The sequence below is a fragment of the Armatimonadota bacterium genome (genome assembly GCA_029907255.1).
GTDB lineage: Bacteria > Armatimonadota > UBA5829 > DTJY01 > DTJY01 > JAIMAU01.
Genome location: JARYMF010000004.1, coordinates 1 through 115,343 on the forward strand (window position 1 = coordinate 1; position 115,343 = coordinate 115,343).

96 protein-coding genes and 1 pseudogene (1 of these 97 running past the window's edge) are annotated in these 115,343 nt (G+C 49.0%); 28 read left to right on the forward strand and 69 right to left on the reverse strand.

The genetic code is table 11. The features are described from left to right. Positions 1-141: 141 nt before the first annotated feature. The 5 genes from QHH26_04020 to QHH26_04040 form a co-directional block, all read right to left on the reverse strand. On the reverse strand, positions 142-2,769 hold the full coding sequence (locus QHH26_04020) for a DUF499 domain-containing protein (protein ID MDH7481130.1): 2,628 nt from the start codon (positions 2,767-2,769) through the stop codon (positions 142-144). A gap of 20 nt (positions 2,770-2,789) precedes the next feature. Beyond that, complete coding sequence (locus tag QHH26_04025) at positions 2,790-5,543, reverse strand: DUF1156 domain-containing protein (protein MDH7481131.1); 2,754 nt, start codon at positions 5,541-5,543, stop codon at positions 2,790-2,792. After that, the gene (locus QHH26_04030; protein MDH7481132.1) at positions 5,503-5,967 is read right to left on the reverse strand and encodes a hypothetical protein; all 465 of its coding nucleotides are present in this window, start codon (positions 5,965-5,967) and stop codon (positions 5,503-5,505) included. The genes QHH26_04025 and QHH26_04030 overlap by 41 nt, the downstream gene beginning before the upstream one ends. After that, positions 5,960-9,268, reverse strand: coding sequence for a helicase-related protein (locus QHH26_04035; GenBank protein ID MDH7481133.1), 3,309 nt, complete (start codon positions 9,266-9,268; stop codon positions 5,960-5,962). Before QHH26_04035 ends, QHH26_04030 begins: the two co-directional genes overlap by 8 nt. 382 nt (positions 9,269-9,650) lie before the next feature. After that, positions 9,651-10,061 (reverse strand): hypothetical protein, encoded by a 411-nt coding sequence (locus tag QHH26_04040; GenBank protein ID MDH7481134.1) that lies wholly within the window; start codon positions 10,059-10,061, stop codon positions 9,651-9,653. A 77-nt stretch (positions 10,062-10,138) separates the two neighbouring features. On the opposite strand from QHH26_04040, the gene cysD reads away from it, so the two are divergent. Next, on the forward strand, positions 10,139-11,044 hold the full coding sequence (gene cysD, locus QHH26_04045) for a sulfate adenylyltransferase subunit CysD (protein MDH7481135.1): 906 nt from the start codon (positions 10,139-10,141) through the stop codon (positions 11,042-11,044). Between the two features lie 52 nt (positions 11,045-11,096). After that, positions 11,097-12,977: a sulfate adenylyltransferase subunit CysN gene (gene cysN, locus QHH26_04050; GenBank protein ID MDH7481136.1), complete on the forward strand. Its 1,881-nt coding sequence runs from the start codon at positions 11,097-11,099 to the stop codon at positions 12,975-12,977. A gap of 35 nt (positions 12,978-13,012) precedes the next feature. Here cysN and QHH26_04055 read toward each other — a convergent pair whose 3' ends face one another. The 23 genes from QHH26_04055 to QHH26_04165 all read right to left on the reverse strand — a co-directional run bounded on the left by QHH26_04055 (position 13,013) and on the right by QHH26_04165 (position 33,148). Further along, positions 13,013-13,726: a sulfotransferase gene (locus tag QHH26_04055; protein ID MDH7481137.1), complete on the reverse strand. Its 714-nt coding sequence runs from the start codon at positions 13,724-13,726 to the stop codon at positions 13,013-13,015. 69 nt (positions 13,727-13,795) lie between these two features. Beyond that, positions 13,796-14,215, reverse strand: coding sequence for a M15 family metallopeptidase (locus tag QHH26_04060; protein MDH7481138.1), 420 nt, complete (start codon positions 14,213-14,215; stop codon positions 13,796-13,798). Between the two features lie 82 nt (positions 14,216-14,297). Next, entirely contained in the window at positions 14,298-14,612 is a 315-nt protein-coding gene (locus QHH26_04065; protein MDH7481139.1) for a hypothetical protein, read from the reverse strand. Between the two features lie 12 nt (positions 14,613-14,624). Further along, a complete protein-coding gene (locus QHH26_04070; protein ID MDH7481140.1) occupies positions 14,625-14,870 on the reverse strand; it encodes a hypothetical protein in 246 nt (81 codons plus the stop codon). 33 nt (positions 14,871-14,903) lie between these two features. After that, positions 14,904-15,206, reverse strand: a complete 303-nt coding sequence (locus QHH26_04075; protein MDH7481141.1) for a hypothetical protein — start codon at positions 15,204-15,206, stop codon at positions 14,904-14,906. 2 nt (positions 15,207-15,208) lie between these two features. Next, positions 15,209-15,646 carry a hypothetical protein gene (locus tag QHH26_04080; GenBank protein MDH7481142.1) on the reverse strand — a complete coding sequence of 146 codons (438 nt, stop codon included), beginning with the start codon at positions 15,644-15,646 and terminating at the stop codon, positions 15,209-15,211. 107 nt (positions 15,647-15,753) lie between these two features. Then, complete coding sequence (locus QHH26_04085; protein ID MDH7481143.1) at positions 15,754-16,095, reverse strand: hypothetical protein; 342 nt, start codon at positions 16,093-16,095, stop codon at positions 15,754-15,756. Positions 16,096-16,111: 16 nt separating this feature from the next. After that, entirely contained in the window at positions 16,112-17,017 is a 906-nt protein-coding gene (locus QHH26_04090; GenBank protein ID MDH7481144.1) for a Mu-like prophage major head subunit gpT family protein, read from the reverse strand. A 109-nt stretch (positions 17,018-17,126) separates the two neighbouring features. Continuing rightward, positions 17,127-17,549 (reverse strand): hypothetical protein, encoded by a 423-nt coding sequence (locus QHH26_04095; protein ID MDH7481145.1) that lies wholly within the window; start codon positions 17,547-17,549, stop codon positions 17,127-17,129. A 70-nt stretch (positions 17,550-17,619) separates the two neighbouring features. Continuing rightward, the gene (locus QHH26_04100) at positions 17,620-18,462 is read right to left on the reverse strand and encodes a hypothetical protein (GenBank protein MDH7481146.1); all 843 of its coding nucleotides are present in this window, start codon (positions 18,460-18,462) and stop codon (positions 17,620-17,622) included. A 61-nt stretch (positions 18,463-18,523) separates the two neighbouring features. Continuing rightward, positions 18,524-19,729, reverse strand: a complete 1,206-nt coding sequence (locus QHH26_04105) for a DUF935 family protein (GenBank protein ID MDH7481147.1) — start codon at positions 19,727-19,729, stop codon at positions 18,524-18,526. Between the two features lie 177 nt (positions 19,730-19,906). Further along, positions 19,907-20,941 carry a Gfo/Idh/MocA family oxidoreductase gene (locus QHH26_04110; protein ID MDH7481148.1) on the reverse strand — a complete coding sequence of 345 codons (1,035 nt, stop codon included), beginning with the start codon at positions 20,939-20,941 and terminating at the stop codon, positions 19,907-19,909. 154 nt (positions 20,942-21,095) lie between these two features. Then, entirely contained in the window at positions 21,096-21,848 is a 753-nt protein-coding gene (locus QHH26_04115; protein MDH7481149.1) for a YebC/PmpR family DNA-binding transcriptional regulator, read from the reverse strand. A 130-nt stretch (positions 21,849-21,978) separates the two neighbouring features. Further along, the gene (locus QHH26_04120; GenBank protein ID MDH7481150.1) at positions 21,979-22,803 is read right to left on the reverse strand and encodes a biotin--[acetyl-CoA-carboxylase] ligase; all 825 of its coding nucleotides are present in this window, start codon (positions 22,801-22,803) and stop codon (positions 21,979-21,981) included. Between the two features lie 107 nt (positions 22,804-22,910). After that, a complete protein-coding gene (gene nadC, locus QHH26_04125) occupies positions 22,911-23,924 on the reverse strand; it encodes a carboxylating nicotinate-nucleotide diphosphorylase (GenBank protein MDH7481151.1) in 1,014 nt (337 codons plus the stop codon). A gap of 23 nt (positions 23,925-23,947) precedes the next feature. Continuing rightward, complete coding sequence (nadA, locus tag QHH26_04130) at positions 23,948-24,883, reverse strand: quinolinate synthase NadA (GenBank protein MDH7481152.1); 936 nt, start codon at positions 24,881-24,883, stop codon at positions 23,948-23,950. Positions 24,884-24,900: 17 nt separating this feature from the next. Continuing rightward, positions 24,901-26,331, reverse strand: a complete 1,431-nt coding sequence (gene radA / locus QHH26_04135; GenBank protein ID MDH7481153.1) for a DNA repair protein RadA — start codon at positions 26,329-26,331, stop codon at positions 24,901-24,903. Between the two features lie 104 nt (positions 26,332-26,435). After that, positions 26,436-27,629, reverse strand: coding sequence for a zinc-binding dehydrogenase (locus QHH26_04140; protein ID MDH7481154.1), 1,194 nt, complete (start codon positions 27,627-27,629; stop codon positions 26,436-26,438). Next, complete coding sequence (locus QHH26_04145; protein MDH7481155.1) at positions 27,595-28,050, reverse strand: hypothetical protein; 456 nt, start codon at positions 28,048-28,050, stop codon at positions 27,595-27,597. Before QHH26_04145 ends, QHH26_04140 begins: the two co-directional genes overlap by 35 nt. 252 nt (positions 28,051-28,302) lie before the next feature. After that, a complete protein-coding gene (locus tag QHH26_04150; protein ID MDH7481156.1) occupies positions 28,303-29,721 on the reverse strand; it encodes a hypothetical protein in 1,419 nt (472 codons plus the stop codon). Between the two features lie 25 nt (positions 29,722-29,746). Next, a complete protein-coding gene (locus QHH26_04155; GenBank protein ID MDH7481157.1) occupies positions 29,747-30,556 on the reverse strand; it encodes a zf-HC2 domain-containing protein in 810 nt (269 codons plus the stop codon). Next, a complete protein-coding gene (locus QHH26_04160; protein ID MDH7481158.1) occupies positions 30,553-31,131 on the reverse strand; it encodes an RNA polymerase sigma factor in 579 nt (192 codons plus the stop codon). Before QHH26_04160 ends, QHH26_04155 begins: the two co-directional genes overlap by 4 nt. A gap of 148 nt (positions 31,132-31,279) precedes the next feature. After that, positions 31,280-33,148: an ABC-F family ATP-binding cassette domain-containing protein gene (locus QHH26_04165; protein ID MDH7481159.1), complete on the reverse strand. Its 1,869-nt coding sequence runs from the start codon at positions 33,146-33,148 to the stop codon at positions 31,280-31,282. Between the two features lie 212 nt (positions 33,149-33,360). Between QHH26_04165 and QHH26_04170 the strand changes: the two genes are divergently transcribed. Together QHH26_04170 and QHH26_04175 are read left to right on the forward strand one after the other, a co-directional pair. Beyond that, on the forward strand, positions 33,361-33,747 hold the full coding sequence (locus QHH26_04170) for an STAS domain-containing protein (GenBank protein MDH7481160.1): 387 nt from the start codon (positions 33,361-33,363) through the stop codon (positions 33,745-33,747). A gap of 60 nt (positions 33,748-33,807) precedes the next feature. Then, entirely contained in the window at positions 33,808-34,164 is a 357-nt protein-coding gene (locus QHH26_04175) for an STAS domain-containing protein (GenBank protein MDH7481161.1), read from the forward strand. Positions 34,165-34,374: 210 nt separating this feature from the next. Here QHH26_04175 and QHH26_04180 read toward each other — a convergent pair whose 3' ends face one another. Together QHH26_04180 and QHH26_04185 are read right to left on the reverse strand one after the other, a co-directional pair. Further along, the gene (locus tag QHH26_04180; protein ID MDH7481162.1) at positions 34,375-34,617 is read right to left on the reverse strand and encodes a hypothetical protein; all 243 of its coding nucleotides are present in this window, start codon (positions 34,615-34,617) and stop codon (positions 34,375-34,377) included. A 44-nt stretch (positions 34,618-34,661) separates the two neighbouring features. Further along, positions 34,662-35,450: a class A beta-lactamase-related serine hydrolase gene (locus tag QHH26_04185; GenBank protein ID MDH7481163.1), complete on the reverse strand. Its 789-nt coding sequence runs from the start codon at positions 35,448-35,450 to the stop codon at positions 34,662-34,664. 107 nt (positions 35,451-35,557) lie between these two features. On the opposite strand from QHH26_04185, the gene QHH26_04190 reads away from it, so the two are divergent. Next, complete coding sequence (locus QHH26_04190; GenBank protein MDH7481164.1) at positions 35,558-36,496, forward strand: class I SAM-dependent methyltransferase; 939 nt, start codon at positions 35,558-35,560, stop codon at positions 36,494-36,496. Positions 36,497-36,575: 79 nt separating this feature from the next. Here QHH26_04190 and rpsR read toward each other — a convergent pair whose 3' ends face one another. The 3 genes from rpsR to rpsF all read right to left on the reverse strand — a co-directional run bounded on the left by rpsR (position 36,576) and on the right by rpsF (position 37,682). Then, on the reverse strand, positions 36,576-36,815 hold the full coding sequence (rpsR, locus tag QHH26_04195) for a 30S ribosomal protein S18 (GenBank protein MDH7481165.1): 240 nt from the start codon (positions 36,813-36,815) through the stop codon (positions 36,576-36,578). A gap of 51 nt (positions 36,816-36,866) precedes the next feature. After that, a complete protein-coding gene (gene ssb, locus QHH26_04200) occupies positions 36,867-37,301 on the reverse strand; it encodes a single-stranded DNA-binding protein (GenBank protein ID MDH7481166.1) in 435 nt (144 codons plus the stop codon). A gap of 87 nt (positions 37,302-37,388) precedes the next feature. Beyond that, a complete protein-coding gene (gene rpsF / locus QHH26_04205) occupies positions 37,389-37,682 on the reverse strand; it encodes a 30S ribosomal protein S6 (protein MDH7481167.1) in 294 nt (97 codons plus the stop codon). A 251-nt stretch (positions 37,683-37,933) separates the two neighbouring features. Between rpsF and QHH26_04210 the strand changes: the two genes are divergently transcribed. After that, positions 37,934-39,667: a Na+:solute symporter gene (locus QHH26_04210; protein MDH7481168.1), complete on the forward strand. Its 1,734-nt coding sequence runs from the start codon at positions 37,934-37,936 to the stop codon at positions 39,665-39,667. A gap of 171 nt (positions 39,668-39,838) precedes the next feature. Then, positions 39,839-40,426: pseudogene (gene prxU / locus QHH26_04215) on the forward strand (thioredoxin-dependent peroxiredoxin). Positions 40,427-40,460: 34 nt separating this feature from the next. On the opposite strand, the gene QHH26_04220 reads toward prxU, so the two are convergent. Then, entirely contained in the window at positions 40,461-42,863 is a 2,403-nt protein-coding gene (locus QHH26_04220; GenBank protein MDH7481169.1) for a hypothetical protein, read from the reverse strand. Between the two features lie 138 nt (positions 42,864-43,001). On the opposite strand from QHH26_04220, the gene QHH26_04225 reads away from it, so the two are divergent. The 8 genes from QHH26_04225 to QHH26_04260 all read left to right on the forward strand — a co-directional run bounded on the left by QHH26_04225 (position 43,002) and on the right by QHH26_04260 (position 56,666). Next, a complete protein-coding gene (locus QHH26_04225) occupies positions 43,002-45,026 on the forward strand; it encodes an alpha-L-arabinofuranosidase C-terminal domain-containing protein (GenBank protein ID MDH7481170.1) in 2,025 nt (674 codons plus the stop codon). 383 nt (positions 45,027-45,409) lie between these two features. Continuing rightward, positions 45,410-48,046: a family 10 glycosylhydrolase gene (locus QHH26_04230; protein ID MDH7481171.1), complete on the forward strand. Its 2,637-nt coding sequence runs from the start codon at positions 45,410-45,412 to the stop codon at positions 48,044-48,046. A 311-nt stretch (positions 48,047-48,357) separates the two neighbouring features. Beyond that, positions 48,358-49,002 carry a sigma-70 family RNA polymerase sigma factor gene (locus QHH26_04235; protein ID MDH7481172.1) on the forward strand — a complete coding sequence of 215 codons (645 nt, stop codon included), beginning with the start codon at positions 48,358-48,360 and terminating at the stop codon, positions 49,000-49,002. A 148-nt stretch (positions 49,003-49,150) separates the two neighbouring features. After that, a complete protein-coding gene (locus tag QHH26_04240; protein ID MDH7481173.1) occupies positions 49,151-50,302 on the forward strand; it encodes an anti-sigma factor in 1,152 nt (383 codons plus the stop codon). Between the two features lie 141 nt (positions 50,303-50,443). Continuing rightward, positions 50,444-52,390, forward strand: a complete 1,947-nt coding sequence (locus tag QHH26_04245) for a helicase C-terminal domain-containing protein (GenBank protein ID MDH7481174.1) — start codon at positions 50,444-50,446, stop codon at positions 52,388-52,390. Positions 52,391-52,490: 100 nt separating this feature from the next. Continuing rightward, a complete protein-coding gene (locus tag QHH26_04250; protein ID MDH7481175.1) occupies positions 52,491-55,109 on the forward strand; it encodes a family 78 glycoside hydrolase catalytic domain in 2,619 nt (872 codons plus the stop codon). 659 nt (positions 55,110-55,768) lie between these two features. Next, entirely contained in the window at positions 55,769-55,963 is a 195-nt protein-coding gene (locus QHH26_04255; protein ID MDH7481176.1) for a helix-turn-helix transcriptional regulator, read from the forward strand. Positions 55,964-56,168: 205 nt separating this feature from the next. Continuing rightward, positions 56,169-56,666: a hypothetical protein gene (locus QHH26_04260; protein MDH7481177.1), complete on the forward strand. Its 498-nt coding sequence runs from the start codon at positions 56,169-56,171 to the stop codon at positions 56,664-56,666. 7 nt (positions 56,667-56,673) lie between these two features. On the opposite strand, the gene holA is transcribed toward QHH26_04260, so the two are convergent. The 5 genes from holA to QHH26_04285 all read right to left on the reverse strand — a co-directional run bounded on the left by holA (position 56,674) and on the right by QHH26_04285 (position 64,078). Continuing rightward, the gene (gene holA / locus QHH26_04265; GenBank protein ID MDH7481178.1) at positions 56,674-57,798 is read right to left on the reverse strand and encodes a DNA polymerase III subunit delta; all 1,125 of its coding nucleotides are present in this window, start codon (positions 57,796-57,798) and stop codon (positions 56,674-56,676) included. Next, on the reverse strand, positions 57,791-59,899 hold the full coding sequence (locus QHH26_04270; GenBank protein MDH7481179.1) for a transglutaminase domain-containing protein: 2,109 nt from the start codon (positions 59,897-59,899) through the stop codon (positions 57,791-57,793). Before QHH26_04270 ends, holA begins: the two co-directional genes overlap by 8 nt. A gap of 4 nt (positions 59,900-59,903) precedes the next feature. Continuing rightward, positions 59,904-61,109, reverse strand: coding sequence for a DUF58 domain-containing protein (locus QHH26_04275; GenBank protein MDH7481180.1), 1,206 nt, complete (start codon positions 61,107-61,109; stop codon positions 59,904-59,906). Positions 61,110-61,244: 135 nt separating this feature from the next. Continuing rightward, a complete protein-coding gene (gene rhaI / locus QHH26_04280) occupies positions 61,245-62,483 on the reverse strand; it encodes an L-rhamnose isomerase (protein MDH7481181.1) in 1,239 nt (412 codons plus the stop codon). A gap of 167 nt (positions 62,484-62,650) precedes the next feature. Next, a complete protein-coding gene (locus QHH26_04285) occupies positions 62,651-64,078 on the reverse strand; it encodes a hypothetical protein (GenBank protein ID MDH7481182.1) in 1,428 nt (475 codons plus the stop codon). A 163-nt stretch (positions 64,079-64,241) separates the two neighbouring features. Between QHH26_04285 and QHH26_04290 the strand changes: the two genes are divergently transcribed. Further along, positions 64,242-67,670 (forward strand): hypothetical protein, encoded by a 3,429-nt coding sequence (locus QHH26_04290; protein ID MDH7481183.1) that lies wholly within the window; start codon positions 64,242-64,244, stop codon positions 67,668-67,670. A 137-nt stretch (positions 67,671-67,807) separates the two neighbouring features. Here QHH26_04290 and QHH26_04295 read toward each other — a convergent pair whose 3' ends face one another. The 13 genes from QHH26_04295 to QHH26_04355 form a co-directional block, all read right to left on the reverse strand. Next, positions 67,808-68,689, reverse strand: a complete 882-nt coding sequence (locus QHH26_04295; protein MDH7481184.1) for a DUF362 domain-containing protein — start codon at positions 68,687-68,689, stop codon at positions 67,808-67,810. Then, a complete protein-coding gene (locus QHH26_04300; protein ID MDH7481185.1) occupies positions 68,686-69,615 on the reverse strand; it encodes a hypothetical protein in 930 nt (309 codons plus the stop codon). The genes QHH26_04295 and QHH26_04300 overlap by 4 nt, the downstream gene beginning before the upstream one ends. Positions 69,616-69,710: 95 nt before the next feature. Continuing rightward, the gene (locus QHH26_04305) at positions 69,711-70,478 is read right to left on the reverse strand and encodes an FKBP-type peptidyl-prolyl cis-trans isomerase (protein ID MDH7481186.1); all 768 of its coding nucleotides are present in this window, start codon (positions 70,476-70,478) and stop codon (positions 69,711-69,713) included. An 88-nt stretch (positions 70,479-70,566) separates the two neighbouring features. Next, positions 70,567-71,478, reverse strand: coding sequence for a glycoside hydrolase family 130 protein (locus QHH26_04310; protein MDH7481187.1), 912 nt, complete (start codon positions 71,476-71,478; stop codon positions 70,567-70,569). Between the two features lie 55 nt (positions 71,479-71,533). Continuing rightward, positions 71,534-71,809 carry a DUF167 domain-containing protein gene (locus QHH26_04315; GenBank protein ID MDH7481188.1) on the reverse strand — a complete coding sequence of 92 codons (276 nt, stop codon included), beginning with the start codon at positions 71,807-71,809 and terminating at the stop codon, positions 71,534-71,536. Then, a complete protein-coding gene (locus tag QHH26_04320; GenBank protein ID MDH7481189.1) occupies positions 71,803-72,186 on the reverse strand; it encodes a DUF2500 family protein in 384 nt (127 codons plus the stop codon). Before QHH26_04320 ends, QHH26_04315 begins: the two co-directional genes overlap by 7 nt. An 8-nt stretch (positions 72,187-72,194) precedes the next feature. Beyond that, positions 72,195-73,670: a type II CAAX endopeptidase family protein gene (locus QHH26_04325; protein ID MDH7481190.1), complete on the reverse strand. Its 1,476-nt coding sequence runs from the start codon at positions 73,668-73,670 to the stop codon at positions 72,195-72,197. Positions 73,671-73,736: 66 nt separating this feature from the next. After that, a complete protein-coding gene (proC, locus tag QHH26_04330) occupies positions 73,737-74,555 on the reverse strand; it encodes a pyrroline-5-carboxylate reductase (protein ID MDH7481191.1) in 819 nt (272 codons plus the stop codon). Between the two features lie 17 nt (positions 74,556-74,572). Then, positions 74,573-75,019, reverse strand: coding sequence for a cell division protein SepF (locus tag QHH26_04335; GenBank protein MDH7481192.1), 447 nt, complete (start codon positions 75,017-75,019; stop codon positions 74,573-74,575). 109 nt (positions 75,020-75,128) lie between these two features. Beyond that, positions 75,129-75,800, reverse strand: a complete 672-nt coding sequence (locus QHH26_04340) for a YggS family pyridoxal phosphate-dependent enzyme (protein MDH7481193.1) — start codon at positions 75,798-75,800, stop codon at positions 75,129-75,131. A gap of 113 nt (positions 75,801-75,913) precedes the next feature. Next, a complete protein-coding gene (locus tag QHH26_04345) occupies positions 75,914-76,693 on the reverse strand; it encodes a class I SAM-dependent methyltransferase (protein MDH7481194.1) in 780 nt (259 codons plus the stop codon). 72 nt (positions 76,694-76,765) lie between these two features. Then, the gene (locus QHH26_04350; GenBank protein ID MDH7481195.1) at positions 76,766-78,031 is read right to left on the reverse strand and encodes an MFS transporter; all 1,266 of its coding nucleotides are present in this window, start codon (positions 78,029-78,031) and stop codon (positions 76,766-76,768) included. A gap of 14 nt (positions 78,032-78,045) precedes the next feature. After that, positions 78,046-79,551: a fucose isomerase gene (locus tag QHH26_04355; protein ID MDH7481196.1), complete on the reverse strand. Its 1,506-nt coding sequence runs from the start codon at positions 79,549-79,551 to the stop codon at positions 78,046-78,048. Between the two features lie 325 nt (positions 79,552-79,876). On the opposite strand from QHH26_04355, the gene QHH26_04360 reads away from it, so the two are divergent. Continuing rightward, positions 79,877-83,437 (forward strand): family 10 glycosylhydrolase, encoded by a 3,561-nt coding sequence (locus QHH26_04360; GenBank protein ID MDH7481197.1) that lies wholly within the window; start codon positions 79,877-79,879, stop codon positions 83,435-83,437. 87 nt (positions 83,438-83,524) lie between these two features. On the opposite strand, the gene QHH26_04365 is transcribed toward QHH26_04360, so the two are convergent. The 3 genes from QHH26_04365 to mnmG all read right to left on the reverse strand — a co-directional run bounded on the left by QHH26_04365 (position 83,525) and on the right by mnmG (position 86,197). Then, positions 83,525-83,809, reverse strand: a complete 285-nt coding sequence (locus QHH26_04365) for a TMEM165/GDT1 family protein (protein ID MDH7481198.1) — start codon at positions 83,807-83,809, stop codon at positions 83,525-83,527. Between the two features lie 96 nt (positions 83,810-83,905). Continuing rightward, positions 83,906-84,172 carry a BON domain-containing protein gene (locus tag QHH26_04370; protein MDH7481199.1) on the reverse strand — a complete coding sequence of 89 codons (267 nt, stop codon included), beginning with the start codon at positions 84,170-84,172 and terminating at the stop codon, positions 83,906-83,908. Positions 84,173-84,337: 165 nt separating this feature from the next. Continuing rightward, positions 84,338-86,197, reverse strand: coding sequence for a tRNA uridine-5-carboxymethylaminomethyl(34) synthesis enzyme MnmG (gene mnmG / locus QHH26_04375; GenBank protein MDH7481200.1), 1,860 nt, complete (start codon positions 86,195-86,197; stop codon positions 84,338-84,340). A 227-nt stretch (positions 86,198-86,424) separates the two neighbouring features. Here mnmG and QHH26_04380 point away from each other — a divergent pair, with 227 nt between their 5' ends. Next, the gene (locus QHH26_04380; protein ID MDH7481201.1) at positions 86,425-87,039 is read left to right on the forward strand and encodes a hypothetical protein; all 615 of its coding nucleotides are present in this window, start codon (positions 86,425-86,427) and stop codon (positions 87,037-87,039) included. A 58-nt stretch (positions 87,040-87,097) separates the two neighbouring features. Here the strand turns inward: QHH26_04380 and QHH26_04385 are convergent, their stop codons facing one another. The 13 genes from QHH26_04385 to QHH26_04445 form a co-directional block, all read right to left on the reverse strand. Next, complete coding sequence (locus tag QHH26_04385; protein ID MDH7481202.1) at positions 87,098-88,708, reverse strand: hypothetical protein; 1,611 nt, start codon at positions 88,706-88,708, stop codon at positions 87,098-87,100. Then, entirely contained in the window at positions 88,701-91,088 is a 2,388-nt protein-coding gene (locus QHH26_04390; protein MDH7481203.1) for a YfhO family protein, read from the reverse strand. The genes QHH26_04385 and QHH26_04390 overlap by 8 nt, the downstream gene beginning before the upstream one ends. A 7-nt stretch (positions 91,089-91,095) precedes the next feature. Then, a complete protein-coding gene (locus QHH26_04395) occupies positions 91,096-91,500 on the reverse strand; it encodes a hypothetical protein (GenBank protein MDH7481204.1) in 405 nt (134 codons plus the stop codon). A gap of 120 nt (positions 91,501-91,620) precedes the next feature. Beyond that, positions 91,621-92,256 (reverse strand): corrinoid protein, encoded by a 636-nt coding sequence (locus tag QHH26_04400; protein MDH7481205.1) that lies wholly within the window; start codon positions 92,254-92,256, stop codon positions 91,621-91,623. A 99-nt stretch (positions 92,257-92,355) separates the two neighbouring features. Further along, complete coding sequence (locus tag QHH26_04405; protein ID MDH7481206.1) at positions 92,356-94,233, reverse strand: ASKHA domain-containing protein; 1,878 nt, start codon at positions 94,231-94,233, stop codon at positions 92,356-92,358. Positions 94,234-94,308: 75 nt separating this feature from the next. Continuing rightward, positions 94,309-94,656 carry a tetratricopeptide repeat protein gene (locus QHH26_04410; protein MDH7481207.1) on the reverse strand — a complete coding sequence of 116 codons (348 nt, stop codon included), beginning with the start codon at positions 94,654-94,656 and terminating at the stop codon, positions 94,309-94,311. A gap of 156 nt (positions 94,657-94,812) precedes the next feature. Next, positions 94,813-95,754 carry a methionyl-tRNA formyltransferase gene (gene fmt, locus QHH26_04415; protein ID MDH7481208.1) on the reverse strand — a complete coding sequence of 314 codons (942 nt, stop codon included), beginning with the start codon at positions 95,752-95,754 and terminating at the stop codon, positions 94,813-94,815. A 5-nt stretch (positions 95,755-95,759) separates the two neighbouring features. Continuing rightward, entirely contained in the window at positions 95,760-96,251 is a 492-nt protein-coding gene (gene def, locus QHH26_04420) for a peptide deformylase (GenBank protein ID MDH7481209.1), read from the reverse strand. Positions 96,252-96,323: 72 nt separating this feature from the next. Continuing rightward, positions 96,324-98,738, reverse strand: coding sequence for a primosomal protein N' (gene priA, locus QHH26_04425; GenBank protein MDH7481210.1), 2,415 nt, complete (start codon positions 98,736-98,738; stop codon positions 96,324-96,326). Continuing rightward, positions 98,739-99,887 (reverse strand): methionine adenosyltransferase, encoded by a 1,149-nt coding sequence (gene metK / locus QHH26_04430; GenBank protein ID MDH7481211.1) that lies wholly within the window; start codon positions 99,885-99,887, stop codon positions 98,739-98,741. It lies immediately after the preceding gene. After that, a complete protein-coding gene (gene coaBC, locus QHH26_04435) occupies positions 99,884-101,101 on the reverse strand; it encodes a bifunctional phosphopantothenoylcysteine decarboxylase/phosphopantothenate--cysteine ligase CoaBC (protein MDH7481212.1) in 1,218 nt (405 codons plus the stop codon). The genes metK and coaBC overlap by 4 nt, the downstream gene beginning before the upstream one ends. Next, a complete protein-coding gene (gene gmk / locus QHH26_04440) occupies positions 101,091-101,672 on the reverse strand; it encodes a guanylate kinase (protein MDH7481213.1) in 582 nt (193 codons plus the stop codon). Before gmk ends, coaBC begins: the two co-directional genes overlap by 11 nt. Before the next feature lie 100 nt (positions 101,673-101,772). After that, positions 101,773-103,860 carry a beta-galactosidase gene (locus QHH26_04445; protein ID MDH7481214.1) on the reverse strand — a complete coding sequence of 696 codons (2,088 nt, stop codon included), beginning with the start codon at positions 103,858-103,860 and terminating at the stop codon, positions 101,773-101,775. A 37-nt stretch (positions 103,861-103,897) separates the two neighbouring features. Here QHH26_04445 and QHH26_04450 point away from each other — a divergent pair, with 37 nt between their 5' ends. Next, complete coding sequence (locus QHH26_04450; protein MDH7481215.1) at positions 103,898-105,616, forward strand: NFACT RNA binding domain-containing protein; 1,719 nt, start codon at positions 103,898-103,900, stop codon at positions 105,614-105,616. 85 nt (positions 105,617-105,701) lie between these two features. Here QHH26_04450 and QHH26_04455 read toward each other — a convergent pair whose 3' ends face one another. After that, positions 105,702-105,938: a BON domain-containing protein gene (locus QHH26_04455; protein ID MDH7481216.1), complete on the reverse strand. Its 237-nt coding sequence runs from the start codon at positions 105,936-105,938 to the stop codon at positions 105,702-105,704. 194 nt (positions 105,939-106,132) lie between these two features. Here QHH26_04455 and larE point away from each other — a divergent pair, with 194 nt between their 5' ends. The 9 genes from larE to QHH26_04500 form a co-directional block, all read left to right on the forward strand. Then, positions 106,133-106,951: an ATP-dependent sacrificial sulfur transferase LarE gene (gene larE, locus QHH26_04460; GenBank protein ID MDH7481217.1), complete on the forward strand. Its 819-nt coding sequence runs from the start codon at positions 106,133-106,135 to the stop codon at positions 106,949-106,951. Between the two features lie 54 nt (positions 106,952-107,005). Next, positions 107,006-107,761 carry a nickel pincer cofactor biosynthesis protein LarB gene (larB, locus tag QHH26_04465; protein MDH7481218.1) on the forward strand — a complete coding sequence of 252 codons (756 nt, stop codon included), beginning with the start codon at positions 107,006-107,008 and terminating at the stop codon, positions 107,759-107,761. Between the two features lie 22 nt (positions 107,762-107,783). Continuing rightward, on the forward strand, positions 107,784-108,974 hold the full coding sequence (gene larC, locus QHH26_04470; GenBank protein MDH7481219.1) for a nickel pincer cofactor biosynthesis protein LarC: 1,191 nt from the start codon (positions 107,784-107,786) through the stop codon (positions 108,972-108,974). Between the two features lie 696 nt (positions 108,975-109,670). Next, positions 109,671-110,234: a 4Fe-4S dicluster domain-containing protein gene (locus QHH26_04475; protein ID MDH7481220.1), complete on the forward strand. Its 564-nt coding sequence runs from the start codon at positions 109,671-109,673 to the stop codon at positions 110,232-110,234. Between the two features lie 50 nt (positions 110,235-110,284). Further along, positions 110,285-111,151 carry a CoB--CoM heterodisulfide reductase iron-sulfur subunit B family protein gene (locus QHH26_04480; protein ID MDH7481221.1) on the forward strand — a complete coding sequence of 289 codons (867 nt, stop codon included), beginning with the start codon at positions 110,285-110,287 and terminating at the stop codon, positions 111,149-111,151. Position 111,152: 1 nt separating this feature from the next. After that, the gene (locus tag QHH26_04485) at positions 111,153-113,138 is read left to right on the forward strand and encodes a CoB--CoM heterodisulfide reductase iron-sulfur subunit A family protein (GenBank protein MDH7481222.1); all 1,986 of its coding nucleotides are present in this window, start codon (positions 111,153-111,155) and stop codon (positions 113,136-113,138) included. A 68-nt stretch (positions 113,139-113,206) separates the two neighbouring features. Further along, a complete protein-coding gene (locus QHH26_04490; protein MDH7481223.1) occupies positions 113,207-113,665 on the forward strand; it encodes a hydrogenase iron-sulfur subunit in 459 nt (152 codons plus the stop codon). Positions 113,666-113,689: 24 nt separating this feature from the next. After that, positions 113,690-114,625, forward strand: a complete 936-nt coding sequence (locus QHH26_04495; GenBank protein MDH7481224.1) for a 4Fe-4S dicluster domain-containing protein — start codon at positions 113,690-113,692, stop codon at positions 114,623-114,625. Between the two features lie 31 nt (positions 114,626-114,656). Continuing rightward, on the forward strand, positions 114,657-115,343 hold the 5' portion of the coding sequence (locus QHH26_04500) for a 4Fe-4S dicluster domain-containing protein (protein ID MDH7481225.1). Its footprint extends 342 nt past the window's final position; only the first 687 of its 1,029 coding nucleotides appear in the window; the start codon lies at positions 114,657-114,659; the stop codon falls past the right edge of the window.

A 115,343-nucleotide genomic window follows, 5' to 3' on the forward strand; every position in this document is an offset into this window, starting at 1 on the left:
CTCCGAAGGTATTGCCATCTCATAGGCCTATCTCAACCAAAGAAGACTGAGCAGGGTGGAGGTCACTGCGAGCGCATAATCAAAGACGCACATTGTACGTCCACCTTTCCTGCAGCCCATCCCGCGTTTGCTAGTGCTTAATCACTCCGCTGTGTCTTCCAGGACCTCGGCTCCAATCTGACGGAGGGTCTCGCGAACACTCTGGTCGAGGGTGCTCTGTCGGATGCTACCAGAGTCTGAGTGCGCCTGAACAAAAATCTCGACCTCCATTTCCGCTCCATCACTCCATAGGGGCATCACCACCCCTCGCAGGAAGTCGGAGAGCTTGTCCCATGGGACCTTTGCCCGGAGCCTCACTCTTCGGAACCCGCCGACGAGCGGAGCCACAACCTCGACGCCTGGAGGCGGTTCCTGCACTCTGCCAGGTTGAACCTCCCCTTCGCTTTTGACAGGCGGAACGTCCTCGCCGGTCTTGACGACAAACTCCTTCCGAACCAGGATTGCCCCAGCGTCCAAGGCTTTGTACGGAAGCTCTTCGTTGATGTAAATCCTATCTCCCACGCGAATACCAAACGTGCCCTCTCGCACGCCGGTCGCCACTGCCGTCTTGACCACGGACTCGCTCGCAATCATCGGAAACTGTGGAAACTTCAGGAAGGCTTCGTATATCTCGGTCACAGGCTTCTCCTGCTCGTTCTCGTTCAAAGCCGTACGCAGGAGCTTGTCCGGAGTAATTGTCGTGAGCAGAATCTCGCTCTTCAGGTAGTCTAGCACGCGCTTGCTAAGCGGCCCCTTTTCCCCGACCGTCGGCAGTCCCATGTCGTGCCATTCCGCGCCGTTCGGTCCAGCCTTCGCCACGTGCCTGTAAGCCGAAAGGATTTTGAACGGCACGTCGCTCTCGACACTACTCAGCCTGCTCTGGAGCGTGTTCTTGTTGTCATCGGAAAGCTGGCGCATTAGAGCCTTGTCGTCCTTGATAGCCCGCAGTGCCAGCAGTCTCTTCACCTGAGGGCGCAGTGCCGCCAGTTCCGCCGTGTTAGGGGCCAGCACGACCAGCGTGTTCTGATACGTGCGGAAGGTGATGCCGCTCTTCTTGAAAAGCTCGTCCGCAAACGCCCCCGAACCGCCGCCGGACATAGAGCATTCGGGCGAAAGCACCGCCAGCTTCAGTTCCTTTGTGTCGGGCACATCCTGAGTCTCCCTGGGCCAGCAGAACGTCTTCATATCGGTACCTGCCAACTTCGCAACCTGCCTCTTAATCTCGTCGCTAATGTTTTCCTCCCTCACACCATCTTCCTTTTCTATGATGACTCGGTTCAGGTTCGGCTGAGTGGAAAACGAATATATGCCATGCTCGACGTGCAGGTACCAGAGTTCGTCCTCCATCCTGCCCAGCGCATCGCCGATAATCGCCGGGGGTATGCCTTCCCGCAGGATTGCAAGCCGAAGCCGCTGGATGCCGATGCCTTTCGACTCCGACCCGCTGAACGAACCGAAGAAGATTGCTGTAGCCAGCCCAGATGCGATTCCGAATTTGGCATACTCGGAACCCATCTCGTTGTCTATCTTCTGCGCCTTTGCGTTTCCATCCGCAATGTCAGCCGCTATTACTCCGTCGTACTCGTTCCCGATGTGCTTCAGGAACTCCCGCCGAATCGAAGCATTGACCAGGTTGATGTGCGCGGGCTGTATCAGCGGGGCAGAATGCTCGCGCTTGTAGAGATCGGCAATGATAAGAGCCAGCAGGCGCAGTACCCCGCGCGTGCGCTGGAAGTTCGCGTAGGTGCTCCATCGCTCGTAAAGGATGTCAATCAGTTCAGGGTGAAACGGGTAAGCCTTCCGTATCTTCTCGCGGTATGCCGGTTCGCGCACGTGCCTGGGTATGTCATCGCCCAACGTTTGGTATATGCGCCAGTAGCTCTCCGCCGTTGCGCTGACCTCCGCGGCGTCCGGCGTATTCTGGAACAAGCGGCGGCGGATGACCTCGTAGACCTCTTCGCCCTCCACGGGTGTGTATATCGCTTCTACGCGGCCAAAGACGCGCTGAAGCTCCGAAAGCCTGCGCTCGCCTGTCTCGCCGTAGGGGACGCTGGACGGCAAAGTCGCAACGAGGGCGCATTGAGGCAAGACTTTGACCGTCTCTGTCAACTCTTGGAAGAAGGCGATGATCTGTTCGGGATAGTCCCTCGCCTTGACCGCATACTCTACAATCTCATCCAAGAGAATCAGTGTGGGCTGTCCTGCGAGGAGCCTGTGCAGGTTATCCTTCCCCGGCGAGCGCCGCTTCTCGTCGTGCTCCCTCAGCAGGTCATAGTTCCCCAACTGCTCTGCCAGATGACCCCATATTGTCCTCTTTAGAGTGTCTGTTTCCGTGCCTACGAACGTCACCACCCTGGCTTTCGGAAGATTCGAAAGGCCTGCCTTGTTCAAAACCGCCCGTGCCAAATCGGTTTCTTCCAGCCCCTCCACACCACGGAAGAGGTGATAAAGGGCAATTAGGCTGTGGGTCTTGCCGCCGCCGAACGGCGTCTGAATCTGGATGACCGGTTCGCCACTGCCTTTTCCCGCCAGCCGAGATGCGACTGCCGCGCCCAGGTTCACCAAGCCTTGCGTGTGGTAAGTCTTCGCGCAAAAAGTTAGGGCATCGCGATAGTCCACCGGTCCGCGGTTGGCAAGCACGTCAGACAGGTCCGCCGCGAAGACCGACTCGTCGAAGCCTCCCCTTCTTATGTCTTCATGCGGTGTTATCACTTCACGCCATGGTTTCATCTTATCGTCCCCCGTCCACTTTAAATGTCAAGCGGTATCTGGGAATGCTCGTCCGCCCGTGCCGCTCCCGATGCATAGCTCCTGCGCCCGTAGAGCAGGCCTTGAAGCAGCTGCTTCTCCTTGTCGCCGTCGGGCAGGACATCGGAAATCGCCTGCGCCACCTGCCAGAAGGCTTCATTGCCGCCGTAGGTCTCGGCGAGGTGCTCCGCCAGTCTCTTCTGATCATTCTTGTCATAGAGATGCAGAGCGCGGTGAAGGGCATCTATCATCGTGTCGAAATGCGTCTTTCGGGCAAACCGCTCATCCTTCGCCCGTTCCAGCGGGTGTGGCACTCGCACGTACTCCTTCTCCTTCAGAACCACGCCGCCCGGGTCCCAGAGATTGGTCAGTTCCACACCGACTCCGGTAGCCAGCTTCCGAGCATCGTCGAAGGGGACGCGGGCATGGTTGTAGGTCCAGCGGAACAGCACGTAGAACCGGGTTACAGCGTCCACTCCGCCCATAGATGCGCCGCCCCGCATAATGCGCTCGAGGGCGAATTCGCTGACGACCTTGCGGACGTATTCCAGCAACTCAGCGACTGTTACTGCCTCGCCGGACGGCTTCTCAACCCGCTCGTACTTTCCGAACGCCTCCACTGCTGGTCCAATCGCGCTCATAAAGAAGTCTGCCCCTCGGATGCCTTCATCCCAGAACTGGGTCAGCCGCTCCCTTATGCGCTCCTCGATTTCCCGCCGCACTAAAGCAAGCTCGCCCACCTCGTTGGTTCTGCGCTTCCGGCAGACCATATAGATTGACGATGCGAGCGAGGCGGTCTCTTGCGCATTCAACCTAGCCTGCATTTCGGTATGTATGGGCCATGAGGCGGTCATGTAAAGCCCGGCGTCCAGCAGGGCATTGATTACTGCCTCCCACGCTTCCGTCGTCTTGTGGGCAAAGACAACGACTGCGATACCCTCCGGCTTCAAAACACGGTGCATCTCACGAAAGGCTTGTGTCAACATTTTTTCGAAGAACGCCCTTGCCGCGTCCCTTCCACCCTGACGGTTCGGGTCCTGGACAATCTCCCCCGACTTCGGCGTAAGCGGGGTTGCAAAGAGTTCAGGATATAGGTCCCCAACCGTGCGCTTCAGCCAGACGTAGAAGAAGTCCGAAAGCGCGGAGTAGTTTACGTTGTCGTAATACGGCGGGTCGGTGAGCACAGCATCGAAGGAGTTGTCAGTCCAGGGAAGGTCGGCGGCGGAACCGTGGTTGGCGGTGGGTATTGAGGGTTGGGGATTGCAGATAATCTGGGAGCAGTGGAAAAGAACGCCCATATAGTATTCCCAGCCGGCCTCCGCGCTACCGGTCGAACCGCTAAAGGGATGCAGTTCGACGTAATCCCAAAGCATAGGCAATGCTTGCCGTGAGAATAAGTGCTTGATTGCCTCCGAAGTGTTCTCCCACCTTGCTAGCACGTTGCAGAAGGCCGCTGTCATGTCCGCTGCCAGTGCCAAATATGCCGCCACCGCCTTCGCAAACTCGCCGTCCGCACCAGCGTCCAGCATCCGCGCGTGCGCCTGCCGCACCTTCTCTGCAAACGTGATGAGCGCCAGCTTTTGCCGTGTGTTGAACAAATCACCCCACCGCTCAACGCCATAGCCTCTTCCAGCCACTGTTGTTGGGTCATCCTTGTTCATTTCCTCGTCCGGCACGGGGTCCATGCCCCAGTCAGCCCAGAGAGCCTTGCGTTTCGCATCCAGGACTGCTTCGGCGGCATGGTAGGCGGCCAGGTCCTTATCGGTCGGCAGACGGTACGTCTTGCCACTGCGCTTCGGATGGTGCAGAACGACGGCGACCATGCGCTGGCCCGACTTACCCTCGCGGAAAAGCCTCCGGGTAGTATTGTCGTCAATGCTCCCCCCGCAGAGCGGGCATCGAACATGCGCGCGCGACACCGTTCCCTCATCCGGGTTGAAGTCCAGCGGCCTCCCATCCTGACCGACTATCTCGAAGTCTATCCGTCCCTCTCCTGGGTTTGGTATCATCCTAAGAGCGACGCGCTTCTTGTCCTTCTTAGACAACCACGTCTGCCGCATCAGCGGAATGTCCACATTGCAGGAAGGATTCTGACAGGGGATGGTCCTCGCCCAAATGTAGCCAACCGGTATCGAACCGTCCGGGTCGTTCGGGTAGAACTGCTGTAGTTCCTTCCGGGCTTCCTCCAGCACCCAATTGCCCCAATACCGCACGGCATCGAGTAGGGGATTGTTGGATGCGTCCAAGCCCAGCCCGTTCTGCGGTATTCCCATCGAGCCTTGGTAGCCCTTGCCGAACTTCTGCGGGTACTCCAGCACCGCCTTGTTTAGCAGGACTGCCACCGGGTTGTAGTCTAGGGCATACGTTTCGCATCCAAGGCGCAGAGCCTCCAGCGGGATTGAACCTCCGCCTGCGAAGCAGTCCAGCACCTTAGGGGCGCGCTCCCCGTATGCCTCGCGTATCAGCTGTCGGGCTTCTTCGATTTTCGGGCTTTCTCCGTTTGACACGGCTTCCCAAGGTGAAACATCCTTCACAAGGTCTAAGAGATACTCACGGCGATTCGCATCGTCCGGCAGGAGCGCGGCAAGCGCAGTTGCCCTCGACGCAGCAAGCGGCCGCCTCGCCCACCAGATGTGAAGGGTCGAAATATGCCCGTGCCGGATGTTCTTCTCACGAACGGATTCCTCCGAGACCTTGCGAATCGGGAAATCCACCTCAATCAGCCGCTTGCCTTGTGGACCTTCGTGTGAGCTCATTTGTCAAGCACCTCAACGATAGATTTCGGTACGGATGGGAAAAACCTGCCGAATTGGTCCCTAAGTGCCAGACCTCTGTGCCTCTCACAAGCAGTACGTGCACACCGAGCACCCGAAGCCCCGGCATGATATTTCGCACGACCTTGGCAAAGCCGTCCACGTACGGCAGGGCTATCGCACAGACCACATCCCGGTCGTATATCGAGAGTGTCTGCAACAGCGCCTCAGCGACCGCTTCTCGACAAGTCTGGCTCTCGCTACCCGCCCGCGCCCCCTTCGCCTCCACATAAAGCCTGCGACGCGAGCCCGGCAGTTCGCACTCGATATCCGGCCCCGGCTCGGAACCATACCTGACTTTCAGGTTCATAGCGCCGTCTTCGCGCAAGCGCACTGCCACTGCCTTGGTTACCTCCCGCTCATGCATTGGTCGCCCCCTGCTTCCAATCCTTCACGACGTACCGCACAGTCTCAATCACTTGCTCTGGCTGGAGTAGAGCCGCAGGATTCTGCAAGGTATATAGCTCTGGCTTTGTAGAAACGTTCTCAACCACGTACAGCCAATACTCTTGCTGGAGCCGTTTTGCCATCAGCCATTCGTTTGGAGTCAGGACGATTTCACCGGTAGTGGCTCTTGCTTTGACCTCAATATAACGGACCTCACCGTTTGGGTCAATTGAGCGTACATCATAGCCGAGGTTTTGCCGCGATACGTCCTCCGGCGTCCGACCATTTTCATACTCGTATCCCATGGCAACTTTCATGCCGACAGCCTCGACTTCCGCATCTGAGCGCATCACAGCCCTGTCAGCAGGCGGCTTCGGGACCACGCGCACGACGCCAAGTACCTTTGGACTGGACGGCAGAAGGCTCGTCTCACGCCGTATCTCCTCCTCCAGGTCGCTCTTTCGCTTTCGAAGAGAGTCATTTCGACGCTGCTCGTTCTGAATCTCTACATCCGGCAAAGCCTCGCCCTTCGCGCGGCGGGTCTCGTAATCCATGAGCTTCGCGTCGGAATCGAGAATCATCTGTTCCAAAGATCGCACGCCGTACTTTCGCTTAATTTCCGCGTCTCGGTTTCGTTGCGCGGCAATCTCGGCTCGGTACTCCTCCAGGACGTTCTCGATGGCATATGCCACAACTTCGGTCTCATTCGGGCACTGTTCATCTGCGCCAGACTCCGCCTCAGGTTTCAGGTCCCAGAGGATGGAGGAATTGACCAAGCGCATATCCCCCTCCATCGGCTGGTATACCGCAAAGAGCCTGCGCCCGGCGACCTGATTTCTGCCATCCCGTATCTCTCCCTCGATGAACCAAACCCAGCCGTCTAGCCGCCCATCCGGGTCAGCGAAGACAGCGCCGCGGTTCACATCCTTCGCGCTTTTGGTGAAGATGTGCTCGATGATGGCCTCCAGCAGTGGATGACCCGGGGCGACGAAGACGGCCTCGTTTCGGCGGGCGTCCGCCTTCTCGAAAGCAATCTTGCTGTATTCGCGGAAGACCTCGCCGAAACGATGCTTGAAGCTCGGAGGAACATTGCGCACCTCATAGGGCACGCTGAGCACCCGCCAGACGCCGCCATCACGCCGCTCGATATTCACGCCCACGAAGGCACTTGCCCGCTCGAAGAACTGCTCGATGTACTCCGGCACGAGCCGATTTTCCCGCGCGGCGCGCTGCTCGCCTAATACACGTTGGAGATCAACATGCCGGGTCGCCAGGGCTTCCATCGCGGCTTCCTTCGTCCTCTCGACCGCCACCTTGTCAGGGACAGCTTCAATCTCGCCGACAATCTCCTCCATCGTTCGGCGGTTCGCGATGGCCTCGACAATCAAGTCCTTCAAACTGCGACCGGGCAGAACCTCGCCGATGACATCGAATACCCGGTCGGTGCCGAGGGCTTCTTGGATGCGCTTCAGCTTGCGGAAGATAGCTTCTAGCACCTGGCCTTCGCGCGTGTCGGCGGCGACCAGATTATAGATATGGACTTCCCTCTGCTGGCCGTATCGGTGCACGCGGCCCATGCGCTGTTCGAGACGGGTTGGCGTCCAAGGGATGTCATAGTTCACCATAAGCGCGCAGAACTGGAGGTTGATGCCCTCGCCGCCTGCCTCGGTCGAGACCATGACCTGCGCCCGCTCGCGGAAGTCGTGTTCGGCGCGAATGCGGGCGTCGAGGTTCATTGCCCCGTGGAGGACAGCTACCGAAAAGCCCCATGCCCTCAGCTTCTCGGCTAGGTACTCTAGGGTCTCCCTGGACTCGGTGAATATCAACAGCTTCTCGCCGGTCTTCTGTATTTGTTTGTCGGTAATGACCTGACGAAGCTCTTTCAGCTTTGTCTCGATTTCCTGCTTCTCGGCATCGCGGGCAAGGCGAATCAGGTCTGCCAAGGTGTCTATCTCCTCCTGAAGCTCCTCGCGGGTCTCAGCGGCGGTCAGGCGCTCAACGAGGTCCTCCTCTTGCTGCAGGCGGTCGGCTTCGGGTGCATCTTCGAGGGCGTCCTCGTCCACCGCGCCTTGCTCCGCAAGCCACATGCCGCAGCTCAGAAGCTCCTCCAGGCGGGCTTTGCGTCGTTCAAGTGACCGGCGTACGGCTCGGACACTGGACGCCATTCTACGCTGGAGAATCAGCAGGGCGAAAGCCACGTTCCGCTTCTCGGTGGACAAAGCCTTGTTGTAAAACTTTTCAACGTAGGACGTGACTGCGTTGTAGAGCCGCTTCTCGTCATCGCTGAGCCGGTAGGCTCTCGTGACGACATGACGCGGCGGAAACAGCGGTCGGCCATCGAAGTCCTTGAGGTCTTCCTTCAGCCTGCGCAGGAACAAGGGGTTGTCGTGGTTCTTGACGGATTCCAGCAGAATCTCGGTGTTTGCGAACATGCCAGGTTCGAGGAGGTCCAGAAAAAGGCGAAAGTTCTCCGGGTCGCCTCGATGCGGCGTGGCTGTCAGAAAAAGCAGGAAGTCGGTCGTGCGCGACAGAAGCTCACCGAACTTGTAGCGCTCAGTTCGGTTAAGCTTATCCCCATATCGGTATGCCGACATCTTGTGAGCTTCATCCACGACGACCAGGTCCCACCGGACTTCGCCCAGGCTCGCCATTACGTCGTCCTGCTTCGAGAAGTCCATTGAGGCGATCACTTGAGAGGTATCCTGCCAGACGTTCCGGCCCCAGTTGGCGTTCACAACCGCTCGGTCCACAACTGTGAAGGTCTCGCCGAAGCGCTCCTTCATCTCCCGAAGCCACTGCTCCTTCAGGTGCCCGGGAACGACGATGAGGCACCGGCGGACGATGCCTCGATACTTCAACTCCTTCAGGAGCAAGCCGGTCATGATGGTCTTACCAGCGCCGGGGTCATCCGCAAGGAGAAACCTGATACGCGGATTGCGCAGGATAAAGTGATACACGGCTTCGATTTGATGCGGCAGTGGGTCTACCTGAGAAACGTTTACGGCGAAGATCGGGTCAAACTGTTGGGCGTATCGGATGCGGTGCGCCTCCATCGCCAGGAAGAAGGCTTCACCATTGCCGCCGAAGTCACGACCAGTTTCGCTCCTGACTTCGACGCCGGACAGGTCAGCCGGACTGAAGATGTTCGAGTAGAACTGGCCTGTGTTCACGCCGACGGCCTCAATCTTCGTTCGGTTGCCAACCGACTCTACGGTCACAACCCGGACCGGCTCCGGCCAGAAATCACCGTGTAGTATATCACCCACTTTCGGAGGAATCATGCCGCATTCACCTTTTCCTTAGTGAAAACACCCGTGCCTGAACATCACGACGCGTATGAACGCCCACCACTTCCCTGGGCGTTACTGCTTTCGGGACTGAGGCCACGGGGTGAACAAGACCGGCCGATGATCACCGGCATTCAGCCCTGCCAGCGCACTTCAGGAATGCGAGCGCATTGACAGGAAACGTTCACCCATAGCTATCCCGGATGGCAGTTTCGACGCGGCTATACTTGATTCCTTCAAACTAGGGCGAGGGGCGGAGGGGAAACCATCCGCATCAGGCGGTCAGGAGCCGTCGCCGGCGAGAAGCGAGCAAGGAGAACACCCCAGAGCTTCTTAAAGGGCGGGCATTTCGAGGTCTATGACGAGGCATTCCCCATTATCTGCGCGGCTGATATCTTGCCAGGCGAGGTTCCATTCGCCTTTGGTAGCCTTGGCAATCCGAGCGCATAGCGCGTGCTGGCTCAACCGCAATTCGTGACGGCGGTCCACCCTTGAATTTCGGCGAGGAGCGTTGCCAAGACCTATAGACTAGCCCAAAGAGCTCCTCAATGCAAGCTTTCACCCCGTTGGATAGCATAAGTCTGGAAATGTTTGCGTACGTGGTCTCACGTGAGAAGTTGCGCATCCCCGGGTCGCTGCTGGGAGCACTGAGAATGCTGGATTCCCCAGCGACTTCAGCGGTGTGCCTTTTTATTTTATCATTCACTGGCAAATCAATTTTCTTTGGCACTTTAAACCAAACAAACCCTGATAGTAGCTGAGGTATTCCAGTTTCAACACCAACCACTGCACCAAAATTAAATTTAGTTTACTCAGAAAAACAAGCAGGTTATTTGACTTCTGTCCAATAATATATCCTCTGCTATGGAGCGGTATCGCCTATCAAATCTCAAAGCCTTAGAAGCTGAGAGCATACACATAATCCGCGAAGTCGTTGCCGAATTCGAGCGGCCCGTGATGCTCTACTCAGTCGGCAAGGACTCCTCGTGCATGGTCCGTCTAGCCCAAAAGGCGTTCTACCCCGGCCGCATACCCTTCCCCCTGCTTCATGTCGACACGGGGATGAAGTTTCCTGAAATGTATGAATTCCGCGATGCATTTTGCAAGGAAATCGGCGCAGACCTGATTGTATATCGCAATGAAGAAGCAATCGCACAAGGAGCTGACCCCTGGGACTGGGGCACGGTGAAGTGTTGTGCAGCACTAAAAACCCAGGCTCTTTTAAACGCCCTCAAGGAAGGCGGATTTGATGCTGCCTTCGGAGGCGCACGACGGGATGAGGAAAAATCACGCGCCAAGGAGCGCATATTTTCGTTTCGCGACTCTTTTGGCCAGTGGGACCCCAAAAACCAGCGACCCGAACTTTGGAATATCTACAACGGACGCATCAAAAAAGGTGAAAGCATTCGAGTATTTCCGCTCTCTAACTGGACTGAACTTGACATCTGGCTCTATATCTATACCGAAGGAATCCCTGTTGTGCCAATGTACTTTGCAAAAGAACAGCCAGTTGTTGTAAGGGAGAACCGCCTTATCCCAGTCTACGAACGCACACGCCTTCTCCCGGGCGAAAAGCCAGAAATGGTCATGTGCCGCTTCCGCACGCTTGGATGCTATCCATGCACAGGAGCCATCCGCTCATCAGCAAAGACAGTGCCAGAAATTATCGAAGAAATGATGCTCGTTCGCCATTCGGAGCGTATTACGCGGCTAATTGACCATGACCAAGACAGTTCAATGGAGCAAAAGAAGCGCGAAGGTTATTTTTAATCCTATAGAAAAACTACAAACCGATTAAAGAAATTAACCAAAGAATTTCAAGATGGCAACACTTGAAGATTTCATAAAACAAGCCCAAGAGATTGAGCTGCTTCGCTTTACAACAGCCGGAAGCGTTGATGATGGAAAATCAACGCTGATAGGACGCCTTCTACACGATGCTAAATGCATTTATGAAGACCACCTAGCCGCACTGCACAGCGACTCTCGGCGTGCAGGCAGAGAAGGCGTAGACTTTGCCCTTCTAACCGATGGCCTTCGAGCAGAGCGCGAACAAGGAATAACAATAGACGTCGCCTATCGTCACTTTGCAACTCCGCGCCGCCGCTTTATCATTGCTGACACTCCGGGACACGAGCAATACACGCGTAACATGGTTACAGGGGCTTCAACCGCCGATTTAGCTGTAATTTTAATTGACGCCCTTAATGGCGTAACCACCCAATCAAAGCGCCATGGATTCATAGCATCCCTGCTGGGAATTCCCCATATTACTGTCGCTGTGAACAAAATGGACCTTGTCGGCTACTCTCAAAATGCTTTTGAGAACATCGTCGCTGAATATGCAGAGTTTGCTTCAAAGCTTAGAACACAAGACCTTGAATTCATTCCGATTAGTGCACTTCATGGCGACAATGTAGTGTATCGAAGCCCAAACATGCCTTGGTATGAAGGAGCCCCGCTTCTCGCACATTTAGAAAATGTCCACATCGCTAGCGACCGAAACCTGATAGACTTCCGCTTTCCCGTCCAATACGTTCTCAGGCCGAGCGGCAGTTTTCGGGGCTACTGTGGAAATGTGGCGTCAGGTGTGGTAAGGGTGAACGACGAGGTGGTTGTTCTTCCCTCAGGGAAAACAAGCCGCGTATCGCGAATTATTTACGACCGCCAAGATGTTGATTATGCATTCCCACCCCAGCCAATAACAATCTGCCTGGAGGATGAGCTCGATATCAGCCGAGGAGACATGCTCGCCCACCCTGCAAACCTGCCCTGGATCGCTCATGAGCTGGAAGCAATGCTTATATGGATGCATGAGGAGCCACTCCGCCTCGACCGCCAGTATCTCATCAAGCACACTACAACTACTGCTAGAGGACGGTTCTTCGATTTAAAATACGTGATTGACCCTAGCACTCTCCATCGGCAACCAGCCACCAATCTCAAACTTAACGATATTGGGCGCATTAGCATGCAGTTGTTCCGCCCTATCCTATGCGACGAGTATCAACGCAACAGGCAGACCGGCTGCTTCATTGTCATAGATCCACAGACCAACTTCACAGTGGGTGCAGGGTTGATTATCGACCGCCTGCACCGCTATGAAGCGCCAGAACGACACATCGTGCACCATAAAGGCCACGTTGGAATCGAAGATAGGGCGAGAGTGCTAGGTCAACGCCCTGTAACAATCTGGCTCACAGGGCTCTCCGCATCAGGCAAGTCCACGCTTGCCTATGCACTTGAAAAGCGTCTTATTGAGGAAGGACGCGCATGCTTCGTGCTCGATGGAGACAACATACGGCAAGGGCTGAACCGCGACCTAGGCTTCTCACCAGAAGACCGCACGGAAAACATACGGCGTGTCGCAGAGGTAGCTAAGCTATTTAACGATGCCGGGCTCATCGTCATTACCTCGTTCATTTCGCCATTTAGGAAGGACCGATTAAATGCCCGGCAAATCATCGGCAATGAACGGTTTATTGAAGTATTTGTTGACGCCCCACTTGAAGTATGCGAAGCACGAGACCCAAAGGGCCTATATGCTAAAGCTCGTGCCGGTGAAATCCCAGACTTTACCGGCATATCGTCACCCTATGAAGCGCCTGAATCACCGGACTTGCACTTGCGGACAGACCAAATTTCAATCAACGAGGCAGTCCGCACAGTCATGACGTTTTTGGAAAAGAAAAACGTTTTGTAGAGACCTGAGCTCGCCGACAAAGCAAGACACAATGTTTACAGATACCCTAATTCCCTCATATCTTCTCTAAGGAAGTCGAAGTCGTGTTGTCCTTCGTCCGTCTTCCAACGGCCAACTGCCTCATGACGAACTTCTATGCGGGCGAGCGGAATGCCGAGAAACTCCTCGAGCCGCTTGAGGGTCTTTTCCTGGTCCAGCACAAAATCCTCAAAGCGCACATCAATCGCGTGCTTAGGCCTCGGTGTTGCCTTGACAATCTCGCGCTGATATTTCCAACTTATAGCCCGCCTAAGGCGCTCATCTTGAACCGGTGTATAGGGAACTCCGAACTTCGCAAGATCATCCGTGAGATGTGCATTTAAAATCGAGTCTCGCGGGTCGCGCGTCCAATGTATGTAGTAAGCATCAGGAAACATGCGGCTAATCCAAGGGTATACAAGCGTCGTCTCAGGAAGTTTCCACCCTCGATACGGAGCATCGCTTTCCAATACCGACCGAAGATATGAATGCACTAGGCGTTCAAATTCGGGGTCTATCGGCATCTCGTAAAGCTTTGAAAAGTCCCACTGCACCCCACCGAGGTGAACGACATGCCGCGCCATAATTCGACATGCCTCGTACATTTCCTCAGCAGGCACAAGATCATAGGAAGCGTTGAGCTGTGCCCCCATATACACGCCGCTATCTACAAGCGTCTTGCTCATCGCCCGCGTGCCCCCATGGCCTCTGCCGATAATGGTAATCAACATCTGCCAAATCCCCCAAACTACATGGTGTAATCTAAGCCTTGTTCAGCATACCATACAAGTATCGGATTGTCACTCCAGATTGCGCATAATATTAGCCAAACCCTTCCTCATTGCCGCCAACGTTCTACCATTTCTCCACTGCACATGCGGGCGGTCGGAGAATCCCTTGAAATCGCCTCCCCATTCTAAGCCGCATTCCCTCGCAATCCTGCCAAAAACGCTCCAAGGACCATTCCAGGTAAGTCGGCCGCCAACAACAAATGCATAATCAGCAGCTAGCCCGAAATTATGCCATGAGTAGCCACCACGCGCCTTGGTAACAATTTTACCTGGCTTTGTTCTGCCTAATGCATACAGCCGGTCCTGCTCTTCGATTGATCTATAGCCACACACAAGCTTTACATAAATACCTCGCTCAAGTAGGCGTTTCTCGAATAATCCTAACTTCGCTCGAAACTCCGCATCAAGACCGTCATATTTGTTTGCCATGTTTTACCTATCTCTGAAAATTAAAATTTGTGTTAAAACCAACTACCGCCAAAAACATCATCAAGTGCCAATCTTTGCACGTCTACAATGCCTTTCTGCGAATGATTACATGCTCAATAAGAAAATTGATTGTTGAATCTGGAAACCACTTGCCAAGAAGTTTATACAGTTCCGACTTTGCCCATGAACGCACATATTCTCGCTTTTCGTCATCAGATTTCCCATGCAGTGCCTGAGCAGTCTTGACCCCCTGGGTGATAATGCCAACAATGTTTGGGTTGCTAATCAGCCTTAAAACTTCTCTTGGCACACGCAGCCTATTCATTTGTTTGCCAATGACATAAGAAATTACAGGCAGAATGTATGGCAAAAACTGCCATAGGTGAATTTTATTCATTTGAACTCTCCTTTACCTTCCAAGCACATGCCCTATGAAAGCTCCTATAAGAGCAATTGCTAGCGCACTACCTAGCCACTGAATGCCACGGATGCTCCGCTCCAAAACAGTTATCCTTTCCTGGTGTTCGACCATCTTGCTGGGGATGTAAGCCCTAATGGCGGAAAGCTCTGAGATAACAAGTTCGATTTTCTCCTCAATCACCGCCAGCCGGGAGCTCACATCATCGCTCTTTGCTGCTGTTATCCGCCTTCTCAAACAAGTCACCCCAATCAAGACCATAAATAACAATTAAACCAACAGGATTACCTGCATCACAACCGTATCTTTTGCCCTTAGCTTTGCCAACTTCTTGATAGTATAAGTTCTCCCATCTCGTGTAATTGTTTCGTCAATTGATGCGCTTGCGTCGGCTGGAATAAAAGCAATAAGCGCGGGCCTGGTTATTGTTGAAATTTCAATATCATCAAAAAACATGTTCATTCTCTGCATATCAAGCTGCTGGAAAACGCCTCTTGTAGGTCTTCCTCCAATTGCAAAAGACTCGCCATATGCTTCAAATGCGTTCTTTGCCCGTTCCTTTAGTGCCTCCATTGTCACCATATCCTCATATCATCGCTTGTGAAAATCCTATCCGTATCTTCTGTCGTGCTTGCAATCTGAGTTACGTCTGCTAAATCGTCCACTGCCTTTCTGAAGGGCCGAAGTCTCAACTGGCCCTGCTCGATTAACTTTGCGCCATACTGTGGACGGGCTCCTATCGTTAAACTGCCGATTTTGAGCGATTCCGATGCGCCTGCTTTTCGAAAAAGTTGCTGGATGAATTCACCGCTCATTATCTCAAGCATCCCAAGCTTTAAGAGCGCCTGAAGTCTGGAATTTCCAGTGTCATTTAAGTATGCATCGGCGATTGTATACTCAATTCCTGGCTGCATCTCGGCAATCAGGGCATCAATATTTGAATCATAAGTCGTATCCGATATAGGAATCATGCACTTTCGTTTAATCTCCGCCTTTGTAATTGTGATTGCCATCGATAATCCTCCGCGAAATAGGATAAATTGGAGTGATGAAGTAGCAAGAAAATAAGCCATAAGAAAAAGGCCGCCATCATCCTGCCAATACTCCACCACTCCACTGATTACATTGGTATGTAATAGACAATTGCTTCCGCGCCTGCACCAGTCAAAGTAACCCCAAGATTTCCTTTGCATGCAATTGGCAGTGCAGGGAAAACAGGTCGGCTACCTGAGGTCATTTTTGCTTTGAGAACAATCTGGGTATCGCTCTCTATGGTTATCGTAGCAACCTCAGTTCCGACGTTCAGGATTACCCCCACGAGCCGACATGGGCCCGTCTGAATCATAGTAGTCTCATTCACAAAACAGGCTTCACACTCTTCGGGCGTCATTAAGAGAGCGCCACTTGGAACCGCAATAAGCTCCTTTGCCTGTTTTGTACTCCTATCTGCTGCTGTAATCATTAATAGTCTCCCCCTATCAGCTTACCTGACTACCATACGCAAGCTGCCATAGTCCGAATCCCACGTTGTATCTTGCTCGGACGCCGTAAACATACCTATCGCGCATGAACCCGTTTTCCGAGTTCGCCTCCAGAGCCGCAAATTCTATGGGAATTCGGGACTGGAAGATTACAGGCTTGATGACACGCTTGGTGCATAGTAGGAACCAGTCATTTGAATCTGTAAGGTATGGACTGACAATTAAATCGAGCGCACCTTTGAGGACGTTTTTCCTGGTTTCAGTCTTCCCAACCTCGCTATCAGGCGCATAGATTGACCCAAGGAGTTCCATTGCCGTCCACTTAAGATCAGGCGAAACAACAAGTGTGTCAGGGATGATTCCCATTGGCTTACCCTGGTCATCTTTGAACTTCATCATTGCAGTGAAAGCCGCTTGAAGCGATGACGCAGATAGGGCAGAAGTACCCTTGTTCGATTGCGTGCCGGACTCACCATCGCTATGGTCGGTGTCGAAGAAAAATTGACCGTCATAGCACAAAGTATTGAACCCGTCCCTAAGCAGGCCAAAAACCAACTCCTCCTGATGACGTCTAGCCTCATCTGCCAATCCTTGGATTCTCAGCCGAATTTGGCCATATTGGTCGTCCTCCAGTGCCGCGCGGTCAACTGCAATCGAGGCTTCCCAAGTTTTGTTTTTAATTGAATAATCATGCTCAAGCAGACCAGCAGGTATTCGCTCATCTTTAAACTCCCGCATCCTGGGAGTTGCCCCCAGCCATGCATATTTCTCGATATCATTTTCTGAAGGAACAATAGTGGCAATTCGCTCCCAGTCGCTGCGATATGCTTCGTAGGCATCGAAGAATACTGCCCGAAGTCCGGCTTCCAGAAGCTTTGGAATATCTGACTTGACTATTGGCATGGAAACAAATCTCCTTTCATACGTTTTCGCCAACTCAAAAGAGCAAAAAAAAGATACTCAGCTAACTTGCTCTTCCAAGAACATGTGCCACAAAAGCAGTGTATTCTCTTTATCTTGCATAGCCATCAATTCGCACACGCACCAAACTAGGGCTAACCACCTCGGCGATTACACCACATTTAATGTCATTTGCAACGGCCGCCGGGTCATCGTCTACTGTTTGGTTATCCACGATGTAGACCTCCTTACCGACAACAGCCTGAGTAGCATCGCCGCCGTTATATACGAACATATGTTCGCCCGCTTTTTCAACACGGATTTCCTTATCGCCTGCCAAACCCGCAGAGTTATCCACCTGCTCATAGCTAACCCCGGCGAATTTGAAGTCGGCAGTGTCAGCACCATTTGCAACATAGCCACTTGTGTTAATGCAGACCAAGACGCCCTTCGGTATTTTGACGCTCGACATCTTCATCGCCTTGAGCATACCATCACTGCGCTTTGTATCACGATCCGTTGTAGTCGCTGTCACCTATCCTACCTCCATTTCTAAATGTCGCATATGCAGATTTAAAACCTATATTGTCATCCACAATCACTTGCTACTCTTTCGCATACTTCTCAAGCTTTTCCCTGTTTATTCCGAGCTTTGCAAGAAGGTTTTCCTCCTCCAGCGTCAACAGCCTTGCCGATTTCTCCACAGCCTTTGCAGTCTCGCTGAACTCTATTACCTTGGGTTGGTTCATCAGGAACTGAATGAACAACTCAGCCACCGTGCTTTCACCATCCGAGAATGTAACTACTTGGTTGGCATTCAAGAGGATTGCCCGAGCAAACGGCTCTGATGCTGGGACCAGCTTACCATTGGCTTTGAACTCAGCAATTTGCGCCTCCACGTCGCGCGACTTCAGTGCAAACCTCAGCTCTGCGATCTCTTTCTCAGCCTCGTTCACCTTCTCATTCACCTCCTTCCTACTTCGTCTTATTTGATTAAATGCTTGCGAATCACCAAACCTGGCGCCCAATGGCAGGCAGTCAATAGCGCCCTTTCTGCCAAACATTGCCGCAGAAGGAACGCGCGGGTTCAGCACAAGCGAAACCTCCGCCAGTCGCAGTGGGTCCTTTAACAACGCAACGCTCAGCTTCTTCACTCCACGGCGCTCCAAGAATCCAGCCACGTCTGCCGGAAATGCCAGCCTTGCAAAGAGTTCCTTTCCCCGCCGCCATATCCGCTTTACAACTCCAAGTGGGTCTAGCGGGCTGTCGGTATGTTCAACCTTCACGGGCGCCTCGTGAAAATTGCGGACAATAGTATCCAAATCATCTTCTGTAATGATGAGCCCTTTATCCGTGTAATTGCCAGCTTCGAATATCTTTGCGTCCTTTTCTACCGGCATTGGCTCTGATGGGGAGTAATCCACATCAAAATAAATGGCTCCATTCATGGCAAACCTCCCATAGTTAATTAGTATTGAAATGATGCCAGTTTGTTTTTCGGTTTATCCCCTATGCCACAGGTATCCCGAGATACTCACGTATCCAGGGTTCATTAGGAGCAACGACTTTTCCAGCAATTAGCTTCTCAATTAGGCTTCCAAGAGCCTCAATATCTTTGTCTTCCAAACTTCCGAGCACAAACTTTGGATATACTTTTGCTGATGGACCAAAGTTTATATCCACTAGCCGCCTAATAATCTGTTCCTGCACTACAGTCTCCTCCAAATCACGCTTAAGCTTCTGAAGGTAAAAACAAAGGACATCGAGATGGACTTTCGCCATTGCGAGCGACCCCACCCGCGAGCCTTCCTCGCTGGTTAGCGTTTGTCCAAGAATCGCCTTTGCAATCTGCCTATTGTGAAACTCGATTGCCGCCAGGTAGCCAGCCTCGCCGCCCCTTTGTGCCTCAATCAACTCAATCCGAATATCCTCTGGGATAACAATAGCCGTCTCCTGCTGTATTTTGTCGAGCACACGAAGCAAATCATCCTGTTGCTCCTTCGGCAGGCCGCGTCGGTATGATCCTTTGGCAGTAGGCAAACCAAACTTTTCCAGGTAGATATTCCAGAACTTCAGAATTACTTCTTTACTCCACCAGTGCTTATATGCCGCTCGAAGGTCTGACTGCCCATAAGGCATTTCATATTCGGGCATATAGGTATAAATGATAAACTTTTCGACCGGCAAGCTTGCTGTCTTGCCGCTTTCCGTAATGATGAGCCCATGGATATTTAAGAATTCATCCATCTCGAAGCCAAAAGCTGCCGGGTCTTTGGATTTTATTGATTCCAAACCTACCATGCCGGCAAAAGGCCCATTGGGAATAATTTTGTAGTTAATCTCGCAAACTGAAAACCCTTTCGCAAGCGCATCCATTACCTTAAACAACACATCTTGAACCGAACCCCTCATGTTTATAAGGCAAAATTTGACAAACTCCGCCGAACGTATGTTTGCCTGGGAGCCATCAGCTGGAACAATATCCCAACCCTTCGAAAGCACAGCGAACTTCTTCGTATTCAGGCACGAGAGCACTTGCGAGTCCTTCTGCATTTCATCATAGATTGCAAGCCCTTTACGGCTGAGAAGATCGTCCGGGGAGTATGCCGCCAGCCGATAAGCACTGCTTGCAAGTCTGCTTTGAGCCGCCGCTACTTCTTCCATCAACGGCCGGTTTCGCCCAAACTTGCTTAGAATACGCTGTCTGATGCTCATGATGACCTCCTTGGGCAATAGCAGCTTAATTCGCTCTCAATATTACAAATCCTCGGGAAGGCGGAAAATAAAAGAACAGACTGTGAACGTTTCTGGAAATTTTTCAAAAAGCGCACATCACCACAAGAAGCAGGAAGCTCTACATGCGGTTAAGTATATCTAGCGAAAACTCGCGGCTCACACTTCCTCCAACAGCTCAACCCGTCGTTTATTTCGAGAAGCTTTGTACCCGGCAAGAATCAGGCGGAGCGCATATAGAGCATCCTTGGCTGTGACAAGTGGTTCCTTGTCCTCACGTATACAATCTATAAAATCTTGGAGCATATCAGTGGGAAATGAGGTGCGTATTTCTGACCCTGATATCTCTTGCCGCTTTTGCTTTTTTGTCACAATGGCAAGCCGCGGCTCGTAATTGGTCACCTGAATTGACCCTTTCAAGCCAAATATTTCCATACGATAACCGAGACCTGTGAAGTTTGGCGGCCAGGCGCTGTACTGTGCTGCTCCTGTCATAAGCAAATATGCGCCAATATCTTCTTTAAACTCAAGACCGAGCATGCACGTATCCTCAGCCTTGTTGAGTGGTTCTATTGCAAATCTAGTGCAAACCGCATTTACGCCCTCAACCTGGCCAAGAAGAAAGCACAGGAGGTCCAAAATCCCCGAGCCTCGCTCCATAAGAATTCCGCCGCCTGCAATATCCCATGTTCCTTTCCAATCATGCCAATCGTTGAGTCTATCGAATTCATTCTCAACGTATGTGACCTGCACAATAAAGGGAAATCCAATCTCATCGGCTTCAATGAGTCGGTAGACTTCTTGGTTAACCGGGTCATATCGCTCGGAAAGCGCCACCAAGAGCCTTCTGTTATTTTCAATTGCGGCGGCAATCATTGCCTCAGCGTCACCAATGCTAATGGCAATTGGAGGTTCGCATATAACATGTTTGCCAGCGTTCAAGGCATCCACTGCAACCTGGCGATGGGTGTTGGGAGGAGAAGCGATATAAACAACATCAACATTTTTATCGACAACGAGCCGTTTATGGTCAGCAACAGCCAATCCAGCCCCTGAGAATCCAGCAAGTTTATCTCTGTTCGGCCGATTGGGGTCAGCAACCGCCGTAATTTCCACATCAGAGTAAGTCTTTATCTTGCGCGCCCTAGCCAAGCCTACCCTGCCAGCACCTACTATGCCTACTCGTAAAGACATAATTTTCCACCTTTGCAAAGCGCAGTACCTCGGTAGATTTTTGCCATTGTCGAAGAATCTAAAACCTCTTGCTGAATTAGGGCAATTAAAAAAGGGCAGGCTTTCCGCCTGCCCTTTTGTTGTGTCATTAAGTCAAATATCCTAATGCTGACGATTATTCTACAGCAGCTGCCTCCAAAACTTCTTCCGGAATGTCAAAGTTGGCAAAAACCTGTTGGACGTCATCGCTATCTTCTAGCTGGTCCATTAGGCGAAGCACTTGATGGGCTTCCTTGCCATTGACAACTATTGTACTCTTCGGCATGCGCGTAAGTTCAGCGCTTACATAGCTAACCCCAGCATCGGTTATGGCCTGACGAACGGCATGGAAGTCCTCCGGCGCGCTTATTACTTCATATGTATCGCCTTCGGTGCGTATATCCTCTGCTCCCGCTTCCAGAGCAATCATCATTAACGTATCTTCATCAACGGAGTCCTTCTGAATCGTGATTATACCTTTCGGGTCGAACATCCAAGCTACACAACCAGATTCTCCCAAGCTTCCTCCATTCTTGGAAAAGATGGTTCTGAGCTCAGCTACCGTTCTATTTCGGTTGTCCGTCAAAGCGGAAACCATTATTGCGACTCCACCAGGTCCATATCCCTCGTAGGTTACTTCTTCATACTGGGCACCCTCGATTTCGCCAGTGCCACGCTGAATCGCACGCTTGATATTCTCGGCGGGCATGCTAGCCTCACGCGCCTTTTGAATTGCCAGACGGAGCCGAAGGTTTGTTTCTGGGTTACCGCCTCCTTCACGAGCTGCAACTATTATTTCCCGAGCGAGCTTTGTAAATGTCTTGCCGCGCTCGGCATCTTGCTTACCTTTTCTCAGCCTTATGTTATGCCACTTTGAATGTCCCGCCATGCAAATCAACCCTCCATAAGCGTGCGATTCATAGTTGATTTATGTTAATTATATCATCGCTCAGCGTGCCTCGTCAACGGCCGAGCTTGCTATAAAGTAGTCACCTAAACGAAGTATTAATTTATTGGTATCACAGGCGTCTTCGCTGGCTAAATTCAATATTAACGTCGCCTGCCAACAGCTTAGTTAAAGTACCATCTAGACGGCGCACAACCAAATTGCCTTCCCCATCTATCTCAACTGCCGTACCTTCAATAACTTTACCGGGCATGTGGACGGCTACTCTGCTGCCAATGGTGATGTCGTACTCCCTCCATGCTGTAAGTATTGGCGGAAAGCCTTCTTGACCATACTGCACGTATTTTGCTTCGATAGCCCCTAGAAGCGACTGCTCAACCTTATGAAGATCAAACCTTTTGCCTGCCTCAAGCGCTAATGAAGTCGCCTGATTTGCTAACTCTTCGGGGAACTCGGTGTTGTTGACGTTGATGCCGATGCCAACGACGACCGGAATTTTGGAATCCGGAATCGCGACTGCAGTATGCGCTGAGTTTGCATTCTCCTGACTGTCTTTTATGCCTTGCTCAGATATTACAACCGCTTTCCCAATCTCAACGAGCAAGCCACAAACCTTGCGACCGTTTAGCATTACATCGTTCGGCCATTTCAAGCCCGGCGTTAGTCCGGATACACATTCAATCGTCTCAGCTACGGCAAGGGAGCACACAAAAGCGAGCTGCCATAATTCCTCAAACGACCTTTTGGGTCTGAAGACTATCGTTAGATAAAGTCCGGAATCCAATGGAGAAACCCAATTTCGCCCAAACCTTCCTCTACCGGCAGTCTGTTCACGTGCAATAATAACCGTTCCTTCAGGAGCGCCCTTCTCGGCAAACTGAAGAGCAATAGTATTAGTGGAGGTAACTCTTTCAAAGCGATGAATGCTAAATTGCATTGGACAAACTCAGCCAACGAAAGCGAGAGTGCGGAGAATGATTAACGTTAAAGCTAGCTGCTTTACTCCCGCGCTATTCTTTTATGATTAATTTCTCTGATTTGCGGCTATCCAACGATTTCCAGGCTCACATCCAAGGCTTTCACGGAATGAGTCAGTGCGCCCACAGATATCATATCCACCCCAGTTTCGGCGATTCGGGCAATGCTTGATTCGGTAGCGTTGCCAGACGCCTCAGTTAGCGCCTTACCCTTGCAAAGAGCAACCGCCTTTCTTAGCATGGCTGGGCTCATATTGTCTAGAAGGATTATGTCAGCGCCCGCAGCAAGTGCCTCCTCAACCTGTTCTAGCGTTTCTGCTTCAACTTCAATCTTCATTGTATGAGGCGCCCTTGCCTTGGCAGCAGCAACTGCTTCCGTGATGCCGCCCGCAGCGAGAATATGGTTGTCCTTTATTAAAATAGCATCATAAAGCCCAAAACGGTGATTTTGTCCGCCGCCAACGCGAACTGCATATTTTTCCAGAATCCGAAGACCAGGGGTCGTTTTGCGGGTATCTGTAATTACTGTCTTGGTATGTTGTACAAGCGCAACAAACCGCGACGTCATTGTCGCTATTCCGCTCAAACGCTGGACAAAATTGAGCGCAGTCCTTTCTGCGGTTAGAATCACTGCAGTTGGGCCTGTAATCTCCGCTACAACATCCCCAGCCTCTACATGTGAGCCATCCGGCATCTCAGCTCGGAAAGTAAGGCTTTTCCCTTTGGCAACCGATATGGGCTGGGGCGCACCCGCTTTTACCACCTCGACAGGGTTCATGTGACGAATGCTAACACGTGTCGGCCCACCAACTCCTAATAAAGGCTCCCTATTAGCCTGACCACCAGGCTGGAGCCTTCGAAGAATTAAGTTCTCACCCGAAGCGTAGCTTTCGGCAACAATGTTGAATGTAAGAGCGGCAACTTGCAACCCGCAGATTACGCCATCCTGCTTGACAACCATCTGCGCGCGAGATGACGATGTAGACGGCACAGTTAGCGCTGTTGTTATGTCGCCAGCTCCTATGTCTTCCGCCAGTGCCCTCCGGACTATGTTTTCAACTTCAAGAAAGTTAAGGCTCATGATGACTAAATGTCCAATATAAGCTATCCTATTTCTATCATTCGCTCAATTGCTTTTCGTGCTCTATTTATTATATCGGCAGGCAACTCGATTGTATACTGCATATTTTCGAGCGACCAAGCAAGCTTTTCAAGCGTAATTAGCTTCATATTCGGGCAGACTACCCCAGCTGTGGGCGCATAAAACTTTTTGCCAGGATTTTCCTGATAGAGTCGGTGAAGCAAGCCTTCCTCCGTGGCAACAATAAACTCCCGTGCCGAGCTCTCTTTTGCAAATCGAATCATCCCCGACGTACTGAAAACGCCATCTGCCAGCTCGAGCACCTCTTTCGTGCATTCGGGGTGGGCGATTACTAGCGCTTCGGGATGCTCTTCCTTTGCCTTTAGAATGTCCTCAGGCTTGATATTGTAATGTGTTGGACAGAAGCCCGGATAGCAGATGACACGCTTGCTAGTCTTCGATGCAACATAGTCACCGAGACACTTGTCGGGCACAAAAATGACTTCGTCTGCATCAAGCGATTCGACAACTTTTACGGCGTTTGCAGATGTACAGCAAATATCACTCTCTGCCTTGACCGCCGCCGAAGTATTTACATATGCCACGACAGGCCGCCCTGGGTATTCGGCTTTAAGCTCACGTAGCTGCTCGGCAGTTATCATATCCGCCATTGGGCAACCAGCCGCAAGGTCGGGCAGCAACACAGTTTTCTGCGGCGAAAGTATTTTGGCTGTTTCAGCCATGAAGTGAACTCCACAGAAAACAATAACGTCCGCCTGGGCCTCCGCCGCCTTCCTGCTTAGCTCCAGGGAGTCACCCACAAAATCGGCAACATCCTGAATCTCGCCAAGCTGATAGTTATGAGCTAGAATAACTGCATTGCGGAGATTCTGGTATACCTCTATCCTACCTAATAAATGAAATGTCGTATCCTCAACTCCACTCTTTTCTAAAGACATAAGCACTCGCTCCTATTCTAACAACCCTTTTCGCCTTCTCCTGAATCTCGTTCTCCAATTGCGGAAGCTGTCGCCCTCTTGCGCTTAAAGCTACCAATCGCGGCTTCAATTCCTTGGTAAACCGACTCCACGCCAACTGTCTTCATTCCTGCAACCTTGGCTCTTACTACATTGGCTGCTGGAATGATTGCACGCTCGAATCCCAGGTGCGCCGCCTCTCTTATTCGCTTTTCAATCTGGACCACGCCTCGCACTTCACCCGCAAGACCAACCTCCCCAACAACCAAAGTTTTTGGGTCAATTGGCAACTCCTTCAAGTTCGAAGCCACTGCCGCCGCAATCGCCAAATCAAGCGCGGGCTCTGCGGCTTTTACGCCACCTGCTATGCTTACATAGACATCTTGATTAGAAAATCGAAGTCCTATGCGCTTTTCCAGAACCGCCAGAATAAGCATTGTGCGGTTATAGTCAACCCCGCTTACCATCCTTCTTGGAGCAGCAAAATACGAAGGCGATACCAAAGCCTGAACTTCGACAAGCAAGGGCCTTGTACCCTCTATAACGGCGCTTACTACCGAGCCCGGGCCATGCAGGGGCCTTTCCGCAAGAAGAAGCTCAGACGGATTGCTTACCTCCACAAGGCCATTTTCGTGCATCTCGAAAATCCCCAGCTCGTCGGTTGAACCGAATCTGTTTTTCACCGCCCGCAGTATCCGATAAACTTGATGCCGGTCGCCTTCGAAATAAAGCACGGTGTCTACCATGTGTTCGAGCACGCGTGGGCCGGCAATAGAACCATCCTTTGTCACATGGCCAATGATGAACACTGGTATGCTCAAGCCCTTCGCAATTCTAACAAGAGTTGCAGTGCAAGAGCGGACCTGGCTCACAGTGGCAGGCGCTGATTCCAGCGACGAATCATACATTGCCTGGATAGAATCAATTATGACAGCACCAGGTTTAAGAGATTGCACGTACGCCTCAACTTGCTCAATACATGTCTCAGCGGCGAGATAAAGGCGTTCTGAAACCGCGCCCAATCGGTTGGCTCGCATCTTGACTTGCTCTAAGGATTCCTCACCCGAAACGTAGAGCGTCGGACCCTCGCGGCTCAGGTTTTCAGCCACTTGGGTAAGAAGGGTTGACTTCCCAATTCCCGGATCGCCGCCAACTAACACAACAGAACCGGGCACTACACCACCGCCAAGAACACGATCGAACTCACCAATGCCAGTGGTGTATCGGTGATGCTCACCGACCACAACATCAGTAATTGGTTTGGGCGGGTTGTATGTAGCGGACGTGGGCTTCTTCGTTGCCTCCGATGTTCGGGTGACGACTTCCTCAACTAGGGTATTCCACTCGTTGCAGTCGGGACAGCGACCAAGCCACTTTGGAGACTCATATCCGCATTGCTGACATACATATTTAGTCTGCGTCTTTGCCAAGTATAACCCCTTTATATTTTTCTCAACAAAGGAATTATATCAAAAGTTGAAAGGCAACGACAAACCACAAAGAAGGGGATATCACAAAGTGTAAATTGAAAGTTCTAGAATACTATTGCCGACTTAATAGCTTCGCGTTGTTCCATAGCAACAAGGGCATCGGTTGCCTGCTCGAGAGTGAATGTGCTTGTAATCATTTCGCCCAGCATGGGATTCTGGCTAGCAAGCGCCAGAGCTTGATAAAGGTGGCGCGTATGGCTCGTCCAAACTCCTTGAAGCCGAAGGTTTTTCCGCACTAAATCTTGGTAGCAATCAATCGTTACTGATGCTCCAGGGACTGCGAAACCTGTGGAAATATACGAGCCACCTGTTCTCAACGCTCTTATTCCCTCATTTATCGAGTCAGGTCTGCCGGATGACTCAAGCACAACATCTATGCCTCGGGGTGCGATTTCTCGAATTGCTTCCATCCGTTCTTTTGATGACGTGGTTCGATGGCTAAGGACTAGGTCTGCACCTAATTTTAGCGCAAGAGAAAGGCTATCTGGTGAGCCACCCACGACTACTATCGGTGATGCCCCAAGCATGCTGGCGAAAGCAGTTAAGAATAATCCAAGCGGACCAGAACCTTGTACTAGAACAGCGCTACCCAGCTCAATACCAGCAACCTCCACGGCATTGGCAGCGGTTGCTCCAGAACAAGACGTGCTCGCCAAAAGCACATAATCAGTCGAAGGAAACTCATCTAGATGAATGATATTTGTGCCTCGCACAAGTACGATATACTCAGCATAACAACCAACAAGGTAGGGCGGTTTTTCCGATGACCTCCCAATCCCATAAGCCCACCGATTTGGACAAAGGTTCGGTTCATGCCGCACAGCACAGAAAAAGCACTGGCCACACGTAACTCCACGGTCCCAAGCAATCCTATCCCCACGCCTGAGTTCTCTCCCACTGATGGACTTTGGCGGCTCGGGACCAATTTCTTCCACCTCTCCCACGCCCTCATGACCTATGATTGTTGGCAGAGGTATTCGAGGATCCTTACCATGCCACATGTGGATATCTGACCCACACACACCTGCGGCAAGCATCCGCACAAGAACCTCACCAGGCCCGAGGGCCGGCTTATCGAATTCTCGCACTACTAGCGGTTCGTTAAACTTTTCAAGTACGGCAGCTCTCATGGCATATTTTGGTACAAAAACTTTAATTGTACCTATCCAAACATGAACATCATAGTCTTGGCCGAATTTGGTGTCAAGGGCGGCGGCCCGCAGGCATAATGGCGTCAATGAGTGCTCGATGGTGAACGCCCAGCTTGTGGAGCAGATATCTAAGCTCGCGCATCTCTCGCGGTGTCATCGTGCGTTTTAATTGTGGACACACATACTTCACGCATTCAAACGGCCGAAGATCATCGGGGAAAAGACACCCGTTATCTCCCAAATAATCGCATGGTTCAAGGGTTTGTTCAACCAATTCGCCGCCAGCAAGGATGCTAATGCTAGCTTCGAGATACTCTCTCACTGTTTTGTTAGCCGAAGGTAATGAACATCCACATGCATTTGCAAGAAGAACGTCAATCTCTTGAACTTTCGTGGGTTTTCGGCAGCACGGCTGAGGACAAGCAGGGCAAAGTTCCGCCGTATACGGCGCAAAGAGCGCGCGAATCCGCCTTTGAGTAGCTCTGTATTTTTCAATAAGGCTTGCCATGGGGAGATATTATAACAAATCGAATGCGTTCGTTGCCATATTGGCATGCATCTTGCTTATCTATACTATGGATGTAAGCGCTCACAATAAGAGCGCTGGGTTAGATTGCTTTTGGCATACCTGATTCAGCGAACTTATAGAGTTTTTGAGTTTAACTAGCCCTGCAATCACCCACCACACCCATAAGCGAGAAGGCCGGGGGCGTGCCCGGCCTTCTCATTTTCGCCGCCATATCAACTGGTAGGATTCACCCTATGGCTTGAAATTGGGCATGTCTTCCCTTATTTCAACATGCCCGTCCGCGAAACCGAACACAATGCCATCGGGGTGCCGCCGAATCGGGATAACTGACTCCTCTGTTCCATATACCCGGCCGCAGATTGATTCAAACAGCAATACTACTTCGGAAGGATTTCTAATTTCGCTCAACTTCCTAAGGCTCAAATATTTGTTCATTGCATAAGACCGCTGATATTCCTTGGGAAATGGAACCTTCTCCATCCACTCTGCGGCATCCGGAAACACTCCGCCATTGGCTTTTGCAAAAGCTAGAAGCTTTGTAACCATTTCCTTCATTCTGGCCATACAAATGCGCTGGTCATTCCTTGCCTTTTCCTCAGCCTCCTTGTCGACAGCACTGAGAGAAGGCAGTATTTTCTCATCCACAACTTCAACGTCCGGTATTATCAAGAAATTCGGAATCCCAGGTTTAGGTATTGTAATATAGAACTTCCCCTTCTGAGAAAGCTGAACGAGCGCATCTGTTATAGGCGAATCCCTTAATTCAAGGTTGACTTTCATGCGGGGAGCGCTCTTAAGTGCTTTTCTTATTCTTTCCGCTTGAGCTGGATCCTGAAGAGCCAAATAATCATTTAGATTCATGACTACGTAACCTGCGCCACCAATCTGTTTGATAAGGTTTGTTACCGCTTCGATAGGGTCGGCGTTCTTTAATGAAGCTGAAACTTTTCCCATATTCACTATTACGCCCTTGCTTTTGAGGCTGTAGATAGTGACATGGGTTACTTCCTTCCTCATGAAATCATACATGGGATGCTTCTCGGAAAATTTGCCCGGGAATGGAAACTTTCTCATTTCGGAATCCGCAAAATCGGGGCTGTCCGGACTATCCTCTGATTTAGTCTCAACGGCCTTTTCTGGCTTTGCTGTCTCCGCTTCTGCTTTCTCTGTCTCCCTATGCTCGGCTATATACGTTAAGCCAGTGGTTGCAGTAAGCGTGTCAAGGAACCGTTTTACATCCATCTTCGACACGCGAATTGTGATTTTTAGGTTTACTGGCACTCCCTCTCCCAACACAAACTGAATGCCCGTTTGTGCACTGAGAAGCTCCGTAAGCCTCGCTAGGTCAGCATCCCTAACATCTATGCTTACTAGCTTATTTGGCCATTTTAGAGAGATGGTCCCGCCAAAGTATGTATCGCCTATTCGAAACCGCCCAGCATCCCCAAAGCGTGCACCCTCAAACTGATACAGTCTTTCACGCAAATCGTGGAACCGCCTTGGGATTTGCTCTTTCGTTTCCAGTGGCCTCTGCTTGGGATATTTTTTCTCAGATTCGTTCGAACTTGATGAATCTAAGTCCCCAAAAGCAAGCCCTATCATTGAGGAAATTAAGATCATTGCTGCCAAAAAGCTTGCAATCTTGTGCATGTTCTGTGCACCCCGTGACTCCAAACTAGTAAATATTAGCGGATGCCACCGTTTCCGCGATAGTTACAGATGTTACCCTGCCTCCGACGTCAAATTCTCGCACTACATTCAGCTCGGTAGCCGGCGTCTCGACCTCATCCGACTCAGTATCGGTGCTTACCTGTATTGTGTATACCTCAGGCTCCCTTGGCTTTAGTACGAACACCATTACCGCCTCGCCATTACTGGGCTCAGGTGCAACTTTGACGTCTGCTTCACTTAACGGTTTATGTGCCAATATGGGTTTTCTGGTAGTTGATAGAGTTCTCCGCCGCCTATGCCCAGGCAAGGCATTTGCAACTTTACGAATTTGAGGCTTAATAATATTCTGCCCAGTCTGCTGAACAACGGGCTTTGATATGCTAGCCGAATTGTGAATTGAATCTGGTACGCTCTGCACTGCAGGATTATTCGTCGAAGCAGGAGCTTTAAAGTGTTCTTGTTGCTGCGCGATTTGTGTAGCTTCAGGGGTAAATAACGTCTGCAAAAACCAGCCGGCAACGATTACTGCGCATATAAAAATTACCGAGAATGCCGCTGCTAGACGAGGTACGCGAATTCGACTACAGACAATCCTTTCGGCATCAATCCTCTGTCTAACCGCACTGAGGACATCTGGCGCCGGTTCTTCTTCTCGCAAGCAATTCAATGCTTCAGAAGCCTTCTGCGCAAGTGCTAAATACCTGCGGCATGATTCACAGGAATCAAGATGACCACTTAGCTGTTTTGCCTCTCTCAGCGAAAGCTCCGCCGCAATATAATCCATCAACTTGTCTCTAGCTTGGGAGCACTTCATGGCACTCCTCCATTCTCGCACTCGCGCAGGTAAATCTCTTTGAAGACATTTCTAGCGCGGTGGAGATAGCACTTCACTTTATCAGGTGACCAGCCTAGCACCTCAGCAATTTCTATGTATGAAAGCTCTCGATAGTACCTCAATATGAGCACTGCGCGAAAATGAGGTGCAAGCCGCTGGAGTAATTTCGAAATTATCCGACGCTTCTCGACATCTTCGAGGCTGGGTTGGGACCACTCACCGAAATCCTTCTCCAAGGGAGCCTCTAATCGCCGGCTTCGCTGAAGGCTCAGGCATTGGTTCACTGCAATGCGATAGAGCCACGTAGATACCCGCGATTTCATTTTGAAATGAGGTAGCGCACGATAGGCAGAGATTAAGGCGTTTTGAGTCGCATCTTCTGCATCTGCAGCGTTGCCAAGCATCTGTAGACAGATGTTGTAAATATATGCGTGGTATTTGACTGCAAGCTCGTCAAACGCTCTTTCATCGCCAGCTAGAAAGCTTTTCACCAGCAACTGGTCTCTGTCTATAACAGATGCGTCCAGCACTGCCGGCTTCTCCAAACTACCCATAAGCATTTTCGCACCTGCAGGCGCATATTCAACTCATTAGACGTTGAGGTTCGGGCAAAGGTGTACAATAAGCCTCTCATCCCCAAAGCTATCTCCTTTTAGTAGCCTGTCGGTTTGTCATCCTCGCCAGGAGCAAAACTGCCGATATTCAATCCAGAAGGGCTTCCCAATCCGCGTACAATTGTTCTATCGTTCTAGTCAACTCATGATATTCGGCAACGGTACTTGCCGCCTTCTCGGCGTTCGCATAAGTTTCCGGATTTCCAAGAAGTTGTGTTACCTCTGCAAGCCTTGATTCAGCCTCTTCTATTTGGCGCTCGATTTCTTCGGCAGTCAGCCCTGTCGTAGCAACTTCGCTAGCAACAGATGGCTTGCGGGCAACTGGCTTTGGCTTTTTCCTTCTTGAAGGGCGTGCTGGCCTTGGGCGTGCTCGCTCGACGAAAAAGTCATAGTTTCCCTCAAATACCCGCGCCGCTCCTCCTTTAATTTCGACGATTCGGGTTGCCACTGAGTTCAGTAGATATCGGTCATGAGAGGTGAGAATTATCGTTCCTTCAAATGCCTTTAGGGCATCATCAAGCGCCTGCCTTGAATCAATATCAAGGTGATTTGTCGGCTCGTCAAGCACAAGAACGTTTGGTTTTTTTAGCATCAGTTTAGCCAGTACCAAACGATTTCTTTCGCCACCGCTCAGCTTCGAGACTGCTTTGAACACGCTATCTCCTTTGAACAAGAAGCGTGCGAGGAAAGCTCGTGCTTCCGCCGGGCCAAGGTCCTCTGTATCCAATATTTCTTCAAGTACCGTATTTTCAGGATCCAAGCCGCTCAAATCTTGGTCGAAGTAACCTATTTCGACCCCGTAACCTAGGCTAAGTGTGCCGGTTGTTGGCTCTTCGTCGCCAACAATCATCCGAAGGAGGGTCGTCTTGCCCGCACCATTCGGCCCAACTATTCCAATCCGATCGCCATTCTCCACCATGAGGTTCAACCCTGCAAATAATTGCCGCTCCCCGAAAGCCTTGCCAACATCTCGCAGGTCTGCCACTATTTGTGCGCTTGTCTTAGCTTGTTCAAAGCGAACTCGCATTTTATCGGCTTCTAGCTTTGGCTTTCGAAGCCGCACCATCCTCGCCAACTTCTTCTCGCGGCTTTTCGCCTCCCGATGGCGTTGCCCAGCATGGTACCGCCTAATAAAATCCTCTAAACGAGCAATCTCTGCCTGCTGTCGCTCATAATCCTCAAGCTGCTGTCGGAGAAATTCCTGCTTCTGCCGAACATAGGCTGTATAATTGCCAGCATAGGTCTTTGTATATCCTTCATGTAAATCAATCACCTTTGTGACTACTCGGTCGAGGAAGTAGCGGTCGTGTGATACAACCAGCACCGTGCCCGAAAAGTCCTGGAGAAAATCCTCCAGCCATTCGACCGCTTCTATATCCAGATGGTTCGTCGGTTCATCGAGAAGAAGCACGTCTGGCTGTTGTAGAAGCAGCTTTGCCAATGCCGCCCGTGTCTTCTGTCCGCCACTAAGGATGTTAACTGGCTTCTCCCAATGTTCCGGTCCAAGACCCAATCCACTCAGAGTCGACTTAACCTCTGCATCGAACGAATAACCGCCGAGACGCTCGTATTCGTGTTGCGTCTCGCCATACTTGGCAAGGATTGCCTCTAATTCTTCGCCAGTCGCTTCGCCCATCGCAGCTTCAAGCCTGCGCAGTTCACATTCCAAGCGAACTACTTCCTCAGATGCGTTTGAAACTTCCTCAATGAGACTTCGCTCACCTACCAGTTCACTATCCTGAGGCATATAGCCGATAGTTACACCCGGAAGAACTTGAATTGTACCCGAATCAGCTTCTTCTTCGCCAGCAATAAGTCGGAGTATTGTTGTCTTTCCGCTCCCATTAGGCCCAACAAGCGCAACTTTCTCTCCAAATCCCAGCGTAAAACTCACTTCATCGAGGACCTGGAGCCCGCCGAACGATTTCCTAACCGAATTGAGAGTGATAACAGCCACAACATCACCTGAGGTAAAATATGTAGCAATGCAATCATGAATGTTAGCATTGGTGATATGAGGTGTCAACAAAGTTTGGAATGCAGGTATGTGTTATTTGTAGAAAAGAAGGGTATATGAACTTGCGAAACCAAAAGCTAAGCAGCTTATAGTGTTTAGACGGTAGGTCAATTCTTTTGCCGGGCTTACTCTGGAGATTGAGTAGTTCAGACATGAAAAACGCTCGCCCTGATAATGAAAAGCTCTCCATAGAATTGGTAGACTTAGATGGCATACCCCTTGTGCGTGCGGCTGGCGAAATTGACCTTTACAACGTTTCAAGGTTTGAAGACGGCATGCAACAAGCAGTTGCCCGGGGGACGAAAATTGTGGCTGTGGACTTAACAGGCGTATCTTATTTAGACAGCTCGGGACTAAGCGCGCTTATAGCCGCTTACAAGTCACTCGAAGAACGGAATGCCAAACTTTACGTAATTGTGCCACCAGGGCACAATGCAACCAGACGAGTGATTGAAATTACCCGTGTTGACAAGTTTATCCACGTACGAGACAGCTTAGACCAAATGCTTTCGGATGCGAAAGAAAAACAAGCAGCCTGAAAACAATATTGCATTGCTAATAAAACCACAATCGGCTACTACCCCTTTGGGCTCAAAATGATGTCAGCGGAATCTTGTTCGATTTCCATTAATCGTTTAAAGGAAACAACTATCGTGAAATGCAGCGGCGAGATAGACAGCGGAACCGTATCCGTTCTAGCTCGAGCACTCCAAAACGCTGCACGTAGCGGCAAGAAGCATATCATCCTAGACGCGACAGAGTTGACCTATATAGATAGCTCTGGCATTCTAACCCTTATATCTTTCCAACAAAAACTTCAGAATGAGAATAGGCGTTTAGCAATCATCGGATGTCACGGTATTTTTCGCAAGCTAATAACCTTGTCACGCCTCGAAAATCGTCTTCCAATGTATACCTCACTGGATGAAGCCCTCGCAGAAGCCAACGCTCGGTAGCCCTCTTTTATTTTTGAACCACCATGCTTTCTAGAAATTATAAATAAGCAAGGCCAATTCGCTAATACATTAATTAATAAAAAAGAGAGGTAGATTCGAAAAATCCTCAATCTACCCCTCATCTTGCTTAAAAACTAATAATTATGGCTCCCTGCCGGCCAGCACGCCGGTGTTCCTAACGCTTGTTACCCAAAGTGCCGGTCTAAGGCTTTATGTAATGGTAGTTAAATCATACTTCCTAATGAACTCTTCGTTAGTCAGCTTTTCTAGGTCTTCTTGAAGTGCCTCTGCATATTCTTTCATTGATTCGAAGTCATACGAACTAGCTTTGACGACCGCCTTCTTTTGCTTTTTATTTCTTAGAATGACAACACAGTAGGGCCTCAGTTGATGGCTAGTCATTTTGCGGTCTACTTCCCAGTAACTAGCTGCCAACTTGTCAACCGTCTGCATGTCTCTCCCCTGCCTTTCAGCGAATCCGCTCCAAAAACTTACCATCATGCGGAGAAGTGGTCATATACCACCCTGGAAATCTCCGCTATGGCGAGTTTGGCGATGCGCTGGTCTTCTTGGTCGTCTATCCCCTTCGCCATTACGCAGAGTACGTATGGACCCCAGGGCGCATAGACCACAGCCACGTCATGGGTAACACCCGAAATCGAACCCGTCTTGTTGGCGATTTTAAGATCGGCGGGCAACATGAGCGGAATCTTGTCCCTATATTGTTGTCTTGCCATGATTTCGATGATTTCCTGACTCGCACTTCTGCTAGGAATTTCACCGCAGGCAAGCCAACGCAGTAGCTGCATCATCTCATACGGCGTACAAAGGTTCTCTTTTCCAAGCCGAGCCTGTTCCCAATCATACATTTTGCGGGCAAGGGTTGTCTTCTCCAAACCAAGCGAGCGCATGCGCGAATTAACAACATCATTACCCAAGCGATCTATTAACAAATTTGTAGCTGTGTTGTCGCTAATAACAATCATGAGAGTCGCAAGGTCTCTAAGCGTCAGTTCAAGCCCTTCATGGAGCTCCTTTAGAATGCCAGAACCTTCAACCTTGTCCTCGTCTTTTAGAATGACCGTCTCATCGAGCGAAACCCGCCCCTCATCACGTTGCCAAAAAAGCTCAACAATAATGGGAACTTTAATAACGCTTGCAGAAGGAAAAACCTCATGTTCATTAAAGAAAAACTCCAAGCCGTCGGTGGAATTCCAAGCCGCAATGCCAAATGTGCCCTTGTTTCGATTGAGTATCTCTCGTATTTCTGACTCCAATGATGGCATTCTCTGTCCTCTCCCTAGAACTTTTAACTGCACTAGTGACTTCTCTTGTTACTGCCATAATTCTAATTAGCAAACTAATCGCACGTCAACGAAGGAGAAAAACGCCATTGGAGCGAAGAAACTCACAAAGGATGTGCTTGTTTAATCGTCAAGGTGCCTTATCACCCAAGGTTGAAGCCTTGCTGCTTCAGGGTAAAACAACATCGGCACTTAGGAAAATAAAACTTTACGCCACAAAAATTATGAGCAAAATAAAGAAAATCATAAAAACTGGAATTGCCGCTAGCCTCTGCGGAGCGGGTTTATTCGTACTCGCTCGTAGATATGGCATTACATCCAAGATTGCGGAGTTCGCCCAGAATATTGAAGCCGTTCCATTCCCAGGCACCGAGCTCTACTCGTTCCTTTTGGCAAGGCAGCTTCGACCACTTTATGCCGAGATTGCAAGCGAAATCCATGAAGAGGGACGCTTCGCGAGAATACTGGACCTTGACACAGGACCAGGCTACCTTCCTATTGAACTTGCCCTAAGAAACCACTTCCACACCATAGTTGGAATGGACCGTTCCATTGACATGGTACGAGTTGCAAAGGCGAACGCCCGAGCTTCGAATGTCGAAAAAGTGATTGAATTCACCCAAGGCGAACCAACTAACATCCCGTTTCCAGGCAGGTATTTCGACCTTGTCGTTAGCGTCAACGTTTTGCACCATTGGCGTAATTCATCCCAGGTATTCGATGAAATATACCGCATCCTGAATCCCGGCGGCGAGTTCTGGCTTTACGACTATCAAAGCGAAGTTCCATTGGAGGAATGGCAGAAATACGAAAAGGAATTGCCAATCCACTTGCGCCTTGCCTTTGAAGTCGGACCCATGGCATCCTGGCGGGCAGCATACAGCAAGAAAGAACTTTTAGAGATTGCTGAAGCAACTCACTTCGCAGATGCAGAAGTCGAGCCTAGAACGTTTACCCTTTTTGGAAAGCCTATGTCCGTCTTCTTCCGCCTCCGACTTCGCAAACCCGACCAGACACGGATTGAATAATATTTTTCTCTGGCTTTTTAAACACAAAAAAGGACGCCGGAAGAATCCAGCGTCCTTTTGCTTGAGCCAAAATAGAAATTTACTCCGCCGTAAATGGGAGCAAAGCCATGTGCCTTGCCCGTTTTATTGCCCTAGTTAGCAATCTCTGATGCGAAGCACAAGTTCCGGTTGTTCGCCTAGGAAGAATCTTTCCGCGGTCCGAGATAAACTTGCGCAGTTTAGTGGCATTCTTATAGTCAATAGTCTCTACTTTATCTGCACAAAACGTGCAGACTTTTCGCCGCGCTTTCTTGAATTTTGTTGCATTCTTTTTCTGCATATGATTAAGGGCCTCCTTAAAATCTAATCAAGCATTTAAAATAGGCTTTGCCTATTCATCGGCAAATGGGTCTTCAAATTCCTCTTCCTGGGGCTCAATGGCGGTGTCACTTTCCTCAACCACTGGTGCTTCTTCTATCTCTGCCACGCCAGCCTCAGTGCGCTCCTTTGGTCTATCCAAAGACCTAAGTTTTTCTGCAACAACTTCGGCCGTGCTCCGGCGAGATCCGTCCTGAGCCACCCATGACCTTATTTGAAGTCTCCCATCAATAGCAACAAGCCGCCCCTTTGTAAGATAAGTCGCCGCAAACTCAGCAGCTTGCCTCCACGTCACTATAGGGATAAAATCCGTTTCCCTTTCGCCTTGTGCATTCGACACATTACGGGTTACGGCCAGCCTGAACGTTGCCACCGCAATTCCGCTAGGCGTGTACTTCAGTTCGGGGTCGGTAGCTAGTCTGCCAATCAATACCACTCTGTTCAACATACTCTCTGCCTCCTCATCTAGGGCTATGAACTCTGGCCAGTTACTCAGTACCCAATCAATACTTCCAACATAGCCCACTATTAATTCCTATTTCTCATCTCTACGAACAATGATGTGCCTAAGCACATCTTCTCCAATCCTAAAGACTCTATCCAACTCGGCGGCAACTTTGGGCTCACTTTTGAAGGTCATCAGCACATAGATACCCTCTCGCTGACCTTTGATCTCATAAGCAAGCTTTCGAGTCTCCCAACGGGTAACACCCTCGACTTCACCGCCCTGGGATTCCACTACCTGCTTATACTTTTCAGTGATGGGGGTAATCTCCTCTTCCTGCAAGCCGGGTGGAATGATGTATAGAGCTTCGTAGGAACGGACCATTATTTCACCTCCCCTCGGATTAGCAGCCCCGGAACTTGGTCCGGAGCAGGAAGGACGCCGGCATTATTATAGTGTTTTGAAAACAAGTTGCCGGCGTTATTTCGACGCATTATATCATGCTTTACAAGCTTTTGCAACGAATATTCTTTTGGGCGGCTTCTACTAAAAACGAAGGAAGCTTATTTTTCATCGGGAAATATAATTCAAAAAGCAAAGACGCTCTCTTAATTCCATGCTCTATCGGAGGAAACATGCTCAAGCGCTTGAATCCCATTGACATCGGAATAATCATCGCATATCTCGCCATCGTAATCGCTCTAGGAATTTGGATGAAGAAGAAGGCGTCGAAAAACATTGGCAGCTACTTTCTTGGCGAAAGGCAACTTCCCTGGTGGGCGCTAGCAATGTCTGGCAGCTCGTCTTATTTTGACATAACCGGCACAATGTGGATTGTTAGCTTGTTCGTTACAATCGGGCTGAAAGGCATGTGGGTGCAATGGATTTGGGGATTCATAATTCCTGTCTTTTATATGGCATATATGGGCAAGTGGATTCGGCGCTCAGGCGTAATGACGGGGTCTGAATGGATGGAAACCCGATTCGGAAGCGGCAAGGCAGGTGAGGCCGCACGAGCTTCTTATACACTCTACGCCGTCCTAACCATTACTGCATTTCTGGCATATGGCGCAACCGGAATGGGGAAATTTGGCTCGGTCTATCTCCCATTTAGTGAACATACCTGCGCAGCTCTGATTATTGGAATTACCGGCATTTACGTAATCGTTGGCGGATTCCATGGCGTTGTAATGGTCGAGATATTCCAAACCATCGTTTTAAGCATCGGAGCAATTGTTATCGCATATTTGGGATTTGCTCATGTCTCGCCGCAAGCGCTTTCGGCTAAAGTGCCTTCCGAATGGGGCAGCCTCCTCCCAAACAGGTGGGACTTCGCATACATTACCGACCCTGCCTACAAACTCTTCGGGGCGCTTTTAATCATCTGGGTGATGAAAGGCCTTCTCCTCTCGCTCTCCGGGCCTGAACAACTCTATGATTTTCAACGCTTTTTGGCAGCGAAAAACCCAAAGGAAGCATCGAAGCTTGGTGCGCTTTGGGGAATCATACATACAGTCCGCTGGCCCATGGCAATGGGGTTAGCAATACTCGGCATAGTTGGACTGGCAGAAATTGGAGACCCCGAGAAAGTACTCCCTTCGGTCATCCAAAACATGCTACCTGTTGGGCTTAGGGGATTCGCCATCGCCGCCCTGCTTTCGGGCTTTCTGGCAACGTTTAACTCAACAGTTAACGGCGGGGCCAGCTATATCGTGAAAGATATTTACCACAAATACATCAATCCGAATGCCTCACAGCGCAAACTAATCTATGCAAGTTATGTATCATCAGCCCTCCTCATTGCCCTAGGAATAGCTATCGGCTTTGCCGCAAAGTCTATTAATCAAATGTTCACATGGATTATGGGAACCCTCGGCGCCGGAGTACTAATGCCGAATGTTCTGCGCTGGTATTGGTGGCGGATGAACGGCTGGGGATACGCAGCAGGCGCAGTCTCCGGGATGGTGCTTTCGCTAATCCAAGCGTTTGTGCCGAAATTCGCCGCTATGCCGCTTTATCTAACCTTCCCTGCCATTGTTTTCTTGGTGCTCGGCATAACCATCGCCGTAACCCTTCTTACTAAGCCAACCGATGAAAAGACTCTGCGAAAGTTCTATACAGAAGTGCGCCCTGCAGGATGGTGGGGAGCCGTGGCAAAAGACCTGGCTTTAGACGGTAGACTCCGAAGACCATTTAGCCAAGATTTTGCAAACGTTTTGATTGGCATCCCTTGGCTAATTGCGATGTGGATGTGCCCTATCTACCTTGTCCTGCATCGCTTTACCGAGGCACTAATCGCCGGAGGAATTGTCGTAATGACATCGCTTATTCTCTGGCAGACATGGTATCGGAGGCTGGAAGAGGATTAACAACCAATAGCAAAACCTCTTGGCACATCCGTAGCTTCCCCAAACTTTTTATCATTACAATCGGCTTTGTTTGCGTATTTCCACCCAACCAACGTTTAATAACACCCTGAGACGGGAATATGGAAGCTTGAAACCCCACCACAAGGAGGTAACATAATGGAAGCAGCATGTGGCAAGCTTGCCCCCGACTTCGAAGCAGCCGGCTACTTTGAAGGCGGCTTCATCAACATTAAGCTATCAGACTATCGTGGAAAGTGGGTGGTCCTCTGCTTTTATCCCGGCGACTTCACATTCGTCTGACCGACAGAATTGTCGGCGGTCGCCGTCAAACGCGAAGAACTTGAATCCCTCGGAGTCCAAGTGCTCACAATCAGCGTAGACAGCAAATTCTCACACAAGATATGGCAGGAGGAAGAGCTGTCCAAAATGGTTGCGGGCGGCGTTCCCTACCCAATGCTAACCGATCCCGGCGGAAAAATTGGCCGCATGTATGGAGTTTTCGATGAAGAAACCGGCGTAAACGTGAGAGGCAGATTTATAATAGACCCAGATGGCATAATTCAAGCTATGGAGGTCCTTACACCTCCCGTTGGAAGAAATGTCGCCGAAATGCTTCGCCAGGTAAGGGCGTTCCAACACACTCGCGAAACTGGTGAAGTTATGCCGTCCGGCTGGCAGCCTGGCAAACCTACACTCAAGCCAGGGCCGAACCTCGTAGGCCATGTTTGGGAGGTTTGGAAGCCAGACATGGCATTCTGAGTCAAAAGCTCGATAAGCTAACACAAAAGCCCAGCTACTGCATCGAAGGAAGACGGAATCGCCAGATTGGGCGGTCAACCTTCGCACCCAAGTGCATTTGGAACGCACGGAAAAGGCGGTCCCATTTGTCGCCTTCAAAGAGGCACTCGGGGACAAACGGATTTGCCGCGAAGTAAACCGCCTCCCCTTTCCCATACCTGTGCGCCGTAATCGCTGGCGTGCCGTCAGCAAACACGGCTAGCACGCGAACATCGGGCTTTGCCGTTTCAACTAGCCAGCCGTTGTCTTCGGACCATCCGTTCCTGCCAAATATAGGATAAATTGGAAGCGACGTCCCCGCCAGGCAGTCCCCAACCCATTCACTCCTTCGAAGCACAAGAAAATTTCGAGCCTTGGGAGCAATCGTTCGAATGCCAAATATTCTTTCACGCCATGAAGAAAGATTCTCCCCGTTGATATCCCATGAAAAGATGCTCGGGTCCCCAGAAATAACTACGCCGCCTTTGCGAACAAACTCCTCAATCTGCCGAACGACCGACTTCCTCTGATAAGTACCAAAGGGTATGTAGACCGCTCGATACTTTGATAGGCTTCTTTCCCCCCTTGCTAGCGAATCATCATCTACGAATTCAAACCATGAGCCAACCCTTTCACCAAGCAAGGCATAGGCAGTATAAAGCTCATTTGCATTAGTGCTCGGCCCTTTGCTTCGATGCGAATCGGCAGAGTAAAGTATCGCAACCTCCGGGTCATCGGGGATTTTGATTGCCCTCATCGAAGTAACAACCTTCGAAATATGCAGCATCATCTTCCATCGGTCGGGATGTGTGAACCTGGGGTTATCCATTTGGTAAAAGTCAATATGGCTAGCGCCAGCCCGCAGGCTTTGGCTAACCCACTCAAGCAAATCTTCGGGGGTCATGTCGTACCCAGCATAATCGAAAGCTTGCACAATCGCACGAACAGGCTTTCTGGTGATATCACGCAAGAACTTAGGCCCGAAGCCGTGGTTGTAAAGTCCTCTGCCCTTCATTCGCTCTGCCGAGCTAGCATAAGGGTCACAATCGAAGATATCACCATACTTCGCCATGAGAGCAAAGTCAAAGGGTACGAAGCCGGTCATGAACCAATAGTCACATGGATTATAAAGTGCATTTGGGTCAACAGCCTTCAGCGCCTCGTACATAGTTTTCTTAGAGTCAGCATATTTCGCTGCCATCCAGCGGTTGAAAGCAATCCAACGAAATGGTCGGTTAACATCATCAGCAAGATATTCAGGATCCCCAGGAGCGGGCATTGCATATTTGCCGAACCCGAAATCCCTGAGAACCTCTTCTGCGCACTGTCTTGCAAACGGTCCCCATTCCGACATCGGCCCTTCCGGAAAGTTTATGCTCGGCTCGTCTTTGCCCATATAGGCGAATACATATGGCTTGCCCTTGAATCTCTCAGCTTGCGCTTTGAGATACTCCACCGCGGCATTGATATACGCAGGATCAACCAGCGATACCGATGGTTCAGCTGATGTAGAAGCGTGTTTCTTTGGATTCAAAATTTCAGCCCCAGCTTTAATCGCGGCACTCCTAACATTGCTCATCTCACAAGCGACGTCGAATTTAACCCCAAACCGACGATACACCTCTTCGGCTACTTCTGAATAACCAGGCAAGCCGTAATAATAAAGCCCGTTTTCGCCAGCCTCCCGAAACATAGCAAGCTGCTCCTGCTTCCACTGTTCATCGGTAAACTTAGCGGATAACTCTGGCGGCAGATTCTTTTTATTGAGGTTGTGAGTCCAAGCAATAACCGTGTAGCCACCCGGAGAATCGGAGAGCAACTCTTCGAACAATGGACTGCAAGTGCGAAGTACTCTAAGCTTGCTCCAATCGGCGTTGCGAAGGAGTGAGGTTGGCGTCGAACTTGGCGGTAGCTCTTTCAGCGATACCCGTGCATACGCAATTTCACCAAAACCAGAAGCACCAAGTACAACCTTGCCGGAGCTCGTAAGAATGGGAGTGCGAAATGCTTCGCGAAACTCTTCCCATTCGCCCGCTTTATCCATATCCGACTCCCGAGGGAACGAAAGCCTAATAACACCAGCGCTGGCGTTCCCTTCACCAAGCCGATTAAGGAATATAACTAAGTCTCCTGCACAGGCAGGGGAACTACGACGATATAGGAAGGAAAGCTCATAGACCGCGTTGGGCTTCAAGCGCATTGTCTCCGATATGTTCGCATGCGCTGCAGGCACAATGGCACAGTTCGAACCATTAGGCCCCTCGCCGCTGCCCAACCGAATGAGCGCCTTGTCTTTGCCATATAGCTCCCAGTTTTCCAGCCCCATCGAAAAGTCGGAGTTGGTCAGCAGGTTCTGAGCTTGGCACGCGGCCGCTATTGCAGTAAACACGAGGCACACAACAAGAATTAACCGACCCAATCACCCCACTCCCTTCTTGGAGAAGTATAACAGCCGCTACAAGGCACGTCAAACTAAGCTTGACAGAACGCTTAGATAGGGCTAGTATAGCTTTATATAAATGACCCAATGTGGGTACTCTTATTTAAGGTAGAGAAATTGAGGCAAACTGAATCTAAGCCAATAGTAGAGTTCAAGCCCGGCGACAAGCCACAAATTGAGGTATTTGCAGGCGAAAAATCCAAGCCGATATCCCCATACCTTTTCGGAAAGTTTACCGAGAACCTTGGTAACAATATATACCATGGCTTCTGGGCGCAGATTCTGCGAAACAGCGGCTTCGAACCATCAAAGTATTTCAGCCACCACGGCGAGAAGGGCCTTGAGCGGAAGTTAGCTCACTCCGGAATCTCCGAAGTCTGGCCTGACCTCCTTGAGAGTCATAAGGCAGGCGTTGCTTGCTTCTGGGCACGCTGGGGCACAGGGAACGTTTCGTACTCACTCTCTACCGATAGAATTAACTCGGAAACATCCCAAAGAATTGAAATTCGGTCGCTAAGCACGCCACAAGTTGGCATTCTCCAACCAATCTATCTGCCAATCCACCGCACCTGCGAATACGAATTTACTGTATGGGCAAAAGGAACGATAAAGGAACTCCACGCCATTATCCGAACGCTCGACGGTAAGGACCTCGGCGGAGCAAAGTTTTCAGTAAATCCAAGTTGGCAAAAGTGCAAAGGCAAGTTAACCATTAGACGCAATGGCGTCGAGCGTGGGCAGCCGTTACTTCTCACCATCGGAGCTAAAGAAAAGGGAGAAATCTTCCTTGACCAGTGCTTCCTATTCCCAACGGACAATGTGGAAGGTTTTGACCCCGACATACTTCATTTTTTAAAAGAATCAAAACTGACAATGCTTCGCTTCCCAGGTGGGAATTTTGTCTCAGGCTACCATTGGCAGGATGGAGTAGGCCCGCTTGATGAACGCCCAATGCGGGTGAACCCCGCGTGGGACCAGGAAGAGCCAAATCATGTTGGAACGGATGAACACCTTGCGCTGTGCCGACTGCTAGGTTGTGAGCCCCTGATTTGCATAAATGCAGGAAACGGCACACCTGAGGAGGCAGCGCAGTGGGTTGAATATTGCAACGGCGGACTGGACACCGAACTTGGCAAACTTCGCGCAAAAAATGGGCATCCCGAACCCTATGGCGTCAAATACTGGGAGATTGGCAACGAACTTTACGGCAGCTGGCAAATCGGCAACTGCACACCCGAGGAATATGCCGAACGATACCGCCGATTCTACGAAGCCATGTACGCTGTTGATTCCAACATTAAGTTCATTGCAAACGGCCAGGACCTAAACTGGAACAAACCCATCATCGAGAAGAACGCCGACATTCTGCGCTCGCTTTCCACACACCAGCTCCGGGGCGCTGGAATTCCTGCGGAAACCGACCCGGAAATTGCCTATAAGGCTTTCATGGCATTCCCATTCTGGTTCGAGGCCCATCTTCACGAAATGGCACGCCAAATGGCTGAAGGTGGAATCAGAGTTCCAACGATTGCACTTACTGAGCTACAAATACACACCCACAAGCCACAACTGCCAAATAACCAAACCCTCTCAGAAGCACTACTTTATGCTGGAATGGTAAACGCAGCAATTAGAAGCCAAGGGATAGTGGAGATTATAACCCACTCAGCCCTTGTTAACCACGGCGGCGGCCTGCGGAAACAACGCGAGTTCGTATACCCAAACCCAGTTTACTGGGCGCACAGGATGTATGCATCTCAATCCGGGCGAACCCCTGTTAAAATCCACATTACAGGTCCCAAATTCTCAGTTGCAGAGCTTGCCGACTTGCCCGCATGGAATGACGCACCCTGGCTAGACGCCATTGCTCTACTCGATGAAACAGGTAAGGAAATGAATATTCTCGTATCCAATCGGCATCCAAAAGACCCACTCACAGTTGATATTGCACTTCATGATTTCCAAGCCGAAGGCGAAGCCTTTGTAGAAACGCTTACAGGCGACGACTTCATGGCTATGAATACATTCGATGAACCGGAAGCCGTTAAGCCAATTCACTCGACCACGGGAACACACTCAACGGGCTTTACTCGCACATTCCCACCAAATTCTCTCGTCAGGTTAAGACTTAAGAAATCCTAGCAGTTGGCTAGCATTGCCTGAGTAGAAAAACTTTTTATGTTGAATCTCGATTGATGTATTTTGTTTCTCATGCAACCCATAGCTTGCAAAGATGAACCTTATGCGTATTAATGCTTGCACGCCAATCACCAATTTTTCATTGTTTTAGTTTGAAAAACAATGAAAAGCTTCTGAAAACTGGTATAAGTGCAGATTGACAAAACGGAAACCTGGCAGTATTTTCGGTATCAAAGGGCCATTTAAATATTCAATTGCTACTTTTGGGAAAATTTATAAGTCACAATAGCAGAGTGGAGCAACATTACTAATTCAAAATTAGTCAAAAAAATGGCAAGAATGCGGCATCCTAAAAAGAACATAACGGAAAGGAGAATTAATAAAACATGCACACACGACTGAGCGCAATTTTGCTTACCTTCCTCACCCTCTTATTTTTAGTTACGTTAGCTACTACTGCACTTGCGCAAAACACAGCACCGCCCGAATTCAGAGGCTTGTGGGTAGACACATGGGGCAGCCCCGGCCCATATGATCCAGATTCGGTAACGACTTTAGTAGACACAGCCGCCGCCGCAAATTATAACGCTATCGTCCTTGAAGTTAGAAAGTGTGGAGATGCCTACTACAACTCAGCCTACGAACCATGGGCACGCAATATTGTCGTAACCGATCCCCCATACGACCCTCTCGCAGACTGTCTAGAGAAAGCCCATGCGAAGGGAATCGAAGTTCATGCCTGGATAATACCATACCGCGTCTGGAACACCGCCTGGCCACTGCCTCCAGAAAACCATGTTTTCAGAACACATCCCGAATGGCTACATAAAGCCGCAAATGGAACTAACCTTGTTGGCACATATTGGGAGCTCGACCCTGGCGTGCCTGGTGTTCAGCAATATATCTGCGACCTCCTCAAGGACATACTTTCTAAGTACGACGTTGACGGCGTCAATTTTGACCGCATTCGCTATCCCGAAAGCTCTTACTGGCCAAAGGGTTACACCGCCAATCCATGGGGCTACAACGATATTACTTGCGAAAGGTTCAGACGTGAATACGGCTCATATCCACCAACAAAAACATCAGATCCTCTTTGGGCTACTTGGTGCGATTTCCGAAGAAACCAGGTTACCGACTTAGTGCGGAAGTGCTATGCCGAATGCGTCTATATAAAGCCATCTATTAAGATGTCAGCCGACACAATTGGATGGATGGGCGCTGACCCAAATGTTGACTTTAGGGCTACGCGCGCATACACCGAGGTTTTCCAAGACCACAAGCGATGGATGGAAGAACACATCCTCGATATGAATATCCTGATGAACTATAAACGCGAGCACGATAGCAATCAGGCTCGAGATTATCGGCTTTGGACTAGTTACTTAATTAACAATAAGTTTGGCCGCCATGTAGTAGATGGAGTGGCGGCATATCTTAATTCGATCAACGGAACGATAAGCCAAATTGGATACGCCAGAACTGCCGGATGTGAAGGCGTCTGCACATATAGCTATCGCTCTACAAACAAAGATAACCAACCGAATTCCGCCTTCTACCAAGCAATCAAGGATTCTGTGTTTGCACTTCCTGCACCACTTCCTGACATGCCTTGGAAAAGCAATCCAACTGAAGGTATTCTATTTGGTCAGGTTACCGATTCTTCAATGCCAAACGACCCAGTATATGGCAACTGGATTTGTAAGGCACAAGTATCCATCAGCGGACCAATTTCAAAAAGCATGCTCACCGATGGCACGGGTACCTTCGTCTTTGTAGACCTACCGCCAGGCGAGTACACTGTCAACGTCTCCTCGCTAGGGTTCAAAACAGCAACGAAAACAGCAGTCGTAACAGCTGGACTCGCTACCCGCCTCGACTTTAGCCTTGATTTGGTGGACCCAGTAACGCTTTGGGAAGCTCGCGAACTTCCCGACGGCACGCAAATCAGGGTAATCGGCAAGTCTGTCACCTCACCAACAGGTGCGATAGAGGGATGCATATACATCGAAGAACCTAACAGGACAGCCGGTCTCAAAGTCAAACCGCTTTTCTGGACAAGTCCTGTCGCTGAAGGAGACGTAGTAAGTTATGTTGGCGTTCTAACTACCGAAAATGGCGAGCGCGTGCTAGACAAAGCTCGATTGCTTAGCAAGGAGGCGGGAACACCGTTAGGAGCTTTAGCCGTAAAGATAAAGGACCTCGATCTCAAGCCAATTACTACAGGGCTACTCATCCAGTGCACTGGCAAGGTTGTCGAGTCTGGGAACGGTTGGTTTGTAATAAACGATGGATCTAGCATGGTAAAGGTTATTTGTCCAGGAAAGAGCATACCCACAACTGTAGCCCGCGTAACTGGCATCAGCGGCATGGACGCAGGTGAGACGGCGCCGGTCCGCGTAATCAGAGTCCGCTACCAGTCAGACATCCAGTCCAGCGAATCTTTGGTTAGCCTAACCTCGCCACAAGAAGCAATTAGAAAGGGCTTCAATCTAATCGGCGTACCCTGCGCACCCGAAAACTCCGCTCCCGATGTAGTGTTCGCCGGGCTTGAAATTATTGACAAGCTTTGCAGCTGGAATGGCGACTCTTGGATTCCGTACAATCCTTGGGATGACGGCAAATTCGGAATTCTTCGAGGCGAAGGTTACGGCTTAACTTCAATCAAAACAGAAAAAATAAGCTATGTCGGCTTCAACAACGAGGGTGCAGCAGACATGAGAATCACGTTGCCGAAGAGTGGATGGAATCTAATTTCTCAGCCATTCACTGCTCCATCTAGGTACCAAGATATGACAATAACCGATGGCAAACAGCTTCTAACAATCCAAGAGGCTGTCAAAGCCGGCTGGATTATGCCTTTGCTATTCACCTGGGACAATGCAACTCAAAGGCTGGGCCACGTGTGGCTAAAGTCAAATGGAAAGAACCAAACAGAACTCGTAATGCCATGGCAAGGATATTGGGTGCGAACACATGCGGACGACTTGGCACTCATTATCCCAAAACAAACGCCGCAATAATGCCCTAAAAACGCGGACTTTCCGAATCGAAGTTGAATGAAACGGGCGGGGTCAGCTATAACCCCGCCCTTCTTCACTTCTGGGTAGATTGCTGTGTGGAACTTAAACAAAAATGTGCTATAATAATTATAAATGCCTTACAATGATAATTTATTCCTTTGAACAGCACCTAGCATTTGCTGTAAGCAAAAGCTGAGCAAAAAAATAGCCAGCGATTAACCAACGGTTTCAAGCGTATATAAAGGTGCTGAAAAAATACAGCATAGCAGTATTTTGTAATCGGCGTAAAAATAAACGCCTTGAGGTAAGCATTGGAAAGGGTTAAAAGCATTGATAGCAGCGTGGTTCGCACGCATAAGGATGCTAAAGCATTGCGCCAAGACGAGTACGCCATAATCGAACGTTGCAAACAAGGCGATATCTCGGCATTCGACGAGCTAATCCGTCGATACGAGAAGCAAATCTATAATTTTGCTTTCCGCCTTTGCGGCAACTATGATGACGCAAACGACGTAATATCCGAGGCATTTATCAAAGTATTCAACGCCATTCAAAGTTTCCGAGGAGATGCTAACTTCTCTACCTGGTTGTTTAGAATCGTCACCAATGTTTATCTAGACGAACGCAAGCGTTCAAAAGGCCATCTAAACATTCCTCTTGACGAATATATCGAGCTTGAAGAAAGCACAGTAACGCGCCAAATTGAGGACCCTTCACCTGGGCCAATCGAGGTACTTGAAGCAAAAGAGCGCTCTGATGTGCTACAGGAAGCAATCAATAGCCTGCCCGACTACCAAAGGGTAATGGTAGTTCTCTTCCACACACAGGGTAAATCATACGAGGAGATAGCAGAGATAATCGGTCTACCCATCGGAACCGTCAAATCGAGGCTCAATCGAGCGCGACTGGCTCTCAAGGACAAACTGCAAGCAGTCAGGGAACTTTTTGAGTCTTGAAGTCGTCGAACCAAATGAAAATCAAAGAAAAGCACCATACCTCTGGAAAGAAAAGAGCGGCGCAATTACGAGGCCAGGTGCAAACGACCTCCGGACTCGGTCCGCGTTGTGTATTAGAGGGCACCCGGGCACAGAATAGGATAACGACATGAAATGCGGAGAAGCTAAAGAACTGTTTTCGGATTATTTAGAAGGCTGCATGGATTATTCCCTCATGGCTGCCGTGCGCAATCACATCGAGGAATGTCCAGATTGTAGTCAAAGCTTCGAAGCCTTCAAACAAACATGGGCTGTGCTGGGAACACTGCCCGAGGTGGAACCACCCTACAACCTTCGACATGACATCGTGATGCGAATTGCCCGCGCAGAGCATGAAAAGGCGATGCGCGCAAAGCAAGGCACTTTTGGCCTCACGTGGAGCTATATGCTAGCTCGTCTGGTACCCGCACGTGCAATCGCAATCGCATGCGCAGGGGTTGCTCTTGCCTTCCTACTCCTTAAGGTGCCAAGCACTATTGAGAATATAAGAGCGGGAGGCAATTCTCAGGAAATCATCGCCGAACAGTATACTGGCACGCAAACACAACCAACATCCCTGGCGGAAGCCTCACTTCTCTCTGCTCACGAGAACGCAATGCGCGAGCAGTGGAAGAATCGAAAGCTGCACAGCAACACACTTTGGATTACCGCTCCGCCAATTGATGTTAGCAAAGAGCAAATACTCTACCAAATTATGCTCAGCATTAATACCGATGCCCTTGTCCGAGAAGCCACAGCAAGAATTGCCGCTGAAGTATATCTGATTCCAGATAGGTCCGACCGACGGGGCTACGTTGACGTGGAAAACCTTGAAGACGCCAAGCTCATCTGGAAAGGTGATGTAGTATACGGAAAGGACTGTGTGCTTCCTTGGCCAGTTTACCGCTCAGCACAAAGAACAGGAGCCGATAAGCTACTCGTAACCTGGACGTTTAGAAAAAGGCACTTCGCTCAGATTATCTTCATTCCTACCAAGAAGCCAAGCGAAAGTGCACCAGGCGTCCTAGGCCTATCTACTGACGTCGATTTCGATAGAACAAGCGGCAACCTCTACTCAATATTAGACCGAATATCCCAGGATTACGGGGTTATGATAATTGCCAACGCTCAACTAAAGCAGACCCCGCCTGCACTTGATTCCGGCACCCAAACCCTTGAGGACGCCCTCCGAAAGACGTTGTTACCGGTGGGCCTCACCTGGCGATGGTTTGACAACGCAATTCACGTAGACAAAGATTTAGAGAAAATCTCAACCAACTAATTATAAGAAATAAGCAAAAACAAAGGGCCTCGGAACAATAATCCGAGGCCCTTTTACTTATAATTTCTGGCGCTTTACTTGCCCAGGCACCGCGAAAAAAGTATAATTATCGCATCAGAACAGGTGTTCGGGTTGAACTCAATGAACTTAAAAGATCTTCTAGGCCCTGAGGGACCAATTTCGCAAAACATGCCTGGATACGAGCATCGGCTTCAGCAAATCAAAGTCGCAATTGCAATCCAAAACGCCTTGAAAACGAAAAGACACTGCCTTGCTGAAGCTGGCACTGGCGTCGGGAAAAGCATGGCATATATTATCCCAGCCGCCGAGCACGCATTAAACGGCAATAAGGTTATCATCTCCAGCCATACCCTCTATCTGCAAGCCCAGCTTATGAACAAAGACATTCCTTTCGTCCAGAACGCGATTCCCCAAATGCCTTTCACCGCGGTAATAATGAAAGGACGCAGCAACTACTTGTGCTTAAATAACCTTGACGCCGAGACCCCCCAGCTCTTACTGACACGCGATCCGTTTTTTGAACGTATAAGGGAATGGGCAAAGGAAACACAAACAGGTGATGTCGCCGAACTAGACTTCGCATTCTCAGAATGGGAAGAAATCTGCTCCGACCAGGACACATGCCACCGCCAGGAATGCAGGTTTTTCCACAAATGCTTCTACTATAAGGCACGGAAGGCAGCCTCAGAAGCAGATATCGTCATCACCAACCACTCCCTATTTTTTAGCGACCTAGCAATCCGAATGACGGACCCAAATGCAGGTGTGTTACCAGATTATAAAGTCGTAATATTCGACGAAGCACACCATCTCGAGGATGTTGCAACAAAAGTTTTCGGTATCGAGTTTAGCAACTGGCGAATACCAAACTTCCTTAATAAAATTCGCCGAACTAAAGGCATATCGCTTGACCCAAAACGCATCCAAACAATTGAGAAGCTCAACCAAGAGCTTTTCGGTATATTCGTCAATTATCAAAAACAAGAATTCTTCTTTGAGGACATCTACCACGAACAATCACAAGATGAAATCGAAAATATTGTCAGCGTACTTACCACAATACTTGATGGACTAAATCGAGAGCTATCCGAACAAGAGACAGAAGGCCGCCAGGAACTTGAGGACCGCCTAAACGGCCTTAAGCGAATGTGCACTCGCATTAGTGAGGAACTTAAACTGCTATTCTTTGGTACGGAAGACGGCTACTTTAAATGGGGAGAGAAAGCCTCAAATGGCAAACTCGCTACTTGTTACCTTCGTTACTCCCCATTAAGCGTCGCAGACCTGCTCTACAACTCTCTTTGGAAACAAGTAGATACTGCCGTCCTAACCTCCGCAACTCTTTCAAATTCAGGAAGGTTTGACTATATCAAGGCAAGACTCGGAATTCCAGATTGCGTAGAGATTATCGAAGATTCGCCATTTGACTTTCGCAATCAGTCACTGCTCTACATTCCAAAACACCTAGATTTTCCATCTGAAAGCCCTGAATATGCAGACAAGGTTGCAGACGAAATCGAGCGCATTGTGCGTGCCTCCGGCGGCAGAGCGTTCCTGCTGTTCACCTCTTACCGAATGATGAATGCCGTATATGAACGGCTTCTAACAAGGTTGCCCTACGTCCTCTTGAAGCAAGGTGATATGCCGAACGAACAGCTCGTCCAGGAATTTCTAAGGCTCAACAATGCCTGTCTCTTCGGCGTCCACAGCTTCTGGGAAGGCGTTGACATCCGCGGCGAGGCTCTAAGCTGCGTAGTGATTGACAAGTTACCATTCGGTGTACCGGATAATCCCCTCAACCGTGCACGCATAAATTCCATAAAGGCGGCAGGCCGCGACTGGTTTAGAGAATATGCGATACCACAAGCACAAATACGTCTGAAGCAGGGTTTTGGCCGCTTAATTCGCAAGAAAGATGACCGAGGCGTAGTGGCAATACTCGACTCCCGACTTGTGAAAAAACATTACGGCAAGGAATTCCTCCAATACCTCCCGCCCTCCCCAATAACGCACTCGATTGAGGATGTCGAAGCATTCTTCGCCAAAGTCATCGGGCGCCGAGCATAAAAACCAAGCACCATTCTGCATTTAAAGTCGAAAATAACCAAACACTGCTCTTTAAGAAGGAAAAATAACCAATTCAGCCTAACCCTTAAATCGAACTACAATGTGCAGAATCATAATCCTTTGCGCCCTTCTCTGCCTAGTCTTCAGCGTCGGACCTGCTGCTGCAAGCTGGAAGGGCAAGTGGATATGGGACTCAGGCGAGGATAAGCCGGTCAACTACTACCTGTATGTTAGAAAGACATTCAACTTGCCTGGAAACGCTGTCACTGCACCCGTGCGGATTTGCGCTGACAGCCGCTATAAGCTCTACGTAAATGGCCGGTTCGTTGGGCGTGGCCCTGTGCGGTCCGACCCCCGATGGCAATACTATGATACTTACGACCTTTCACCTTACCTTACATCCGGCAAGAATGTAATTGCAGCTTTGGTTCATCACTACGGCACAGGGACATTCTTCTACATACTTGGGCGAGGTGGCTTCATCTTTGACGGGTCAATTTTTTACACAGATGCCAACTCTAACAAATGTAAGAAGCTTACGCTCGCATCCGATGAATCTTGGCGTGTGTTACCAGCCAAAGCCTGGTTCCGCGATCTACCGCGAATGGACGTGCAGTTGGGATTCAACGAAGTTTATGATGCAAATCTCGCCCCCGATAGATGGACCGAAGTCTGCTTCGATGACTCAAATTGGGAGAAGGCAAAGGTAATCGGCCCACCGGGTATGGACCCATGGCCCACACTTGTGCCGAGCGAAATCCCCCAGATGTATGAACAGGAGATATTCCCAACGGCAATCTATGAAATAGGCACTGCTGAGCCATCACCAAACGATAACCCTCATGACGATAAGGCTTCCGTAGCCGCATTGATGAGCCATGAAGTTAGAAGAAAGGCACAAAACACAGCTACACTGGCCGCAAACCCACAAGCGCTCATCAGGCGGCCAAATATTGAAGATATCCTACGTGCTCAACCTTTGGACCCTAGGGGCAAGACTTTGCCTGCGTTTTTGGCAACAAATTCAAAGCTAGGCGTATGCACTGTTTATCCACTCCCAGAAAAAGAACGCAAGGCCGGAAAAGCAGTATATATCGTTCTTGACTTTGGCCGCGAAATTACAGGCTACCCGCGAATCAATATCCTTGCATCGAGTGGGGGTGTAATAGATATCGGATATGGCGAACTACTTACCGAAGGAAAGGTCGACCCCCATCGCAGCGGCGTCCATTACGCAGACAGATACCGAATGAAGCCCAATCGCCAAACTTGGGAGACTTTCGATAAACGTGCATTCAGGTACATACAGCTCGACTTTCGCGACTGTTCAGGCCCAGTAGTTATCGAATCCATTAGTGTGAATTTCTCCACCTATCCGGTTAAATGGCGTGGATACTTCAGATGCTCAGACGAACGACTGAACGAGATATGGAAGGTGGGCGCATACACAGTTCAGCTCAATATGGAAGATGCCTACACTGACTGCCCGTGGCGAGAACGAACACAATGGTGGGGCGATGCCCGAGTCGAGGCAATAACCAATTATTACGTATTTGGCGATACTTATCTTATTCGAAAGGGCATCAAGCAAATAGGCCAATCGCAAAAGCCAAATGGCATAACAATGTGTTTTTGGCCAGGAACGTTTGATAACCCAATCCCAGCTTTTTGTCTCTATTGGATTATGTCAATCCACGACTACTACATATATACTGGCGACAGAACCCTTGTTGCCGAAATTTTCCCCAAGGTAAAAAAACTAATCGGCTGGTTTGAAGCACAAAAGGATGCCTTTGGCCTCCTCACCGACCTACCGCATTGGAACTTTATTGATTGGACCGCTGGCCAGCTTAAGGGCACAATTACAGCGCAGAACTGCCTATATTACAAGGCGCTATTAGATGCCTCTGAACTTGCGAAGTTAGTTGGAGATAATGAAACAGCAACCAAACTTTCCACTCGGGCTGAGGAAGTAAAATTAGCAATTAACTCAAGGCTCTTTGATTACTCTAGAGGGATGTATGCCGAATACTACTCGGAGAAGGACAAAACTTTCTCAAGCGAACTTAGCCAGATGCCTAACGGCCTCGCTACTCTCTATGGAATCGCCCCCGTTGAAATCCGTCAGTCGATACTTGCGAAGGCTCTCGATACATCAAGCGGCATAATACCTGGTGGTCCCTTCTTCTCTTACTTCTTCCTCGAAGCGCTTTTCGAAAACAACATGCACAGTGAAGCACTTGACTTCATCAAGACCAACTGGGGCAAAATGCTCGACTGGGGCGCAACCACACTTTGGGAGAATTGGCATAATTCAAATTCACTATGCCATGGGTGGTCTTCCGCCCCAACCTCACATCTGTCCAAGTATATACTAGGAATAAGCCCAGCCGAACCAGGGTTTCGCCGAGTCTCCATTGCTCCAAACGCTGGCGGTCTAGATTGGGCAAAGGGCTGTGCCCCAACACCACTAGGCGATGTTGAAGTTGATTGGAAAAACAACAAGGATGCTTTTCGAATTGCAATTAAGATTCCCAAGGGAATGAAGGCGGATGTTAGCCTGCCGCTGCCTGACGATAGCAAGACACCAAAAGTACTAGTAAACGGAAGTCAACTTCTGCCTGCAGGTGTCTCTTTTTCCGGGCCCCATGGTGGTAGAGCCTATTTAACAATCGAACAATCTGGAAGTTATGAGTTAACTGTCGCCTTTACTAACTAATGCTAACTGGTAAAAAGAATAAGTATTCAAATAAAATTACCTAATCATTTGCCAATTCTCCTTGAAAAGAATAAAAAGAAAACCCGCCAGCACTTGCTGGACGGGTTGGATCATGAAGACCCTAAAATCAAGCCTGGAAGGAGAAGAGTTGCGCTATCTAAAATTGCTGCAGAACATGTGCCATTACCAATAAATCATCAATAAACAGGCATTAGTGCCAGGGTATATGAGCCATCAATTGATTGTAGTATATATAAAGTATACACACCTGGTAATTTTACCAGTTTTATGTTTGAAAGTTGACAATAAGGCGAACTTTTAATAAAATCGCACTTGAACAAAGAAGATATAGCACACCCCAATCAAAGCCATCAATTGCTTTTACATAGTACCGGGCGGCAAAGCCGCTCTTTGATTAGAGCTAATATAAGAAATAGAAGACGCAGGCACTAATAAAACCTGACGCAGAGCAGGTGATTTTTCAGGGACCGGATATCGTTGCGGTTTATATCTATTGCTAAATACAAAGCCGAATACAACGAGATACCGGCAATAGCAAAGCCCGGCTCTTTGGAGCCAAGAGGTTAAGCGGAAAGGGGAGCTGAAGGATGGCCACCACTTTATCCATGCCTTCTTCTGACCGCAGGGAGACGCCCTCTTTGACCGCGCGGGAGATCGAAGTCCTGAACTTGATCCTCGAAGGTAAGTCAAGCGGAGAGGTTGCCGAGATCCTCTACCTGAGCAAACGCACCGTGGACTTTCATCTAGCAAAAATTTACGAAAAGCTTGGTGTTTCGAATCGAATTCAGGCACTCCGACGCGCAGCAGAGCTGGGGGTTTTGTCTCCAACATAACAAGCGGTAATTAAGAACCTGCAGAACACAATGGTTTTAATACACTTCATCTCTTTGCAAAGGTTCGTTACCGCCGAACTAACCGTGTCTGCCGGAGTAACGAGTAGGCAAAATTGTGTTATTGTATGCCCGTGATTGCCAGCGCACCTCTTTGGGTATTAATGAATTGAAATTCAAAAAGCGCTATTAAACATAAGGGGTGCGTATGGCTACCACTGATAAAACCAATCGCACGCATAACTGGATTTGGTTCATACTGGGAATTGCCAGTATCCTCCTTGTTCTGACACTTATCTCAGCCGCTTCTAGTCGCCCACCCAAAACAATTGTCGTAACCGGGCCAAAAGTCAAAACTGGCAGACCCGAGGACTTCATAAAAAAGGAAGTCCAACCACCAACACCACCGCCTGCGGAAATACCTCCTCAGCAACCGCCACCAGAAACCGCCCAGCCACAAACGCCAACTCAACCACAGGGTGAAGCAGCCTCACCACCTGGACTGCCGACATCTTTTACCTATCAAGGGAAAACTTGGATAGCGTCGGGCGGACCCGTATCAGTCAATGTTCTAACCACAGGAGACTACACGGATGATCACGTCATCTACTACAGGCAAGGGGATTCTCAACCCTACGACGCGCTGTATATTGAGACGGCACCCAACAGTGGGAAATTTATAAAATACTTGCCCCAATCAGACTAAGGAGCCCTTAACACCTTTCCCGATCGCAAAGCCTCATTATGAGGATTTCGAGATTCAGCCGGCGGGAGCTGGCTTCTCCCTCAACGCCTTTTGTTACCAGCTCAGTCGCAAGAACCTGCTTCAAACACTTCATAATTTGAGGCATAGTAAAAAACCGCAACTGCGCCGCCATTGCCCTCCTCGCATATTCTGCGGTTTCCAAGATGTTGTGCTCCTTAGGCAACATATCTGCAACGTCGTCGGGCACTTTGGAGAAAGGGTCCAAGCCAATTTGCTTTAAATACGCCATCTGATAAAGTAAGCGGAAGTGCCGAGCTAGCATCGCCAAGATTCGCATGACCTCTTCCTCTGGTCTTGCGCTTGCCATAAGAGTCTCCTGGAGGAGCCTAATCGCCTGCGCCTGCTTACCTGCTCCAATCGCATCTATCATTGGAAAAATCCTGTCTTCAGGTGGCCTTGGCGTCAAACGCTCGACATCCGCAAGCGTGATAGTCTTTCTATCGCCGATATAAATGGCAAGCTTCTCAATCTCACGTTGCATCAGCGCCAAGCTCCCTTCTATTGAGTACGCAAGAGCCTCCGCCGCCGCCTGCTGAATATCCTTTCCGTGCTTGCGTGCCTCTGCAACAACTGCCCTTCGAAGAGCCTCCCCTTTTAATTTTTCAGCATGCACAATGGTCCCATATTTGGCGACTGCCGACCTAAGCTTCGGCTGAAGCCCCTTTCTCGGAGCCTCCTCTTCGCCGTCTGCACCCGTTGAAGCTTTTTCCTTTGCCTGGCTCTTCGGCTTTACTGCAATCGCCTTTTCCGAGGTTAAAAGTATCAGGCAACTCCTCGCACTCAGCTTCGGAAGAAAATCAGCAATTTTGACCTGCTCATCCGCACTTAAGCAATCAACATCCTGAACAACGACAACTTTCCTCTCTGAAGCAAATGGAACTGTTGAAACAGCAGAAAGGATTTGTGATGCAGATGACGTTTCCGCATCGATATATTCAAGGTCAAATTCTGCAAAAGCAGGGTCAACAAAACGGTTGATAAGCGCATCAACAGCCTCATACCTGCGGGCGTCTACTTCACCGGTAAAAAGACAAACCCTATCCTTTGCCTGATCATTAGCTATGTTATTCATTGACTAATCCTCGAATGCATACTTTTCGCAGACGTTTCATCCAAAATCCTCTTATAGCCCGAGCAAAATCTTCTAGAAGAACAGCACTTTCATTAATTCGACCTTCAGGGAGCTCGCGCCTTCCATACCGTACCTCTATAAAATCAGATGTAATCGCTTCTATAGTCGGCAACATACGGCTTAATTCTGTCGGCAACACAGCAGACAGCTCCGCCGCATATTCCAACGGCGTTAATGTAGGCAATCTAGGATACCCAATGCCTGCAAGCATGCGACACATCCTCTTATAGTTTTGAACTGCACGGCTGCGGGATACTTTCAAGTCAGCCACCCATTGAGGTTCATTTCTCCTCCGGTCTATTATTCGAACCTTGACCAAATATAACGCAAGGACCGCCAACACAAGCATTGCCGCCATGGCGAAACCACCAGCTGTTACCGCCCTATATGCCCTCGCCAAAAGCTTGGAAATACGAGCTAGCAGAGCAGGGCTGCCCTCAGCAGGAGCCAAATCAAATGCAATCCATCCATAATTGGGGAAATACACTTCCGTCCATGCATGACGGTCCTTTTGCTGGACGTGGAATAGGCCGTCCTCCTCGTTATAAACACCTGTGGCAAATCCACTCACAACACGCGCAGGCACGCCCGCTTGCCTACACATTATTGCCATTGCACTTGCAAAAACATCACAATAGCCGCGGCGGGATTTCAACAAAAAGTAGGTAACCACATCTTCCTGGGGTGGCGCCGCTGGTGCTGCTGCATCGTAGACGTACTCTTTCTCAAGAAAATCCTTAATCGCTATTACTTTCTCGTAGGGATTCGTCAACCCTGAGGTAACTTTATCGGTAATCCTTTGGACTTGCCAACAAGACGGCGGAACATCACAGTAACGATCCGCGATGAATTCAGGATAATCAGTCCCGGCGTTTTCAAGCTCTGCCCTAGTCGCAGTACTCACTGATGAAATTACAATATATCTATTTTTAGCCCCATAAGGACGGCTTGTCCGTAAAGAACCACCGACCCTCCGCAATCCAACAGGCCTCTGGAATGCCACAAACACTGGTTCTGCAGCCCCATAGACCAAAACCATCGGCGTTCCTAGCGAACGAAAAGTCTGCTGAACTTCTCTTACTCTTGTGCGCATACCTAAGCGATTAGCATCCCAGGGAATAGCATATCCATTAAGAGGTATCTTACGGCCTTTTTGGAAGCCAAGTGTCACCCATCGCGTTTTGGGAATTAGGTTTTGTTCCCATTCATACGTGGTGTTTACCCAGCCCCGCCCTGTGTAAGTGTCATATACTTGCGAGCGCCAAAGAAAACCTTCCTCACACTGCACAGTCATCACTTCTTCATCACCAAGTGCAACAGGGCCGGTACACACAGGCATGAAATCGCCTCCGACTAAGGACTCTGCCGCCAAGAATTGCTGGCGACCAACAAAAAAACCCGTTATCTTGCCGCCGGTGCCCCAGAAAACAACCTGCCCTACTAGTAAACCCATCAAAATTGCACAAACCACAACTTTCCCTGCAACAAGCGCGTGGACAACCTTCCTTGAATGCGACCTGACCACACTTCCTTCCTGCGCCGAGAGGGCATTTTGCTCAACGAGGGCGAAGGCAGCAAAGCATACAAACATGATAAAGAAAGTGAGGACCTCAGCACTAACGCCGAAAGTTCCGATTAGCCCCACAAGGCTAAGCACAGGGACACATATAAATAACACCGCCCTGTCTGAACGAAGATTGAAGCTGTAAATTACCATCATCCAAGCCAGCAATGAAACCATCAAGCTGTCCAGAGAAGTGAGGCCGCTCGCTGGCAGGAACTCGTACCTCAGGTCAGGCATAAAGTACATTGCAGCTAGTATCCCACCAAGCATAAGCAAGATAGCCTTCTCCATAAGCTGCTTCTTGATAAGACCTGCGCGTGTTCCCCAACTCGTGGTGAATCCGATGGCTAGTAGGCCAAATATTATGCCTGCAAAGCGGCTATCGTTCACTGCAATGCTTAACGAAGCTACTCCAACCAAAGCCGCACCGAAAGCCGCCACATATAGGGGTATTCTATTTAAAGCTTCATTTTGCACTCTTTCAGCCCACATATTGATAATTTAGCCTAGCCATTAGCTCTTTATCCGAACATTCTACAACTGCAATAGACGCCCCAGCGGAAGCCAAATTAGAAATCAGAATCTCTTCATGCGCTCCTAATTGAACCGATGCCATCTTCAAAAACACAAAGAATATTTTTATTGATCGGCTACTTAGAATCTCTGCACATTCTGCCATTTTCTCTTCGATTCGAGACGACAAGCATATCACAACTGCATTTCTCTCAATCGAATCTGACTCTTGCAATAACACGTCACATAGGGACTGACGCTTGTCTGCTTTCATTTCTGCAAGAGCCTCTAAAATTGCATAGTACTGGTCAAGCCCAACCCCAGGCAATGCTGCACTTCCAGTAATCCCTGGATATATGAGCCGAACACTACTTCCCCGCATAACTGCCTGCTCTGCAATCCCCGCAGCTAATTTTGCGGCGTACTCCAGCGACGTAAAAGGTGGTTCGCCTATCTCTGTGTCCTGCTCTAGGTCAATAGCGATTAAAGCATTATGCCCTAGAGCATGTTCAAACTCGACAACATTAAGTTTCCCATGGCGAGCAGTTGACTTCCAGTGAACACGCCTTAGTTCATCACCCGCATTGAAATCCCTAACGCCATGGAAATCTACACCGCTCCCCTTCGCGCCAGAACCCTCGAACTGCTGCTCTCCAAATTCTCCGCCAAGCTTCGAATCTAGTTCGGAGATGCGCAGAGGTGACGGATAAACGACCATGGTGGAAAACAAAGGATAGCGGCTTGTGAATGTAAAAAATCCGAGTGGGTCAGTCGTTCGCACGATCACGGGCCCAACGCGGTATTTTCCCCGCTTTTTTGGTATCGTCCTGTAAGAGATTACCAACGCCTCATCGTGCCACTCAATAACATTTTCCTCGGATGCCGATTCAAACCATTGGGGAAATGAATCGTGGACTTCTACCGGGCCAACGAGCATCTGCCCCCCTTTAAGCCTTAGGGAAACCAAAATAGGTTCACCCTCGGAGACGTACTCAGGGCATTCCCTTGTGCATTTCAATCCCCTTGCTGAAATGCGCCCGAGTAGATATGAAACTATCGGAAGCATTCCGAGGGTGGCAGACATAAAATATAGCTGCCATATGTTCAAAACAGCAGCAACCGCGAGAATAAACAGCGAGGAGATAAATACCGCGCTGAGCTTTACTCTTGCCATTGAATTACCCTTGGGGTATTTACCCAAGCTAATTGTAACGCAAAAGAAGGCCGCACAGCAAGGCGATAAATTGCATTATGGAAACATTGCTTAAGAAACCATATTCTAATACATCTTTTGCTCTCCTAATCTTTGCTACACGCCGAGTCCACCGCCGCCTAATCGTCCTGCACGCTCTTTGGAGACTTTTTCCCAATAGCCAGACGCACGAAACGCCTCCAGCGGATTGGGGTCGAGACCCATTTCTTCGCGAACAACCTTGAGAAGCGGCTGTACGTCAGTGTTGAACGCCTCAGTGAGACAGGATTCGGCGGTGACGATGTCATTTTTCTCCTGGGCTTCCGCAAGCTTTTCTCGATTTATGCATAAAGCCTTGGCGTAGCTCGTTTGGATATGCTCAACCGTTTGAATCATTGCGTCAATCTTGGCTTTTTTTATGTGGCATTGGTCAACCATAAATGCAATAGGTGGATTATTGTTGGGATTATCCTCCGCCTTAACTAGCTCATTGTAAATAAGGAACAACTCATATGGATTTATGGAGCCAACAGTAAGATCATCATCTGAATACTTTCTGTTGTTGAAATGGAAACCACCCAGGCGCTCCTCGTCCAGCAGAAACGCTACTATGTGCTCAATGTTCGCACCCTGAAGATGATGGCCGAGGTCTACAAGCACGTGTGCCCTTGGACCTGCTGCTTTGCAAAAAACATACGACATTCCCCAATCGGCAATATCGGTATGATAGAACGCTGGCTCGAAAGGTTTGTACTCAATTAGCATGCGCATATTCTCAGGCATGGCATCATAAACAACCCTAAAGCATTCGTGCGCCCATGCCTTACGCTTGCGGAAGTCGCCCTCACCAGGATAATCTGTTCCATCAGCAAACCACAGGGACAACACTTCAGAACCAAGCTCTTTCCCAATTTCAATCGAATCGAGAATATGGTCAACGGCCCGTTTCCGAATGTTTGGATTAGCGCTTGTAATACTGCCGAATGCATACACCTGATCTTGGAACACATTCGGGTTGATTGCTCCAATCTTCACGCCCAATGACTCAGCATACGATGCCAGCCCTCGAGCATCCTCAAGGCCATGCGGAAAGTCCCAAAGAACATGAACGGCAACAGTCGGTGCAACGCCAGTATATTTGTGTACCTGTGCTGCATCGGCGATCTTTTCTTCAATCGTTACCGCCGCACCATCTTGCCTGAATGTGCCAAACCGCGTCCCGGCATTCGAATACCCCCAGGATGGGGTTTCAATCTTCTGGTTCTTTAATCGAACCTTTATCTTTTCGACATCAAGGCCGCGGTTCGTCAATTCTTCAGCTAAAAGTTCATATTTCGCTCGATAATTGTCAGCCATCTTCGCGGTTTTACCTCCCTTTTATCTCTCCAATCATGTAAAAGGAACAAGCAAACTTAAACACATGCCACATCTCGCCTTACCAAAGTGGCAAGAATCGAGCTTATTTTATCCATTAGCGTATGTTCAGATAATAGTCAACTGTTACCCTTTGTAGCTTGATAAAACTATGCTTTATCTTCCTCCTTCACTGTAATTCCGAGGAGGCGTGCAAGTTGAATACACTTTTTCCGCCAATCACCATAGACCGTTACTCGATGCCACCCAACATCCCAATTGTTGAGTATCGTTTCAACATTCGCCCTTGCTGCCAACTTCGTGCGGCATGCCTTAGGTTCATCAATATTTCGTGTAGTAACGCCTGTGTGAATGACCATCCGCTTGCCGCGTACGTCGATTTCAAGCGTAGTCACAGGTTCGCCCGCTGGCATTAGTGATTGGACTGCCGCACCTTTGTCATCTTCGCGGTGTGAACGAATAATATAGGGATTCGCTTTCCCCTTGGGGCCAAAAACTCGATTGGTTGAAACACAATGGGCATAAATAATCTCGCTCGTGGCAGTATCAATCACCGGGTCAGAGACATATCCTGGCCGCCCTGTTAGATACCGCATCATAAGCTGAGTACAAGTGGAGTTTATATCACCCTCACAAACGCCGGTGCCTCCATCGTTGTTCATCTGGAAGAATGACAGACACGGATACGCCGTTATCTTCCCACTATAGAACCCACCTAAACAGTCCATGCTTACTGCATCACAGCGCCTTTCAGCGCAAGCGCGACACAGCGCCAAATACATTTTTGCACCGTCGACGATATCTTTTCGAGTCGGCTCCACAACTTTTTTCGCATTTTTAATCCAATAGTCAGCCCACTGATTTGCTTCTGCCTCGTCAGCCTTGTTGTAATACTCAGCTAATTCTTGAAAAGAAAGCTTGATAACCTTAGGGCCAATGTTTTTCTCTGCCGCCGCCCAACCACTAATGTCATAGTCCACCACATCAAGAATCCTGGACTGCTTAAGCGAACTTATCACCTCAAAAAGCCTGACACCCTCAATCACGTCGTTAAAGTTTGACGAGCTTATGCTAATGAAAGGCAAGTTTTCTCGGTTTCCGCCGCCAGTATGAATCAGCATCTCGCCCGAACCCGCAAAAAGATCGTCTATCATAACAACTGGCTTCCCACTGTGAAGGATTGGAACTACCGCATGGGGCCATATACCAAGCAGATACACTGCGAAGCCGTCGATATCGGCCAGTTCCTTTATTATCGTCTGCGCTTCCGCACTATTTCTCGCATGCCTGATGGTAAAATTTATCCCAGGGCAGCCCTTTATAAGCTTGTCTGAAAGCTCTTTGGCTCGCCCCTCATAGTCATAATCTTTCATGGGCCAAGTGGGACTGCCAGATGCGACATGGGTGAAGACAAGAGCAACCTTTGCTTTTGCCTTTGGGAAAATTGGCGTCCTACTCAGGGGGTCCGCCGAAACAAATGACTCAGCTAACGGCAGAAGCGTCCAACAAGCCGCCGCACCCCCTGCAGCCTGAATAAACCTTCGGCGTGTCATCGTACACTTGCACTGATTTTCCATAAGTTTTCCTCCATGCTGAATTATCAATTTCAAGCGCTTGTTTGGAATCAGACTCAATGTATTCTTTTGTTCTCTTTAAAATAGCACATCTCCTTCAAAAGGATAACTTTTAGGAATGTTGAAATATTCTCTAGATTTTGCAATTTTCTTGGAGGCTCAGAAAATGTTCGACTTGCAGAAAACGCTTTTTATGGCAGTGGTTTTGGCGTTCGGAATGTTGTTTGGAATACAAAATGCCGGATGTACACGTGAGTATACAGCGGCATTGTTTAGAAACGGCCTGCCAAATGAAGACTCAGCGTTAATCGAGGCACTTGCGGATGAAATTAAAGCAGCAGGTTATCTTGTTACACATATAGACGGCCGTGAATTGTGCGACCGACAAAGGCTTTCAATAAGCAATTTCGATCTCCTTGTCATCCCAGACGCATCAACCCTCCCTGCAAAGTCAACTTCATCAATTGAGGCGTACTTAAAGGAAGGCGGAGATATAATCGCCTTAAACACGCCAATGTGGCAAAAGGCGCTCATTAATTTAGGTGGACGTTGGCTCACGCGCGAAGAGTATCAACGCGAAAACGCTGGAAAACTTCCCGAGAATGTAATTTTCAATTTCACCCCAAAAGACATAGAAGACTGGACAAGATCCAGCGACACGATGGAGGCACAAACCATTACCGAAACAGTTGCCGAAGGACCAGCCGCAGGACAGCGCTCGCTACACGTGATAGTTTCCAATCTTACATCCTATGACACTTTTGGCAACCGTTCCCTAGAGAAGCCCTTCCCAGAAGGTCACACACTCACAGTCTTCTCAGCGAAAGGCGATGAAAGAACAACCCAGCTTGCAATTGAATGGGACGAAAAAGATGGCTCAAGGTGGATTGCCACCGTTGCCCTGACTCCAGAATGGCGGCAGTACGTGCTGACCCCAGAGGACTTCAAGTTCTGGATAAGTGTACCAAACCGGGGCGGCCGAGGAGACCGCTTCAACCCCGAGAACGCAGTTGCCATGAGCGTCGGACTGGCGCAATCGCACACCTCCGCCATAGGAACGGGGCGGTTTGAGTATTGGGTTGGGCCATTTGGCACAGCGAAAATGACGCCAGAATACCAGGAGCTTCTAAGCGCAATAGAACCCCCTGCACTCGATACTCTTTCCCCAAACTACAAACTGTTTGACTCAACCGAAGTTGCAAGCATTGTTGTTCGTAAAGACCAAGTAATTGTTACACCGACAACAATTCCTCTGCCCTCTTCCATCCGCTCACCGCACCCCAGGCCGAAGGGTGGCGGCTTCGACAAAGGGCGTGATTGGCGATGGATTCCCATCCTTGAGGCACGCACTGCTGAAGGCGAATGGCGAGGCAACCCTGTCACAATGATGGTGCATGCTTCAGGGCCGTTCAAAGGCGGGGTTTGGGCTTCGTTTGGAATTGGCGATATGAACTGGTATAAGCAGGCGGAAGTGCGGCGGGTAATCCGACAAATGGCCGAGAAAATGCGCGATGGCGTCTTTTTCCTCGACGGCGGCACAAATTTTTATACTTATTTCGAGGACCAACAAATTAAAGTGGGCTTTAACGTAGTAAACCTAAGTAATGAGCATCGGAATGACTTGGTTGGGCGTGTGAAGCTCATGGACCAGCGCTCAGGGGAGGTGCTCTATTCCCATGAGTGGCCGCTCATGGCCGCCGGGAACAGCACCATAGTGAAAAAAGAAACCGTTTGGGGAAGCCCAGAATGGCCAAAAGCCGGGCTAATCGCTGAAGTGGCACTCTTCCAGGGCTCTAAGGAAATTGACCGCGTAACCCATGAAGTGGGCGTATGGAAACCAAAGAAGGAAAAGCATTTTGTTACCATAAAAAATGGCGAATTCATGCTCGATGGGAAACGATGGCGCCCCTGCGGGGTAAATTACATGCCATCCTCGGGAATCGGAATCGAAGACGGCAACTACTTCGAGCATTACCTAAGCGCCCGCTCATATGACCCAGAAGTTTTTCAGCGCGACATCGAGCATATCAAAGACCTAGGTTATAACGCTGTTAGCATCTTTGTGTACCATGGATACGAAAAAGCCCAAAACCTCAACGATCTGCTTCGACGCCTTGAAAAGCTAGGCCTAAAAGCCAATCTAGCACTTAGGCCTGGCACACCAATGAACTTCCTATGGCCGCAAATTGGGGAAATTATCAAGAACGCACGTCTAATGGACAACGACACAATTTTCGCCTATGACCTTGCATGGGAGCCATCTTTCGGTCATCAACGTGACCGCGTTATATGGGATGGCGAATGGGAAAAATGGATTATCGAGCGTTATGGAAGCATCGAAAACGCCGAGAATGATTGGGGCTTCGCCGTCCCGCGCGACGAAAATGGTAAAGTCACAAATCCCTTGCCTCACCAGATAGACTCGAGCGGTCCATGGAATCGGATGACAGCCGCATATAGACGTTTCCTTGATACCCTCCTTTACAAAAAATACAGCGCGGCGAGGCGGCTCGTCAGAAGCGTTGACCCAAACCACCTTATAAGTTTCCGCATGGCAGAGGCGGCGAACCCTACCTTCCGCTGGGAAGGCCGCATCCCATATGACTTTCCCTATCTTGCTGGTGCTGTGGATTTTCTTGCTCCCGAGGCATACGGCCGCATTGGCGAATGGGAAGCAACCAAGCCAGGATGGTTCCAGCGCGAATGGGCAAGACTTTGGGCCCCACATCTTCCGATGATTTGGGCAGAGCAGGGATGTAGTACTTGGGAAATGGGCAGAATGCAGACGTCCCCAATACGGCTTGACTTCCAAGCAAAACACTACAAGGCTTTCTACGAAATGCTCATAAAGAGCTGCGCCGACGGCATTTTCTCGTGGTGGTATCCTGGCGGCTTTCGATATGGCGAGAATAGCGATTTTGGTATCATTAATCCCGACGGAAGCGACCGGCCGGTAACAAAAGTCATCCGTGAATATGCACCAAAGTTCATAAGCGCCCCCTCGGCGAAAAAACCCGATTTTTGGATAACTGTTGACCGTGACAAACACCCAGATGGCATTGCAGGAGTGTATGACGAGGTAAAAGAGCTGTTTTGGCAAGCAATCGAGAATGGCCATGTCCCTGCTCTTCGAACAGAAGGCACAGGAACGGACTCCACCAACTGCCCGCTGATAGCCGTTGGGAACACCCCCTGCAAAGGAAACAATCCACCAAAATACCTCGATGCCGTTTTTGATATAGTAGAAGTAAAAGATGCTAACGGTAACTGGGTCTTGCTACAGCCAGGTGATACGGTTCACGTCTCAAAAAACAAGCAAATTGAATTCAAAATACATTTCACAAATCTCGGAGAAGCCAAGCTAATAGCTCCCGCCAATGCAAAGGGCCGCCAGGGTGGTGTCTACATCACCTGTACGCTAGCGGGCGGTGTTGAAATGGTGCCGATAAAGCGAGATGTTGGCCACCTGGAGTCGGAAAACATAGCGTTTAGTATCCCCTTTGCGCAGAAAAACCAAACGGAAATTACCTTTTCCTTCGAAGCCGCAAATCGAACACCCTTTGGGGAAAAGTTTAGACTGACACTTATGCCCTAACTCGCAGCAAAGACTTTAGTAAAGCTCCGTGGCACTCTAAAAAGGCAGACTCTCTAGAAATGAGAGTCTGCCTTTCGATTGCAGCCAATAATTCTAAGGACTATGGAAACCAAAGTAACTTTTGAGTATACGAGACTCTAAATCAGCGCATCCTTCCTCCAGCCCAACCTAATAAGTTCAATGCGGTTGAGGTCGGCTACTCCGAGATTATAGCGCTCGTCGGCAATGGCAATGTGCTTGGTAGGCGTTATCGGCTTATCTTCGCCAAAGAAGGCAATCCTTTTTGCGCGCAGAATATGTGCGGCAACACTGTCAACCGCCACAGGGTCAAGTGAAACTGCAAGCCCTTTATATGGCCAAACATATCTCGGATCGTACGCCTGAGGACCTTTGCAATAGAAGAGAGGATTTAGAAGAAGAAGGATGTTTAAACGCGTCTTGCCTTTAACTATGGGAAGATTCCAAACCTTGGCAAGATCTGCGCATGCGTCCTCGTGATATGACGCTGGGTTGCCGCTCAAAATTATGTAATTCTTGATGCATCCGCCCATACCCGCCATCGTATGGGCGCGGGCTGGACGGACGTTAATAAGAGCAGTTGCCTGCTCAAATTTGTCGCGTGACCCCCTATCATCACAAAACACCCTATCTTCCGAAACACCGGCGGCAATAACGCGCTTCATAAGAATTTCGTTCACTTCAGGCGGGGTTGGGAACCGATTCCACACGTTCGTCTTGATTCCAACGAAGTCGCTTGGCTTGACAATTGATTTCCATGCAGATGCAGCATCAGGTTTGCCAAGAAGTTTTGCAACTGCCTGGTCAAGCATTCGACCAAAAACCGAGATATTTATCTTGCCTTCACTATCAAGCACGCCAGCATCTCGGATTAGCACAACTCTTGCACGCTTCTCCGCGGATTGTGCCTCAATCGGGAAACCAACAGCCGCAGCAAAAGCAGCTGTCGCCACCCCCCGAATGAAATCGCGTCGGGTAATGACTCTCATGTTTTCGGTCATTTGACTCTCTCCCATCGCATTTTAACTGCCGCCATAAGTTCCGATGCCCTCTCACGCGTCGGGGCTTCGAATACGGCCAACAGATATTGACCGCACCGCTTGACCGCCACCCATTTGCCATCCTCAGTTTTTAATATTCCGGTATTCTGTGCTTCGGGCATGTATGCCTTAACAAAGCTTCTATAGGCTGCAACGGAACCATCCTCATCCGGATACCGAACAACAAGAAGCTTTGACTTTCCTTTCTTCTCCGCATATTCTGCGAGAACAACATTAGTGTGTTCATCTAAATTGAGGATGTTCTTGTCAGCAAGGAAGTAGTGATAATCCAATCCAGATTTCTTATGGAAATAGCGAATGCTAGTTTTGATAAGATTCAATGGTGGCAAAAGCGAAACAACCTCAGGTTTGGACCCAGCGGGCTGAATATTCGATGCAACTATTCTACCAAGCGCCATAACGGCTTTTCTTGCATCAGGAGACTCCTTATCTGCCAGGATGCTAACAAAATACTTTCCTTTCCAGAAGCGAAGAAGGCCTGCAGCATATTCCGAATCGTTCCCAATTCCAACGCTTTTACCATCCTGTTCAAAGCTATATACCCCAAATGCATCTTCCGGCGAGCCCATGTCGAAAATATCAAGGGTAATCGACGGCTCATTCTCCTTCACAAAGCGCCTGGCAAGCATTTTTTGGAAGCCATACGCAAGGTATACTTCCGCTCCACCATCTATGTAGTCAAAAAGCGTCTTACGGTCGTATATTCCATCAGGTGTCTCAGCTTTCCACCCATTAATCTCGTTCGGAATGAGGTTATCCACCGATGGTTCATCTCCCCTCACAACTCCAGCCAGGATTACGAAGAGGATTATTGATGTAAATATTGCGAGTATTTTGCAATACGATGCCGAGGTTATTTTGCGCAACAAAGGATCACCAATCCCCGATGCCTTTATCAAAAAGCTTATGAATAACACTTTAAATTGAGTGCAAAGCACTCAGGCTTAGCACCCGGAAATAATTAATGTACACCCAATACTTCCACCTCATAAATTAGAGTAGCATTCGGTGGAATATTTTTTTGAGGATTGCCTTGCTCTCCATAAGCTAAGCTAGGAGGAATTGTAAGTTTACGTCTACCACCAGAGCGCATTCCGATTAGGCCTTCTTCCAATCCCTTTATAACCTCTCCATTTCCAATGACGAATGAAATTGGCGAATCGGTATCATAAGTGCTTTCCAACTTGGTGCCGTCCGAGAGCCAAAGGGAATAATGTATCAAAACATTACTACCGTTTTGCACGAGGTTTCCATCGCCCACATAAAGATTAGCATATTTAAGGCCCGACTCAGTCGTTACTTCATTTGGTGTGCGTATCTCAAGCAGTTCCATCTCAAAATACAGAGTTGCATTACCAGGTATCAAAGGTGGATTGCCCCTCGAACCATATGCTAGCTCTGGTGGGATATAAGCCCTGCGCTTGCCCCCAACACGCATTGTGCTTGCCAGCTCCTCCCATCCCTGAATTACCTCGCCGCCTCCAAGCGTAAACTCAAACGGCTCATTTCTGTCATAGGAGCTGTCGAACTTGACCCCATTTTGGAGCCACCCAGCGTAATGAAAAACACACACCTCACCCTTGAGTGGAGGCATCCCCTTGCCAACTCGCACGTCGCAGTACTGGATGCCGGATGACGTCGTTACAAAACCCCCAGTACCAGAACCACCGCAGCCCACTGTTATTGCCCCCACCGCTGCTGCTAAGGTAAGAAATACTGCCAGCTTCATCAAGCGCCTTCCTTTCCACAAACCGTCAATTATGAGCATTTGAATTCATGGAAATGATAACACCAATTGGTATCTAAGGCAAGCATATCTACTTAGTGCGAGCGAACTCTATCAAATCTCTAATTTTTGCCACCGCCATGCAAAAAACCGTATCAGCAGCGCCATAATAAAGACGCACTTCATCCTTTTCGTAATCTGGAACAGCCGATGTTACAAACACAACATTTGGCACATCCCCCACTCGTTCATAAAGCTCCGTGGGTGCCATTAAGTATTCCTTTGCTCTTGCGATAACTTTTGAGGGCTCTTCGAGATCAAGAAGCGCCACGCCTGCCCTGTAGATTAAACCATTGCAACGAGGAGCCGTGCCGTGGTAAATAACCAACCAGCCTTCGTTAGTTTTTATCGGCGGCGCCCCCGGCCCAATTTTCCCTTGGTCCCAAGCAAAACGACGGCTTTCCATTATGCACTGCGGCCTTCCCCAGTAGACTAAATCGGGCGAATAAGATATCCATATGTGCCCTTGACCCCCAGGCTGGAAAGGTCTATCCAAACGCACATATAGCCCATTAATTTTCTCTGGGAAAAGCACCATGTTTCGGTTCGTGGGCTCGGATGCAATCGCAACTTTCTCGAATGTTCGAAAATCCTTCGTCTTGCTTACGGAAACTTGGCAGCCATAGCGGTTTTCGGCAGCATAGCAAATATAGTATGTGTCATCAATCTTTGTGATTCGAGGATCATATATCGCTTCCTCATAGGTAAGAAACAGCTCCTCCGTCGGCACGAGAATCGGCTCAGGCTCTATATCAAAGTGAATGCCATCATCACTCCATGCAAGACGCATGGTCTGATAACCCTGCCTACTCTCAACTCGAAGCACAGCAACATATCGGTCTCCAAACTTGTGTACTGCGCTGTTGAATACGGCATTCGCGCCAGGAATCATCGCCGGCGTAATGATTGGATTGCCTGGATATCGCCTTATGATTTCTGTCATGTCTAGCTCCTTTTAATTAAACTTCTAAAAAACCCTTTGGCTGGAAATCTGACAACTACTTTAAGCGCTGCTTAACCTCCGAAATAGAAAGCCCCAAGATCTCGAAGGTCTTTTCGCGACTAGTGGCGCCTGCGGTAAGGGAAATTTGCGACTTCTTTATGCCAAGCCGGTCGGCAAGTAACTCTATACATGCTTTATTCGCAGTTCCTTCTACTGGCGGGGCGGTTACCTTTACAAGAAGGACATCATCCTTCCATCCCATAATCTGGTTTCGTGAGCTTCTTGGATTAACGCGAACTTTAAGAAGAGTCTTCTCCATATCCCTTACCATTTAACCATCCGTCGATACACCTCGTCTGTTTCATCGCCAGGGGACTTCGGCTCGAAAGTCTGATAATTCTCGGACTTGAGGATTAGCACGCCTTCGCCACCAATCCGAGTTGAGGTGTATATTTCCTCTGAAACCTCGAATTCCCTTTGCTCGCCTTCGTATTTGAAAGTAATAAAATATCGTGATATCGGCTGACCTACTGCGTCTGAATATTCAGATGCCCTGCGCTTATCCATTACGCACGCAGGAACACGGCGAAAGCGAGTTGAGCGGCCTTCACGCCATTCGCGATATCCCCGACGCAATGCAAAAAACACGAGCACCCATAAGATTACAACATATAGCGCAATAAGAATCCCTATTATAAATAGCTTCATTTTTCCTGCTAGTTCACCAGTACCAGCAACAGAAATACTGCGCTGTTTTGAAGTGCATGCGCAACCATAGATGAAATAAGTGAGCCTCGCTCATACGTCAAGATTGCAAATGCCGTTCCTAACACAAAAACCGGCAGGAAGTGAATCGGAAACGGATGAATGCTTGCAAAAATAATAGCTGAAACGACGACAGCTACATTTACACCCCATCGGGCACGCAATCCAGTAAAAAGCACACCGCGAAAGAACAGCTCTTCGAAGAACGGCGCGGCAACTGCAACCAATAGGAATAAGAGCATCTTGGCAATGATTGTATCAGCCTGAAGGCAGAGCGGCAAGACCGGATTCTCAGGCGAACGGATATACCTCTCCATCAACTGCGAAATATACCCCGCCGCGAGAACAAGTGGAAGAGCCGCACAATACCCACCAATTCCAAAAAGCACATTGCGACCAAAATTGTCAACCTTTAACCCAAGGCTTTTCCACGACCAACCCGCAAGATTAAGCCGGAAGGAGAGATACGCAAGCGCCACAAGTCCACCGAAAACGTAAGTCCCAGCTGTTACTGCAATTGCGAAAGTAGGGTTAAGTTCCTCCGAAACAAAATTTGCTGTTCCAAGCAAGACACCCCCGATGAGCTGTGATGCCAGAAGCACTATGAGATATGTAATGAAAACTTCAAGCAAGTATCCTGCTATTACACTAGGGTCAGCCTGAATTTCAATGGGAACCGAGGTTCGCAGGGCTTTTGGGTGAATTTTCAAGTCAATATAGGCTATCAAGAGCACTAACCCTGCAAAAAGAACAGCTAGTGCGCATAGAAAAATCCCAGATAAAATGACAGCATTAACCCCAGCAGAATTCAGCGCCGCCATTTGCTGTTGTTTAGCCTGCTCATCAAGCCCTGCCTGTCGGTAGAGGTCTCTTAAAGCAAGATGCGCATACCAGCCTAGATGAAGATTGTTTATCCTATGCTCGAATATTGGAACGTCAGGCCTTGGCACGCCGGGCTTTAGGTAAATCGAGCGCCACATATCCGCCTCAATAAGCAACTGCTTCTGCCTGTGCTTGCTGTATTCTGGCCGCGCAGCCGTTTCCTCAAGAAGCTGAATTGCCTTTTCAATGCCCAGAGGGTTTATATCATGTTTGAGAATAATGTATCGGCGGACGTAGCGAGGAATGGGCGTCTCTTGGACCACCTCTTGGTACGCCTTAATGGCCCTTCTCTTTAAAAAGTCCGCGGCATCAACCGTTGATTCGTCTCTTTTAAATTCTGCCAAGCGTTCGTAAGCATAGGAAATCTTTACCATCATGTCTGTCTGAAAAGCAAGCGGGGAAAAAGAATCGCCCCTCGACGATAGCGCATCAAGCCTCTGGAGATAGCCAATAAGCACTATCAGCAAACCGAGAGTCACTAACAAGCTGATAAATCGCTTCTCGGGATATCTAGGGGAATTGTTGGAGAAAACAGAATCGTTCACAGGACATCCTGAAGAAATAGGCATCTTCCTACGCCCAACTCTTTGAGCAAGGATATTTTGGCCCTTTTATTTGTTTGGTTTGCCCAACTCTGTAGAGCGCAATGTAGCGGCCGTCACTGCCTCGATTGCCGCCGAGCGGAACCCTGCTTTCTCAAGAGCTGCAATACCAGCTATTGTTGTGCCGCCGGGCGTCGTCACCCTATCGCGAAGCTCGGCTGTATGAGTTCCCGTCTGGAGAACCATTTCTGCTGCTCCAGCCACCGTCTGAGCTGCCAGCATAACGGCTGTCTGCCTTGGCAATCCCATCCGTACGCCACCATCGGCCAATGCTTCGATGAACATATATACGTATGCAGGGCCACTGCCGCTCAACCCAGTAACGGCATCCATCTTGTCTTCAGTTACCTGAACCGCCTTTCCCACCGCACCAAATATTTGGAGCGCAATTTCCATGTGGGATGGCGTGGCAGATTTACCGGGAGCAAGTGCGCTAGCGCCTTTCCCAATCAACGCTGGAGTGTTCGGCATAACGCGGATAACAGGAACGTCTTCTCCTAACTTATTTTGAATGCTCTCGGTGGTGATTCCAGCGGCGATAGAAATAACAAGCTGGTCCGTTTTAATCTCACTACCAATCTCCCCAAGGACCTCCGACATGACGAATGGCTTCACTGCCAGGATTAGAATATCAGCCCATCTAGCGACCGACTTGTTATCGTCAGTAGCCTTCACTCCCAGCTGCGCGCTGAATACCTCTCGCCGCTTTTCATCAGGATCAGATGCAATGATGGCTTCGGCGCTCACCCCGGCACTTAAAAGACCTCGTGCAATTGCCTCTGCCATCATGCCGGCACCGATAAAACCTATCTTTTTATTTCCAAGCACTATGGATGCTCTCCTCGCTAGGTCGTTTCAAACACTCCAGGAGATGCCTTGTGCAAATCGTCCGGCACATCAATAACCACATTGCTAGGCGCAAATAGGTAAACGCGCTCGCCAACCTTCTCGACGAAGCCGTTGAGGGCATAAGTCACGCCGTTCAGAAAGTCAATGATGCGCTCAGACATCTCTTGATCCGACTTTTCCAGGTTTATTATCTGTTGCCGGCCCTCTTTTAATCCGTCTGCCGCTAGCCTTGCATCCTCGAAAGAAGTAGGCTGCCTTACCGACACGTGGCTCACCCTCGCAGAATGTAATCGCAGAGTTAACGGCCTGCCCCGCGGGTCATCTGCACCGACGACCTCCTCAGGGAACTCCTCTTCGTCAATCTCCGAGATGCCGATTCCCCGCTTTATCCTCGACCAGAAACCTCTATGCTCGTTCCCATCTGTGGACATATCACTATTCATCTTACGCCCTCCTTATTCCTCTTCTTACGCCTACTTGGGAATTAAAAAATTTTAGCCTCTCATGCTAAGAAAGAAATTTAGTTGGCAATCAAAGCAAAGAATAAATCCATTAAACCCGTGGCCCAAAAATCGCCGTTCCAATTCGAACCATGTTTGATCCTTCCTCGATAGCTATCTCAAAATCGGATGTCATTCCCATTGATAGCCAAACACGGTGGTCTATTGGTAGCTCATCCCAAAGCTTTTTTAGTTTGGCAAATGACCTTCTAATGACGGCTTGATTATCAACAAACGGCGCAATTCCCATTAAACCCTGAAGCCTGACTCCTTCAATCCCCAAAACCTCTTCCACCAAGTCTAGCGCTTGGTCCGGTGCCACGCCAAACTTAGACTCTTCGCCCGAGATGTTGACCTCGATTAAAACATCCGAGGTCTTTCCAATCGCTACCGACCGCTTTCCAATCTCCCTAGCCAGCTTTACGCTATCCACCGTCTGAATAAGATCAAATATCCCAACAGCAATACGGACTTTGTTCGTTTGGAGATGCCCAATCATGTGCCACCGTGCCCGCAAGCCTATCGCCTCGAACTTCGCCAGCGCATCTTGAACGTAATTCTCGCCAATGTCAGTTACACCTGCGGCAAGGGCCTCCTCAATCCTGTCTATGCCGACGGTTTTTGTCACTGCAACGAGAACAATATCTTCGGCAGAGCGGCCGACCCGCTCTGCGGCGGCTGAAATCCTATCCTTGACCCGCCTTAAGTTATCTGCTATGGACATGGTTCGGCTTACTTTCGCAATCGGTATACCACATACCTTCTGCTAGGAGCTTTTTGGTAATTATAACACAAAAGGATAGGCACAACAATGAACAAGTAAAAATGCTAAAACAACTACTTTGCTGCTACATAGAAAACCCGATCGCTGGCTCCTGTTGCCTCTCTAAAGGTGTATCCATGATATGTAGCCAATACCGTAAGACCTGATTGGGCTAGCATCGAAACAATTTCATTTTGAGTATACGCACGCTGGTAGTGATTGAGCTCAATATGGCGAGGACCCTCAGCGGTTTTGTAATCAAATGACATGCGAATTGTACAAATTCGCGATGACTCATCATACGAACTTCGCCAAAAATATTCGACTGGCGAGCCACTTCCGATATTATCTTGGTCGAAGAACCCCGCCTCTAAAGCAAGCTGTGTGTTAAGGTCGAAAATCAAAAGGCTATCCTTCGCCATGTGTTCGGCTGTCCTGTGAAATGCTTCGAGAAGATCATCGGGATTCAGAATATAATTCAGACTATCAAAAAGCGAGATTACCAAGTCAAACTGCCTTTCTAATGACAAACGGCAGACGTCCTGAACGTAGAAATCCAAGGAAACGTGCTCCATCCGAGCTTTCTCGCGAGCAATTGCTATCATTCCAGGCGAGATATCTACCCCGACAACGTGATAGCCCTTTTTTGCAAGGAGAATGCTCACACTCCCCGTCCCACAGCATAGGTCGAGCACCCATTTGGGCCTACGGCAAAACTTTTTTACGATGCGCTGGATATATTCAACCCAAGTTGTATAGGGCACACCAGCCATGAGCGTATCATAGAAGACCGCAATCTCATCAAACTGCTTGGAAATCTGCTCATTAGGACCGAGATGTTCATGCGAGCTCATAGCGCTAGTGTACCACAAAGTAATGTACAGTGGAACTGCAGAGGGTTAGGTATCAATTGTTCGTGAAGATGGCTACATTCGCTCTTCAGCAAGCACCTTGCACGATTCCGGCACACTGGACTCGTACGCCAAATCTTCTCGAGGGATAATAGCAACGCTTAAGATTCCGCCAAGGCTAGCAAGAATACCACAAAGCATAAGAACCCCGCGAACCGAATAAAAATCAGCCGCCACGGTCGAAACATAGGTGGCAGTCAAATTAATCGCTGAATAAAGCGTCCAAAACATGGCAATAGCGCGTGCTTGGAGTCGATTTGGTGTGCAAAGCTGGAAGAGGGTCGAACATCCAATAATCGCAGCCGCATTGCATACTCCCATCATGAAAAGAGCCATAAGAGCCGTATGGATGATATGAGTCTGGGAGAACCATATCATTGTGAGACCAACACCAAATACGCCCGTCGAAAGGAAAATGGCAGGGCTGAACCTTCGAGAAATACTCCCAGCTATCAACGACCCTACGAACATGCCCATTGCTGCAGCTGACAAAAGCATTCCGAATTCACCGCCGGAAAGCTTCAGGTCATCCATGGCAAAGATTACTTCTAGGACATTATACGCGCCCACTGCCACCGCCATGAGCCCAAGGATAAGCAACAAAGACCGAAGTGTGCGGCTTCTGATAACAAAGCCAATACCATCTACCGATTCTCTTCCCAATTCGCTAAGACGCCTTGGCATTGAGCTTTTGCCTTGAGGAATGACAGTGAACATCAATGCAATCGCCGAAAATAAAAATGTTGCCGAATCAAGGATGCATGCCGTCCGTATAAACGAATAACCGAGCGCACCACCAATCACAGGGCCAATTAGCATTCCTACGGTTTCATTGAAAGTCGCCGCAGAGTTGGCTGTCATCAACAACTCTTTGGGCACAATATTAGGGATTGAAGCGGTTCTTGCGGGACGGAAGAACAAACTGAAAAGCCCACAAAAGAATGCCACAAAATATACAATCCATATTGATTCGGCAGTGCGAACGAAAAGAAGAAGTAATACCAGCCCAGCCCTTGCCAAATCAGAGAAAATCATAACTCTGCGGCGGTTCAAGCAATCGGCAATCATCCCTGCAGGATAGCCGAACAGAAGAACGGGGAGCGCTTCGAAGATGATCATCTTGCCAACTGTTACTTTCTCCCCCGTCAGCTTGTAGACGAAAACAAGAAGTGCGGCAGTGAGGACCCAATCTCCGATTACCGAAATCAGCTGTGCCACCCAAAGAAGAGTGAAGTTCCTGATTCTAAATAGCTGAATAAATCCCTGCGTTTTCAGGGACAACCGTAAGTGACCTCCTAGCCACCGGCGATGTTATACCAGGCACTTCGCAAGTCATCATCAGAATCCAACCGGATGATGGGTATGCCAAGCTCCCGGCAAGCATATGTGACTTCGAGCGCGAAGTCACCTGATGTCGCGCTTAAGTGGTTCGACCCAACAACAGCCATAAGCCTAGCGGGGTCAACCCCAAGATCAATTGCAATATGAGGCCATGTTTGACCCCAAAGTATATTTTTGGTAATTTGAGGTGTTATCTCCAATGACCTTCCAACGCCCATTTGCATGTAATACTCGCCGTCAATCCGACATAGCCGGCAGACAGTCATCACATCAGGCTGCCCATTATAACCTACCGCACCTCCAGATTCGCCCTGGCATTGAGAGGCAAATCGCAAATTGGGAAGAACCTTAGCAGGATCAAGAGAGTTTGCGGCGTAGTAAACCGAAGAGCCTCCGCAGTTTGATATTAGCACATAGTCCTTTGCAACGTACTTCAAATCTCCGAACAAAGGCGGTATTTCGGGCTGAATTGCCTGAAGGAGCGCACAGCTCAGAAGTCCTTTGATGTCACCTTCGCAAACAGTTGCAATCGCAGGACGCTCGCCCTCGCTGTCTGCTGAAAATGGGAGGAACGAAGGCAGAAGGCACGCCGTTACACCATAATCCACGCTAAGTTCGGGTTGGCATTTCACCGAGACACCAGCAATCTCCTCGGCAGGAAACTCTGACAAGCGATCGCGGGAGGCAAGATAAAGGGCAACCTGCCGGCGGAACGATTCTGGCGTTAACATGGTGTCGCCGTAGGTAATGCTTGCTGAACCTTGTTTTAACCAATTAATGAAAGCATCTATTCTTCCTGGTTGATTCTCGAGAATGTCATCAGCACGCTTAATTAAAATATACTGGTCCTCGGAAATGATATCGCCAATCAAGAGGCTCTTCAATCGAGGAATATCATCCTGCAAATGCTCCATTCGCAGGCAGTAGGTGCCGCCCCAGAGGATTAATGATTTACGCTTGAGTTGCTCAGTTGCGCCGACCCCCTTTGCCCAGCGTACAATTCCAGGCAAGTCGCCCTGAAGCCTTGAATGCGTGAGTGCGTGTGAGTTTACAGGTGATTCCCAAAGCGATGCACCAACCGCACCCATGCATACCGTCCCTGCCCATGTAGGATCGTCCTCGGTGTAAAGAAGAGTAGGTAGGTTTAGCTCTCGAACAGTTGCAAGCGCAAGCATTGGCTCAGTCCAGTGCCAACAACCAAGTATGACAGCATCGGCTTCGGCAGCCCTAATTTCACGAATGCAGTGGCGCACATCTTCGCTAGTCGAAACGCCAAAGATGGGTGAATCAGGCGACCGCAGACTTTGCATTGGGTCTATTGCCGAAATCCCAGCAGCTTTGAGGGCTTGTACTACCTCGGCATGCTTTTCACGTATGTATTGCTCGCGTCTCTCTACAAAACTTGTAGCCCTAGGATCGGTGAACGATATGACACCAACTTTGATGGTTTTTCCAAACATATGCCTCCCTCGATTGCAATTGCATACTACTCAAGCACTTACTCTAAGCTTCAATCATAACAAAGGCGAGGTCGTTCGTCAAATGCAAAGATTAAAAAAGCACAAAATAAAGACTATCTTTTGTAGCTTTACATTACTAGTATCTTTACCTGTTTTGCGCCTTAAGCGTTGACATTTTACCCTCCCAAAGGGATAATTATTAAACAACATAAAGGGATAACTCGAACTCTCAAAGCATATCAACATTTTAAGCATCCCCAAAGGATTCGGAGAACATTATAGCAAGCGCTTTTACATAAAACAGTTTTTGAAAGGAGATTACGCAGTGAAAAAAAGCCTGCCTTCTTTAATTGCCATATTTCTGTTTTTAATATCGGCAATTTGCGGAAATGCGGCCGAATTTCGAGCCTTCTGGGTTGACGCCTGGCATGCCGGTTTCAAAACCCCCGAACAGACCACTGCCATGGTCAACTACGCCAAGGCGTGCAATTGTAATGCCGTTATTGTCGAAATGGAAAAAGCTGGTGATGCATATCATCCCTCAAGCTATTTTCCATGGGCAGCTGACGCTAATCCATCCTACGATGCCCTAGCGGATATCATCAATAAAGCCCATGCACAAAATATAGAAGTACATGCTTGGTATTGCGTCTACCGCATATGGACGCAAACAGTGCCGCCGCCTCAACCTAACCATGTCTACAATCTCCACCCCGAATGGCTTAGCGAGACTAGCACAGGGGTTAAACTCTCCGGTACCTCGAGCTATCTCGACCCGGGCGTCCCTGCAGTCCAGGACTGGCTAGTAAATGCCTATTTGGAGGTAGTTCAAAACTACGACATAGACGGCATCACCTTCGACCGCATCCGCTATCCCGGCACAGACTGGGGCTATAACCCAATAGCGGTAGAGCGCTTCAATAAAGAGTTTGGAACCACAGGAAAACCAAACGCTGGAAACGATGACTGGAGCAATTGGCGGCGGGCACAAATCAGCGCATTTGTCAAGAAATTCTACTGCAACGCCATGGCAATCAAGCCACAGCTAAAAGTTGGTGCCGCAGTGTGGAAGACTTCGCTGACCGGTAGCCGAGATTACCTCCAAGATTGGGACGCATGGATGGCAGGCCACTATGCCGACTACATGTGCCCAATGAATTACACAACAGACAATGCTGTCTGGCGTTCGAATAATCAGGATAATCTTCTCCATGCCTATGGCAGGCACATGTACGTTGCCCAAGATACATGCAGCAATACGGTTAGCAATACCAACTACCAACTCAAGGACGGCAGGTCAACAGGTCTTCTCGGATTAAGTTTGTACAGCTACAACTGCGCTGTTGGAACTACGCTACAGTCAGTCCTAACAGACCCCAGCACCGGCGCATTCCCCACCTGGGTCGAACCAACCCCAATGACATGGAAGACCAACCCAACATACGGGATACTCAAGGGAACAGTTACCGACTCATCAAACGGCACTGTATTATACAAGGCGACCGTCTCTATCTCGGGTGCCGGTCTTTCGACCACTTCAGACGGAACAGGCTTCTACGGCATTCTTGATGTAAGCCCTGGCACTTACACAGTTACATGCTCAGCTGATGGTTACGTAAGTCAAAGTGCCACTGGTGTAACTATTACCGCCGGGGCAGTCACCACCAGGAATTTCTCTCTCGCCCCTGATGGTGTGCCGCCCGTCCTGAGCAACATCCAGGCGACAAATATTCAGGCTACTAATGCCATTATTGTCTGGAACACAGACGAAAATGCAACCACCCAAGTCGAGTATGGCCCGACGCCTTCATATGGTTATATAACGCCAGAAAACACAAAGCTAGTGACCAGCCACTCAGTCCAATTGGTTGGCCTCGCGCCGAATACTCAGTATTATTACCGAGTAATATCCAAAGATGGAAGCGGCTCCACTGCTGTCTCAACCCCGCAAACATTTACAACAATAGGCTATGACATTCCGGCAGACATAATCAAAGATAACGATGACACCACAGGAGTAGTATTCGTAGGAAGTTGGATTAGGAGCACTTCTTCTACCGAGAGATATGGTGCAAGCTATCATTACTGCTCGGGCTACGACCAAAGTAGGAAATGCACTTGGTACCCAAACGTAATCACAGCCGGCAGGTACAACGTTTACGCTTGGTGGGTTGACGGTGCCAACAGAACTACCCATGCCCCATACTTTATCCAGTGGAGCGGGGGTTCGATGAGCATATCAGTCAACCAGCAAGACCCAAATTCTGGCGGGAAATGGCAACTCCTCGTAGCCAATGTGCCATTCGCAACTGGAACAGCAAATGGCTGGGTCAGACTCAGTAGTGCCGGAGTTGAGACAAGCCTAAACGTAATCGCAGATGCAATCAAGCTTGAGTTCGCCGAGGATAGAGTGCCGCCATCAGTGCCAACAAACCTCTCAGCACAAGCTGTTTCCACTAGCCGAATTGATTTAACCTGGACCGCCTCGACCGATAATGTTGGCGTAGCAGGTTACAAAATATATCGTAACGGCGGCCTCATAGGCACAAGCACGACTACAAGCTTTTCAGACACCAACCTTGCAGCAAATACATCTTACACATACTCCGTCTCAGCTTATGATGCTGAATCAAATGACTCTGGCCAATGTGCGCCAATTTCTAGGTTCACATTGCCTATTGCACCGTCATCTGGAAGCGTAACATGTAACAAATCTGTGAACACTTGGTACTCTTCAACAACCTTCGTTTTTAACTCAACAGAAAGTTTCGGACCAGGGACTCGCCAATATTACCGAATCCATTGGGATACTCAGCCCACACACACATGGACAGGCGGCGAAGAGCACTGGAGCTCTGGCGCCTTAGAGCTATCTTGCGAGGATAGCGGTTCATACTACTTACACCTCCAAAGCTGCAACGGCGATGGAATACCAAACGGAACACTTGATCTCGGACCATACAAGTACGATGCAACAGCACCTGAAATGGGCGCTGTCTCCGATGACGGAGCATATACAAACGCCGCTGGTCAACTTAACGCAACGTGGAGCGGCAGCGACCCTGAATCCGGAATCGAGGAATATCAATATGCAGTTGGCACCTCGCCAGACAACCTTGGCTCCGTAGTGCCTTGGACAAGTGCAGGAACAAGTACATCCGTTACTACCACTGGTATTAACCTTACCTCAGGAGTCACCTACTATATAGGCGTTAAAGCAAGGAACGCGGCAAATGCTTGGTCCGCAGTCTCAGTATCCGATGGGATAATGGCAGCCGATGTGGTCGAGAAAATCTCTGATGCAAAGGCACTTCCAAATGGGCGAGCCGTAATCATCCCACAAAAAGTGGTTAGCGCTGACTTTGACAGCTATTTCTACATTGCGGAACCGCTCGCCGCACCGGAAATCCCTCAATATGGCGGAATAAGGGTAAACGGTACCGCCCCTGATCAAGGGACAAAGGTTGATATCGGAGGCATAATTAGCCTAATTAATGGAGAACGAGTCATTACCAATGCCTCAATAACTCCAAATGGGGTTGCAAGCATTCCTGGGCCATTGTTGCTAATTAACCTAGCTTTGGGCGGTGGGGAATTGAATCCATATACGCCTGGTGTCACCGGCGGTTTTGGAACAAACAATATCGGAATGCTTGTGACTGTAACTGGCAAGGTTAATAATCCGCCAGGAACTGGCTTTTTCTACATTGACGACGGCTCGCTTCCAGGCGGCGTCAAGATAAACTCGGAAAAACTTAACACAAAAATCCCCGCACAAGGCGATTACGTTGTCGTTACTGGAATCAGCTCAACCGAAGTAGTTGGAGGAACTGTGTATCGGGTCGTAATCCCAAGAGGCGACTCCGACGTAACCATCTATCATTAAGTAACACTAGCTTCAAGCCTTCAAAGAAAATAATAAATAATGGCCGACTCACCAGAGGTCGGCCATTTCTTTTTATTAAGGGGGATTTTAGATTTTACCAAACAGCATTAATCCGCCAATAGCAATAAAAAGCAGACCAGCAAATTGATGTATGCGATTCATGGGAATTATTTTGGTAAGCACATCACCAACCAACACGCCAACAAGCGTCACAACTGCAAGCGCCGAAATAGCCCCAAAAAGCACGACGAAAGGTTTGCCGCTTTTTGCTGCAAGAGCCATGCTCATTAATTGCGTTTTGTCACCAAACTCGGCGATTAGTATCAAGAGAAAAGCCCTCAACGCAATGTTGCCTGCGATTTCATGTGACATCTGCTCGTTTTACCCCCAGCAATTATTTTTTACTTTGGCCTTAGCTAAATAGCAATGGCACAGACTTGTAATTATATTTCGCCGGGGAACAAGCCGTCAACTGATTTGGTGTGAATTATTAGATTTTGTTCGTGCTCGCTCAACCTCGCCAACTTCTAATTCATCAACATAAACCTTCTGAACGCCCGGAGTGCCGCGAGCAAGAAAAAGCGCTATGTCGCGCTGTTCTAGTGTGTTGACCCTGCCAATCAAATAAACAACATTATCAACAACATAAGGACTGATTGGCAGATCACCTATCCGCTTGTCCTCGCTCAGACGAGACCTGACTGCAACTTCCAGCGCCGCCTCACGCACACCCATCACGCTCTACCCCCTTACCGACCTCAGAAATGCTTAAAGCCGCATGAAACTTAAAAGCAGATTGTTGGCGTGGAGTTACCCTGCACTTTATTCATTAGTACTAATTTTTATTCCCCATTGAATGCAGACCCAAACTGATGAGCTTTATAACTACAAAAAGGGTTACTAGCCAACCCTTTCATATTTGCTCACTAAAACCATTAGAAGCGAAATATCAGCAGGAGTTACCCCAGGAATGCGTGCTGCCTGTCCAATGGAAGTAGGCTGTATGCGACTGAGCTTTTCGCGCCCCTCATTGGAAAGTGACGTAGCAGAGGAATAATCGAAATCCGAAGGGATTCTAAGGCTTTCTAGTTTTTTCTGTTGCTCGACCTGCAAAAGCTGGCGGCGGATGTAGCCTTCATATTTAATTTGAGTCTCAATTTGTTCGCGGACGTCGCGTGGAAGCTGTGGACCATGGCCATTGAGACTCAATATATCAGCATAGCGAACGTTCGGACGGCGAAGTAGCTCCTCAAGAGATGTCCGCCGTTGCAGGTTTTCAATCCCAAGTTTTGCTAGGGCTTCCGTATCCGACGGTTTTATAAAAGTTTTCTTAAGACGCTCCATTTCTTGACTTATTTGCTCTTGTCTAGCAGTGAATCGCTCCCATCGCCCCTGAGTAACGAGACCTATCTCACGGCCAATTGGGGTCAGCCGCGCGTCCGCATTATCCTGCCGTAGCAAGAGCCGATGCTCTGCGCGAGAGGTTAGCAATCTGTAGGGGTCATTCACACCTTTTGTTACCAAATCATCAATCATTACCCCGATATAAGCCTGCGAGCGGTCGAGTACGATGGGTTCACGGCCCTGAACTGCAAGGGCAGCATTGATTCCAGCCATTAGTCCTTGAGCGGCAGCTTCCTCATAGCCTGAGGTGCCATTAATCTGACCGGCAAAGTAAAGCCCCTCAACGAGTTTGGTTTCTAGGCTTGGCTTGAGCTGGGTTGGCGGCGCAAAATCATACTCAATAGCGTATCCAGGTCGGATTATATGAGCGTTTTCCAAACCAGGTATCGAGTGTATCATCTCAATTTGGACGTCCTCAGGCATGCTTGTTGACATTCCCTGCACATAAACCTCATCGGTATGCCAGCCTTCCTGCTCAAGAAAGACCTGATGCCTTTCTTTGTCAGGGAATTTCACCATTTTGTCTTCGATAGACGGACAATAACGAGGCCCAACGCCCATGATGGAGCCGCCATACATTGCAGAGCGGTGAAGATTTTCCATTATGATGTTACGCGTCTTCTGCGTCGTATAGGTGAGCCAGCAAGGAAGTAGGCCTTCTCGACGCACCAAAGGCGTTATAAACGAGAAAGCTAGGGGCTCGTCATCAGAGGGATGTTCTTCAACCTTTGAGAAATCTATGCTTCCCTTGTGGATTCGCGCAGTTGTGCCGGTCTTTAGCCTACCTAGTTCAAAGCCAATCTCAATTAGGCTTTCAGAGAGCTTGTCGGCGGCGAATTCGCCGGCTCGGCCTGCAGGAAACCTCACTTCGCCAATGTGGATAAGACCCCGAAGAAAAGTGCCCGTAGTGAGGATAACCTTTTTCGCTAAATACTCTACCCCCGTTTGGCTTACTACGCCAACTACTCTGTCGTTCTTAACAAGAATTCGCTCAACCATTGCCTGCTTAAGGTCGAGGCCAGGTTGAGACTCGATGGTTTGCTTCATTATAGATTGATATAGTCGCTTGTCGGCTTGTGCCCTAAGCGCCTGGACTGCTGGCCCTTTGCCAGTATTTAGCATCCGGATGTGAGTATAAGCAGCATCGATTGTCAAGCCCATCTGTCCACCTAGTGCGTCAATCTCGCGGACCAGATGGCCCTTGGCAGGTCCTCCAATGCTGCAGTTGCACGGCATGACCGCTATGCTATCTATGTTGATTGTCAGGAGGAGGGTCTTGCAACCCAACCGAGCTGCCGCAAGTGCAGCCTCACAACCAGCATGACCCGCTCCAACTACAATGACATCGTATTTCATAGCACCTATATTATACCATACTGCCAATTCAGAGTCCGCCTAAAGCACTTGTTTGATTCTAGACCATTCGTTGACTTGCAGTCAGTTCAGAGATAAAAGCGAGAATTGAACGGCAAATCAGGCATAAATACGGGTATTAAACTGGTAATGTTGACAACTTCCACGCTGGATAGTCAATGGAATAACGTTAACGTAGACTCCGTTTGGAACGGCGGATTCCCAATTTGATGAAACCTAGAACCAATTTAAATGGCATTGTTATGGATTATTACCGGAACGCAGTGCGTTCAGCCTGGCAGTCAAGAATTGAATCACTCACGGCTGTAACCGCAAGCAACGCCGAGCTTTCTGGTGCAATTCCATTGCCGTTTAAAAGCGGTTATTCGGCAATTCCGCACGATGCCAACGTGAGCCATACAATATTAACTTCAAAACAGATAAAGGAGGCCGATGACGAAGCAATGGCTCTGGCAGAGTTAGAAAGATTTGTAAGGGACGAGGGACACGCTTATTTTCAATTAAAGTCGCCGCTTCTAATAAGGCTTTATCTGCCGCGCCCAAATGGCGATACAGTGCGTGCACTCTGTACATCAGGAGATATGGGATGCTCAGGAGTCAGGGTATACCTTCCATCGAGAATGGACCTCAAGCCTGGCGTAGCTCTGGATCTTGACCTTTTTGTTAATAAGAAAAATAATCCAGTGGCTATTAAGGGCGTAGTTAGCAAAATTGAGCATAAATGCGAGAAAGAACTTGTCCGCTATGCCATTGATATCCGATTCGGCCCATTAAACGCCGATGCATTGCATAAAATCACAGAATATGTGAAATCTCAAGCTTAAAAGAGAAATTCAATGCAAAAGGCTAAAGCTGGAGGGTGATATAATCACCCTCCAATTTTTATACCTTTCCGTCATCCACCACCCTATAAATCACAATTCCACCTTGGTCAAATGCTGGCTTCAGATAATCAACCTTCCGCTCGCTTAGATTAACAGGCTTAAAACCAGGCGAACTTTCCTCACGACATTCAACAACCCAGCTTATTCGGTGTTTCCGCAAAAAAGTCCGCCTCTCGTCATCAGAGGTGTCAGGAACATAGAAGCGCCCAACTTCCAAAAGCTTATCCCAAAAACGCACTGTTTCCCCCCAGTGGCCGCAGTACACAGTGCGCCCCGTGAACCCCGGAACAAGCACCGAAAAGCTCGGCGGGCCAAGGATTGCCTCATCTGGTTTCGCATGAGCCCGCAGAAATGAAAGAGCATTCAGCTCAACCTCGGAAATGTAAGGCGTGTGAAACGCTGTTGGCACTTGGTTTTGCAGAATGTCACCAATATTCCACGCTATTACAACCATGTTTGATGGAACCATCGCCAGCAATATAAGTGCAGAAAACAACGTCCGATATTTATCTTTCAGAATACGGCTAGTTACAGCAGTCACGCCCATTGTCGCTAGAATGCTCAGCGGTATATGTGTTCCCATTATGAGCTTTCTTTGGAAAGTTACAGGAAGATATGCCGCAATGAAGCCAGCCAAACACCAGCAGACGAGAAGGTTTAAGTCATTATTCCTTCTCGACTGCCACACCCCAATAAGCGCAAACACAAGAAGAAGTCCATAGCCAGTAATATACCAAACAATACTAGGCGAAGTCGTCGGCACCGCAGCACGCATCCTAAAGACGGGCTCACTTAAAAAAAAGTACGCCTGATATGCTATCGCAGGCGATGCAATTAGCAAAGCGGTTGCGCCTCCAACCAAAACTCTAGAATTTCGAGGTTTTAATGCCAGCTTGAGTAGCGAATAGAACGCCCAAGTAAGACCAAGTGGGATAATGTCGTAGGTATGGATGTTCGAAAGAAGCAATAAGCCCACACCAGCAAATATGGCATGCTTCCATTGGCCTATTGTTGCGAATTTGTACAGCCAAAAAATAATTCCTACCATTAGCAAGGTTGGAAAAGTATACAGAGGACTTAGATAAATACTGAGAAATGTGATTGCTTCTGGTTGCCACAAATCCACTGGGGCATTCGTTGAATGAGGAACCCCTACAAATAGAAAGCCCAAACCAGCCGAAGTTCCTGTGATTAACAAACAAAGACGTCGGGACGACTTATTTTCAATCCAGATACTAGAAAGAATGTATATAGCAAGCAAAAGCGCAAAGCCGCTGATAACCCTTACGATGTGAAGCATTGCCGCAAGCGGCAAATGTGCAAAATGAGCTAACTTTCCGAGCACATAAAAGAAAATATTGAAACCTTTGCCTATCTGGGGTTCTGTTGTAAAGAGATTTCTTATAAAAAAATTTCCATCAGCGGCCTGCCGCATCCAAGAAAGATAAACGCACATATCATCGCCATTGTGCATAAACCCAATGAAGCGATAACCTGGCCCTGCGAAGGCATAACCTATTGCATAGGGGACCATTGTCCCAAGCACAATGGCTAGAGATACCCATATCACCCATTTCCATTCACTTCGGCTAATGGATGTTTTATCCATCTTCGCTACCTGCGTTTCCCCGCTTAATGCTCGCAATGCCTACGCCAAACAGAACAACCAGTGCGCAACATGCTAGCCAAAGTCCCCTCTTAAATGACTTTGGACGGTACGAGAAAACCACCTCATGCTTTCCGGCTTGAATCGCTACTCCTCGGAAACAAAAATCCACCTCAAATACGCGTTTTGGCTCCCCATCTACCAAAGCTTCCCAACCCGGATAAAATTGGTCAGTGAGTATTAAAATGCCTGGTGCACGAGTTCTCACGCTTACTGTCACTTCATTCGGCCTATATTTGGTAATCTTTACATCCTCACTCGCCATATCCACCTTCAGCGAGCCCGGACGAAGTGCTTCTAGCAGAAACTCGGAGTCGCCTAGCGCTGTTGTACGCAGGTCCACCTCGCCGCGCTTTATTCTGCAAAGGCATTCATCGTCCCCCACAAACTCTACCTTATGCACTATAAACGCTCGTGGAAGAACACCTTCATTCTGATACAAATAACAACCATCCATCTCTAAAGGCTTGCCCCCCAGGTGTACTAGAGAGATAATCCAACGAACCCCAAGCAAATCGTAGATGGGCGAAGCGGAATTGTGAGCAAAAACCATGTTGCCGTTCTCACGCGGCGATGAATCCCTGCCGGCAGCTGCATCAAGCAATTTTTTATATCTGAGTGGATAGAGCGCCGAATAGCCTTGAACGTCCTGCAAGCCATAAACCATTGCCGAGTTAGGTGGAAGCACAGCTTTCGGATAGGCGCGGAGGTCCCACTTCGAGTTCAGAGGCATAATTCGCCACAAGCCCAAATCACCCCTGAGGAAATTCGTCAGGGTGCCCTCAGGATAAATCTGAGGCCGAACACAAGTTTGGTTATACTTTATCCCAAATACAAGCAAGTCCGCGATGAGTAAACCTATTAATAACCCTCCGCAAAAAGCCCGATTCAGCTTCCCCGAAGCGAGAAGCACCATAAGCCCAAAAGCTCCAAGGAAAAATGGCGGGAATAGCCAGGTCACCGGAAGTGATATCTCAAGCAGGTCAATTGCACCAAATTCGCTCCGTATGCGCTCAAAATTTAGCTTTAAAAGAAGAAGCCCTATGAGTAGAATTGATATAACTATAAGTAAAATTCGAATCAACGTTTGATTAGCCTTTTCTGGCTTTTGATTTAAGAGCCGCTCAAAGCCCAGCGCACCAAGTATGGTTAGCGAAAACATATAGATAAAGAGTGCCCTTACGGGAGAACCTGAGCGTGAAAATCCAGGGACTCCAAAGTAGAAGATTCGATTAACGGCGGTGCCCATTGCCATCAAAAGACCCAGAACGGCAAGGCAACCGAAAAACCAAGCATATTGCCGCCGCTTACCACCACACATAAACGCAAGCGGTGCGAGGAGAAGAGGCAAAATTCCCATGTAACCACAATAATCAGCGTATTCACCTACACCCCAATAGTCGAAATCGAGCTTCGACGGATTGCCATAAAAGTCAGGAAGCAGGAGCGTAATAAGGTTTGCCGGGGTCATTGCTGTAGATGAATACGCCTTATATCCACCGCCAATCCTATGCGACAGAGCCGCTAGTTCGGCGGTCGGAAGTATCTGCGGTGCTGCAAGGGCAAATCCAATAGCAAACGCAAAAATGCCAAGCCCCAGTGAGCAGACAATTCTAGTTTCCGAGCGTCCAACAAAAGCCAGATAAACTAAGAACATAGCGGACACAAGCAGACAGTAAAAAGCAATCTGTGGATGTCCTGCTATGAGTGAAAGCGCTATCATTACTCCGGACACGGCAGCATAGATTCTCGAGCGTCGAACAAGAGCCAATCGCAAGAAATGCAGCGTAAGAGGAAGCCAAATAGCAACAGCCAAGAAGTTGGGGAGCTCCAACCAAACAACAGCAAAACCGCCTAGCATAAATGTGATTCCGCCAAGCACCGAAGCCATCGAGCCCAATCCAATGCCCCTTAGGAAAATGTAGGTGAATACCCCCGCCGCAAAAAGGTGAAGTGCGGCAAGTATACCAAACGCAACGTCGGCCGGGAGCAAAGCGAATAGGAGATTTGGTGGATATAGTACGGCAGTCTGGGGATCTGCAAGGAAAGGCATTCCACACATCTGATATGGATTCCAGAATGGAATATCTCCAGACCTTATAGACTCACCTAAGAACTTCCTAGCAGGGTAGAAGTAGGCAATCGAATCCCAAGTGAGCGCATTCCAATGGACCGGGTCCGGCGTCGCTACGCCTGCCCTCCATGGCGACATGTGGCCAAGCATACCACCCGGCAGAAGTGTCCGTGCGCCAAATAGAACCGGCCAAAGAAAAACAAAAGTAAGCACGGCGAAGATTAAAAACGGCAAGAGCCTGCGAATCATTTATATCTCAACGCTGCCCACTGTAACCTATCCCTATCAAGCTTACACCTATGCAAATCAGAAGTAAGCCCGGCACTGCAATTAGCGGAACTTTCTCACTCAAAATCAGTGCCGAAAGGATTACGACAAGCACATAGCTTAAACTAATCATTGGATAGGCGAAGCTCAAGTCCACTCTGCTCAGAATGATGATCCAAGTTATGGCGCTGAAGGCATAAATCATCAATCCAGCAAAAATATACGGCGTGAACATTGCCCTGATGGCACAAAAAGCCGCCTCAAAAATTGAATGATTGGGCTTAATTAAGCCGCCAAGCTTTGATGTGCCAATTTTTAAAACTATCTGACCAGTCGCCGCAAGCATGACGTTGAAAAGGATCAATGCTATAGAAAGCAAAGATGGCTTACCCACAAGTACCTCCCTAAAAAATAAGCCCCGAAACCGAATATGCTGAACCACGGCCGCTGGCCGTATTTTCCGGTCTCAAGGGCTCAGTATTAATGCTCTTATTGAAAAGCCAACCTGTCGAGGTTAAACCTTCAACAGCTCTTTAGCTTTGTCCACCGCACTCGCGGCATCCGGCGCATAACCATCGGCGCCAATCTCGTCGGCATAGTTCTGCGTTACCGGCGCCCCGCCAATCATGACGTTTACACCATCCCGCAAGCCAGCCTCAGCCAGTGCATTTATTGTGTCTTTCATTGCCGGCATGGTAGTCGTAAGAAGCGCCGATAAACATACTAGCTTTGCATTCTTTTCTTTTACTGTCTGCACAAATTGCTCAGGCTTGACGTCGACGCCGAGGTCGATAATCTCGAAGCCAGCGCCTTCGAGCATCATGGCAACCAAATTCTTGCCAATATCGTGGAGGTCGCCCCGAACCGTACCAATTGCAACTCTTGCGATTGGCTCAACACCGGTTTCAACCAGCCTCGGCTTTAGGACCTCCATGCCATTTTTCATGGCGCGAGCCGCAATGAGCACTTCAGGCACATAGAACTCGTTGTTCTTGAACTTCTCACCCACTACGCTCATGCCCGCTACTAAGCCCTTGTTTAGTATGTCTTGGGGACTTTCGCCCTCAGCCAGGGCCTTTTCAGTGAGCTCTCGAACAAGTGGAGCTTTGCCGTTAATCAGCGCATTGGCTAGCTCCTCGTAGTTGAACATTCAGATACCCCCTATGCAGTATTTATTTGTCTGACTCTTCTCCTTAATCGGGCTTGCTAGCTTTAGGGGATTGAATCAGCAACCATCTCACCTAACAAGCTAGCCCACCCCATCAAGGAAAACACTTTGCGAACCTGTGTCGGGCCAAGGACCGAACATCAGGGCTTCCGCAAACTTTTCCTGAAAACTAGAGTCCGTTGTCAGCTCTACATACTCAATTGACTGAGCGATCCGGTCAGCCTCGGACCTCTCGTCAGTTGAAAGCAGTGCAAGCTTCGCACCTTCGCCCGCCGCATTCCCTACCGAATGTACCTTTGATAATGGCACATTTGGTATAAGCCCAGCGGCAATCGCGCTCTGCTTGCGCATATAATTGCCGAATGCCCCCGCGAGAACTACCGCCGATAAATCATTCGGCACAATATTTAGGCGCTCCATTAACGTACGAATTCCAGCCGCAATGGCTCCCTTTGCAAGCTGAACTTCGCGCACATCCCTTTGTGTAATCACCACCGGCGTCCCATGCGCCGAATGTTCAGCACTTGCCAGAACAAATCCCCCATCCGTGAGTCTGGCTTTAAGACCACCGTAATCAGGCGGTACTTCATCAACATCTACTATTCTTCCACTTTCCTCCAGAATTCCTGCTTTGCGCAAACAAACAATTGCATCAAGAAGGCCGGAGCCGCAAATACCAACCGCCTTTGCGCCATCCACAGTGCTAAACTCTATATCTCCATCCGTAATCCACACAGAATCAATCGCGCCAGAAGCAGCTCTCATCCCGTGCTTGATATGCGCTCCCTCAAATGCTGGACCTGCTGCCGTTGAGCACGCAAGCATTCGTTCTTTCGAGCCTAGCACAATTTCGCCGTTTGTGCCTATATCTACCGCCAACACGATGCCGTCGCTCTTGTGGATGGCGGTAGCAAGAATCATGCCAACTGTATCTGCCCCTACATATCCAGCGACATTCGGAAGTACGTGCACCAAGCCAGCTGAATTGATTCTTAAACCAAGGTCGCCCGCATCTAACGTCATACTGTGACTGAATGTCGGAACATAGGGCGCCTGCGCCAAATGCCTCGGATCCACACCTAGCAGTAAATGCGTCATGCATGTGTTGCCAACGACAACTGCTTCATATATTTTACTCAACGACACATTTGCTTGTCTAGCCAATCTGCCAGCGATTCTGTTTAGCTCTTTGACAACCGCCGTTTGAAGCCACTTAAGGCCCTTGGGCTCCTGCATCGAATAGCTAATTCGGCTGATGACGTCCTCACCTATCCGAGCCTGAGGGTTGACGGCCGCCGTCACCGCTAATTGAGAACCATTGGTGAGATCAAGAAGGTAACCTGCAATCGTCGTTGTCCCTATATCAAAGGCAATTCCATAACATTCCTGCGTAGCCTCTCCACCCTCAACGGAAATAAGCTTTCCATTCGCAAAAACACCTGTCGCTTTAAATCCCGATTTGCGCAGTTCGCATCCAAGGTTTTTTAACAGCTGAAGCGAAGGCGCAAAGCCAGTCTTTATATCGAAGACATCCAATATGCGGTCAAGATCCGAACGCAGGTCATCCACGGTAGGCTTAGGGATTACTGCGTAGCGCTTGGTAATATTCGGCTTGAGAACGAAGTCTCTAGTCGCCCCAGTTACGAGTATCTTGTCCGTCGCCTTGAATTTGTGATCGCGGGTGAAAATAACTGCATCTCTATCGAGGATAACTTGACATGCAAGCCGGTAACCCTGGGCAAGTTCAGACTCAGTTAGACCTGCCTCATCAGCAGGTGTGGGCGGAGGTGCACCTTCCTGAAAATAGACAAGACACTTGGCACAGCGGCCCTTCCCGCCACACGGCATGGTTATTCCTTTTCCCAATATATCAAATGCATAACGAAGAGGAGTGCCTGGCGAAAGCAAAGCAGATCGCCCTGAAGGGTAAATTGTTATTCTAATTTTTTTCGAGTTCAAGTTTTGTAGCTCTCCAGGTGTTTCTTAAGTAGAAATTCAAAATAAAGCCCCTAACTGGAACTTCTCAGCGGAATCTTAGAAGTAGACAATGTTTTTACGTGCTACCTCATTGGAGGGATCCTCTTCAAGCACCGACATGAATTCCTGCTTTGCCTCTTCTATCATTCCAAGCATTGCATAGGTAAGAGCAAGGTCATTCCTGGCATCTAGGTTCGATGGTTCAATCTCCTTAGCTTTACGGAGCATCTCGAGCGACTCATCGAACATGCCCGTAAAGCCATATACCAAGCCAAGCTGCCTATAAGCCTCACAATTCATGCCGTCGAGCTTGATTGCTTCCTGCAGCTCAATTATGGCTTCATCATATTGACCGGCTATTTTAAACTCTATGCCCCGTTGTAGATGTTCTTTAGCCTCGCCCATCTCCAAACCTCGTGCTCTTAGCACGCGAAAGGAAATAATAAAATTATAAATGCGGTTTGTATTTGTTCAGACTCTTTATAGTCGGGATTTTACAGCCGGAGATGGGGCTCATTCTACCAGGGCTTATATTAAGTATAGCATCTTTCGGCAGACTAATCAAGATCGACAACTATCGAATCGCATGCCTGCGGTTATATGTCTTCCTCGTGCAAATTCCGTAGCTGTCATTCGTCTGCGATTCTCCGGCTGCACCTCCACTAAAAGAATTGCGCCATCTCCCGTTCCAACCACAATTCCCTCCTTTGAAACTTCTATGATCTCACCCGGGCTAGCCTCCACATCCCTATCTACGCGGCGGCATAACCAAATTTTAAGCGGTGAGCCCTCAAAATAAGTATATGCTCCGGGACGTGGTGTGCACCCTCTTATCCTATTTACAATTTTATCCGCTGGCTGAGCCCATCGAATTTCACAATCCTCTTTTTTGACTGAGGGAGCATGGGTAGCCAACGAATGATCCTGCGGCTTCGGTTGAATTTTACCCTGTTCAAGTCCATCAAGAGTCTTAATTAAAAGCTCTGCGCCAATATTAGCAAGCCGCTCTTCAAGCGTACCTTCATTGTCCTCGGGAAGTATCTCAACTTCCTGCTGAAGAAGAATCGGCCCAGTATCCAAGCCCGCATCCATTAACATAGTTGTGACCCCAGTTTTTGTCTCCCCTTCAAACAATGCGTGGTGCACCGGTGCAGCTCCCCTATATTTCGGCAAAAGCGAAGCATGAACATTTATGCTGCCGTATTTTGGTATGTCGAGAAGCTTTTGCGGTAGTATCTGGCCAAATGCGGCGACAACTATGACGTCGGGAGATAGTTCCTCGACAAGTTTGATAAAGTTCTCATCCCTAACTTTCTCAGGCTGGTAGATAGGCACACCAGCTTCCAACGCTACTTCTTTTACCGGAGACATACTAACTTCCCTACCGCGTCCCTTGGGTCGGTCTGGCTGAGTAACGACTCCGATAACCTCATGCTGGGAGTTGAGAAGGGCTTGGAGTGTCGGCACTGCAAATTTTGATGTGCCCATGAAAAGGATGCGCATCTTTTTTATGCCTCTATCGCTTCCTCTTCCTCTGTGGCTGTGACATAGTGCAGCGAATTTGGCTCAGCTCTATCAATAAACAGCACTCCATTTAGATGGTCTAGCTCATGCTGGATAATGCGCGCAGTTAATCCCTCGGCTTTAATCTTCACAGGCTTTCCTCTTTCATCTAAACCCTTAACCTCAATTTCATTTGCGCGGCGAACCTCACCTTGCAGGCCTGGCACACTGAGGCATCCTTCAATGCCAACTTGCTCACCGCTGGCATGCACGATTTTTGGATTGATAAGAACCTTTGGCCCTGTTCCGTCATCAAACACAATAACTTTCTGCAGGACCCCAATCTGATTTGCAGCAAATCCCACACCATTTGCCTCATGCATGGTATCAATCATATCGTGTATCAGCTTTTTCGTATTCGTATCTACTTTGGTTACGGCTTTAGCCTGTTGTCTGAGAACAGGATCCGGATAGGTAACCACATCGCGCGCCGCCATTTCTTTACCTCTTAATTAAAGCGCTTTAATGCCATCATACTCCAACACGGCTTTTCCCAATTCAAAGCTTTATTATAACATTGTAATTGGATCAACGTCGAGAATGATGTTGTTTGCAACCATATCAGGAAGCCTATTGTATACGTTGTTGATTATCTCCTGCATGGCAACTTCGCCATGGTATCGGATAACCATGTGCCAGCGATATTGACCTTTTAATTTGGCAAGAGGGGCCGGCGCAGGACCCAGAACATCTACCATGCCGGCTGGAAGTTCGGGGGCAATCTCATCCATAAATCGTCTGATGCGGTTTTCCGCGGCTTCTTCGATAGGGTCTGTAGAAATAACATTTATTAGCCTCGAGAAAGGCGGGTAGCTTAATTCGCGCCTATTTTCAATCTCCTGTTCGTAAAAGCTTATATAATCTTGAGCCGACGCAGCTTTAATCGCATAGTGCTCTGGAGAGAATGACTGAATTATTACCTCGCCAGGGACTTCCCCCCTGCCTGCCCGCCCGCTCACTTGAGTTAAAAGCTGGAATGTACGCTCAGCAGAGCGAAAATCCGGAAGATGAAGAGCCGTATCTGCGCTTACCACTCCAACCAGCGTAACGTTTGGAAAATCAAGTCCTTTCGCCACCATTTGCGTGCCTACCAGGATATCGGCTTCGCCCTTACTAAACGCATCCAGAAGACGGAAATGTGCACCCTTAGAGCTTGTTGTGTCCCTATCCATCCTTATTACCGATGCATTGGTGAAAATACGCCTGGCTTCTTCCTCAACTCGCTCTGTGCCTATCCCAAACTGCCGAATATGGGGCCCGCCACAATTTGGGCACAGCGTAGGCGCAGGCTGGCAAGCGTTGCAATGATGGCAACGGAGAATCCGTGGGCCGATATGGTAAGTAAACGAAACAGCACAATTTGGGCAAGTGGGAGTATATCCACATGACCTGCAAAGAATAAACGATGCGTAACCCCGCCGATTAACGAAAAGTATTATTTGCTCGCGCTTCCCTAGGCGACTTTCAATTGCCTCCCGAAGTCGATTACTAAATATCTGCAGCCGTCCATGTGCGAATTCAACGCGTTGGTCAACAATCTCCACTTTCGGAAGTGGCCGATCGTCAACACGGTTTGCTAAAACCGCAAGGCCAATCTCGCCAGACTTTGCGCGGTAAAATGTCTCAACTGCAGGCGTCGCACTTCCAAGCACCACTGACGCCGATGCTTCTCTTGCCAATTCTTCTGCAATTGTTCGAGCATTATATCTGGGCTCACGCTCTTGCTTGTATGATGGTTCGTGTTCTTCGTCAACAACTATTAAACCCAAATTACTTACGGGCGCAAAAATTGCCGAACGTGCGCCAAGTACAACTTTGGCCTCTCCACTTTCAATTCTTCGCCATTCATCATAGCGCTCTCCAACCGATAAATGGCTATGAAGAATGGCAACCTCTTCGCCAAACCTTGCCCTGTATACTTCTAGAAGATGGGCTGTAAGGGCAATTTCAGGCATGAGGACAATTGCCGTCTTGCCCTGTCCAAGTGCTTTTTGAATGCTTTGGAGGTATATCTCAGTTTTTCCACTGGCAGTGACGCCATAAAGTAACGTTGTCTGCGGGCTATTTGACTCTAGCCCCGAAACAATTACTTCTAGCGCGGCCTGCTGGTCAGGTGTTAATGTTAAATCTGGCTTTCGAGACCCACGGACAGTTTCAAAAGGCTTCCGCCGTATGCAAATGTCAACTTTCTCAACTAGCCCCTTCTTGACAAGCGAATTGATTGGCGATGTTGTACTTTGAACTCGGTTTAGCAACTCAGCTTGGCGCACAATGCCGCCCGCCTCAGCAAGTTCTCGGAGAATCTCAGCCTGCTTTGGAGCACGCTGAAGGATATCCGGCTTAGCCTCTCCAGCCGACCTGACACCGCGCACTATTCGGGGCTTGGCTTTTGGGAGGTCGAGAGTCCGAAGAATTTCAACGGCGCCTCGGTCCCTCAACTGCCTTAGCGAGGTAGCAAAACCGTCGAGCCGCACTTTTGCCTTTAGAATCTCATATTCCGCCTCACCGCCCATTGATTCGAGCATCGCAACTATCTTAAGTTGTTTTTGGGATAAAGACGAAGCTTTTGAAGCATCAATAAGTCTAATAGTTGTTGTTATTGCCCCACTCATTGCCTCCGGAACAACGGCGCGCATGGCTTGCTGGAGAGGAGCGATATAGTAGTCAGCCATCCACGAAATAATATTAAGAAGCGAAGGGGTCAGCGAACAGGCATTTGGAATAACAGAAAGGATATCCTTAACCTCCGTGATATCAGTCGGGGCATTTTCTGTAAGAGAAAGAACATATCCAATATGCTCTCGTCCTGCGAACGGAATAGCAACACAAACTCCTGCACGTACGGCGTTCCCCAGCTCGGGAGGAACGCCGTACGTAAAAGCCTTTCTTAAACCAGGAGAATCTACTATGACGTTTGCATACACCTATAATCCCGCTTCTTTGCGCAGGGTTTCGGCCATATCGGTTTCCTCCCAAGGCACTCCCAAATCGGTCCTGCCAAAATGGCCATAAACCGCTGTCTGTCTATAAATGGGACGGCGTAGGTTCAGCTTCTTAATAATCCCGCCAGGTGTAAGGTCGAAATTTTTTGTTACCAGCTTGCAAATCTCGGAATCGGGGATTTTGCCGGTGCCAAAAGTCTCAACTAAAACTGAAAGTGGCTCCTTTTCGCCGATGGCATAGGCTACCTGGAGCTCGCACCGATCTGCCAAACCCGCAGCAACAATGTTTTTTGCAATATAACGCATCATATAAGCTGCAGAGCGATCAACTTTTGTCGGGTCCTTTCCACTGAAACAACCGCCGCCATGCCTTGCCATACCCCCATAAGTATCTACGATGATCTTGCGTCCTGTCAGGCCGGTATCCGCCCTCGGCCCACCTATGGAAAAGCTTCCTGTGGGGTTAACCAAATACTTTGTATTTTTATCGAGCATTTCAGGCGGGAGCACTGGTTTTATGACTTGCTCAACAATATCGGTAAAGATTGTGGCTTGAGGTATGTTTTCTTTATGCTGAGCTGCGATTAAAACCTTGTCAATTCTAATAGGATTGTAGCCTTCGTACTCTACGGTAACCTGGCTTTTGCCATCCGGTCGCAGATAATCTAGCACACCATTCCTTCTGACAGTTGCTAGTTGGCGAACAAGTTTGTGAGCTAGCATTATCGGCATTGGCATAAGCTCTGGTGTCTCCGTGCAAGCAAAGCCAAACATCATTCCTTGGTCGCCCGCACCGCCAATATCTACGCCTTTTGCAATATCGCAAGACTGCTCTTGTATTGCCGTAAGGACACCAACATTTTCGTAGTCAAAGCCGTATTTCGCCCGCGTATAGCCAACCTCCTCGATTGTATGTCGAACAATTGCGGGAATCTCTACATAGGTCGAGGTAGTAATCTCTCCGGCAACTATGCATAGACCCGTGGTAACGAGAGTCTCGCAGGCTACCCTACCATTCTCATCACCCTCAAGAATTGCGTCGAGGATAGAATCTGATATCTGGTCTGCTAACTTATCAGGATGCCCTTCGGCAACCGATTCTGATGTGAAAGTATATCTGCCTTTTTTCAACTGTGCCCTCCGTTCAAATGCTCTTTGACCCAGTCGAGAATACGAGCTGCAATCTCCGATTTCAACATCCTCGGCAGGTCATGCGTCGTGCCATCTTTTTCAATAAGTGTAACCTCGTTGAAATCCGAGCCGAAGCCAATCTCCGGCTTTGACACATCATTGGCTACTATTAGGTCGAGGTTTTTTTTGGCTAGCTTTTGCCGCGCGTTCTCCAACGTATTTTCTGTCTCCGCCGCAAAACCAATGAGGATACGATTATTCTTGCGCCTGCCTACCTCGAACATTATATCTTTGGTGGGCTCAAGTTCAAGCACCAAAGCCTCGTCTGCCTTCTTGATTTTCTCAGGCGCCGGCGACTTTGGTGTATAGTCCGCAACCGCCGCTGCTCCTATAATTACGTCCGTATCGGATAGTCGACCTAAAACTGCTTCCAGCATTTCAGCCGCTGTTCGAACGCGAACCAACTCTACCCCCGCTGGTTGCGGAAGTGTTGTTGGTCCAGAGACTAGGGTAACTTTAGCTCCACGATTGGCTGCTACTTGAGCAATGGCATACCCCATCTTGCCAGACGACCGATTGCTGATAAATCGCACCGGATCAAGGGGCTCCTCGGTAGGCCCTGCAGTCACTAGTATTCTTACGCCTTCCAAATCGCGGGGACCGCTAACGCATTCAACGACTGCTTGTACAATTGCTTCTGACGACGCCAGGCGACCCACAGCCTCGACGCCGCACGCTAGGCGCCCGGTTTCTGGTCCAACGAAGCGGTATCCCAGCGATTTTAGTCTTTCGACATTCGCTTGAAGGACGGGATTCTCCCACATCTTATAGTTCATCGCAGGTGCAATGATCACAGGAGCCTTGGTAGCCATTACCATCGTTGTGAGCATATCATCCGCTATGCCAGCCGCAACCTTTCCAATAAAGTTTGCTGTAGCAGGGGCAATGAGGAAAACATCAGCCTTGTCTGGAAGCGAGACATGAGCGATTTCATACTCTCGCGGCTCATCCCAAAGCCCAGTGATAACTTGATTTCCTGTAAGCGCGCGGAAGGTTACCGGTCCGACGAACTTTGTGGCATGCTCTGTCATTACAACATGCACAGTTGCACCCTTGCGGATTAGTAAACTGCATATCTCCGCAGCCTTGAAGGCCGCTATGCTGCCTGTCACCCCAAGGATTACGGTTTTTTCTTTTAAAGCTTCAGCTGTCATCGCGTATCCTTGCGCGCTCAGCCAATATTATGGCGCGAAGATTATCAACTGCAGATTCAATTTGATCGTTTACAACCAAATAATCGTATTGAGGTATGTACTCTAATTCCTTACGCGCATCCTTGCACCGTCGCTTGATGTCCGATTCTTTATCAGTATATCTAGCACGTAGACGCCTTTCAAGTTCCTCTAGCGACGGAGGAGCTACAAAAATCATTATGGCTTCTGGAACCTTTTGCTTAACTGTAAGGCCGCCTTGAACGTCAATTTTAAGGACAACATCAATGCCTTTTTCTCGAATTGCCAATACCTCTTTGAGTGGCGTGCCATACAAATGACCGTGAACACGGGCGAACTCGAGGAATTCTCCTCTAGCAATCATTGAGCGGAACTCTTCCTCCGAAACGAAATTATAATCCAAACCTCGGCGTTCGCCCTGCCTGGGCTCACGAGTAGTGTATGTGACACACCGCTGGATGTGTGGACACACTTGCTCAAGTCGCTCAAGAAGGGTGTCCTTGCCTACGCCTGAAGGGCCGGAAAGTACAATTAGCATTCCTTTCCGGGTCATGAATTTTCTAAGTCTAGCTTCGAGGTCCAATGGCGTTACCGAATGTTGAGTTGGTAAGAGATTCTAACATGGAGAACACCAAGTGTCAAATAAATCACACCTACTCCAATCGTAATACAGTGCCCTTGAGAGCGTCAAGCCTAATATGAAGCACGCCACGGCGGATGGGAAGTACTTCGCCAGTAACAAGGTCCTCAGCATGCGAGTAGTCGCCAAGGCTCGGAAGGAGCGTTATCTCGGTGTTAATGGTTTGGTAGTTAGTGTTGAGTACCCAAAGGAAATCGCCCGAAGGACCCCGCTGGATTCGAGCTTTGACAAATGTATCGAGAGGCTGAATTAAAGGTTTTACTCCCGCATACCGAAGGGCATCACGGATAAGTAATTCAGGCTCATGGTCAAGAGTACGGTAATAAGTAGCCCCAGGGAATGTGCCAATTAACCTAGCCTTTCCTTTGCCAAACAAGTTGTCTACAACCGCTGCTGTTCCATCTTCGTATCGGGCAACAACCTCTCCGGTTGTCGGAATGAGCTTCTCCTGATATACCGAACAGTTGATCCTCATGCTGTCCCAAACAATGGATGGCGGAGCCGCTCCGCCCTGCATTAGAGTCGGAACATACTCCATTTCATCTTCTACCGCGCCAAAGACTTCATCTAAGCCCATCCCAGGAATGCGCATGCTGGTGTAACCATGATCGGTAAAGTGGCCTGGAGCTGCATCCGAGACTAAAACTCCACCTTCGGCAACATATTTCTTCAGCGCCTCTGCATGAGCTTTTTCAATCATCAGTGGAAACGGCAAGAAGACTAGCGGATATTCACCTATATGCTCGATTGTGCAAAAGTCAACTTGAAGGTTTACGTTCCAAAGCGCCCGATAAATTCCAAAGACTGAATGCGCATAGTGGTCTGTTTTGCCATCTGCAACAAAGCAAAATAGTTGCGATTCTGGCAAAACGAGAATGGCTGCTTCACCCTTAATTGGCTTGGCTTCCGCAAGCCGAGCATCTGAGTTCATGAAACTTGCAAACCACGCCGCAGCTTCTGTTCGGTCGCTGGGCGTTCCATCTAATCTGCACAAGCCAAAACCTGGCGACTCAGGGCCAAGAAGCTCGGGCCGCCACTGCCAATACATTAGTCCTTTTGCCCCACACATGAAAGCTGTCCAGTTCCAGATTGTTGTGTCTTCAGCCCGAGGGGTTCGGCTCCTTGCAAGACCATTTCCGCTCTGCCCGCCCTGAAGTTCGTTCTGCCAGAATTGCTTCCCATTTGCTGCTGAGGCAGAACGCACCAAATCAAGCATTCGGAAAAAATCACTCGAGTGCAGATTTGCCCACATAGGAAATGCAGAAAGCCCCCACTGGTCAACCTCTGCCGCAATGTCGAAATCGTTTGTTAAATGAGTAGGCATGCCCTGCAAAGTATAGGCAATCCCATGGCTAGTCAGTGGGTGTTTTTGGTCAACCGAGCGAAATACCTTAATGCGCCAGCGCATAAGGTTTCGTTGGTTTTCCAACCGGAACTTAAGCCAGTCAAGCCAATCGGGATATGAACCCCAATACCTAGGTGGGTAAACTTGGCTCCAATCCGAGTAACGACGGTACCAAGCCTTATTCAGCTCCTCAATCGTGCCATAGCGTGCCTCGAGCCATTCAATAAACCGTGCCTTTGTGCCGTTGCAATAACAAAAGAATCTTCCCTCAAAACCAGGGTGGTTTAGAGGTTCGAAAAATACCTCGTTCCAAACGTCATATCCCCAAAGATTTGGGTGGTCCAAGTACCGCTTAGCCACTTCCACGAGGAATTTTTCCGCCATCTCACGCACTGGCTCGTTATCAAAGCAGAGACCTGGCCAACCGCCTCCTGGAGTATTTGACCGCGCAATAGGCTCAAATACTTGGCCATCTGAAGCAACGTAGAGGGCATCTCTATGACGCTCAATTAGCCAATATGGCGCATTTTCTAAAATAGTATTGATGATAAGCTTAATTTTATACTTTTCAGCCAGCTCAAAAAGACGGTCGAAATGGGAGAAATCGAAGGTGTCATCAGACGTGTGCATCCAGTTCCACATCGCCCATATCTTCGCAATCGTGAAACCGTGCTCAGCCATTACGCGAAAGTCTTTTTCCCACTCGCTCTCTGGCGGGTTGGGAGTTCGATAATATTGTGCTCCGTAAGGAAACATATTCACCCCCTCTAAATTATGATATAATTTATTTGAAGTGAATTTCGATAGCGTAATTTTAGCCGCTGTCGCGGCGGAATTAAATAAATTTCTAGCTAACGGCCGTATATCCGAGATTCGACAGCCGGAACCGCTTGACATTGTTATTGTCATCAGGAGCAGCGGAGCCAACTATAGCCTGCTAATTTCTGCCAACGCCGAGCATCCGCGCATCCACTTAACTTCAGTTAGACGCCCAAACCCTAAGACACCTCCGAATTTCTGCATGCTTCTTCGCAAACGCCTCGAAGGCGCACGGTTTATTGGAGCGGAACAGGCGGATTTCGACCGCATACTCCGCCTTAAATTCACAGCTTATGACGGCGAACGGCTAACAATGGTTGTTGAAATTATGGGCAAACATAGCAACATTGTCCTAATAAACGATTCTTATCGTATACTTGGCGTAATCAAGCCCATTGGGCGCCAAAAGAATCGCTATCGCGAGGTACTCCCCGGCAGGCAATACGTGCCTCCTCCACCCCAAAACAAGGCCAATCCCCTGTCCGTCACGAAAGATGAATTCGCCAAGCTGCTCAACGATACCTTCCCATCAAGCATAGCTGACCAAACAGAAATTGCCTCCTGGCTTTCGAAAACTTTTACTGGGATAAGTCCCTTTGCCGCACGTGAGCTCACTGCCAGAAGCCATGACAACGTAAATCGCCTTCCAGACGTATTCACCGAATTTTTCGACCAGGTAAAGCGGGCCGATTTTTCTCCTGTGATAATCACTGACAACGCCGGGCATACGATTGGTTTTTATCCATTTCCAAGCGTCCAACACCCAGAAGCTAATCAACATCAGCGACCGACGGTAAGCGGAGTTGCAGACATTTACTACACCAGCGCTTTGCCGCGAATAGCCCTTGAACGAGCGAAGGAAAACTTCATAAGCCTTGTGCAAAAAGAAATAGAATCTAGGGAACATGCAATTGCTTCAATTCAGGAAAACTTGGCTGAATTCAAAGCGCCAGAGCGCTTCAAACAAATCGGCGACTTAATACTTGCCCAAGCAGCCACCATTCCTGATGGAGCAGAATCCGTTGAGTTGGTGGATTATTATGACCCTTGTGGCTCAGTGATTAGGGTAGAGCTTGACCCAACCCTTAGCGCTATCGAGAATGCGGAAGCTTATTTCAAAAAATATCGAAAAATGCTCACGGGCGTAGAGGCGATGAAGGACCGCTTTGCCGAAATAAGCGCCGAAATTAAACTGCTAAGAAAAGTCCTCGACTCTGCAAATTTGATTACATCAATAGAACAAATCCAGCAACTGCATGAAACTCTTGAGACTAGCGGAATACATCTGAGCAAGCAAGAGCAGGCACCGGCCGAAAAGCGAAAGCCAGAGTTCGAGGGCTACAAGATTGGAAAGGTTGTCTCAAACGGCTGGGAAATACTATACGGCCAAAATAGCGAAGCGAATGACTATTTACTTACAAGGCTAGCGTCTCCAAATGATTACTGGGTTCACGTCAAAGCCGCACCAAGCGCCCATGTCATCATACGAACAAAAGGGCATCCTGAAGCAGTTCCAGCGGCAGTCTTGCACGCCGCTGCCGAAATCGCGGCTCAGCATAGTGACTCCAAACACTCGTCGCTAGTACCAGTTGATTACACGCTTAGGAAATACGTTCGAAAACCCAAAAATGCACCGTCAGGGATGGCCATCTATCAACGAGAAAAAACGATTTTCGTGACTCCGAACCCCTAGAAATTACTCGCCATGTATCTAAACAACATGCACGACTAAAACAGCCTTTATTACTCTCAAAGGCTGTTTTTGTCTGAAAACTCGGCTACCTGTAAGTTACATCCATGATTACATCTCTAATGCCAGGCTTGGAGCGAAGAATCCTGCGGATAATTTCCATCTCGGCTTCCAAACTTACATCATGACCGCGTATTTTCCTAACGGTACCACGAATATAGACTACGCCATGAATCACTCTAACATCCAGCTGCCTGGAATCTATATATCGGCGCCCGATTTCTCGCTGTACCAGCCGAGTCATTTGCACATCCTCAGCAGGCATACCACTGCCCCCCTTTCAATCAAGGCTCATCACAAATACTAGCAAGCCTCCATATAAAACATTAAATACGCTATGGAGTTATTCCTTCGCATGACGCGTGCCTGTAGATGCATTACTGAGTTTGACTTTTTCTACAATGATAATTATACTACTTCCGAGCTGGCTTCATTCATTTTTAAATAATGTTTTTCGACATGGACACCAAATACGACAAACTCAAAGATATTATTGGAAAAATGGATAGCATCCTGGTAGCCTATTCTGGCGGGGTGGATAGCACGCTACTCCTAAAGGCTAGCCTCGATGTGCTCGGAGATCGGGTACTTGCTGTGATAGCGACTTCCGAGACATACCCAGCCGACGAGATAGAGCAAGCGGAGAAAACAGCAACTGAACTTGGCGCCCGCGTGATTAAGATTCGCACCCATGAGCTCGATAACCCATCTTTCGCAATAAATACCCCTGAAAGGTGTTACCATTGCAAAAGAGAAGTATTCGCTAAGCTCAAACAAGTCGCGGCAGGGGCCGGTCTCAAATGGGTAGCCCATGGTGCAAACGTTGACGACCTAAAAGATTACCGTCCTGGGGCAAAAGCTGCCTCTGAGATGGGTATACGCGCACCACTTCAGGAAGCAGGCCTTACAAAGGCGGATATTCGCGAGATTTCTCGCGAGCTTGGCTTGCCGACATGGGATAAGCCATCTCTCGCTTGCCTAGCCTCAAGAATCCCCTATGGAGTACAAATCACTGCAGAAGCCCTACAGAAGGTCGACAAAGCAGAAACAGCACTCAAAGGTCTAGGCTTCCGACAGGTTAGAGTTAGGCATCATGATACCATCGCCCGAATTGAGGTTGAGATGGAAGAGCTACCAAAGTTGCTGGATTCCAAAATTCGGCCTAAGGTGGTCGAGGAACTCAAAAAGGTTGGATACCTATACGTAGCCGTTGACCTTGAAGGCTACCGCACTGGAAGCATGAATGAAGCCTTGAATACAAAAGCCAAAACTAATTAATAACTAGTGGTGACTAATAAGGTTTTATGATTCCAAGCTTCCACTAACTCAAAAATGGACATCAATTCCCTGCGAGAAATACTGAACGCTTTGCAATCAGGCGAAATAACGGTTGACGAAGCAGTATCCAAACTGCGTAACCTGCCATACGAGGACCTCGGCTACTGCAAAATAGATCACCATCGTAGCATCCGTACCGGCTTCCCAGAGGTAGTATTTTGCCAAGGGAAGACCCCCCAACAGATTGTTGAAATTATTAAACGTCTAGCTGCGATAAACCCAACTGTGTTGGCAACTCGGGCAGATAAAGCTGCATATGAAGCCGTAAAGCGCGAGATTCCTCACGCTATTTATCACGAAGCCGCGCGAATGATAATAGTAAGGAGTAAAGAAGACAAACCCCAAGCCGTCAATGGCGAAAAATATATTTTGGTGGTTTCCGCCGGAACAGCAGATATCCCAGTTGCCGAAGAGGCAGCGGTTACCGCCGAAGCAATGGGAAGCAGGGTCGAGCGCATCTATGACATCGGTGTCGCTGGCTTGCATAGACTTCTAAACCAAAAGGAAAAACTCGACAATGCCAATGTCATTATTGTTGTCGCGGGAATGGAAGGAGCACTCGCAAGCGTCGTTGGAGGATTGGTTAGCAAGCCAGTTATAGCTGTACCAACAAGCATTGGATATGGCGCAAGCTTTGCTGGATTGGCGGCACTTCTTTCGATGCTCAATACATGTGCAGAAGGCGTAGCTGTCGTAAACATCGACAACGGGTTTGGCGCAGGCTACTTCGCACATTTAGTGAATAAATAACCAAACAAAACGGAGAAGCCTCATGCGAATTGCCTATTTTGACTGTTTTGCCGGAATTAGCGGCGACATGACGCTTGGAGCCTTGCTCGACTGCGGTGCCAATGAGGCAGAGTTCCGACAGGAGCTTGCTAAGCTCCCCGAAATTGAGTTTGAACTCAAAATTTCAAAAATAAATAAAAAAGGCATTCGGGCAACAAACGTCGAAGTATTGACATCCGAAGACCATCACCACCGCAGGCTAAAAGACATTTCCGACATCATAATATCAAGCGGCCTCTCAGAATCAGTCAAAGAGAAAGCTTTGGCTATTTTTAGGCGGTTGGCTGAAGCTGAGGCATTAGTTCACGGCACGAGTCCTGAGGAAGTGCATTTCCACGAAGTCGGAGCAATCGACGCAATAGTAGACATAGTCAGCGCTTGTATTCTAATCGAGCTCCTTGGCATCGAGAAAGTCATCGCATCTCCGCTTCCGATGGGTCGCGGCTTTGTCGAAGTTGCACATGGCAGAATACCACTGCCCGCTCCCGCAACTGTCGAGCTAGTAAAAAACATACCAATATATGATGCCGGCATCGAGGGAGAGCTAGTTACACCCACAGGAGCCGCTTTAATCTCCACGTTTGCGTCCGAATTTGGCGGCATGCCTTCTATGAGCATTCAATCCATAGGGTATGGGGCGGGCAAAGCTGAGTTCCAATTCCCAAATGTGTTGCGTGTGCTAATAGGCAATACTTCGCAAGAAGCGCTTTCTCCTACAGACTATGTCTCGATTATAGAAACAAATATTGACGATATGAACCCCGAGTTTTATGAGCTTATTTTTGAAAGGCTGTTCCAAGCAGGAGCGCTCGATGTATTTCTAACGCCAATCATCATGAAAAAAAGCCGCCCCGGAACCTTACTCAGCGCAATTTGCCCGACCGATAGGAAAGACATTGTGGCACAAGTTATGCTAGCAGAGACAACAACATTTGGCATTCGAATTTCGGATGCCAAGCGACGATGCCTCAATAGGAAGTGGGAGACAGCAACAACACGATTCGGCGACATTCGCATTAAGGTCGGCATGATTGACGACACCGAGATTGTAGCCTCACCCGAATACGAAGACTGCCGAAAAGCTGCGGAGGCACATTCAGTTCCAGTGCGACAGGTGTATGATGAAGCCATAGCTGCCTACCGAGCAAAGACTAAAAGGGAGCTTCCCAAATAACAATAACTTCGCCCATAACCAAAGGCAAAAAATCACACATTTTTGGCATTGCAACTGAGGAAGCGAGTCTTAACACAAGCAATGTTGGAAATATATTTCCAATAATAAGCAATGTATTCGGAAGACGAGCCGTGGTCTCAAAAGAATAATCCCCAAACACCCCCTCTCAGCCTAGGTAAATCATCCTCATGCCTCTCTCCCCAAACTCCATTGTCGCTTCTCATAATGGCAAAATTGCCCAAGCCTCTGCACTAAAACTCACTCGAACTTAAATAACTTTTTATTTAGGCTTACGATTCTTTTAAGGTTAACTCACTAAAATTAGATTGGCGGCGGATAAAAAGTCAGCAACGCCTGTTGCTTGCAAATACATCCGTGAAAACGTTATAATGTATCGTTCAATCAAAACAGGTTATAAAGATTAAGTATGTCGAATCTGTTGGGCACCAACTACCTTGCAAAATAGACACCGGGGGCGCTAAATAAGTTGGTTGCCAGGCGAACAAAAAATGTTTTAACCCTGTATCTATAGCCCCCATCGTGTCCTAAAGGTGTAGCTTTTACTACACAGAGTTGGTGTTTTCCTGCAGAGTAATTCCAAAAGCTGAAGCACATGATTGGCTTTGGAACGGCAATTTGGATAGGGGTTTAGGCTCCAATAAATCCTGAGCTCCCCAAGTTTTTCGGAGGTTAGAATTGCAAGCTATTGCCGAGGATAGAATACGTCTCACAGGCGAGAAGAAATTCTGCGACGAGATAACCGCGCTGAGCGGCCAGCCGGTGATTTCGTGCTACCAGTGTGGAGAATGCACTGCCGGATGCCCGGTAGCCTTCACTGCTGATATTATGCCGAATCAAGTTACTCGAATGGTTCAGGTTGGGCTAGAAGAACCTGTCCTCAGGTCTAGGATGATATGGCTTTGCGTTGGTTGTGAGACTTGCACAACGCGCTGTCCGCGCGGGATTGAGCTTGCAAAAGTAATGGACGCTCTGCGCGAGACAGCAGTTGCAAGGAAAATCAAACCCAGCGAGCCATCTATCAGCACATTCCACAAAACCTTCCTGGACTCCGTAGAGCGCATGGGCAGGGTGCACGAGATTACTATGCTCGCTGAATACAAGTTAAGGAGCGGAAAACTGTTTTCGGACTTACTTCTTGGCGCACGGATGTTCCTAAAAGGAAAATTGGCACTTATCCCAGAGTTCCTGAAAGGACGAAGTGATATAAAGAAGATATTCAACAAAACTTTTGGAAAATAAGCTTATTTTCGACTGCTTAATACTTTTATAGCAGCAGGAGTATTATAAAGATGAGATATGCGTATTACCCGGGCTGTTCGCTGCATTCGACTGCAAGAGATTATAATCTCTCGACCCTAGCTGTATGCAAGCAGCTCGGAATAGAGTTAGTAGAAATACCAGATTGGAACTGTTGTGGTGCAACTTCGGCACATGCCCTAAACCGCGATTTAAGCATTGCACTACCCCTTCGCAACTTAGCAATCGCCGAGACAATGGGCCTCGATGTAATTGCACCATGTGCAGCATGTTTCAACCGAATGAAATCCTCAAACGTCGCAGTCAACGAAAATCCAGAGCTCCTAGCACGAATGAGCGACTTAATCGGGATGCCATACTCGGGCAAAATAAAAGTCCTTCCACTTTTGGCTGTCATTAACGAAATCGGCACCGAAACCATCCGCGAACACGTAAAGCGTCCGTTGGAGAATCTAAAGGTTGCACCATACTATGGTTGTCTTTTAGTTAGGCCGCCAGAAACGACGGAATTTGATGACCCAGAAGACCCACAGTCGCTCGACAATCTAATTACTGCCCTGGGAGCTGAAGTGGTAAATTGGCCCTATAAGACAGAGTGTTGTGGCGCAGGCCTTTCGATCTCAAAGACTGAGGTTGTCTTGAAGCTAACGCATGATATCCTCTCAATGGCAAAGCGCGCAGGGGCAAATTGTCTGGCGACAGCATGCCCTCTCTGCCAGTCGAACCTAGACCTTCGGCAGTCTGACGTGGAGAAAGCATATGGCGAGAAATACGGGCTTCCTGCGTTCTACTTCACGCAGTTAATGGGGATAGCATTCGGGCTTCCTGGTGCATCGCTCGGCTTAGACAAGTTAATGGTTAGCCCCGAGCAAGTTCTGACCACCGGTGTGAGAGGTTAAAATGGCACGAGTAGGAGTTTTCGTCTGCTGGTGTGGATCAAACATAGCTAAGACAGTAGATGTGGAGAAGGTAGCCGAAGCAGCGTCGAAGATGCACTCGGTTGTCTACGCCACACATTACAAATATATGTGCTCAGAACCAGGCCAAAACCTAATCAAAGAAGCAATCAAGGAGCACAGGCTTGATAAAGTTGTTGTCGCATCATGTTCGCCACGGCTTCACGAGCCAACATTTCAGCGGTGTATAAGCGAGGCAGGGTTAAACCCATATATGCTAGAAATGGCGAACATCCGCGAGCAATGCTCATGGGTGCACGACGACAAGGAGGCCGCTACTAAAAAAGCGATTGACCTTACAGCCATGGCTGTAGCGAAGGCGGCGAGAAACGAACCGCTCTTCGAGCAAAAAATTCCAATCACAAAGCACGCCCTCGTTATCGGTGGAGGAGTAGCAGGCATTCAAGCGGCGCTTGACATTGCTGATGCCGGGCACAAGGTTACGCTCGTTGAGCGGACGCCGAGCATAGGCGGTCGTATGGCGCAGTACGACAAGACGTTCCCTACGCTCGACTGCGCCGCTTGCATACTGACGCCCAAAATGGTTGACTGTGCATCCCATCCAAATATCAGAATCCTTACTTACTCGGAAATCGAAGAGGTCTCAGGCTTTGTCGGCAATTTTGAAGTTAAAATCCGAAAAAGAGCACGAAGCGTAGACATGACAAAATGCACTGGATGCGGCATCTGCTACGAAAAGTGTCCAGTTAAGCTTCCCTCTGAGTTCGACGAAGGGCTCGGACAGAGACGAGCGATATACGTCCCATTCCCGCAGGCAGTGCCGAATGTACCGGTCATTGACCGCGAGAAGTGCCGCTGGTTTACCGAGGGTAAGTGCAGGGCATGCGAGAAGCTCTGCCCTTCCGGCGCCATCGCCTATGACCAACAAGATGAAATAATTACCGAGAAATTTGGCGCAATCGTAGTTGCTACCGGCTTCAAACTATGGGACCACTCTGCCTACGGAAACTACGGCTATGGGAAGTACCCGGATGTCATTTCAAGCCTTCAATTTGAACGGTTGATTAACGCATCAGGCCCGACAGAAGGCAAGCTAGTTAGGCCGTCTGACCACAAAGCACCAGAAAAAGTAGTTTTTCTTTCCTGCGTTGGTTCGCGCGACGATGAGCACGGTTACCCATACTGCTCAAAAGTCTGTTGCATGTACAACGCAAAGCATGCTCTCCTTCTGAAAGAAAAGTATCCCAACGCCCAAGCATACGTTTTCTACATGGATATCCGCGCTAATGGCAAAGGATACGAAGAGTTTGTTCGTCGAGCAATCGAAAAATATGGAGCAACCTATATTCGGGGCCGCGTTTCAAGAATATTTGAAACTGGCGACGGAAAGCTAATCGTCCGCGGGGCAGACACACTGCTTGGCAAGCCAGTTGAAATTGAAGCCGACCTCGTAGTTCTTGCTGCGGCAATGGAGCCGCAGTTAGATGCAAAAGAACTTGCACGAAAACTTGGCATCTCAACTGACGAGTACAACTGGTTCAGCGAGGCACATCCAAAGCTTCGCCCCGTCGAAGTCTTGACATCCGGTATATTCTTGGCGGGCGCATGCCAGTACCCTAAGGACATCCCAGACTCCGTAGCACAAGCCTCAGGAGCCGCCTCGAAAGTAATAGGGCTTTTCTCAAAGGATTACCTCCTGTCAGAGCCAACAGTGGCCGAAGTTAACGAGGACACATGCGTAGGCTGCCTAATTTGCAAGGAAGTCTGCCCATTTAATGCCATCGAACCCAAGACAATCTACGATAAACAGGGCAACCCGCTAAAGGTCGTCGCTTCTGTAAACGAAGGCCTTTGCCACGGATGCGGGACGTGTGTGGCAGCTTGCCGGTCGGCATCGCTCCAGCTGAGAGGATTCAAGGACAACCAGTTACTAGCAGAGGTAGACGCTCTAGCATATATAGAAGAGTAAATCAGGATTTGGGCTGTGGCGCTGAAATTTCGGATGAATCGTGGGGGACAAGTTAAGTGACGACAGAAGTGAAAACCAACAACCTCAAAGCTGAGGAAACACAACAAGAAAAGGAAATATGGGAGCCGCGAATAATCGGTTTCTTGTGCAATTGGTGTACATACGCCGGGGCAGACCTAGCAGGTTCTAGCCGACTAAAGTACCCGCCAAACATCCGCGTCGTGCGCGTTCCTTGCTCAGGTCGTGTGAACCCCCAGCTTATCATTAAAGCATTCGAACGTGGGTTTGATGGCGTCCTCGTTTCGGGATGCCATCCAGGCGACTGCCATTACTCAAAAGGCAACTATTTCGCCCGACGACGAATTATGCTGCTTAAGCAGATGTTGGAATACATGGGCATAGAACCCGAGAGGTTTCACTTTGACTGGATTTCGGCCGCAGAAGGTCAAAAGTTCGCCGAAGTCGTAGAGCAATTCACCGAACAGGTACGCAAAGCAGGACCGTTCAAGGGAGTGGGAGCCAGATAGGTTTTGGTGATTATGGAAGAGCAATTGAGACAAAAAGCAAAAGAGCTTCTGGAAAGCGGTGAGGTAAAAGTAGTCATCGGCTATGGGCAGGGAAGTGCTCCGTTCAAGAGCACACCGATTTTTATTGAAAAGCCCGAAGATGCTCATAAACTCATATGGAATCCAACATGCGTGAATAATCTCACCGTATACCTAAGAGATGCATGCAGGCAAGGCAAGGCCGCAATTGTCGTCAAGCCCTGCGATGCCCGGTCAATTATCGAGTTGATTCGAGAGAATCAGATTGAGCGAGACGACGTAGTTATTCTCGCGATGTCATGTCCAGGCGTGCTAAACTTAGACGCTTTGGCGGAAATCGACCTTGCAGACGTGAAGTCGGTCGAATGGCACCAGAATGGCATCGCAATAAAAACAAACGCTGGTGAAACAATTATTCCATCAGAGAAAGCATTTGCCAGCAAATGCCTGTCCTGTGAGCTTGCCGAATCACCAATAGCAGATGAAAAGTTCGGCGAGCCGATTGAGAGACATCCAATCCGAAGCAAGTACGCTGACATAGAAGAGTTAGAGAAAATGCTGCCCGAAGAACGCCGCGCATACTGGGCAAGGCAGTTCGCCCGATGCATTAGGTGCTATGCCTGCCGTTCTGTCTGTCCGGGCTGCTATTGCAAAGAATGCTTTACCGATAAACCCTGCCAGCTTTGGGTTCTGAGGTCAACAGATGTCGAGTCGAATTGGTTCTTCCATTTCTCGCGAGCAATGCATACCGCAGGTCGATGCATTGCATGCGGCGAGTGCGAACGCGTCTGCCCAATGGGGATACCCCTTATGCGCCTCAATCAGAAGATGCGCAAAGAAGTCCGCGAGATGTTCGGCGAGGAAGCAGGAACCAATCCTGAAGCACCGCCGACCCTTGGAACGTTCGATTTGAAAAAAGACCCAGACCCATGCTCGGAATAATTACAAAGCCTGCACTTTTGAGGAGTAAGCTGTGGAAGCTAAAGTCATATTAAAACAAGATCTTGCCGCATGGATTGACGCACTGGTTAAGCAATACGAAGTCATTGCTCCGGTAACTGAAGACGGCGTAGTGGTGTTCCGGCCGGTGTCGGGGCTCTCTGAAATGGCAATCGAGGGAATGGTAGGACCCGCGAAGTCCCTCCGTGAGCACTTTACGCCTCCAACCGAGACGCTCTTCGACTACAAGCTCGAAGATTTATCAGCGGAAGTTATTCCTCCAGAAAATGAAGAAAGACACCGCGTGATTTTTGGTGCAAGGGCTTGCGACGCAGCTGCGCTACTCTATGTTGACGCAGTATACTCCAATGTCGAACCTATAGACACCGCATACTTTATGCGGCGTGAGAAAACCTACCTTGTTGGCTTGTTCTGCGATAAACCAGCATGGAGCTGTTTCTGCACCGAGGTCGGTGATTTCCTTACAAATCCCGTTGCAATGGATGTATATCTTACTGATTTAGGCAACAGGTACTATGCAGAACCTCTAACACCCAAGGGAGAAGAGCTTATTGGACTTGGAAACTTTCGACCAGCAGATGAAAATGACAAGGCAGCAAATGAAGAAATACGCCGAAAGGCACTTGAGCGACTGCCGAAGCGCGCAGAGCATGAAACAGCATGCCTTTCATACGACTGGGACCACCCAGTATGGATAGAG

Bases quoted from the DNA above. Each gene is read 5' to 3' on its own strand.
- QHH26_04020 (MDH7481130.1), bottom strand. From the start codon at position 2,769: ATGAAACCATGGCGTGAAGTGATAACACCGCATGAAGACATAAGAAGG.
- QHH26_04025 (MDH7481131.1), bottom strand. From the start codon at position 5,543: ATGAGCTCACACGAAGGTCCACAAGGCAAGCGGCTGATTGAGGTGGAT.
- QHH26_04030 (MDH7481132.1), bottom strand. From the start codon at position 5,967: ATGCATGAGCGGGAGGTAACCAAGGCAGTGGCAGTGCGCTTGCGCGAA.
- QHH26_04035 (MDH7481133.1), bottom strand. From the start codon at position 9,268: ATGATTCCTCCGAAAGTGGGTGATATACTACACGGTGATTTCTGGCCG.
- cysD (MDH7481135.1), top strand. From the start codon at position 10,139: ATGGAGCGGTATCGCCTATCAAATCTCAAAGCCTTAGAAGCTGAGAGC.
- cysN (MDH7481136.1), top strand. From the start codon at position 11,097: ATGGCAACACTTGAAGATTTCATAAAACAAGCCCAAGAGATTGAGCTG.
- QHH26_04055 (MDH7481137.1), bottom strand. From the start codon at position 13,726: ATGTTGATTACCATTATCGGCAGAGGCCATGGGGGCACGCGGGCGATG.
- QHH26_04060 (MDH7481138.1), bottom strand. From the start codon at position 14,215: ATGGCAAACAAATATGACGGTCTTGATGCGGAGTTTCGAGCGAAGTTA.
- QHH26_04065 (MDH7481139.1), bottom strand. From the start codon at position 14,612: ATGAATAAAATTCACCTATGGCAGTTTTTGCCATACATTCTGCCTGTA.
- QHH26_04075 (MDH7481141.1), bottom strand. From the start codon at position 15,206: ATGGAGGCACTAAAGGAACGGGCAAAGAACGCATTTGAAGCATATGGC.
- QHH26_04080 (MDH7481142.1), bottom strand. From the start codon at position 15,646: ATGGCAATCACAATTACAAAGGCGGAGATTAAACGAAAGTGCATGATT.
- QHH26_04085 (MDH7481143.1), bottom strand. From the start codon at position 16,095: ATGATTACAGCAGCAGATAGGAGTACAAAACAGGCAAAGGAGCTTATT.
- QHH26_04090 (MDH7481144.1), bottom strand. From the start codon at position 17,017: ATGCCAATAGTCAAGTCAGATATTCCAAAGCTTCTGGAAGCCGGACTT.
- QHH26_04100 (MDH7481146.1), bottom strand. From the start codon at position 18,462: ATGAATGGAGCCATTTATTTTGATGTGGATTACTCCCCATCAGAGCCA.
- QHH26_04105 (MDH7481147.1), bottom strand. From the start codon at position 19,729: ATGAGCATCAGACAGCGTATTCTAAGCAAGTTTGGGCGAAACCGGCCG.
- QHH26_04110 (MDH7481148.1), bottom strand. From the start codon at position 20,941: ATGTCTTTACGAGTAGGCATAGTAGGTGCTGGCAGGGTAGGCTTGGCT.
- QHH26_04115 (MDH7481149.1), bottom strand. From the start codon at position 21,848: ATGGCGGGACATTCAAAGTGGCATAACATAAGGCTGAGAAAAGGTAAG.
- QHH26_04120 (MDH7481150.1), bottom strand. From the start codon at position 22,803: ATGCAATTTAGCATTCATCGCTTTGAAAGAGTTACCTCCACTAATACT.
- nadC (MDH7481151.1), bottom strand. From the start codon at position 23,924: ATGAGCCTTAACTTTCTTGAAGTTGAAAACATAGTCCGGAGGGCACTG.
- nadA (MDH7481152.1), bottom strand. From the start codon at position 24,883: ATGTCTTTAGAAAAGAGTGGAGTTGAGGATACGACATTTCATTTATTA.
- QHH26_04145 (MDH7481155.1), bottom strand. From the start codon at position 28,050: ATGGCAAGCCTTATTGAAAAATACAGAGCTACTCAAAGGCGGATTCGC.
- QHH26_04150 (MDH7481156.1), bottom strand. From the start codon at position 29,721: ATGCACAAGATTGCAAGCTTTTTGGCAGCAATGATCTTAATTTCCTCA.
- QHH26_04155 (MDH7481157.1), bottom strand. From the start codon at position 30,556: ATGAAGTGCTCCCAAGCTAGAGACAAGTTGATGGATTATATTGCGGCG.
- QHH26_04160 (MDH7481158.1), bottom strand. From the start codon at position 31,131: ATGGGTAGTTTGGAGAAGCCGGCAGTGCTGGACGCATCTGTTATAGAC.
- QHH26_04170 (MDH7481160.1), top strand. From the start codon at position 33,361: ATGAAAAACGCTCGCCCTGATAATGAAAAGCTCTCCATAGAATTGGTA.
- QHH26_04175 (MDH7481161.1), top strand. From the start codon at position 33,808: ATGTCAGCGGAATCTTGTTCGATTTCCATTAATCGTTTAAAGGAAACA.
- QHH26_04180 (MDH7481162.1), bottom strand. From the start codon at position 34,617: ATGCAGACGGTTGACAAGTTGGCAGCTAGTTACTGGGAAGTAGACCGC.
- QHH26_04185 (MDH7481163.1), bottom strand. From the start codon at position 35,450: ATGCCATCATTGGAGTCAGAAATACGAGAGATACTCAATCGAAACAAG.
- rpsR (MDH7481165.1), bottom strand. From the start codon at position 36,815: ATGCAGAAAAAGAATGCAACAAAATTCAAGAAAGCGCGGCGAAAAGTC.
- ssb (MDH7481166.1), bottom strand. From the start codon at position 37,301: ATGTTGAACAGAGTGGTATTGATTGGCAGACTAGCTACCGACCCCGAA.
- rpsF (MDH7481167.1), bottom strand. From the start codon at position 37,682: ATGGTCCGTTCCTACGAAGCTCTATACATCATTCCACCCGGCTTGCAG.
- QHH26_04210 (MDH7481168.1), top strand. From the start codon at position 37,934: ATGCTCAAGCGCTTGAATCCCATTGACATCGGAATAATCATCGCATAT.
- QHH26_04230 (MDH7481171.1), top strand. From the start codon at position 45,410: ATGCACACACGACTGAGCGCAATTTTGCTTACCTTCCTCACCCTCTTA.
- QHH26_04240 (MDH7481173.1), top strand. From the start codon at position 49,151: ATGAAATGCGGAGAAGCTAAAGAACTGTTTTCGGATTATTTAGAAGGC.
- QHH26_04245 (MDH7481174.1), top strand. From the start codon at position 50,444: ATGAACTTAAAAGATCTTCTAGGCCCTGAGGGACCAATTTCGCAAAAC.
- QHH26_04250 (MDH7481175.1), top strand. From the start codon at position 52,491: ATGTGCAGAATCATAATCCTTTGCGCCCTTCTCTGCCTAGTCTTCAGC.
- QHH26_04260 (MDH7481177.1), top strand. From the start codon at position 56,169: ATGGCTACCACTGATAAAACCAATCGCACGCATAACTGGATTTGGTTC.
- holA (MDH7481178.1), bottom strand. From the start codon at position 57,798: ATGAATAACATAGCTAATGATCAGGCAAAGGATAGGGTTTGTCTTTTT.
- QHH26_04275 (MDH7481180.1), bottom strand. From the start codon at position 61,109: ATGGCAAGAGTAAAGCTCAGCGCGGTATTTATCTCCTCGCTGTTTATT.
- rhaI (MDH7481181.1), bottom strand. From the start codon at position 62,483: ATGGCTGACAATTATCGAGCGAAATATGAACTTTTAGCTGAAGAATTG.
- QHH26_04285 (MDH7481182.1), bottom strand. From the start codon at position 64,078: ATGGAAAATCAGTGCAAGTGTACGATGACACGCCGAAGGTTTATTCAG.
- QHH26_04290 (MDH7481183.1), top strand. From the start codon at position 64,242: ATGTTCGACTTGCAGAAAACGCTTTTTATGGCAGTGGTTTTGGCGTTC.
- QHH26_04295 (MDH7481184.1), bottom strand. From the start codon at position 68,689: ATGACCGAAAACATGAGAGTCATTACCCGACGCGATTTCATTCGGGGG.
- QHH26_04305 (MDH7481186.1), bottom strand. From the start codon at position 70,478: ATGAAGCTGGCAGTATTTCTTACCTTAGCAGCAGCGGTGGGGGCAATA.
- QHH26_04310 (MDH7481187.1), bottom strand. From the start codon at position 71,478: ATGACAGAAATCATAAGGCGATATCCAGGCAATCCAATCATTACGCCG.
- QHH26_04315 (MDH7481188.1), bottom strand. From the start codon at position 71,809: ATGGTAAGGGATATGGAGAAGACTCTTCTTAAAGTTCGCGTTAATCCA.
- QHH26_04320 (MDH7481189.1), bottom strand. From the start codon at position 72,186: ATGAAGCTATTTATAATAGGGATTCTTATTGCGCTATATGTTGTAATC.
- QHH26_04335 (MDH7481192.1), bottom strand. From the start codon at position 75,019: ATGAATAGTGATATGTCCACAGATGGGAACGAGCATAGAGGTTTCTGG.
- QHH26_04340 (MDH7481193.1), bottom strand. From the start codon at position 75,800: ATGTCCATAGCAGATAACTTAAGGCGGGTCAAGGATAGGATTTCAGCC.
- QHH26_04345 (MDH7481194.1), bottom strand. From the start codon at position 76,693: ATGAGCTCGCATGAACATCTCGGTCCTAATGAGCAGATTTCCAAGCAG.
- QHH26_04355 (MDH7481196.1), bottom strand. From the start codon at position 79,551: ATGTTTGGAAAAACCATCAAAGTTGGTGTCATATCGTTCACCGATCCT.
- QHH26_04365 (MDH7481198.1), bottom strand. From the start codon at position 83,809: ATGTCACATGAAATCGCAGGCAACATTGCGTTGAGGGCTTTTCTCTTG.
- QHH26_04370 (MDH7481199.1), bottom strand. From the start codon at position 84,172: ATGGGTGTGCGTGAGGCGGCGCTGGAAGTTGCAGTCAGGTCTCGTCTG.
- mnmG (MDH7481200.1), bottom strand. From the start codon at position 86,197: ATGAAATACGATGTCATTGTAGTTGGAGCGGGTCATGCTGGTTGTGAG.
- QHH26_04380 (MDH7481201.1), top strand. From the start codon at position 86,425: ATGAAACCTAGAACCAATTTAAATGGCATTGTTATGGATTATTACCGG.
- QHH26_04385 (MDH7481202.1), bottom strand. From the start codon at position 88,708: ATGGATAAAACATCCATTAGCCGAAGTGAATGGAAATGGGTGATATGG.
- QHH26_04390 (MDH7481203.1), bottom strand. From the start codon at position 91,088: ATGATTCGCAGGCTCTTGCCGTTTTTAATCTTCGCCGTGCTTACTTTT.
- QHH26_04400 (MDH7481205.1), bottom strand. From the start codon at position 92,256: ATGTTCAACTACGAGGAGCTAGCCAATGCGCTGATTAACGGCAAAGCT.
- QHH26_04410 (MDH7481207.1), bottom strand. From the start codon at position 94,656: ATGGGCGAGGCTAAAGAACATCTACAACGGGGCATAGAGTTTAAAATA.
- fmt (MDH7481208.1), bottom strand. From the start codon at position 95,754: ATGCGCATCCTTTTCATGGGCACATCAAAATTTGCAGTGCCGACACTC.
- def (MDH7481209.1), bottom strand. From the start codon at position 96,251: ATGGCGGCGCGCGATGTGGTTACCTATCCGGATCCTGTTCTCAGACAA.
- coaBC (MDH7481212.1), bottom strand. From the start codon at position 101,101: ATGACAGCTGAAGCTTTAAAAGAAAAAACCGTAATCCTTGGGGTGACA.
- gmk (MDH7481213.1), bottom strand. From the start codon at position 101,672: ATGACCCGGAAAGGAATGCTAATTGTACTTTCCGGCCCTTCAGGCGTA.
- QHH26_04445 (MDH7481214.1), bottom strand. From the start codon at position 103,860: ATGTTTCCTTACGGAGCACAATATTATCGAACTCCCAACCCGCCAGAG.
- QHH26_04455 (MDH7481216.1), bottom strand. From the start codon at position 105,938: ATGCCTGCTGAGGATGTGCAAATGACTCGGCTGGTACAGCGAGAAATC.
- larE (MDH7481217.1), top strand. From the start codon at position 106,133: ATGGACACCAAATACGACAAACTCAAAGATATTATTGGAAAAATGGAT.
- larB (MDH7481218.1), top strand. From the start codon at position 107,006: ATGGACATCAATTCCCTGCGAGAAATACTGAACGCTTTGCAATCAGGC.
- larC (MDH7481219.1), top strand. From the start codon at position 107,784: ATGCGAATTGCCTATTTTGACTGTTTTGCCGGAATTAGCGGCGACATG.
- QHH26_04480 (MDH7481221.1), top strand. From the start codon at position 110,285: ATGAGATATGCGTATTACCCGGGCTGTTCGCTGCATTCGACTGCAAGA.
- QHH26_04485 (MDH7481222.1), top strand. From the start codon at position 111,153: ATGGCACGAGTAGGAGTTTTCGTCTGCTGGTGTGGATCAAACATAGCT.